Below are 108,246 nucleotides of genomic sequence, written 5' to 3'. Positions count from 1 at the left end.
TCCGTGCGCACTTCGCCACCGGTTTCCTTGGACTCGGCGTCGGTGAGCCCTTCACCGGGCGCCGCGCCGCCCATGAGGCCGATCGGCGCGCCGGCTTCGAGCACGTCTCCGGTATCCCCGTAAACGGTGCCCAGCCCGGCAAGTACCAGAAGATAACCCGATGCCGGCTCAACGATCATCACATTTCCGTAGTCGAGCAGCGGGCCGCGGTAGCGGATCGTCGCCGGCCAGGGCGCTGTGACCAGAGCGCCGGGGCTGGTCTCGACAAGGATGCCGGGGCGGCGGATGCCGGCGGCGTCGGCCGCGCCGGCGCCGCGCAGGAGTGTGCCGCGCACCGGCAGCGGCAGCGCGCCCTTCGCGCCGGCGAAATCGTCCATCGGCGCGCCGATATCGGTCTCCATCGCGGCGAGCCCGTTCGCGAAGGCGTCGAGGCTGTCGGCGCTCGCCACCAGCGCGGTCACCTCCTCGGGATCGTCAAGGAACCGCTGGGGAAGGTCGGTGCGGTCCTGGATCGCCTTGCTGAGCGCGGTCCGCGCGCCCTGCGCACCCGCGAGGCCCTTGGCCAGCATCTCTGCCGTCTCCGACTGGAGCTGCCGGAGGTGCGCAAGTTCGGCGAGCTGGGCGGCAAGCGCGTCGGCCTCGGTCTCCAGCGCGGGGGCGACGGCGGAGAGGATCATGCCGGATCGCGCGGCGCCGACCGGACCGTCGGGATGCAGCAGCAGGAGCGGTGCCGAATCGCGCTCCATCGCCGACATCACGCCGAGAAGCTGGCCGATCCGGTCGCGCTTGGCGTCGAAATCGGCGGCGATCTCCGCCTCCCGCAGCGAGGCACGGCGGAGCGTGTCGCGCAACGAGGCAAGCCCGTCCTCGTAGGCCTGGATCGTCCGGGTGAGCGCGGCCACCCGGTCGCGCGACCCATGAGCAGAGTTCAATGCCTCAATCGCGCCGCGCAGGTTCTCCGCGGCCTGTTCGGCTGCCGGGACCGCGGGATCCTCCGCAGAGGCGGCGGGGGGCAGGCCGGGCGCAAACGCAAGCGCGAGGAGGAGGGCGGGCAGCCTCATGCGCGTTCGATGAGTGTCCGGCCGGTCATCTCGGGCGGCAGGTCGAGGCCCATCAGGTCGAGCAGCGTCGGCGCGAGGTCGGCGAGGCGGCCGTTACGGAGCGTCACGCCCTCCGGTCCGCCGACCAGCACGACCGGCACCGGGTTCGTCGTGTGCGCGGTGTGCGGCCCGCCGGTCTCGGGGTCGATCATCATCTCGCAATTGCCGTGGTCGGCGGTGACGATCATCGCCCCGCCGGCCGCCTCGAGCGCGATCATCGCGCGGGCGAGGCCGCGGTCGACCTCCTCGACGGCGGCGATCGCGGCGGAGAGATCGCCGGTGTGGCCGACCATGTCGGGATTGGCGTAGTTCACCACGATGAGGTCGTAGCCCCTGCCGATCGCGGCGACGAGCGTGTCGGAAACCTCGGGGGCCGACATCTCGGGCTGAAGGTCGTAGGTCGCGACCTTGGGCGAGGGGGCCATGTGGCGGTCCTCGCCCTCCTCCGGCACTTCCTTGCCTCCGTTGAGGAAGAAGGTGACGTGGGGGTACTTCTCGGTCTCGGCGATGCGGAACTGTTTCAGCCCGTGCACCGCCACCCAAGCGCCGAGCGTGTTCGCGACCGGGCGCTTCGGGTAGGCCGCGGCCATGAAGGCGTCGTGGGTCTTGGAATAGTCGACCATGCCGAGGATCGCGCTCCAGTGCGGGCGGATGCCGCGCGCGAAGCCTGCAAAGTCGTCCTCGCCCACGGCGAGCAGGATCTCGCGGGCCCGGTCGGCGCGGAAGTTGAGGCAGAAGAAGCCGTCGCCGTCCTTCGCGCCCTGGTAGCCGTCGATCACCGTGGCCTGGATGAATTCGTCGGTCTCGCCGCGCGCATAGGCGGCGGCGACGGCCTCGGGCGCGGAGGCGGCGGTGAGACCTTCGGCCTTCATCATCGCGGCATAGGCGCGCTCCACCCGGTCCCAGCGGTTGTCGCGGTCCATCGCGAAATAGCGCCCGGTCACGGTGCCGACCTTCGCGCCTTCGGGCAGGCGCGCGACCAGGTCGGCGACGAAGCTGTCGGCCGATTTCGGCGCGACGTCGCGGCCATCGGTGACAGCGTGGAGCACCACGGGCACACCGGCGCCCGCGATCATCTCGCAGGCGGCGAGGACATGGTCGATATGGCCATGGACGCCGCCGTCCGAGACCACGCCCATCAGGTGCGCGGTGCCGCCATCGGCCTTCAGCGTCTGGATGAAGGCCGCGATCGCGGCATTGGAGAAGAACGAGCGGTCCTCGATCGCGAGGTCGATCTGGCCGAGATCCATCGCCACCACCCGGCCTGCGCCGATATTCGTGTGGCCGACCTCGGAATTGCCCATCTGGCCCGAGGGCAGCCCGACATCCGGACCGTGCGTCACCAGTCGCGCGTTCGGGCAGGAGGCCATGATCCGGTCGAAGGCCGGGGTCTGGCCGAGCGCGACCGCGTTGCCCTCGGTCTCGGCGCGCAGGCCCCAGCCGTCGAGGATGCAGAGGACGACGGGGCGGGGGTTCGGCATTGACGGCTCCTTCCTCTTGTGCCGCACCTTCTAGGACGGCGTGGGCGCCTCCGCAACAGGGCGCGGGCAAGGCCGCCGCCTCCCGGCGGGTCGGGTGGTCCCGTTCTGATTGGGGCCGTGATCAGCGCTGCGCCCGTGCCGTCCTCTGAAATCGGTCACGGGCGGCGCGGCGCGGCGTGTAGAGATCGGCGCCGATCGACTTGGCGACCGGCACGGAGCCATCGCGATAGGCGATGTTCGCGGCCTCTGCATCGCTCGCGTCAAGAAGTTCCGCGACAGTTTCGGCTGCAGCGAGGAGGTCCTCGTAATCCTCCGCCACGCCGGTGACCAGCCCGGCATCCTCCTCCGGCAGGTCCCGGTCCCGGGCAAAGGTGCGGCGGAAATCGGCCAGGCTTTCGCGATTCAGGCCGATGCGGTTCGTAAGCCGCCGGAGGTCGCCGGAATTCGCGCTGCCATCAGTGCGCTCATAGGAGTTGTAGCCGCCATAGGCCGCGAGGATCGACATGCTCTGGTGCCACATCAGTTCGCGCATCGCGTAGTCGAGCGTGTAGATGGTGTCCATCCGGCGCTCGTCGGCACCGAGCATCCGCGCGGCTTCCTTCGCGTCTTGTGCCGCGGCGGGCTCGAAAGGTGCGGCGAAGGCGGCGAGGAGGCAGAGGGCCGGCAGGATCCGGCGCAAGCGAAGATCTGGGGTCATTGTCGCGTTCCTTCCTTTCCCGCAGCCTACCACGCGGGCGGAAAGGGAAGAAACCGCTGCTCAGACCCGGTGATAGGGCGCGCCGGCGAGGATCGAGGCGGCGCGGTAGAGTTGTTCGGCCAGCATCACCCGGACCAGCATGTGCGGCCAGACCATCGCCCCGAACGAGATCGCCTGGTCCGCATCGGCCCGCAGGCCGGGCGCGAGCCCGTCGGCGCCGCCGATCAGGAAGGCGACGTCCTGCCGGCCGGCGTCGCGCCAGCGCGCCAGCATCTCGGCGAATTCCGGAGAGGACATGGTGCGGCCGCGTTCGTCCATGATGGCGAGAAGGGCGCCCGCGGGAACCGCGCGGCGCAGGAGCGGCGCCTCGGCCTCCATGCCGCCGCCCTTCCTGTCCTCGACCTCGTGAACGGAAACCGGGCCGAGGCCCAAGGCCCGGCCCGTCCTGTCGAACCGTGTCAGGTAGTCATCGACCAGCGCACGCTCCGGTCCGGCCCGGAGCCGGCCCACGGCGCAGATGTGCAGGCGCATCAGTTCTGGCGCGAGGCCAGTCCCGCGCCGGCGGGCATCCACATCTTCTCGAGCTGGTAGAACTCGCGCACTTCCGGACGGAAGACGTGAACCACGACGTCCTGGCTGTCGATCAGCACCCAGTCGCCGGCATCCTTGCCTTCGATCTTGCAGTTGCGGCCGAACTCGTGCTTCAGCCGTTCCACCAGCTTCTCGGCGATCGCCGCGACCTGGCGCGAGGAGCGCCCCGAGCAGATCACCATGTAATCGGCGACGGAGGACCGCCCGCGGAGATCGATCGTCACCACGTCTTCGGCCTTGTCGTCATCGAGGGAGGAGAGAATCCGGGCGAGCAGAACGTCGCTCTGGATCTCGGTGGGCTCTGCCGTCATTGGCACCGGCCCTGCGGCCTGAGACGCGGCCGCCTTTGCAGTATGAAACAGGACATCGTCCTCCTGGGATGTGCGCCGACCCGACCCCGGCGCTGGTCATGATCCCACGGTAGCATCGCGGGGGGGAAAGCTCAATGACGGCCGGCCCAGGGGTCAGCTTCCGGTGTCGGGGCGTGGCCGGATGGTCTCGGTCCGCAGTTCCGAGCCCTTCAGCACCGTGACCTCGCGCTGGGGGAACGGGATCGAGATCCCGTGTTTCTTGAACGCGTCCCAGAGCGCCAGATAGACATTGCCGCGCACATTGGTCAGCCCCTCGACCGGATCGGAGATCCAGAAGCGCAGGATGTAGTCGACCGAACTGTCGCCGAAGCCGGTGATGTGGCAGACGGCGGGCCGGGAACTCAGCACGCGTTTCACCGAATGGGCCGCCTCGATCGCGATCTTGCGCACGAGATGGGGATCATCGCCGTAGGCGGTGCCGAAGAAGAGGTCGATCCGGACGAACTGGTTCGTATGGGACCAGTTCACCACCTGGCCCGTGATCAGGTCCTCGTTCGGGATCAGGTATTCCTTGCCGTCGCGGGTGACGACCGAGACGTAGCGCGCGCCGAGTTCCTCGATCCAGCCGAAAGTGTCACCGAGCGAGATGACGTCGCCGGGCTTGATCGACTTGTCGAGCAGGATGATCACGCCCGAGACGAGGTTCGACACCACCTTCTGCAGGCCGAAGCCAAGGCCGAGGCCGATGGCGCCCGACAGGACCGCGAGCCCGGTCAGATCGAACCCCACCGCCTTCAGGCCGATGAAGAAGGCTGCCGAGTAGAGCGTGATCTGCAGGAACTTCACTGTCAGCACGCGCATCGAGGGGCTGATGTCCTCGTTCGCGCCGATCCGTCTCGCGGCCGTGTGCGACGCCGTGCGCGCGGCGATCACCAGCAATGCGGTGACGATGGCCGCCTTGAGGATCGCCAGGACGCTGAGCTTGAAGTCGCCGAACTCGATCGAGATGTCGTCGAGCAGGATCGCCGCCTCGTCGACGAGGCCGAGATAGTAGATCGTGGCGTAGATCGTCAGGCCCCAGACCGTCAGCCGCCTGAGGGAGCGGTTGCGCACCACCTGGGCCGCGATGCGGATGAAGAGCCACGCCGTGGCGATCGTCGCGGCCAGCGTGAGCAGGTAGCGGCGCGACGGGAAGGTGTAGATGAGCGAGAACGCGCCAGAGGCGAGCCAGCAAAGCGTCGCGAAATACGCCAGTGCCATCCGGTTGCGCAGCACGATAAGCCAGCGCAGTTGCCACTTCGGCCGGCCCTCCAGCGACCGGATCCAGTCCTCGAACTTCGGACCGATCTGGCGGTCCAGAAGCCAGGCCAGGGCAACGCAGCTGAGGATCGTGGCCAGCTGGCCGAGCTGGTTGGGCAACCACAGGAGCCGCAGGTTGAGCCAGAGCATCGACCACAGCTCTTCGAGGCCGGACAGGATCGTTTCGTATTCGCCTTCCATCTGGCCCTTTCCCTGGTCCTGCCTTCTTGTGCCAGCATCGCGGCGGCGGTGGCAAGGCTCGCGCTTTCGCTTGCGGGACTCGGGGCCAAAGTGTATCTCCTGCGCGCATGAAGCGCATTTTCGACATGGATGACCGTGCGCGCCTGCCCTGGCGCTTCTTCGGAGCGACGCTCAGCGTGCTTGCCCGCGCCTGATCGCGCGCGCGGCGCAAACAGTCACTGCCCTTCTCTCAACAGTTCAACGGGAGCGGACCGATGTCCCCCAAGACCCTCTATGACAAGATCTGGGATGCACATGTCGTCGACACTCAGGACGATGGCACCTGCCTTCTCTATATCGACCGCCACCTCGTCCACGAGGTGACCTCGCCGCAGGCCTTTGAGGGCCTGCGCATGACCGGCCGCAAGGTGCGGGCGCCGGAAAAGACCATCGCGGTGCCGGACCACAACGTGCCGACGACGCTCGACCGCGAGAAGGGGATCGAGAACGAGGAAAGCCGGATCCAGGTCGAGGCGCTCGACAAGAACGCCAGGGATTTCGGCATCAACTACTACCCCGTCTCCGACATCCGCCAGGGCATCGTCCATATCGTCGGTCCCGAACAGGGCTGGACCCTGCCGGGCATGACCGTGGTCTGCGGGGATAGCCACACCGCGACGCACGGCGCCTTCGGAGCGCTGGCGCATGGCATCGGCACGTCGGAAGTGGAGCATGTGCTCGCCACCCAGACGCTGATCCAGAAGAAGTCGAAGAACATGAAGGTGGAGATCACCGGCAAGCTCAGGCCGGGCGTCACCGCCAAGGACATCACCCTGTCGGTGATCGGCGCGACCGGCACCGCCGGCGGCACCGGTTATGTCATCGAATACTGCGGCGAGGCGATCCGCGACCTGTCGATGGAAGGCCGCATGACCGTCTGCAACATGGCGATCGAGGGCGGCGCGCGGGCCGGCCTGATCGCGCCGGACGAGAAGACCTTCGAGTATGTGAAGGGCCGGCCCCACGCGCCGAAGGGCGCGCAGTGGGAAGCCGCACTGACCTGGTGGAAGACGCTCAAGACCGACGAGGGCGCGCATTTCGACAAGGTCGTGACGCTGAAGGGCGAGGACATCGCCCCGGTCGTGACCTGGGGCACGAGCCCCGAGGACGTGCTGCCGATCACCGGCGCCGTGCCCTCGCCCGAGGACTTCAAGGGCGGCAAGGTCGAAGCCGCGGCGCGGTCGATCGAATACATGGGCCTGACTCCGGGCCAGAAGCTGACCGACATCAAGATCGACACGGTGTTCATCGGCTCCTGCACCAACGGCCGGATCGAGGATCTCAGGGCGGCGGCCGAGATTCTCAAGGGCAAGAAGATTGCCGACGGGATCCGGGCGATGGTCGTGCCGGGCTCGGGCCTCGTGCGCGCGCAGGCGGAAGAGGAAGGTCTGGCGCAGATCTTCATCGACGCCGGGTTCGAATGGCGGCTCGCTGGCTGCTCGATGTGCCTCGCGATGAACCCCGACCAGCTCAGCCCGGGCGAACGCTGCGCGGCGACCTCGAACCGCAACTTCGAGGGCCGTCAGGGCCGGGGTGGGCGCACCCATCTGATGAGCCCCGCGATGGCCGCGGCGGCGGCGGTTACGGGGCACCTGACAGATGTACGGGACTTCATGCTAACCCATGCCTGAAGTGCAACGTACGAGGAGCGGTTTTCGATGAAGGAATGGCTGAAATATCTGCTGCTGGGTGTTCTGTCGGTCGTGTTCGGCGTGATCGTCCTGGGCAATACCTTCGCGGCGTCCCTGGCGGTCACTACACTCACAGGTGTCGTGTTCCTCGTCAGCGGCGCTTTCCAGATTGTCGGCGGATTCTCGGCAGAGGGCACTGCCAGCAAGTTCTTCAGCGTCCTTCTCGGAGCGCTGATGGCCTTCCTGGGGGTGTCCTTCCTCTTCAACCCGCTGGAAGGCTTGATCTCGCTGGCGTTTCTGATCGTGATCCTGCTGATCAGCAGCGGGATCGTGCGGATCGCCTTTTCTTGGCGTATGCGGGACACGCGGTTTTTCTGGCCAATGCTGATTTCGGGCGCCCTTTCGGTGCTGCTCGGCGGCTACATCCTCGCGAATTTCGCCACCGCTTCGGTCAACATCCTCGGGATCCTTCTCGGTATCGAACTGCTCTTCAACGGGGCGGGGTTCGTCGTGATGGCGTTCTTCCTCCGCGCGATGGGCGGAAGGCTCAAGTAAAACACTGAACCGGAACGCGGGCTGTGCCCGGTTCCGACGGAGACAAGCATGGACAAATTCACAACCCTGACCGGGATCGCGGCGCCGATGCCACTCGTGAACATCGACACCGACATGATCATCCCCAAGCAGTTCCTGAAGACGATCAAGCGGTCAGGGCTCGGCAAGAACCTCTTCGACGAGATGCGCTACAACGCAGACGGGTCGGAGATCGAGAGCTTCGTGCTCAACCAGCCGGCCTACCGCGACGCGCAGATCCTCGTCGCGGGCGACAACTTCGGCTGCGGCTCCTCGCGCGAGCACGCCCCCTGGGCGCTGCTCGACTTCGGCATCCGCTGCGTGATCTCCACGAGCTTCGCCGACATCTTCTTCAACAACTGCTTCAAGAACGGCATCTTGCCGATCGTGCTGCCCCAGGACGCCGTCGATGTGCTCATGGGGGATGCCCGCAAGGGCGCCAACGCGCGCATGACCGTGGACCTTGAGGTACAGACCGTGACGAGCTCCGACGGGCAGAGCTTCGGCTTCGAAGTGGATGCGTTCCGCAAGCATTGCCTGCTGAACGGACTCGACGATATCGGCCTGACGCTTGAAAAAGCTGCGGCGATCGACGCGTTCGAAAGCAGTGCGGCGCAGGCTCGCCCCTGGGTGTGAACCCATTGTCAACACGATGAAATTTCGGCCGCCCTCTTGGGCGGCCTTATTTTTGAACCATTCTCGGCGGATTCTTGCTCATGAAATGATGCAATGTCGCACCACTTGCACCACGAAAAGGTCCGAAAGCCTTGGTCTACCTCATCATTGGTTGTTGTGGAGGTCGATTTGGGCAAGAATCGGTCACAATTGAGGCCAAGCGCCACGATTGGCGGAGTGACGCCGATCGCAAGGCGAGGCAAAGAACCGGCTTCAGCCGGACAGGGGACGTAGGGCAGTGATTTCGCAGCTCACAGGTGCGCTGGTGCGCGCAGTGTTGATAATGGTGCTAGTGGCGACGCCCTCGCTCATGCTGCCCCATGTGAGTAGCGACACCACGCAAATCGTTGCCCTGGTTGCCCTTTTCGCTGCGGCTCTGACCTTCTTCGAATATGCCTCGACCTATCCCGGAGTAGTGGAATTCCGCGATGCGCCGCCGTTCAACCGGCTGCGGTTCCTGTCGCTCTTCGCGACGGTTCTCCTCCTCTCGACCCTCGTGCGCGGCCAGAGCCAGCCGACGACCCTGACGACGTTCATCGAGGTGCTCGGCAGCCGCCTCGGCGAGGCGATCGATGTGCCCTACAGCCCGGTGCGTCTCGTGGTGCTGATGCTGCCCGAGGACATAAGCCTCGAACATCTGCAGTTAGTGCGCACGGCGTCGGGGATCAGCTACATGATCTCGCTCCTGACGCTGATCGCCTTCGTCGCGTCGATGCGGGTGATTGGCTGGCCAGCGCGGATCGGCACCTTCAATGTCTGGATCAACCTGCCGACATTTGATCCGACCCGCGGCGGCGATGTCGTCAGCCGGCTTCAGCGCGACGCACGTTTCAACATCCTGCTCGGCATCCTTCTACCGTTCCTCGTTCCCGCGGCGGTGAAGCTCGCGTCGCTGGCCTTCTCACCGGTGACGCTCCAAAGCCCGCAGACCCTGATTTGGACGATGAGCGCATGGGCTTTCCTTCCTGCTTCCCTCCTCATGCGCGGCATCGCGATGAGCCGTATCGCCGGGATGATCGCCGAGAAGCGAAAGCAGAACCACATGGCTGCCGAGGCCGAGCTGCTTCCCGTCTGATCGCCGCTGCCGTCGCGGCCACGTTCACCACGATGCCGGCGAAGTCCGAGACGCTGCGGATCGCGACCTTCAATGCCGAGTTGACGCGCGAGGGGCCGGGGCTTCTCCTGCGCGATATCCTGACCGGCGCGGACCGCCAGGTCGAGGCCGCCTCCGAGGTGATCGCGACGGCGGCGCCGGACGTGATCCTGCTGGCCGGGTTCGACTATGACCTCGACGGGGTCGCGCTTGAGGCCTTCGCGCAGCGGATCGCGGCGCATGGGATGGCCTATCCGCATCATTTCGCCCTCAGGCCGAATACCGGGCGGGCGAGCGGCATCGACCTCGACGGTGACGGCAAACTCGGCGGGCCGGGCGACGCACAGGGTTTCGGCCGGTTCGCGGGCGAGGGCGGAATGGCGGTGCTGTCGCGCCTGCCGATCGAAGCGTCCACCGCGCAGGATTTCTCCGCCTTCCTCTGGCGCGACCTGCCCGAATCCCTGATCAGTGGCGCGGCGCTTTCCTCTGACGCGGCCGCGATCCAGCGTCTCTCGACCACCGGGCATTGGGCGGTGCCGGTGACGCTCGCCGATGGGCGGTCGCTGACGCTCCTTGCGTTTCACGCGACGCCGCCGGTCTTTGACGGGCCGGAGGACCGGAACGGGCGCCGGAACCATGACGAGGCGGCGTTCTGGCTGCGGTTCATCGACGGCGAGTTGCCGTTCGCGCCGCCGGCCGCGCCATTCGTGATCCTCGGCGACGCCAACCTCGACCCGGTGGACGGCGACGGTCGGGCAGGCGCACTCGAGGCACTGCTGACGGATCCGCGGCTTCAGGATCCGGTGCCGTCGAGCACCGGTGCGGTCCGTGCGGGAGCAGAGCAGGGGGGCGCAAATGCCGCTCAACGAGGCGATCCCAAGCTCGACACAGCCGACTGGCGCGACACGCCGGGGCCGGGGAACCTGCGCGTCGACTATGTGCTGCCGTCCGCCGACCTCGCGGTCGCTGGCTCCGGCGTCTGGTGGCCGGCGCCGGAGGAACTCGGTTCCGCCGAGGCCGAGGCCGCCTCGCGCCACCGTCTCGTCTGGGTCGATGTCGAACTTCCCTGAAGCCGGGCCACGACGTAGCTCTCAGGATTTCCGTCCAATCCTTCACGGCAGGCTCCAGGTGGAAGGTCTCGCGCAATCCGACAGACGTCCGGACGCCCGCCTCCGGAGAGGTTCTTCCCTCACCGCGCGACGCACGAGTGACTAGCCGGCCAGCCCAAGGTCGCAGATCAAGACTTTCACGGGCTCGTCGCCGCGGTTGAAAAACCAGTGATCGGCGTCTGCGTCCTCGACCAGCGCGATACCCTCTCCGGCCGGATACTCGCGTTCGCCATCCGGCCGTCCTTCGATCCATGAACCTTCCAATGTATAGACGAGGCCTGGACGAGTGTCATGCTGATGCCGCGCAACTTGGCCGCCGGGTTCCAGCGTGGCGATGCGCAATTGCAGAAAGTAGCCGTCGATACCGATCTGCCTGATCATGGACTCTTCCGGCACGACGCCCAACTTCGTGATACCGATCCCGATATTCTCGGTCGGACCGGCCTCCTGTGCCTTCCCTGCGGCAATGTCCAAATTGCCGGCAAGTACCCCTAGCGAAAACAGAGCGGCGCCAGACAAGGCAGCTTTTATCGAGATCATCATGTCCTCCCAAATTCGCCTGTACTGCTCGACAGGTGGCACTTGGGTGCGGACGCACGCCTCGAACTCCGTTATCCCGGATCTTTGGGCCGGTTAGGGCCGTCGCTGGCCGTTTCGCCCACACGGCATCCTAGCACAGGTGCGGACTACGAAGAACCAACCCGAATCCGAGCCTCACGGCGTGATCCGGGCGCTCGTTCCGACGCCCCCGCGCTTGACCCCGCGTCGGGCTTTGGCTAGGCGAGCGGAAACCCTTTCCAGCCTCAGGAGTGCCGACGTGGCCAATCCCTCCCTCCTCATCCTGCCCGGCGACGGGATCGGCCCCGAAGTCATGGCCGAAGTGAAGAAGATCATCGACTGGTACGGCGACAAGCGCGAGCTTCGCTTCGACGTCAGCGAGGATCTTGTCGGCGGCGCTGCCTACGACGCGCATGGCACGCCGCTCGCGGATGCGACCATGGCGAAGGCGCAGGAGGTCGACGCGGTGCTGCTCGGCGCGGTCGGCGGGCCGAAATACGACAAGCTCGACTTCTCGGTGAAGCCCGAGCGCGGGCTCCTCAGGCTCCGCAAGGAGATGGACCTTTTCTCGAACCTGCGCCCGGCACAGTGCTTCGACGCTTTGGCGGACTTCTCCTCGCTGAAGAAGGAGGTCGTCGCGGGCCTCGACATCATGATCGTGCGCGAGCTGACCTCGGGCGTCTATTTCGGCGAGCCTCGCGGCATCTTCACCGAGGGCAACGAGCGGGTGGGGATCAATACCCAGCGCTACACGGAATCCGAGATCGCCCGCGTCGCGCGCTCGGCCTTCGAACTGGCGCGGCGGCGGGGGAACAAGGTCTGCTCGATGGAGAAGGCCAATGTGATGGAATCGGGCATCCTCTGGCGCGAGGTCGTGCAGAAGGTGCATGACGAGGAATATCCCGACGTCGAACTCAGCCACATGTACGCCGATGCCGGCGCGATGCAGCTTTGCCGCTGGCCGAAGCAGTTCGACGTGATCGTCACCGACAACCTCTTCGGCGACCTCCTGTCGGATGCCGCGGCGATGCTGACCGGATCGCTCGGCATGCTGCCCTCGGCCTCGCTCGGCGCGCCGATGGCGAACGGCCGGCCGAAGGCGCTCTACGAGCCGGTGCACGGCTCGGCCCCCGACATCGCCGGGCAGGGCAAGGCCAACCCGATCGCCTGCATCCTCTCCTTCGCGATGGCGCTGCGCTACTCCTTCGACCAGGGTGCGGAGGCCGACCGGCTGGAGAAGGCGGTGGAGAAGGTGCTCGCCGACGGCGTCCGCACCGCCGATCTGATGGGGCCCGAGGGCGGCAAGCCGGTCTCGACCGCCGAGATGGGCAACGCGGTCGTTGCGGCGCTCGACGCGTCGCTCTGATCGCTCTCGTTCAAGCGGCACGATACCACGCGAAAAGGGGCGCCCTCGGCGCCCCTTCCTGCTTCCCGGGTCCCGCGGGCGAAACCGGTCAAGGCTCCTGTTCTGCCGGTTTCGCCTCCTGCGCCTCGCCCGCGGCGACAAGGCCGTAGTGGATCACGCGCTCGGCATGATGCGCGGCGCGCTGAAGCGTCCGGATCGCGTCGGTCCGCTCGAACACTCCGGAGGGGCTGACGAGACCGGCATGTTCGGCCAGAAGCGCCGAGCGGCGCAGCCGTCCCGTGCGCTCGCCGATCAGCCGGGTGATGCGCCGCATCCGTGCGTCGTTCGGCGCCGTGTCGGGGGCCGCCGCCGCGAGCCGGAGCGCCGCGCCCAGGGTCTCGGTCGGGCGCCGCAACACCGGATCGGCTGCGAGTGTCCGCAGCCGCTCCTCCTGGCGCGTCCGGTGCCAGAGGCGCTGCAAGTGATCGAACCGATGCAGGAGTGCGGTCCGCCGGGCGAGCGTGTCGGTCTTGCCCTCGGGCACGCGGATCCGGATCAGGAAATCGCCGATGTCGTCGAGGACCGGCCCCATCCGCGGCGCAAGATCGCGGAGCGCCGCATCGGTCCCGCCACGCCTGAGCCGTGCGCCAAGAGCGGCAAAGAGCGCCGCGGCGACGGCGGAGGTCGCGCCGCGGGCGGAATCGAGCGCGGCCTCTGCATCGGCGAGCAGGCGTCGGTCGAGCGACTCGGCGAGGACGACGCCGCTGCCGGGAATGAGCCGCTCGATCAGCCGCGCGAAGGGCGCGGTAACGGGCAGCATGAGCAGGGTGCCGATCAGGTTGAAGAGCGTGTGGAAGGCCACGAGCGCGGCCGGACCGTCGCCACCGAAGGCTTGGTCGAGGGCCGGCACGGCGATCCCCACGAGCGCGAAGGCGACCGCCCCGGTGACGAGGTTGTAGGCAACGTGGGCCATGGCGGTGCGGCGCATGTCGCGGGACCCTCCCATCGTCGCGACAACGGATTTGAACGTCGTGCCGATGTCCATGCCGATCACCATAGATGCGGCCTGTGGCAGCGTGATCGCGTCCGAGCCGAGCAGGACGAGCGTCATCGCCACGCCGGCGCTCGAGGACTGGATCACCAGCGTCACGACAACCCCGAGCGCGAGGAGCGCCAGGCGTCCTCCGATCGTGTCGGCCGGCAGTGCCTCCGGGATCATCATCCCGCCGAATCCCTCGGCCCCTGCCTGCATCATGTCGAGGCCGAGGAACACGAGGCTGAAACCGGCAAGCATCGCGCCGACCCGCGCCGCCTGCCCGCGCCCCAGCGCCGCGAAGAGGCCGGATGCGAAGAGCAGAGGCAGCGCCGCGGTCGCGAGATGCAGCTTGAACCCGAGCAGCACGACCATCCAGCCGGTGACCGTGGTGCCGACATTGGCGCCGAAGACGACGCCGACCGCTTGCGGAAAGGTCAGGAACCCGGCGCCGACGAAGCCGATGGTCATCAGCATCGTCGCGCTCGACGACTGGATCGCCGCGGTCGTGACGGCCCCGGCCAGGGCTCCGGTGGCCGGCGACGTCGTGAGCCGCCGGAGCACCGCGCGCAACTGGCGGCTGCCAAGCTGGCCGAGCGCCTCGGTCATCAGGCGCATGCCGAGGAGGAACATGCCGATTCCGCCGAGAAGCGTGAGAATGTCGCCCTGCATGCCGCCCATGCCGTTTTAACCGTCCCGGACCTACATTATCCGCGTTGTCCGCAAAACGCCCAGAGCGCGCATCCTGCGGGCCCTGTTCGAACGCGGCGCTTCAGTGCGCGCCGTGCCGGAAATTCCTGTCCTTTCTCCCTTGCCAAACGCTGCGGGAATCGGTAACCCCCGCGGCACGGTCGGAGCGTAGCGCAGCCTGGTAGCGCACCTGCTTCGGGAGCAGGGGGTCGGAGGTTCGAATCCTCTCGCTCCGACCAATTTCCCGAACATCCGGAAATCGACAGTTTCCCAAATGTGCGCCCGTTCCGGGCGCAAGCCTTTCCTCTCGCGCCTGCCGCGGGCGCGGCAGTCACTCGCTGCGCTCCGCGGCGGATATTTGTTCGCAAGATGAAGGCCGGTGACGTCTTCATCTTGCAAGAAGCATCCGCGCCGGAGGCAAACCGCACGAAGTGCCAGAAGGCGTGCGCCCGGAACGGGCGCTCATCTGTATTCCCCCGGCGGAGGCACAGCGCTGTCAACCCAGCATGTAGCGGGCGAGCTCGTCATAGACCGGTGCATCGGCGCCGAGGATCGAGCGGAAAAGCGAGAAATGCGTGACCGGGAAGGGGGCGAGGCGGGTCTCGCCCCGTGCGGCGATGAAGGCGCCAAGTCTCTGGTGGTCGGCGGCGGGGCTGTTGCGGCGGAACCGGGCGAGCGTCACATGCGGCGCGAAGCGTTCGCGCGGCAACATCAGCCCCGCGCGGTGAAGCCGGTTGCGGAGCCGCGCATGGAGGTCTCGCAGGGCGGGGCTGCGGGTCGCGGCGATGTGCAGGCTCGCCGGCTCGCGGCCGCCGAAGGTGCCGAGCCCGGCCAGTTCCAGGTCGAAGTCCGTCGCGCGGAACGGCAAGAGCGCCTCGTGCACCGCCTCGATCACCTCGTCGGGCTCCTCGCCGAGGAAGGCGAGGGTGAGGTGCAGGTTCTCGGGGCGCACGAGCCGGCCGAACGGCAGGTCGGCCTGCAGATCCTCCAGCGCGTCGATGACGCTCTCGGGCAGGGGAATGGCGAGAAACGCGCGCATGGGGCCTTGTAGGACGGCGGGCGGGCCGATCCAAGACCAGCCTTGCGCAGGCGTGGTTTCTGCCGCAGGGTCGCGGCCATCGGGGCAGAACGGGGCAACATGCGGGCAGGGCTCATCTTTCTGGTGGCGGGCTACGTGCTGAGCCAGTTCTACCGCGCATTCCTCGCGGTGCTGGCACCCGTGCTCGGCGCCGAGATCGGCGCGGCGCCGGGGGATCTCGCGCTCTCCTCGGGCATCTGGTTTCTTGTCTTCGCGGTGATGCAGATGCCGGTGGGTGCCGCGCTCGACCGGATCGGACCGCGTCTGACGGCCTCGGTCCTGCTCGGTCTTGGCGGCGGCGGCGGCGCGCTTGTCTTCGCGCTCGCACAAAGTCCCGGCGCGGTGCATCTCGCCATGGCGTTGATCGGGATCGGCTGTTCGCCGGTGCTCATGGCCTCCTACTACATCTTCGCGCGGGTCTACCGGCCGGCCGTCTTCGGCACGCTCGCGGGCGCGATCATCGGCGCGGGCTCGCTCGGCAATATCGCCGGGGCGGCGCCCTTGGCCTGGCTCGTCGAGCTGATCGGCTGGCGTCCGGCGCTCATCGGGCTCGCCGCGGTGACGGTCGCGGTGGCGCTCGCGCTTTGGATCTTCGTGCGCGATCCCGAGCGGTTGGCGGCGCCGGAGACCGGGCGCGGGTCGGTCGTCGATCTCCTCCGCATTCCCGGCCTCTGGGCGATTCTGCCGCTGATGGCTGTCGCCTATGCGCCGGCCGCCGCGATAAGGGGGCTCTGGGCGGGGCCCTATCTCGCCGAGGTCTTCGGCTTAGACGCGCTCGCGATCGGGCGGGTGACCCTTGTCATGGCGCTCGCGATGGTCGCGGGGAACTTCGCCTACGGGCCGCTCGACCGGATCTTCGGCACGCGGAAATGGGTGGTCTTCTGGGGCAATGCGGCCGGGGCCGTGGCGCTCGGGGCGCTTGCCCTCGCGCCCGGCGCGGGGTTCTGGGCGGCGACCGCGCTTCTTGCCGCCGTGGGCTTCTTCGGCTCGTCCTTCCCGGCGATCATGGCGCATGGGCGGAGCTTCTTTCCGCCCCATCTCGTCGGGCGCGGGGTGACCTTCCTCAATATGTTCGGGATCGGCGGCGCCGGGATCCTGCAATTCACCAGCGGCCGGTTCCACCGGGCGATGGAGGCGGGCGCCGCGAGTCCCGAGGCGCCGTTCGCCGCGCTCTTCCTCTTCTTCCTCGTGCCATTGCTGATCGGCCTCGTTCTCTACCTCTTCAGCCGCGACGCGACGGGCTAGAATTGCGGCGCCCCATGGGCTAACCATCCCGCGAAGGAGAGCACATGGCCCCCGACATCCGTGACATCGAGGTGATTGCACCGAACCTGAAGCGGCGGCTTTCGGGGGTGACGGCGACGATCGTGCGGCTGGTGCCCTTGCAGGCACGGATGATCGGCATTGCCGCGACCGGGCCGGGCCTGCCCCCTCATGTGCCGCATGTCGCCCTGTCGCGGCTTTTCCTCATGCCGCGCGACCGGGTCCGGGTCTGGCATGCCCGGCGCAACACCGAGATGCTGCTGGGGCTCATGCTGAAGCATGTCCTGAGGCGGCGGCTGCGTTTGCTCTTCACGTCGGCCTCGCAGCGCAAGCATACCGGCTATACCCGCTGGCTCATCGGCCGGATGGACGGGGTGATCGCCACCTCGCGAAAGACCGCCGCCTATCTCGAACGCGGGGCCGAGGTGATCCTGCACGGGATCGACACCGAGGCGTTCTCGCGGCCCGAGGACCGCGCCGCGCTGAGGCGCAAACTCGGCCTGCCCAAGGATCAGGTGATCCTCGGCTGCTACGGGCGGATCCGGGCGCAAAAGGGGACCGACGCCTTCGTCGAGGCCGCCCTCGCGCTCCTGCCCGGGCGGCCAGGGGTGACGGCGCTCGTGATGGGGCGGGCGACCGAGGGGCATGACGGCTTCCTGACCGGGCTGAAGGAGAACGTCGCAACGGCCGGCCTGGCTGACCGCATCCGCTTCCTGCCCGAGGTGCCGGTCCACGAGATTGCCGACTGGTACCGGGTGCTGGACCTCTATGTCGCGCCGCAACGCTGGGAGGGCTTCGGCCTCACGCCGATCGAGGCGATGGCCTGCGCCGTGCCGGTGGTGGCGACCCGCGTCGGCGCTTTCGAGGAGATCGTGACGGAGGAGACCGGCGCGCTGGTGGCGCCCGGCGACATTCCGGCGCTCGCGGCGGCGGTGGCGCCCTTCCTCGATGACGCGGAGATGCGGGCAAGGGCCGGTGCGGCCTCGCTTAAGCGGGTGCGGCAGGCGTTCCGGATCGAGGACGAGGCGGCTGCCATCGTCGCGCTCTACCGGCGGCTTCTGGCGGGAGAGAGCTGGTGAACCGGGGGGGCTTCTACCTCGCGCGGGCGCTCCGGCGCGAGGCACCGCTCGCGGCGCTGTCGGTGGCGCGGGCCGACCTCTTCGCCGAGCTTGACGGCAAGCGCGTGGCGCTCGTCGGCAATGCCCGCTCGCTCGCGGAGCGCGACGAGGGGTTCGAGATCGACGCGGCCGATCTGGTGATCCGCATCAACCGGGCGCCGATGCCAGCCTCGCGCACGCATGGGCGGCGCACCGACTGGCTGGCGCTCGCCACCTCGATCGGCGCCGAGGATCTGCACCGCATCGGCGCAAGCCGCATCCTCTGGATGTCGCACAAGCGCAAGCGCCTGCCGTGGGGCGTGGCGACGTCGCCCGGCTTCTACCTGCACCCGCTCGCCGACTGGGCGGCCTTGCGCGACCGGCTCGGCGCGCCGCCGACCACCGGAGCGATGCTGATCGACCTGCTGGCGGCGAGCGGGCTCGCCTCGCTCCGCCTTCACGGCTTCGACTTCTTCGCCTCGCTCTCGCTCACCGGATCGCGCCGCGCCGATCAGGTGCCGCATGATTTCGCTGCCGAGAAGGCGTTCGTCGAGCGGCTCCTGCGCGAAGACAACCGGGTGAGCCAGGCCGGGGTCTGAGCGCCCGGAACCGGTAAACGCCGCGACCATGTCGCAATCGGGGATGCGCGCACAGGCGTTCGGGGCGAGGCTTCGGGAAAACCGGAGAGGACCGCCATGGATCACCGCAACGCATCGCTCGGCCCGAACACCACCGCCATCCATGCCGGCGAGGGACCGGACCCCGCGACCGGCGCCTCGGCGCCGCCGCTGCACATGTCCTCGACCTTCGTGACCGATCAGGTGGCCGGCTTTTCCGCCCATGACCTCCGCGACGACGCCGGCTTTCTCTATACCCGCTGGGGCAACCCCACCGTCGCGCTGCTGGAGCGCAAGATCGCGGCGCTTGAGGGGACCGAGGACTGCCTCTGCCTCGCCTCCGGCATGGCGGCGGCGACGGCGATCTTCCTGACGTTCCTCTCGGCCGGCGATCATGCGGTCGTCTCGGACGTCTCCTATGCCGGGGTCGCGGAGCTCGCGCGCGACACGCTGCCCCGGCTCGGGATCGCGGTGACGCTGGTCGACATGTCCGACCTCGACGCGGTGGCAGCGGCGATCCGGCCGGAGACCAAGCTCGTCCACACCGAAACGCCGGTGAACCCGATCGGCCGGCTCACCGATCTCGCGGCGGTGGCGCGGCTCGCCCATGACGCCGGGGCGCTGCTCTCCTGCGACGCGACCTTCGCCTCGCCCTTGGGGCAGGACAGCCGGGCGCTCGGCGTCGATCTGATCATGCATTCGGTGACGAAGTACATCGGCGGCCACGGCGACGCGGTCGGCGGCGCGGTGGCGGGCAGTGCCGAGCTTGTCGCGAAGCTCAGGGCCGAGGCGGCGATCCATCACGGTGGGATTCTCTCGCCCTTCAACGCCTGGCTGATCGCCCGCGGCATGGCGACGCTGCCCCTGCGGATGCAGGCGCACCAGCGGAACGCGATCCGGATCGCCGAATGGCTGGAAACCCGCCCCTCGGTGACCCGCGTGATCCATCCTGGCCTCGCCTCGCATCCCCAGGCCGAACTCGCGCGGCGGCAGATGACCAACACATCCGGAATGATCTCGTTCCAGGTCGGCGACGCGGCGCGGGGCCGGGCGCTGGCGCAGGGCTTCATCGACCGGCTCGAGATCATCCATTACGCGGTCTCGCTCGGCCATCACCGGAGCCTGATCTTCTGGATGGAGACCGACAGCCTGATGGACAGCTCGTTCCGGCTCGACGGTGCCGCGAGGGAGAGCTACCGCGCCTTCGCCGGCGACGGGGTGTTCCGGCTCTCGGTCGGGCTCGAGGATGCTGAGGATCTGATCGCCGATCTCGCCCGAGTATTGTGATCCTGCGGCGTTTTTTCCGCGCTGCGGCGCGGCGGGGCCTTTATCTGCGGGGCGCGATCGGCTAAGGGGCCTCGTCCTTAACGTTAGGAGACCCCAGATGGGCTACAAGGTCGTTGTCGCCGGCGCCACGGGGAATGTGGGCCGCGAAATGCTGAACATCCTCGCCGAGCGGGAATTTCCCGTCGACGAGATCGCCGCGCTTGCCTCGCGCAGGTCGCTCGGCACCGAGGTTTCGTTCGGCGACAAGACCGTCAAGACCAAGGACATCGAGGGTTTCGACTTCACCGGCTGGGACATCGCGCTCTTTGCCATCGGTTCGGAGGCGACGAAGAAATACGCGCCGATCGCGGCCTCGCAGGGCTGCGTGGTGATCGACAACTCCTCGCTCTACCGCTACGACCCGGAAATCCCGCTCGTCGTGCCGGAGGTCAACCCGGACGCGGTGGAGATGTACAAGAACAAGAACATCATCGCGAATCCCAACTGCTCGACCGCGCAGATGGTGGTGGCGCTGAAGCCGCTGCATGACCGCGCGAAGATCAAGCGCGTCGTCGTCTCGACCTACCAGTCGGTGTCGGGTGCGGGCAAGGATGGCATCGACGAGCTCTGGGACCAGACCAAGGGCCTCTATGTGCCGGGCCAGGAAGTGGCGCCGAAGAAGTTCACCAAGCAGATCGCCTTCAACGTCATTCCCCATATCGACGTCTTCCTCGAGGACGGCCAGACCAAGGAAGAGTGGAAGATGGTCGCCGAGACCAAGAAGATCCTCGACAAGACGATCAAGGTTACCGCGACCTGCGTCCGCGTCCCGGTCTTCGTCGGTCACTCGGAATCGGTGAACATCGAGTTCGAGGAGTTTCTCGACGAGGATGAGGCGCGCGACATCCTGCGCGAGGCGCCCGGCGTCATGGTCGTCGACAAGCGCGAGCCGGGCGGCTACGTCACGCCGGTGGAATGCGTCGGCGACTACGCGACCTTCATCAGCCGGATCCGCCAGGATTCGACCATCGACAACGGATTGAATCTCTGGTGCGTCTCGGACAACCTGCGCAAGGGCGCGGCGCTGAATGCGGTTCAGATTGCCGAGACGCTCGGGAACCGCTGCCTGAAGAAGGGGTGACACATGCGACTGGCCTTGCGCACCATGATCCTGTTGGTTGCGCTGGGCCTGATCGCGGAGCGGCCGGCACAGGCGGAGACGCGGCGCGAGATCAGCGTCTTCGGCGGCATTCTCACCGACAATCCCTGGGAAGAGTTGGTCTTCACCCCGTGGAACGCCAGGTACGAAGAGCCGGGCCTCGTGGGCGTGGCGGCGGATTTCCGTCTCTTCAATCCGGTCGCAACTCGTGTCGGCGAGTTGTCGTTCTGGCTTGAGCCGCAGGTGGTCCGCCATTTCAACCTTCAGGACCACTGGGAGTTCAACCTGCCGGTCGTCGCGCGGCTCGAGACGAAGCGGCCGGTCCTTTGGGTGATCGACAGCTTCGCCTTCGGCATCGGTCCCTCCCATGCCTCCAAGGTGCCGGCGCTCGAAGAGCGGCGCGGCGACGGCGAAGCGGCTCAGAACCTGATCTACTGGCATTTCGAGCTTGCGCATGATCTCGGGCGCGAGGCGGACCGGAGCGTGTTCCTGCGCCTGCATCACCGATCGGACGGCTACGGTCTCATCGGCCCCGGCGCCTCGTCCAACGGGGTCGTCGTCGGCCTGCGCAGCGCCTTCTGAGCCGGGCCCGGCGTTCGGATCCGGCCCGGCCGGGGCATGCGTCAATTCCACTCATCCTGCCGGCAGCATTCGCGCCCGCTTTCCGGCTGACATCGCCGGGCCACCGGGTAAGGTTCGCCCCACCTTCCGGTGCCCGCCTTCGCGCGGGAGAATCGGGAATGCGGTGCAATTCCGCGACGTGCCCAGCGCTGTGAGGGGGACTGCCGGACGATGACCACTGGCCGTAGGGCCGGGAAGGGGTCCGGGCGGAATGAGCCCGAGTCAGAAGACCGGCCGGAAGGGATGGCGCGGGCCGCGCGGACGGCGGCTTGCGCGGGACCATCCAAGGGGACTCCGATGGCCGATACCAAGACCGGGCTCACGCCGCCCGACAGCTACGATGCCGCCACCCGCGAAGCGGTCTACCGCACCATCCTCAACCGCCGCGACACACGCGGCGACTTCCTGCCCGACGCGGTCGACCCGGAACGACTCAGCCGGGTGCTGATGGCGGCGCATCACGCGCCCTCGGTGGGTTTCATGCAGCCCTGGGACTTCCTCGTCCTGCGCGAGCCCGGGATTCGCGGCCGGGTGCACGACCTCTTCGCCAAGGCCAATGCCGAGGCGGCGATGATGTTCGAGGGGGACCGGCGCCAAGTTTACCGCAACCTCAAGCTCGAAGGCATCCTCGAATCGCCCCTCAACATCTGCATCACCTGCGACCGCAGCCGAGCAGGGCCGGTGGTGATCGGGCGCACCCATATCCCGATGATGGACCTCTTCTCCTCGGTCTGCGCTGTGCAGAACTTCTGGCTCGCGGCGCGGGCCGAGGGGCTGGGCGTCGGCTGGGTCTCGATCCTCGACAACGGCGCGCTAAAGCGGGTGCTCGGCCTGCCGAAGGACGTGATCCCGGTTGCCTATCTCTGCGTCGGTCATGTGCGGGGCTTCCATGCGCGGCCGGAACTCGAGGCGGCGGGCTGGCGCAAGCGACTGCCGATCACCGACCACGTCCATTACGATCGCTGGGGCAATGCGCGGGCCGACGGCGCGCTGACCGAGCGGCTCGGCGCCGATCAGGAGGCCATCGAGGCCGGCCGGTTCCTCTCAGAGCGGCTGGCCTGACGGCCGGGGCGCCGGGTCAGGATCCGCCGCCTGGTGCCTTGAGGCGCCTTGGTCCGTCACTCGGCGCCTCGGGCAACTCAAGGCGCCGCACGCCGGCGGCGGCGTCGCCAGGCGCCCTGAGCAGCGGCGCGCTTTCGGGGGACTGGCCGGCGCGGACCAGCGCGCGGTCAAGTTCATCCCGCTCCGCGCAGCCGCCGCAAAGCTCCTCGAGCCGCGCGAGATTGGCCTTGGCCGCCTCGTAGCGGCGCTGGGTGATGTAGAGTTCGCCCTGATACTGCAGCGCGCCGCGATGGCCGGGGTCGAGCCTCAGCGCCTCGGCGTAGTAGTCCTCGGCCCCGGTGTAGTCGCGCAGCCTCAGGCTCGCGAGGCCGAGCAGGGTCCAGGCGTCCGCGTCGCCCGGCCCGGTCTCGACGAGCGCACGAAGCTCGCGACGGGTGGCATCGTAATCGCGCAGCTGGAACAGGGACAGGGCGCGGGAATAGCTCGGCGGAACAACGCGCGGTGCGGCCTGACGGCGCTCATAGCGGTGATGGACGCCGTAGTCATATCCGAAGCCGTGTCCGCCGATGGCCGGTGCGGGCGGCAGGATCATGGCCAGCGCAATGCCGGCCGCGAGGAGCGCGGGGCGCGATCCATGCATGGCAAGAGCCTCCTGTCGCGACCCAGCCTACCATGACGCGCAAACACGCGCGGTCACGATGCGGGGACCGGGAACGGCTCAGAACCGCTCGGCGCGCAGCACTTCGCAGTCGGAGACGGAAACGACGCCGATATGGCGCTCGACCACCTTGAAGGCGGCGTCGAGGAGCGTGTCCACCCGCTCGGGACGGACGATGCAGACCACGGCGACCATGCCGCCCGCGAGCGAGACCTGGCCGTCGCGGCTCCATTGCCCGGAGCGGCCGGAGCCGCCGAGCACCGGCAGGATCGTGAAGCCGGTGACACCGGCCGCGACGATGGCGTCTGTCAGCCGGTGTTCGAGCGGGGCCTCGATGATTATCTCGACGCGCTTGGCCTGATGGGTCTGCATGGTCAGCCTCCGGCGAAAAGCCCGGCCACCGCGACATAGAGCGGGATGCCAAGCGAGAGGTTGAAGGGGAAGGTGACGCCGAGCGAGAGCGTCAGGTAGATCGAGGGATTGGCCTCCGGCAAGGCCACCCGCATCGCGGCCGGCACCGCGATGTAGGAGGCCGAGGCCGCCAGCGTCATCATCAGTGCCGTGCCGCCGGCCGAGAAGCCGAGCATCAGCGCCACCGGCAACGCCATCGCCGCGCCGATCATCGGCATGAGCCCGGCGAAGACGACCGCGCCGGCCGAGAGAAGCCCGCGCGACTGCTTCAGCCCGCGCCCGGCGACGAGCCCCATGTCGAGAAGGAAGAGGCAGAGCACGCCCTTGAACGGCGAGACGATGAAGCTCTCGATCTCCGCGAGGCCGCGCTCGCCGGTCACCGCGCCGATGAGGAAGGCGCCGATCAGAAGCACGATCGAGCCGTTCAACATCACCTCGCGCCAGAGCTCGGCATCCATCTTCACGCCGGAGCCGCCGCGCGCGGCGAGCCAGAGCGCCGCGACGATGGCCGGTGCCTCCATCGCGGCGGCGACGGCGACCATGTAGCCCTCGTAGTCGATGGCGCGGCTGGTCAGGATCGCGGTCGCCGAGACGAAGGTGACGATCGAGATCGAGCCGTAGTGGCCCGCCACCGCGGCGGCATCGACGCGCGACATCCGGGTCAGGCTGCGCAGGAGCGTGAAGGCCACGACCGGGATCGCGAAGCTGAGGCCGATGCCGGCGACGAGCGCGAGCGCGAGCCGCGCGTCGAGCCCGTGCGCGGCGACGCTGGCGCCGCCCTTGAAGCCGATCGCGAAGAGAAGGTAGATCGACAGCGCCTTGGCAGCAGCCTCGGGCACCGAGAGGCTGGAGCGCGCGAGCGCCGCGGCAAGGCCGAGCGCGAAGCTCAGGATGATCGGGGACAGCAGGTTTTGTCCCATGACCGAAAGAATCGCGTCCACCGTCACCCCCGCTTTGAGTTCGGGCGTAGATAGCCGGGCCGGCGGCCAAAACAAGGGGCAGGGCGCGGCCGCTTCGAAATAAAGTCCGGCCGCGCTCTTCAGCTCTCAAATGTCAGATCGGCACGAACTTGTGGGTGGTGGGGTCGTATTGCTCCAACCCGCCTTCGCCGATGTCGTTCCAGAGACCGTGCAGCGTCATCTCGCCCCCCTCGACCGCGGAGCGCACGAAGGGGAAAGTCATCAAGTTCTCGAGGCTGACCAGCACCGCCTCCTTTTCGAGGGCGCGCAGGCGCTCGGTCTCGGGCAGGTCCTTCACCCGCTCGTAACCCGGGCGCAGGATGTCCATCCAGCGGCCGACGAAGCTCGACTTCTCCTCGAGGGCGGGCGCGTGGCCGGTGCACATGTCATGGCAGCCCTTGACGCCGCCGCAGAGCGAATGGCCGACGATGATGACATGGGCGACCTTGAGCGTCGTGACCGCGTATTCCACCGCGGCCGAGGTGCCGTGATATTCGCCGTCCGGATTGTAGGGCGGCACCAGGTTGGCGATGTTGCGGTGGATGAAGAACTCGCCCTGGTCGGCGCCGAAGATCGAGGTGACATGCACGCGGCTGTCGCAGCACGAGATGACCATCGCGCGCGGGCGCTGGCCTTCATCGGCAAGACGGCGGTACCAGGCGCGGTTCTCAGTCCAGGTTGTGGCTTTCCAGCCGTGGTAACGATGCACCAGGTAGGAGGGCAGCGGTTTCGCGTTTTGCATTTGTCCTCGCCTCGTGATTTGGGCCGTATTCCGGGATAGCCGCGAGGCGTTTAGAATTCGAGACTTTTTTCGGAGCCGCATCAAGAAATTCTTGAGAGAGGCGCCGCACGGTAAGCGCACGCGTGGGGCGTGACATCGGAGGGTGACGGGTGGCGAAACTTGCGGTTTTGCACCACGAGGAAGGAGTCCGGGTAGATCCGGACTGCCTCGTGGCGCTTTATGCCGAACTGGGAGAGGCGGGGGCCGAACGGGTTCTGAGCCGTGCAATGGAGGAACTGAACGCGCGGCTGACCGAGATGCAGCGGTTCGTCGACGAGGGGCGCACCGCGCAACTGACGCGCAGCGCGCGGCTCCTGGTCAAGGTGGCCGAGCAGATCGGAATGCCCAGCTTCGCGCGCGTCGCCGACGACGTGGTGCGGGCGACGGAGGTGGGTGACCATGCCGCACAGGCGGCGACGCTGGCACGACTGATCCGGATCGGTGACCGGTCCCTCAATGCGGTCTGCGACCTGCGCGACCTGACGGTCTGAGCGTGAACGGCAGCGCTTCCGCGGTGCCCCTTGCGGGCGCTGCGGGGGCGGCTAGTCTGGCGGGGCAATCAGCTCCGAGGCCAGAATGCCGTTTTCCTTCGCCGATCCCGCCGCCGCATCGCGTCCTCTTCACCTGGTGGAGGCGGCAGAGGCCGCCGCGTTCGTTGCCGGACGCAGTGATGCGGAACGCGCCTGGCTCGACGCCTTGGGCTTTACCGGGGCGCTCGGCCAGATCTACGTTCTGCCGGGTCTCGACGGGGCGCCGGCGGGTGCGGTGTTCGGCTGGGGCAGCGCGGCAACGCGGCGGCGCGGACGGTTCCAGATCGCGCGCGCGGTGGCCGACCTGCCCTCGGGTGACTGGCATCTCGAAGGCGATCTCAGCCCTCGGGAGGCCGAAGAGGCGGCACTCGGCTGGCTGCTCGCGACCTATCGCTTCACACGCTACAAATCCGTGAAGACGCCCGTCGCACGGCTGAAAGCGCCGGCGGGCGTCGATGCGGCGCGGCTTCTGGCGATTGCCGAGGGCGAGGCACTGACCCGCGACCTGATCAACACGCCTGCCGCCGACATGGGGCCGGCGGAACTCGAGGACGCCTTCACCACGCTCGGCCGCCGTTTCGGCGCCGAGATCCGGGTGATCCGCGGCGACGATCTCGTCGCCCACGGCTTCCCGATGATCCACGCCGTGGGCCGCGCCTCGGACCGTGCGCCGCGGCTTCTCGACCTAAGTTGGGGCGAGGCGGGGCCGCGGCTCACGCTGGTCGGCAAGGGGGTCTGCTTCGACACCGGCGGGCTCGACATCAAGCCGGCCGCGTCGATGGGGCTAATGAAGAAGGACATGGGCGGCGCGGCGACGGTGATCGGGCTCGCCCACATGATCATGGCGCTCGGGCTGAAGCTCCGGCTCCGGGTTCTGGTCCCGGCTGTGGAGAACGCGGTCGGCGGCAATGCCTTTCGGCCGCAGGACATCCTGAAAAGCCGCAAGGGCCTGACGGTCGAGATCAACAACACGGATGCCGAGGGCCGGCTCGTGCTCGCCGATGCCCTGGCGCTCGCCGACGAGGAGAAGCCCGACCTTCTCGTCTCGATGGCCACGCTCACCGGCGCGGCCCGGGTCGCGGTGGGCCCCGACCTCGCGCCCTACTTCTGCGACGACGACATCATCGCGGCGGCACTGGCGGAAGCCGGGGCGACAATCGCGGATCCCCTATGGCGGCTGCCGTTCTGGGAACCCTACGAGACCATGATCGAGCCCGGCATCGCCGATCTCGACAATGCGCCCGCGGGCGGCATGGCCGGATCGATCACGGCCGCGCTCTTTCTCCGGCGCTTCGTCACGGACACGCCCCGCTACGCGCATTTCGACATCTACGGATGGCAACCTAAGGCGGAACCGGGGCGACCCAAGGGCGGCGTCGGCCAGGGCGCGCGGGCGCTCCTGGAGGCGCTTCCGGGCGTGCTCGGGCTGTGAGCGACCGGCGCCTCACCCCGGCGAACGGCCGGGTCGCGCATGCCGCGCTCGAAGGTCAGGTTGCGGCCGACCGCTACGTTTCGGGCGACTGGGCACGGATCGCGCCGCCGCTCGCCGACCTCCTCGCGCGACCGGACGGGCCGCGCGACCGCCAGGTGCTGATGGGCGAACGGGTGCTGGTGCTCGACCGGCACGGCGGCTTCGCCTTCGTCCAGGCCGAGAAGGACGGTTATTGCGGCTACCTCGCCGAGCCGGTGATCGGCGCCGACCGCGCCGCCACCCACTGGGTCTCGGCCCCCGCGACCCATCTCTACCGCGAACCCGACATCAAGCGGCCGGAGGTGGCGAGCCTCACGCTCGGCGCGCGGCTGACCGTCACGGCCGAACACCTCGCTTTCCTCGAGACCGCCGAGGGGCTCTTCGTGCCGCGGATGCATCTGAAGCCGCTCGGCGACTGGGCGGACGACCCAGCCGGCGTGGCGGAAAGCCTGACCGGCACCCCTTATCTCTGGGGTGGCAACGCGCGGTCCGGGATCGACTGCTCGGGTCTCGTCCAGGCCGCGCTTCTCGCCTGCGGCATCGCCTGCCCGGGCGACAGCGACCTGCAGGAGGCCGCCCTCGGCGCGCCGCTGCCCGAGGATGCCGGATACCGGCGCGGCGACCTCCTGTTCTGGAAGGGCCATGTCGCGATGGCGGTCAGCGAAACCCAGCTCATCCACGCCAATGCCTTCCACATGGCGGTGGCCCATGAGGGGATCGCCGAGGCGATCGCCCGCATCGCGCGTCAGGGCGACGGCCGCCCCAGCACGGTGAAACGGCTCGCGGCCCGCCGCTGACCGGGCGCGCCCATCCCTTTCATCTTGCCGAAAATATCCCCGCCGGAGGCTCCCGCAGCCGCCACCCGCGCACCGGGGTCAATCGTCCACCGGACGGATCAGCTTGCGTTCGAGCACCCGAAGCACCACGGGCAATTCATGGCCGCGCTTCAGAACCTGCCCGTCCATGCCGATGACCGAATACATGCCCTGGCGGCTCCTGAGCCGCGGATGCTTCTCGATCCGGTAGATCGGGAACTCCGCGGCGCGGCGGAAGACCGAGAACACCGCCATGTCGCGCAGGAAGGACAGGGCGTAGTCGCGCCACTCGCCTGCCGCCACCATGCGTCCATAGAGACCGAGGATCTGGCCAAGCTCCAGACGATCAAATGAAACCTGCTCGGGCGGGGAAGGGGAGGCGCGGAACGGGGTCGGCGTCTGGACCGTCATAAGAGAAATGTTACATTCGTTTGGCAACAAATCAAGCCTGCCGGCGCTTTGGCGCCGCGCGCTCAGCGGAATGTGCCCTGACAGTACCAGCCGCCCGAGACCGCGCCGCCATGGGCGAAGAACAGCCAGAGCCGCTCGCCCGTCTCCACCTCCACCCGCCAGTAGTCGCGGGTGCCAGAGCGCCAGTCGGGCTCGTCGAGCCACCATTCCGGCGCGATCCGCTCCGGCCCGGTGGCCGCGGTGGTGACGAGGTCGCGGCGGCGCCAGCGGAACCGCGCGGGCGGCATCGGGTCCTCGGGCGCGGCGAGCGGCTCGGGGCGGAAGATCACCAGCGGCCGCGGGGTACGGGGCGGCGGCCAGTCGACGGCGGGCTCCGACCAGGCGGCGGGCAGGATCTTCGCCGATTTCTCCGGGATGTGGCTGTCGGCCGGCGCGAGCCGGGTGATCGCCTCCATCCCCACCCGCGCCCCGAGCTTCGAGATCAGGTCGTCGAGCGCGGTCTCGGCGGCGCTGCGCCCCGGCGCATCGCCGGGATCGTTGGGGCCGCGGACCTGGCGGGCATGGACCGGCTCGGTTACATGCGCCTCGAGCCGCAGCATGTCGATGCCGAAGCCGGGGTCGACCTCGTCGAGCTTCAGCATCAGGAGCGGGCGCAGCCGGTCGGGATCGGCCGAGGGCCGGGCGAGGCCGAGCTCGATCTCCTGCATCGACTGGTCGGCGCGGAACAGTTGCAACCGCACCCGCCGCGCGCCCCGGCCCTTGTCGCGGAGCCGCGCCGCGAGCGCGGGCAGGAGCCGGTCGATCCCGGCCATGATGTCCTCCGCGAGCCCGATCGGGTCGGGCAGCGTCAGCCGCACCGCGAAATGCAAGGGCGCGCGGGCGGGCGAGACCGGCTCGGTCTCGACCCCCAGCGCCTGGTCGAGTCGGCGGATGAGGCCGAGGCCGAAGCGCCGCGACAGCGCGGCGCGCGGCATTCCCATGATGTCGCCGACATGGCGCAGCCCGAGCCGGGCGAGGCCATGAACCGTGTCGTCGTCGATGCGGAGCGCGGCCAAGGGCAGCGGCGCGAGGCTCTGCCGGAGCTGGCCGGGGGCCGAGATCCGGGCCTGCGGCACCGGCGGCATCTCCGGCACCGGCGCCGGGCCGCCGCGGATCCAGTGCCGCTTGGCTGCGCGTGACCGCGTCGCCCGCGCCTCCTGGTCGATGGCGTCGCCGTTCCTGACCCGCGCCGCCTCGCGCCCGGCATGGCGCGCGAGCGCCCAGGCCGCGCCCACCGTGTCGGCGATGCCGGCCTCGACCGTCAGGCCGAGCCCGGCGCAATCCTCCGCCACCGCGCCCAGCACGCCCTCCTCGCCGCCGAAGAGATGCGCCGCGCCGGACAGGTCGATCACCAGCCCCTCGGGCGGCTCCTCTGCGACCCAGGGGCTGAACTTGCCGGCCCAGCGGCGGAGCGCGGTGAGGAACTGCGCCTCGGCGCGGGGATTGCGGAACCGGGTGACAAGCGCCGGGCTCATCGCCAGCGCATCGCGCAGGGGCTGGCCGCGATAGAGCCCCTCGGCCTCGGCGGCGGCGGTGAGCGAGGTCAGGACCTGGCGGTTCGCCTCCTCGCCGACGACGGCAAAGGCCGGGGCCGGCATGCCGCGCATCCGGCGCACCAGCCGTTCGGCGCCGAGACGGGGGAACCAGAGCGAGAGAATCCGGCGTTGGACCATGAGGGTGACATAATGTTCTTGATATGTTCCATATTACCCTCCGCCCCGGCCGGAGTCGAGTCGCTCAGCCGCAGCGGATTGCGGCAATCATCCCGTCGGCGCCGATCTCGACGTTCAACCGGCCGGGGTTGTAATCCATCGTGACCGCCTCGTCCGGGTGAACCACCCGCACCGGCTCATCGAGCCCGGTTGGATCGAAGGCATTTTCCGGTTGCCCGACAAGATGTTGCAGGCTTTCGGCCGAGCAGGTCGCCTCGGCAGGGACGGCCGGACTCGCCGGCGCCTCGACGCAGGCGGCCAGAAGCGGAATCGCGAGGAAGATGGCAGAAGCTTTCACTGGAATGTCGTTTCCCGAATTGCATTGGCGGCGAGTATGCCACAGGGTCTGACGAGCACAACAAGACGATGGGAGGATCCCCGATGCGTACCCGCGCCGCCGTGGCCGTTCAGGCCGGCAAGCCCTTGGAAATCATGGAGGTGAACTTGGCCGGCCCGAAGGCTGGCGAGGTCCTTGTGGAGATCAAGGCCACCGGCATCTGCCACACCGACGAATTCACGCTCTCGGGCGCGGACCCGGAAGGGCTCTTCCCGGCGATCCTCGGCCACGAGGGCGCGGGCGTCGTCGTCGATGTCGGCCCCGGCGTCACCAGCCTGAAGAAGGGTGACCATGTCATCCCGCTCTACACGCCGGAATGCCGGACCTGCCCGTCCTGCCTTTCCCGCAAGACCAACCTCTGCACCTCGATCCGCGCGACTCAAGGACAGGGCCTGATGCCGGATGGCACGTCGCGTTTCTCGACCCTGGATGGTGACCCGATCCTACATTACATGGGCTGCTCGACCTTCTCGAACTACACGGTCCTGCCCGAGATCGCGCTCGCCAAGGTGCGCGAGGACGCGCCCTTCGACAAGATCTGCTACATCGGTTGCGGCGTGACCACCGGCATCGGAGCGGTGATCAACACCGCGAAGGTGGAGATCGGCGCGACGGCGGCGGTGTTCGGCCTCGGCGGCATCGGCCTCAACGTGATCCAGGGCCTGCGGCTTGCGGGCGCCGACAAGATCATCGGTGTCGACCTCAACCCGGCCAAGAAGGAAATGGCCGAGAAGTTCGGGATGACCCATTTCGTCAACCCGAAGGACTGCGAGAACGTCGTCCAGGAGATCGTCAACATCACCAAGACCCCGTTCGACCAGATCGGCGGCGCGGATTATTCGTTCGACTGTACCGGCAACGTGAAGGTGATGCGCGACGCGCTCGAATGCACCCACAGGGGCTGGGGCCAGTCGATCATCATCGGCGTCGCCCCGGCGGGCGCCGTGATCGAGACGCGGCCGTTCCAGCTCGTCACCGGGCGGGTGTGGAAGGGCACCGCCTTCGGCGGCGCGCGCGGGCGCACCGACGTGCCGAAGATCGTCGACTGGTACATGGAGGGCAAGATCGAGATCGACTCGATGATCACTCACCAGCTCAAGCTCGACGAGATCAACAAGGGCTTCGACCTGATGCACGCGGGCGAGTCGATCCGCTCGGTCGTGGTCTACTGACCGCACGCAACTACGGGGAACCTTCCCGAACGGAAAGGCAAGGCTTCGACCGCCTTGCCTTTTTGTGCCGGACCTCCGGATTTGGTCAGTTCCGCGCCCCGGCTTCCGCGCCGAAAGCGGACTTGACGAAGTCCTCCTTCATCAGATGCGCCTTCATCGCCGGCAGGCCGACCGCCTTGAGCGACAGGATCGCGGCGTAGATCAGCGTCGCTGAGGCCAGCGCATCAAGGAACCAGCCGATGGCGTCGCCCGGCGGGCCGAGCCTTGCCGGAAGCCCGGCGAGCGCCGGCACGGTCCAGAGGCCCGTCAGTGCGTGAAGCGCCAGCGCGATCCAGAAGCCGGCGCAATAGGGGCAGTGCCATTGCCCGTAGAGTGCTCGCAGCGGGCCCGGCAATCGCGCCAGAAGCGCGTTGAACCAACTGCCCCATTCCGGCAGCTTCTCCCAGATCAGGATGTGAAGGGCGGTTCCGATCAGCACGAGTTCAAAGGTCATCTTGAGTTCCTGTTTGTGTTGTTGATTAGTTAGTCTGACTTACTTGTAGGCTCAAAGTTTAAGCAGCCGGGTCATGCCGGCGCGGGGCCGTCGAACACGGCATCCAGTTTCCGGCGCTCGGTGTCGGACAGGGAGTCCAGAAGCGTCCGGGCGGCGGCGGCATAGACGGTTTCGCCTCGCCGGAGCATGTCGATACCGGCTTCGGTCAGCAGGATGTGCTGGGCGCGGGCGTCGTACTGGCACGGGATCCGCGTGACAAGGCCACGCTCCTCGAGCTTCACGACCATCGCGCTGGCCGAGGCCTTGCGGACCCCCATCTCGTCGACCACGTCCTGCAGGTGCTGGCCGTGATCGTGCCTGTCGGTCTTCCGTGCCTCCTGCTCGCGGATGGAGCGGAGATATTCGAACTCGCTGTGGCTCACGCCGGATGCCCCGCCCTGCATCGCCCATTGGCGATGGGCGTGGCGGTGGACGAGTTCGATCAGCCTTGCCAAATCCATTGCGCCCCCGTTGGTAAGTCAGACATCCTAACTAATGGGCGCGCGGGAAAAGTCAAGCGAGGGAACGAATATCGGCTGGCTGTCGGCCGGAGCCCGCGGATGAGCCGTGCGGAAAGAGGCGAATGAACGGTTTCTCAACCAGACGCCTGATCGTCGAGACCTGGGCGGATGCGATTGCCGCCGAGCCCGCGCGATCCCGGCTCGTCGACGAATTGAAGCGGCTGCTGACCCCCGGCGTTCTGGAGCATCTGCCCGAACCGCTTCAGATCGCGCCCGGTGCGGGGGCCGTTGCGCTCTGGGTGGCGGGGCGGGGCCGCGAGGCCGCGGTCTACACCGTCCGTCATGCGGCGCAGGGGCATCTGATCGGGCTTCTGATCCTGGCCGAGTTCGCCGACGAGGGGGGCGGCGCGGCGATGCACCTCGTCTACCTGCTCGCGGAACCCGAGTGGGGCAAGGGATATGCGAGCGAACTGGTGGCCGGGCTCGTGGACTGGCTCGCCGAGCAGGGGCGGCCGGTCACGCTCCTCGGGGGCGTCGCAAATGGCAATCCCGCCTCGGCGGCCGTGCCGCGGAAGGCGGGTTTCAAGAGATCGGACGCGCTATCGGACCGCGACACCGACATGTATATCCATTGTCCGGTCCAGGCTGCGGTGTAGAGCGCGGGCACCACGATGGGCGGCTTGCCTGGACGGCGTCACCCGCCGCGCGTCTCGATCCTCAGCAAGTCGCCGCAATGCTTGCAATGCACCGCGTCCGGGTCATGCCGCGTCAGCCCGCAGCTCGGGCAGGGGTGATGCACGCGCGACGGGGTAAAGACCGCGCCGGCCAGGCGCAGGAACAGCGAGACGCCGACCACCATGATCACCACCGCGGCGAGCTTTTCCCCCGGCGTGTTCGGTGTCAGGTCGCCATAGCCCGTCGTGGTCAGGGTGGTGACCGTGTAGTAGAGCGAATCCACATAGGCTGCGGAACCGCCGCGCTCCGCAAAGAACAGGAAGACCGCCGAGGTCGTCACGAAGACGAAGATGACCAGGTTGAGCGACGCCACCAGCGCATCCTCGTGTTCGCGGAAGAACCGCCAGTCTCTCCGCAGGTCCTGCAACAGGTATTCCGAGCGGCCCAGCCGGATGCCGCGCAGGATGCGCAGGAAGTTGAGGTCGAGACTAAACAGCGGGTCCAGCAGCAGCGACAGAAGCACCACAAGATCGGCGAGCACATAGATGCGCCCCAGATGGCGCCAGCGGCTGTCGGAGATCCAGAACCTGAAAAGGAAATCGACCGCGATCACGAGTGCAAGCGCCGTATTGACCGCGCGTAGCGCCGGCGACGCGGGCAGCGGGACCGAGATGATGAAATAGACGACGGTGGCGAGGTCGAACAGGATCAGGCCGTAACGCAGCCGCCGCGCGGCCGGCGACTGGCCGGTGTAGAGTTCGATCACGCGCGCCTTCAGCCGCTCCATGCTGCACTCTCCCTATCGGGCCGGATCATGCCGGAGCGCCCGAGACCGCCCGTCAGAGCACAGTACAGATTCCGCTGCCCGCGTCATCGAAATCCTCCGTTGTCGCTGCCGCAAGCCATTGGCGGAGAGCGGCGATTCACGGCGACCCCGTGCGCGGCAGGAACCGGTGCGAACCTTCGCCGTCTCCGCCTCCGGTGCGCGGGGTACCTTGCGGCTGCGCACCGGGCGGCCGAATATCGGGGCGAACAGTGATGAGGCCGGACAGATGAACATACGACCAGCCACACCCGACGACGACGACGCCATCTGGGCGATCCTTCGGCCCGTCATCGAGGCGGGCGATACCTTTGCTGCCGACCCGAGGGGCGGGCGCGAAGGCGCCTTCGCCTACTGGCGCCCGGCCGGTGCCGTCAATTTCGTCGCCGAATCCGAGGGGCGGGTGCTCGGCACCTCGTATCTCAGGCCGAACCAGAAGGGCGGAGGCGCGCATGTGTGCAATGCCGGCTACTGCACGACCGCCGCGGCCCGCGGCAAGGGCGTGGCGCGGGCGCTGCTGGCGCATTCGCTCGATGAAGCTCGCAGGCAGGGATACCGGGCGATGCAGTTCAACTTAGTCGTCGCCACCAACACCCGTGCCATCGCGATCTGGGAAGGCGCGGGCTTCGCCACCGTCGGGCGGCTCCCCGGCGCCTTCCTGCATCCGCGCGAGGGCTATGTGGACGCGCTGGTGATGTACCGCGATCTGTGACAGGGTGCGGGCCATGACAAATTCCCCCGAAAGGCAGTCCTGATGGCGCGCGCCGACATTCCGCTTCTGGCCGTCCTCATCGACGCCGACAACGTCGTCGCCCGGCATGCCGAGGCGATATTGAAGGAGATCACCGCCTATGGCGAACCGGCGCTGCGCCGGGTCTATGGCGACTGGTCCAATCCCCAGCTTGGCGGCTGGAAGGAGAAGGCGCGGGCGCTCGGCCTCGTCACCCACCAGCAGTCGGCCAATACCAAGGGCAAGAACGCGAGCGACATCGGCCTCGTGATCGACGCGATGGACATCCTCCATGCCGGCAAGTTCGACGGCTTCGTCCTGGTCTCGTCCGACAGCGACTTCACGCGGCTCGCGAGCCGGATCCGCGAGGACGGGCTCGAGGTGATCGGCATCGGCGAGGCGAAGACCCCCGAGGCCCTGCGCAACGTGTGCAACCGCTTCGTCTTCATCGAGAACATCGTCGAGGAGGAGCCGCCCGCGAAGGGCGCCGCCGCACCGAAGTCGGAGGCCAAGCGGCCGCCGATCGAGGCGATCGACCTGATCGTCAAGGCGATGGACAAGATCGACCAGGAGGACGACTGGTATCTCCTCGGTCTCATCGGCCAGCGCATCACCGCCGACAATCCCGATTTCGACACCCGGACCTACGGCAAGCGCAAGCTTTCGGACCTCGTCACAGACCTGAAGCGCTTCGAGACCAAGCGCGAGGGCAACCACGTCTACGTGCGGCGGGTGGACTAGGGGCGCTTGACGCCGTAGCGGGCGAGGAACATCTCGACCGCCCCCTTGGCCACACGCTCGCGGTCGGCCCGCGTGAAGTCGCGTTTGATGCCGAAGCTCACCAGCGTGAAGATGTCGGCCTTGCAAAGCTCGGCGAACTGGTCGGCGGCGAGATAAACGTCCTCGATCGCGAGTTCGCCGCGTGCCACCGCGCCGTTGAAATAGGCCGCGAGACGCTCGCGCACCCGTGCCGGGCCGCTTTCATAGAACTGTCGGCCGAGCTCGGGAAAGCGCTCGGCCTCGGCGATGCAGATGCGGAAGACGGCGCGGCCGATCTCCGAGACCGAGAAGTCGATGATCCGCCGCGCGGCTTCGGGCAGGACGCATTCCGGCGGCGCGGTGAGGTTGGCGAGCGCCTCGGCCTCCTGCTGCTGGCGGTGGCATTCGCCCTTGGCGACCTCGATGAAGAGGATCCGCTTGTCCGGGAAGTAGCTGTAGAGCGTGGCCTTGGAAACGCCCGCCTCGGCGGCGATGTCGTCGACGCTCGCGCCGTCGAATCCGTCGCGCAGAAAGACCTTCCGGGCGCCTTCGAGCACCTGGTCGAACTTGCGGCCGCGTTTGACGGTCACGGCTTCGGGTGTCGCTACCATTCTTCTCCTCCGGGCCCGGATGATAGACCGCGCTGCATCGCGGCGGCAAGGCGGGGAGGGGCGCGACGGGCGGGATCGCCCGTCGCGGCGTCGAAGCGATGCATCAGCCGCCTTGCACGCAGGACGTGCCGGAAGGCGACGTGATGGTTGCGCAGCCGCGCGTGGTCTCGGTCGGTGCGGTCGGAAAGTCGAGCCGCGGCAGGTCGACGGAGAAGCCGAAGGCGAGGCTGGGCGTGGCTGTCAGGACAAAGGCGAAGGCGGCAAGTGCGGGGCGGAAACGGGGCATCGAATCTCTCCGAACTGAACGGTTTCGTTTCGTGGGTATTTTCTAAACTGATATGTTCAGATATACAAGAAATAAATGAACCAAACCGTTCAGTTCATGCATAACACCCCGTCTTGCCGCCCCCGCCGCCGCCGCCTAGGTTGATCCCGTTCCAGAGGAGTGTGTCATGATCCCCGGCCTCGCCAACCGCCGCAGATTCTCGGACCTGAGCGAGCAGGAAGTGCTCGCGCTCGCGATCTCGTCGGAGGAGGACGATGCGCGGATTTACCGGACCTATGCCGAGAGGCTGCGCACCGACTATCCCGCCTCGGCCGAGATCTTCGAGGCGATGGCGCGCGAGGAGGACAAGCACCGCCACTGGCTGATCGAGCGCCACCGCGCGCGGTTCGGCGAGGTCATCCCGCTCATTCGCCGCGAGCATGTGGCCGGGTTCTACGCCCGTCGGCCGGTCTGGCTGGTGGAAAACCTCGGGCTCGAGCGAATGCGGACCGAGGCCGAGGCGATGGAGCGCGAGGCCGAGGCCTTCTACCGCCGTGCCGCCGCCGCGACGCAGGACGCCGAGACGCGCAAGCTTCTCGGCGATCTCGCGGCCGCCGAGGCCAAGCACGAGAAGAAGGCGGGCGACCTCGCCGAGACGCATCTCGATGCCGAGGCACGGGGCGAGGAGGACCGCGCCGCGCACCGGCAGTTCCTGCTGACCTGGGTGCAGCCGGGGCTTGCCGGGCTGATGGACGGTTCGGTCTCCACTCTCGCGCCGATCTTCGCCACCGCGTTTGCGACGCATGACCCGCACACGACGCTGCTCGTCGGGCTTGCCGCCTCGGTCGGCGCCGGCATCTCGATGGGTTTCACCGAGGCGGTCCATGACGATGGCGTCCTGTCGGGGCGCGGCGCGCCGTGGAAGCGCGGCGTCGCCTCGGGGGTGATGACGGCGCTCGGGGGGCTCGGCCATGCGCTGCCTTATCTCATCCCGGATTTCTGGACCGCGACTGCCATTGCCATCGCCGTGGTCTTCGTCGAGCTCTGGGCGATCGTCTGGATCCAGAACCGCTTCATGGAGACGCCGTTCTTCCGCGCCACCTTCCAGGTCGTGCTCGGCGGCGCGCTGGTCTTCGCGGCGGGCGTGCTGATCGGCGGCGGATAGGGGGCGCGATGTATTCCAAGGACCAGCTTCGCTACGCGCCGCTGCCGCTCCCGGACCGGGTGGAACTGCCGGAGGCCGAGGCGCTGAAGGCGGCCGAGGCGTTCCGCGCCTACATGGCCAAACGCCACACGGTGCGCGACTTCCGCCCCGATCCGGTGCCCGAAGCGGTGATCGCGGCCTCTGTCGCGGCCGCCGGCACCGCGCCCTCGGGGGCCAATCACCAGCCCTGGCATTTCGTCGCCATCGCCGATCCGGCGATGAAGGCCGAGATCCGCGCCGCCGCCGAGGCCGAGGAGGAGAGCTTCTACGCCGGCGGTGGCGGCGAGGAATGGCTGAAGGCGCTGGAGCCGATCGGCACCGGCGCCTCCAAGCCGCATCTGGAGATCGCGCCCTGGCTGATCGTCGTCTTCGCGCAGCGCTACGGCGTCACGAAGGAGGGTGAGCGTTACAAGAACTACTACGTCCCCGAGAGCGTCGGCATTGCCACCGGTCTCCTGATCGCGGCGCTGCACCATGCCGGGCTCTCGGCCCTGACCCACACGCCCAACCCGATGCGGTTCCTGAATGCGCTCTGCGACCGGCCGGAGAGCGAGAAACCGGTGATGATCCTCGCGGTCGGCCATCCGGCGGCGGAGGCGACCGTGCCGGCGGCGGCGAAGATCAAGAAGCCGCTCGCCGAGATCCTGACCGTGCGGCGCGGCTGAGGTGCTGGCTACCGTCCGCGGCCCGTGCTAGGCGCGACGGCGATGCTTGCGATCTTTCTCAAGACCTTGCCCTTCTTCGCGCTGATCGGCCTTGGCTGGGCCGCCGGGCGCGTGCGGGTCTTTCCCGAGGCCGCGAGCGAGTGGCTGACGCGCTTCGTTTTCTACTTCGCGCTCTCGGCGATGCTGTTCCGCTTCGCCGCGACCCTGCCGCTCGCCGAGATTTTCGACGCGCGGTTCGCGGCGGCCTATCTCGCCGGCTGCCTCGCGGTCTATCTCCTCGCCACGCTCGTCGCGCGGACCCGCGGCCGGCCGGCGACCGAGGCCGCGGTCGAGGCGCAATGCGCGGTGATCGGCAACACCGGCTTTCTCGGCGTGCCGATGCTGACCGCGATCCTCGGGCCGAAAGCGGCGGGGCCGGTGCTCATGGTGCTTGCGATCGACCTCATCGTCTTTTCGAGCCTGATCACCCTCATCATCACCGCCTCGCGCGAGGGCAAGGTCTCGCCGCGCATCGGGGGCGTGCTGGCGCTCGGCCTGATGAAGAACCCGATGATCGTTTCGATGGCTGCGGGCATGGCCTTTTCGGCCGCGCGCCTGCCGCTGCCTGCGCCGGCCGAGGAGTTCCTGGCACTCCTCGGCGCGGCGGCCACGCCTTGCGCACTTTTCGCGATCGGCGCCTCGCTCGTGTCCAAAACGGCCGAAAGGATGTCTGTTGCGGTCTGGCTTTCCACCGCGAAGCTGGTACTGCATCCCTTGGCGGTGGCCGTCGCGGCGCTTCTCGTCTTCGGGGTGGAGCCCGAGGCGGCGGGGGTGATGATCGCGGCGGCGGCCCTGCCGGTGGCGGGGAATGTCTACATCCTCGCCCGCCATTACGGGGTCGCGCCGCAGCGCGTCTCGGCCTCGATCCTGATTTCCACGATGGCAAGCATCGTGACGGTTTCACTGGTGATCGGCTGGATCACCGGCGCGTAAGAAAGGAAGACCATGCAGACGGTTTCGGAAAACAAGTCCTTCGGCGGCATCCAGGGGGTCTACAGCCACGCCTCCGACGCCTGCGGCTGCGACATGACCTTTGGCCTCTTCCTGCCCGAACAGGCGGCGGAGGGGCCGGTGCCGGTGCTGTGGTACCTCTCGGGTCTGACCTGCACCCATGAGAACGCGATGGTGAAAGCCGGCGCGCAGGCCTGGGCTGCCGAGGCCGGCATCGCGCTCGTCTTCCCCGACACCTCCCCCCGCGGCGAGGGCGTGGCCGACGACGAGGCCTATGACCTCGGCAAGGGCGCTGGCTTCTACGTCAACGCGACTGAGAAACCCTGGGCGCCGCATTTCCGGATGTGGGATTACGTCACCGAGGAACTGCCGAACATCATCACCGCGAACTTCGCCATCGCCGAGGATCGCCAGGCGATCACCGGCCATTCGATGGGCGGGCATGGCGCGCTGACCATGGCGATGCGGCTGCCGGGGCGGTTCCGCTCGGTCTCGGCCTTCGCGCCGATCGCGCATCCGAGCCAGTCGGACTGGGGCCGGAAGCAGCTCGCCGCCTATCTCGGCGCCGACGAGAGCCTCTGGGCGCCGCACGATTCGACGCTCCTGATGAAGCGCCTCGGCTTCGACGGGCCGGTGCTGATCGACCAGGGTTCCAAGGACCAGTTCCTCGAGCTTCTGAAGCCCGAGGCGCTGGCGCAGGCGATGATGGAGCGGCGCCAGAACGGCACCTTCCGGATGCAGCCGGGCTATGACCACAGCTACTTCTTCGTCTCGAGCTTCATGCACGACCACATCGCCTTCCATGCCGAGGCGCTCTACGGGAACTGAGCCATGTCGCAGTACGATCTGATCATCATCGGCTCCGGTCCGGCCGGGAAGGCGGCGGCGATCCAGGCCGGCAAGCTCAAGCGCAAGGTGCTGGTCGTGGACCGCAAGGATCGCCTCGGCGGCGTCTCGGTCCATACCGGTACGATCCCCTCGAAGACTCTGCGCGAGACCGTCCTCAACCTCTCAGGCTGGCGCGAGCGGTCGTTCTACGGCCTTTCCTACCGGGTGAAGGAGGACATCAGCTCCGACGACCTCAAGAACCGGCTCCACAAGACGCTCGACTACGAGGTCGACGTGCTGGAGCACCAGTTCAATCGCAACCATGTCGAAACGCTGCTCGGCTCGGCGAAGTTCATCGGCCCACAGAAGATCGAGGTGGCGACCCAGGCAGGAGAGACGGTACAGCTTACCGCCGACAAGTTCCTGATCGCCACCGGCACCAAGACCTACCGGCCGAAGGACGTGCCCTTCAACGGGCGGACCGTGGTGGACAGCGACGAGTTCCTCGAACTCGGCCAGTTGCCGCGCTCGCTCTGCGTCATCGGCGCCGGCGTGATCGGGGTCGAATATGCGACGATGTTCACCGTGCTCGACGTCCGGGTGACGCTGATCGAGCCGCGCGAGAGCTTCCTTGACTTCATCGACCGCTACACGATCCAGGAATTCACCCATCAGGTCCGCGAGAACGGGCTCGACCTGAGGCTCGGATCGGCGATCGAGAAGATCGAGGACGCGGACACCCATGTCGAGGTGAGCCTCGCCAATGGCCGCCATGTGCGGACCGAGATGCTGCTCTACGCTGCCGGCCGGAACGGCGCGACCGACGCGCTGAACCTCGCGGCGGTGGGACTCGAGACCGACCATCGCGGGCGGCTTACGGTGGACCGCAAAACCTACCAGACCGCGGTGCCGCATATCTATGCCGCCGGCGACGTGATCGGCCACCCGTCGCTCGCCTCCACCTCGCTGCAGCAGGGCCGGGTCGCGGCCTGCCACGCGCTCGAAACGCCGACGCTGCCGGAAAGCCCGTGGTTCCCCTACGGGATCTACTCGGTGCCCGAGATTTCCACCTGCGGCATGTCCGAGGAAGAGGCGCAAGGCCGGGGCATCCCCTACGAGGTCGGCATCGCGAGGTTTCGCGAAACCTCGCGCGGCCACATCATGGGTCTTGAGCACGGGATGCTGAAGATGCTCGTCAGCCTCAAGACGCGGCGGCTCCTCGGTGTGCAGATCGTCGGCGAAGGTGCGACCGAGCTCATCCACATCGCTCAGGCGGTCTTGAACCTGAAGGGCACGGTCGACTATTTCGTCGAGAACACCTTCAACTACCCGACGCTCGCCGAGGCCTACCGAATCGCCGGGCTCGACGCCTTCAACCGGATGCCGATCCCGGAGGAATACAAGGTGCCGCGCACGAAGGCGAAGGCCAAGCCGTGAGCCTCTACGTCGACGCCGATGCCTGCCCGGTGAAGGAGGAATGCCTGCGCGTCGCCGAACGGCTCGGCGCGCGGGTCTACATGGTCTGCAACGGCGGCATCCGCCCTTCGGCGCATCCGCTGGTGGAGACGGTCTTCGTCACCGAAGGCCCCGACGAGGCCGACAAGTGGATCGCCGAACGCGCCGGGAAGGGCGATGTCGTCGTGACCGGCGACATTCCCCTCGCGGCGAAATGCGTGGCCGCCGGCGCGCGGGTCCTCAAGCACAACGGCGAGGCGCTGACCGAGGCCAATATCGGCAACGCGCTCGCCACGCGAGACCTCATCGCCGACCTCCGCGCCGCCGACCCGTTCCGGCAGGGCGGCGGACGGGCGTTCTCGAAACAGGACCGCTCGCGCTTCCTCGACGCGCTCGACCGGATGATGCGCGCCGCCGCGCGCTAGCGCGATGTCGCGGGTAGGCGAGACACGACGCATTCGCGCCGGCGATATGGGATCATGGGACTTGCCGAAGCTGATAGCGCCCGTCAGACCGAGCTTCGGGTGACGGGCATCGCCAGCGTCATTGGCGCGATGGTCCTGTTCTCGATCAACGACATGACGATCAAGTTCCTGAGCGGCGATTACGCGCTGCACCAGGTGGTTCTGGTGCGCTCTCTCGTCGCGCTGGCGATGCTGCTCGGTGTGATCGTGCCGCTCGGCGGCGGCTACCGGATGCTCCGGACCCGGCGGCTCGGCATGCACGGCCTTCGCGGGCTCTGTGTCGTTGTTGCCAACAGCGCCTTCTTCGCCGGCCTCGCCGTGCTGCCGCTTGCCGACGCGGTGGCAATCTTCTTCATCAGCCCGCTCCTGATCACCGTCCTCTCGGTGGTCCTCCTGGGCGAGACGGTCGGCGCGCGGCGCTGGGTCGCGGTCATCGCCGGTCTTACCGGCGTCGTCGTGATGCTGCGGCCCGGCAGCGCGGCGTTTCAGCCTGCCGCGATCCTGCCGATCGCGGCGGCGGTGGCCTACGCGATGCTCGCCATCCTGACGAGGAAGATCGGCGGCACGGAGCGCGCGATCACGATGGCAGTCTACATCCAGCTCGTTTTCATCCTGGTCTCGTCGGCAATGGGCCTGGCCTTCGGTGATGGCCGGCTCGCCGACGGCGGTAGCGGCCCGATAGCCTTCCTGTTTCGCGAATGGGTCTGGCCGCCGGGTTCTGACTGGCTGGTCCTTGTCGCGCTCGGTGTGGCAAATGGCCTGGCCGCGCTTCTGGTCAGCCAGGCCTACCGGCTGGCTGAGGCGGCGCTGATCGCGCCGTTCGAGTATGTGGCGATGCCGCTCGCCGTCTTTTGGGGCATTGTCGTTTTCGGCGAATGGCCCGACGGCACGACTTGGGCCGGGATCGCGTTGATCCTCGGCGGCGGGCTCTACCTGTTCTTGCGCGATGCCACGGCGCGGCGGCGGATCGCGGCGCGCCGGCCGCCTCCGGCCCGATGAGCGGGGCTTCCCTTTCCCGTACCGCCCGTTAGTGTCGGCCGCGAGGCGAGAGGAGGAGGCGCGGATGTCCCGGCCCGAGGCGGTGGTGTTCGATATCGGCAACGTGCTGATCCAGTGGCAGCCGGAGCGGTTCTACGACACGATCATGGCGCCCGCCGACCGGGTCCGCATGTTCGCCGAGATCGACCTTCACGCGATGAACGAGGCGGTCGACGCCGGCGCGCCGTTCCGCGACACGATCTACGACTGGGCGGCGCGCCACCCCGAATGGACGGACAAGATCCGGCTCTGGCATGACAACTGGCTCGACATGGCCTCGCCGGCGATCCCGCAGTCGGTGCGGCTCCTTCGGGCGCTGAAGGCGCGCGGCGTGCCTGTCTTCGCGCTTACGAATTTCGGCGACGACACCTTCGCCCATGCTGCACCGCACTACCCGTTCCTGGCCGAGTTCGACCGGCTTTATGTCTCCGGCCGGCTCAAGGTCACCAAGCCCGATCCGCGGATCTACGCGATCGTCGAGGAGGACTGCGGCATCGCCCCCGACCGGCTCCTCTTCGCCGACGACCGGGCCGAGAACATCGAGGCGGCGCAGAGGCGCGGCTGGCAGGTTCATCATTTCGACGGGCCGGCGGGCTTTGCCGCCCGGCTCGTCGCGCTGGGATTGCTGAACGAGAAGGAGGCGTCATGACGATCGCGATCATCGGACCGGAGGTCGAGGCGAAGCTCGACTGGATCAGGCTGACCGAGGCGCTGGAGGCCGGTCACCTACTGCCGAGGGCCGAGGTCGGCGACACGGTTTTGCGGCGCGGCGCCGATACGCTCCTCACCCGCTCGGCCTGGATCGACGGTATGGGGCTCGCGGTCAAGGCTGCGACGATCTACCCAGAGAACCACCGGTTCGGCCTGCCCAATCTCAACGGCATCGTGGCGCTCTTCGCCGACCGCGACGGGCTGCCGGAGGCCTATATCGACTTCGGCCTCGTGACCAAGTGGAAGACCGCCGCCGACAGCCTCCTCGCCGCGCGTCGGCTGGCGCGGCCGGATGCCGAGACCTTCCTGATCGTCGGCGCAGGCACCGTCGCCGCCTCGATGGTCGAGGCCTATTCCGCCGCCTTCCCGAAGGCGCGTTTCCACGTCTGGACCCGGTCGGAGAAAAGCGCCCGCGCCTTCGCCGAGACGACCGGCGCCACCCCTGAGCCCGACCTCGAGGCGGCGGTGCGCAGGGCCGACGTGATCGCCACCGCGACAATGGCGACCGAACCGATGATCCGCGGCGCCTGGCTGAAGCCCGGCACCCATCTCGACCTGATCGGCGCCTACCGACCCGACATGCGCGAGGCCGACAGCGAGACCCTCACCCGTGCCCGCGTCTTCGTCGATGCCCGCGCCACGACGATCCACCATATCGGCGAGCTGATGGTGCCGATCGCCGAGGGCGCGATCACCGAGGCCGACGTGATCGCCGATTTCTACGACCTCGCCTCAGGCGCCTTCACCCGAAGATCCGACGACGAGATCACGCTCTCGAAGAACGGCGGCGGCGCCCATCTCGACCTGATGACGGCGCGCTACATTCTCGACGCGGCGCAGAGCTGACCCCCCACTTTCTGTCCGGAAATACTCCGGGGGTCCGGGGGCAGCGCCCCCGGCCTCGCCGCCCTCACGCCGGCAGGGCCGCCATGCGCCGCTCCCGCACCGGCAGATGCACGATCGCCGAGAACGCGCCAACCGCCACCCCGACCCACCAGACCAGCGTGTAGTCGCCGTAGGTGTCGTAGAACCTGCCGCCGAGCCAGACGCCCATGAAGGACCCGATCTGGTGCGACAGGAACACGATACCGTAAAGCGTGCCCATGTAGCGCAGCCCGTAGATATGGCCGACAAGCCCCGAGGTCAGCGGTACCGTGGCAAGCCAGAGCGACCCCATGCCGAGCGAGAACAGCACCACAGTCAGCGGCGTGATCGGGAACAGGATGAAGAGCGCCGCGAAGAGCGTCCGCCCGGTATAGACCCCGGCGAGGACGTATTTCTTCGGGTAGATCCGCCCGAGCCAGCCCGCGGTCAGCGTGCCCGCGATATTGGCGAGCCCGATCAGTGCGATCGCCGCCGCCCCGAGCGCCGAGGTCGAGGTGATCCCGATCGCCGCGAGCGGGCTCGCCGGCGAGATCGGCCCGCACATCTCGGTCACCATCGCCGGGAAATGCGCGACCATGAACCCGAGCTGGTAGCCGCAGGAAAAGAAGCCGAGGAAGATCAGCGTGAAGCTCGGATCGCGGAACGCCTGGCGCAGGGCCGCGGCCATGGAAACGTCGGCCCCCGATGTCACCGACGGCTCCGGCGCCCGCATCAGCGGCAGCACCGCGATCACCGAGAGGATCGCTGCCGCGAAGATCAGGAACACCGTCTGCCAGGGAAAGTGCGAAAGCAGGATCTCGGCCACCGGCGCCGAGAGCACCTGGCCGAGCGATCCCGCCGCCGTGGCAAGCCCGAGCGCGAGCGAGCGGTTCTCGTCCGAGGCGGCGCGGCCGACCACCGCGAGGACGACGCCGAAACCGGTCCCGGCGATGCCGAAGCCGACGAGGATCTCGAGCATCTGATGCGCCTCCGGGCTCACCGCCCGCGCCGAGAGGACCAGCCCTGCCGCGTAGCAGAGCGCGCCGAGGATCACCGCCTTGCGGTCGCCGAACCGCTCGGCGATCGCGCCGAATAGCGGCGCGCCGATTCCCCAGGCGAGGTTCTGGACCGCGATGGCGAAGCTGAACTCGGATCGAGGCCAGCCGAACTCGGTGGCAACGGGGATCTGGAACACCCCGAAGCTCGACCGGATCGCGTTCGAGACCAGAAGGATCAGGAGGCCGGCGACCAGCACCGGCGTGATGAGGGGGGCTCGGCTCTGCATGGCGTCTCCTCGTGCCGGGCGACCCTGACCGAGCCTGCCCGCCCGGTCAAATCGAGAATTGTGATCGCGACAATTCCGCCGCGTGACGAGGCCCGCGCCGTCCGAACCAGCCAAGCGGGCTTTTCAGGGCGCGGCTTGCAGGCTATCGAATCCCCATGAGCGAGACTCTGACCGAGATCTACGACCGGATGACCCATTCGGGCGCCTTGCGCCAGGATGCCGCCCAACGCGCGCTCCTGCCCGAGCTGCAGCGCATCCGTGCGGCGCTGGAATCGACGACCGGGCGCAAGAAGGGGCTCCTCGCCGGGCTCTTCGCGAAACCTGCCGAGGGGGTGAAGGGCCTCTATCTCTGGGGCGGGGTCGGGCGCGGCAAGTCGATGCTGATGGACCTCTTCCACGAGAACGTCGCGATCACGGCGAAACGGCGGGTGCATTTCCACGCCTTCATGCAGGAGGTGCAGTCGCGCCTCCACGAGGTCCGCAAGACCGGGGTCGACGACGCGATCCTGCCCGTCGCCGAGGAGATTGCCGAGAACCTGCGGCTTCTCTCCTTCGACGAGATGCAGATCACCGACATCGCCGACGCGATGATCGTCGGCCGGCTCTTCCAGATGCTTTTCGACCGCGGCGTGACCGTGGTGACGACCTCGAACCGGGTGCCGGACGACCTTTACAAGGATGGGCTGAACCGGCCGCTCTTCCTGCCCTTCATCGCGCTCCTCAAGACCCGGATGGAGGTGCGCGAGATCGAGAGCGAGACCGATTACCGCCAGCACCGCCTCGAAGGGGCGCAGGTCTACTTCACGCCCGCCGGGCCCGAGGCCGCCGCGGCGATCGCGCGGATCTGGACCGAGCTCACCGGCGGCGGCGGCGATGCCGAACTCCGGCTCCGGATCAAGGGCCGCGACCTTGTCCTGAAGGACTACCATGCCGGGGTGGCGCGCGCCTCGTTCTGGGAGCTCTGCGGCCGCCCGCTCGGTCCCGCCGACTTCCTCGCGCTCGCCAATGCGGTCAGGGTGCTGATCCTCGACGACATCCCCCACCTTTCGGCCGAGAACTACAATGAGGCCAAGCGCTTCGTGACGCTGATCGACGCGCTCTACGAGGCGAAGGTGCGGCTCGTCGCCTCGGCCGCCGACACGCCGGAACGGCTCTATGTGGAGGGCGAGGGCGCCTTCGAGTTCGAGCGCACCGCGAGCCGGCTGCGCGAGATGCAGGGCCGCGACTGGGGCCTCGGCCGGGCGGCGGAGTAGCCGGCCCGGCATGTCCCGCGGCAGCGCCGTCCGGGCGGGCTCGATGCCGGACCGGACGGCCGCCCCCGGAACGCCGGTCGCCGTCATCGCGATGTCGCCTTCGTGCGCGCGGCTCCGCTCGCGCCGCGGCACCAAGGGCCGTCCGCAACCGCCGCGCCCCGGAGGGCCTTGATGATCGTCCGCGACACGCCGAGCCTCGTCCAGCTGCTCCTCGTCATGCAGGGCTCGATCGTGCCGAAGATCGCCGGCCGTATCCTAGCCTTCGCGCTCTTCGCCCTCGCCGTCCTGATCGTCGACCGCCACCTCGTCGCGCTGCCGCATGTCTCGATCCCGGCGATGGGCGTGTTCGGGGTGGCGCTGTCGCTCTTCCTCGGCTTTCGCAACAACGCCGCCTATGACCGCTGGTGGGAGGCGCGCAAGCTCTGGGGCCAGCTCATCGCCGACGCCCGGAGCCTCGGCCGCGAGACGCTGATCTTTCTTGGGGAGGGACCCGCGCGCGCGGCGGTCATGGAGGGCCTCGCCGGATTCGCCCATCTCCATCGCGGCTGGCTGCGCGGCACCGACGCCATCGCCGCCGCCGCCGCGTGGGATCCGGCCGCCCCCGACCATGCCAGCCGCCGCAACCCGCCCGACGCGGCGCTGCGCGCCATCGCGGCCGTCCTGGGCGCCGAGGCCGAGGCCGGGCGGCTCTCCGACATGGGCCAGCGCGCGCTCGCCGAGCGGCTCTCGGGGATCGCGCTCGCGCAGGCGGGCTGCGAACGGCTCGCCTCGGCGCCGATCCCCTTCGTCTATTCGCTGCTCGTCCTTCGCACCAGCTACCTCTACTGCCTGATCCTGCCCTTCGCCCTGATCGAGAACGCGGGCGGTTTCGCGCCCGCCGTGGCGGCGGCCGTCGCCTATGTCTTCTTTGGCCTCAACGCGGTCAGCGACGAACTCGAACACCCGTTCCGCGACGCCGCGAACGGCCTGCCCCTCGACGCGATGTGCCGGGTGATTGAGATCGCCGCCGCCGAGGCGCTCGGCCGCGAGCCGCCGGAACCTTTGCGCCCGGTGGACGGCGTCCTCAGCTGACGTGCCGCGGGGCTGCGCTATCGGTGCGGCTTGCGATACCGGCCCGGAGGTTCAGCTCGACGGCATCGCTCGACACCGACCGCCCGCCGCGAGATCGGCGGGCACGAGGTTGGGGATCCTCGGGATCTTCTCGCCCGCGCGAAGCGCCTCGGTGACGTCGAGACATCTCACCAGCGCCTCGACCCGCGCCGCGATCTCGGCGAAGTCGTTCAGCGGCGCTGTCACCTGGTAGATGCGCGTCATAATGTGAAGCTGTCGATCGGGCTGGTAACGAAAGTTCGCCGAGCAGAAGGTCGGTTTCGGATTGGCGCGATCAAAAGCACAAATCGCATAAAAACGTTTCGGATCATGTCTGGGATAGATGAGAATGTCGCCGCGCACGGGCGCCGCATGCTGGCCTTGCCAGCCGACCTCGTAATTTTCGAGATCAAAAAGCGGCGGCAGCGTCGGATCACCATGAAAGCGTGATTTTTCATCCGGAGCCCAACCCAGCTCACCGAGGCGATGAAGGCGCGTTAGATCCGTGATGTGAATGACTGTTGAATAAAGATACGGATCGGCTCGCGTAAGATCGTCGATCCACTTTACGCTGGTCAGGGAAACGAATTCATTCTCGACCTGAAGATCCTGGATCGGCGTCCTCTTGCGCAAATCGAACGTGCGCGTCCCGAGCGTCACCAGGCCGTCGGTTCGATTCCTGATGGTGTCCGCGCGCGCGGCGGCGAGGGACACGAGAGCCGCGCAAAGGAGGCTGATCAGGAAACGCAATCTCGGAAACCGATCGTTTGAGAACCTGCGAGCCGAACACCGATCTTCTGCGGTCGGCACGCGGCATGGGAGAATAGACTGACGTTCTTTTTATCAGGGCGCGAGTGGCGCGATCTGTCAAGCCTCCGATGCCCCGTCAGTGATGACGGGGCTTTGACTGACCGCTCGCTTGACCGGGCCGTTCGGCCGCCTCAGCCGTTTTCCCTCAGCACGCCGCCGGCGAGGTAGAGCGAGCCGCAGATCAGGATCCGGGCACCGGGGTCTTTCGCCGCAATCGCCTGCACGGCGGCCAGCACGGTCTCGGCGGTGCCGGCCTCGATCCCGGCCTTGGCGGCGGCCTCCTGCGTCTGTTCCGCTGTCAGCGTGTTGGCCTCGCCGGGGATCGAGACGGCGGTGAGCGTCTTCGCGGCGGCGGCGATCGGGCGCAGGTAGCCCGCGATGTCCTTGGTGTTGAGCATGCCGAGGATCATGTGGGTGGGCTTCGCCGGCAGCCGCGTGAGGGTGGCGGCGACGGCGATGCCGCCCGCCGGGTTGTGGCCGCCGTCGAGCCAGAGCTCGCAAGCCCCCGCCGCATCGACGAGCGGGCCGTGGCCGAGGCGCTGCATCCGGGCGGGCCAGTAGGCTTTCGTCACGGCGGCCTCGCAGGCGGCCTCGGTCGCGCCGAGATGGCGCAGGGCTGCGAGCGCCGCGCCGGCGTTGTCGATCTGGTGCGGGCCGGGAAGGTTCGGCAGCGGCAGGTCGAGAAGGCCGTTCTCATCCTGGAAGATCAGCCGGCCGCGTTCCTCCCAGACGTTCCAGTGCTGGCCGTGGGCGAGGAGCGGCGCGCCGAGGCGGGCGGCCTTCGCCTCGATCACCGCGAGGCCCTCGGGCTCCTGCGGGCCGACGACGCACGGCACGCCGCGCTTGATCACGCCGGCCTTCTCGCCGGCGATCTCGGGGAGCGTCTCGCCGAGGTATTGCTGGTGGTCGATCGACACCGGGGTGATGATCGAGAGCCGCGGCTGGTCGACGACGTTGGTCGCGTCGAGGCGGCCACCGAGGCCGACCTCGAGCAGCGTCCAGTCGGCCCGGGTGCGCGCGAAGGCGAGGAGGGCCGCACAGGTCGTGATCTCGAAATAGGTGATCGGGATGCCGCCGTTGGCCGCCTCGCATTCTTCGAGGATCTCGGTCAGGTGATCTTCGGAAATGAGGTCCCCGGCGAGGCGGATGCGTTCGTGGAAGCGGGCGAGATGCGGCGAGGTATAGGCGTGGACGGTGTCGCCCATCGCCTCGAGCCCGGCGCGGATCATCGCTTGGGTCGAGCCCTTGCCGTTGGTGCCGGCGATGTGGATCACCGGCGGCAGCTTGCGTTCGGGATGGTCGAGGGCTTCGAGGAGGCGCCAGACCCGGTCGAGCGTCAGGTCGATGATCTTGGGATGCAGCGCGAACATGCGCGCGAGAATCAGGTCGGAACCTTGGGACATCATGGCCTCGCTGGCGCTGGGGTCGGGCGTCGGCGCGGGGGGCTGTCTGCCCCCCGGACCCCCCGAGGATGTTTTCGGCAAGATGAAGGTTACTTCGCGGCGATGCTGCTCGGGGCCGGCTTCGCCTCGGGCTTCGGCAGGTCGCCCTTCACCGCCGGGGGCTGGCGGGTGAGCATCCGGAGGATCCCGGTGAGTTCGTCCTTCAGCTTCTTGCGATGGGTCACCCGGTCGAGCATGCCGTGGTCAAGCAGGTACTCGGAGCGCTGGAAGCCCTCGGGCAGCTTCTCGCGGATCGTCTGTTCGATGACGCGGGCGCCCGCGAAGCCGATCAGCGCGTTCGGCTCGGCGATCTGGACGTCACCGAGCATCGCGTAGGAGGCGGTGACGCCGCCGGTGGTCGGGTGGGTCAGGACGACGATGTAGGGAAGGCCCGCGTCCTTCAGCATCTCGACCGCGATCGTGGTGCGCGGCATCTGCATGAGGCCGAGGATGCCTTCCTGCATGCGCGCGCCGCCGGCGGCCGAGAAGAGCACGAAGGGGCGCTTCAGCTTCACCGCGCGTTCGGCGCCGGCGATGATCGCGTTGCCGACATACATCGACATCGAGCCGCCCATGAAGGCGAAGTCCTGGGCCGCGGCGACGATCGGCGTGCGGCCGATCTCGCCCTCGGCAACCAGCATCGCCTCCTTCTCGCCGGTCGCCTTCTGGGCGGACTTGAGGCGGTCGGGGTATTTCTTCTGGTCGCGGAAATGCAGCGGGTCGGCGATCGGCTCGGGCACCTTCACCTCGCTGAAGATGCCGCCGTCGAACAGCGTGGCGAAGCGGTCGCGCGGGCTGATCGCGAGGTGGTGGTCGCAATTGGTGCAGACGTTGAGGTTCTCGGTCAGCTCGCGGTGGAACAGCATGGTCCCGCATTCGGGGCACTTGGTCCACAGGTTGTCGGGCACTTCGCGCCGCGAGAACAGCGAATTGATCGTCGGCCGGACGTAGTTGGTGATCCAGTTCATCGCATCTGCCTTGAGCTCGGGTCGGCGGGGGCCGGTCAAGCCCTCCAGATAGTCCGGGCGCGCGGGAATTGCAATCAGACCCGCAGGCTGATCCGGGCGACCAGCCAGGCGATCACCATCGAGGCGAAATCGAGCAGGAGTGCGGGGCGCGCAGCGTCGGGGTCGGCGGGGTCGAAGATCACCGTCCAGAGCGCGAGCCCGTCGAGATTGCCGGCGAGTCCGACGATGAGAAGCGCAGAGATGTTGTTGGCGGCGTGGAAGCCGAGCGCCGCGCCGAGCGTGCCGGTGCGTGCGGTGAGGTCGGCGGCGAGAAGGCCGAAGACCGCGGCCCAGAGTGCGACCAGCCAGGCGTTCGGGCCGAAATCCTCCGGCAGGTAGTGGCCCCAGGCGAAGAGCACCGAGGGGATGCCGATCCAGATCAACGGCGAGCGGAAGCGCGCGGCGAGCTGCTGCTGGAGGTAGCCACGGAACACCAGCTCCTCCGCTCCGGTCTGGATCAGGATGCCGGGAAGCGCCAGTGGCAGGTAGCCGAGGAACGCGAGAAAGCCGAGGCCGGGGCGGACCTCAAGCCCGAGGAGTGCCAGGGGCAGCAGCAGGATCTCGAGCGCGAGGATCGGCAGGAGGACGCGGGCGAAGTCGCGCAGCGCGCTTCGCGGCGAGGGGCCGATCAGCGTGCCGGCGCTGCGGCGGTGGAAGATCCGGACCGCCGCCATCGGACCGAGCGCGAGCCCGAGGAAGGACCATAGGAGCAGGAGCATCCCGCCCGGCGTCTCTCCGGCCAGCATCCGGCGGATCATCGCGTCGGCGACGGGCTGTCCGTACTGGACGCTGAGCCAGGTGCTGAGGCCGAGGATTGGCAGGAGGTAGGCAGCCACGATCAGCGCCGATGCGGGCAAGAGCCGCCAGAGCGCCGGGCGGCGGCGGGCGGGCGCGACATAGTCCTCGTGGGAAGCGTAGGCGCGGATCATGGCTCCCGCGAGGCTAGCCGCTCTCGGGGGCGCCCACAATCGGCGGAATCGGCGCCTTCTCGCGCGCGGCACTTCTTGTGTCCCGCGCCGCGCTCGCCTATTGCAGGGCCGACATTTGACGGGAGGCCAGCCCATGAAGAACCGCCGTTTCGACAAGTCCGCACTGCCCAGCCGCCATGTGACCGAGGGCCCCGCGCGGGCGCCGCACCGGTCCTACTTCTACGCGATGGGCATTTCCGAGCAGGAGATCCACCAGCCCTGGGTGGGCGTGGCCACCTGCTGGAACGAGGCGGCACCGTGCAACATCGCGCTGAACCGGCAGGCTCAGGCGGTGAAGCAGGGCGTGAAGGTCGGCGGCGGCACCCCGCGCGAGTTTACCACGATCACCGTCACCGACGGCATCGCGATGGGGCATGAGGGCATGCGCTCCTCGCTCGCCTCGCGCGAGGCGATCACGGATTCGGTCGAACTGACGATGCGCGGCCACTGCTATGACGCGCTCGTGGGCCTTGCCGGATGCGACAAGAGCTTGCCGGGGATGATGATGGCGATGGTGCGGCTCAACGTGCCGTCGGTCTTCATCTATGGCGGCTCGATCCTGCCGGGCCGGCTGAATGGCCAGGACGTGACCGTTCAGGACGTGTTCGAGGCGGTCGGCAAGCATCAGGCCGGCAACTACTCGGATGCCGAGCTCGCGGTGCTGGAGCGGGTGGCCTGCCCCTCGGCGGGCGCCTGCGGCGGCCAGTTCACGGCGAACACGATGGCTTGCGTGTCCGAGGCGATCGGACTTGCGCTCCTCAACTCCTCGGGCGCGCCCGCGCCCTACGAGAGCCGCGACGAATACGGCATGGCCTCGGGCGAGGCGGTGATGAACCTGATCGAGAAGAACATCCGTGCCCGCGACGTGGTGACGCGCAAGGCGCTGGAGAACGCGGCGCGGGTCGTGGCCTGCACCGGCGGCTCCACCAATGCGGGGCTGCACCTGCCGGCGATCGCGCACGAGGCGGGGATCGACTTCGACCTCTTCGACGTCTGCGACATCTTCCATGACACGCCCTATTTCGTCGACCTCAAGCCCGGCGGCCAGTTCGTCGCCAAGGACCTCTACGAGGTGGGCGGCGTGCCGGTGGTGATGAAGGAACTGCGCAAGGCTGGCATGATCCACGAGGATTGTATCACGGCGTCGGGCCGCTCGATGGGTGAGGAGCTTGACCTCATCACCCGCGAGGCCGATGGGCGCGTGATCTATCCCTCGGCGAGCCCGATCACCAAGACCGGAGGCGTCGTCGGCCTGAAGGGCAACCTCGCGCCGGACGGCGCCATCGTGAAGGTCGCGGGCATGAAGCCGGAAGAGCAGGTCTTCACCGGCCCGGCGCGGGTCTTCGAATGCGAGGAGGATGCGTTCGAGGCGGTGAAGGCGCGCGCCTACAAGGAGGGCGAGGTCATCGTCATCCGCAACGAGGGACCGGCAGGCGGTCCGGGGATGCGCGAGATGCTGGCGACCACGGCGGCGCTGTCCGGCCAAGGCATGGGCAAGAAGGTGGCGCTGATCACCGACGGCCGCTTCTCGGGCGCGACGCGCGGCTTCTGCGTTGGCCACGTCGGCCCCGAGGCGGCGCATGGCGGGCCGATCGCGCTTCTCAAGGACGGCGACATGATCACGCTGAACGCGATCACCGGCGAATTGTCGGTTGCGCTCTCCGACGACGAGCTGGCGAGCCGCAAGGCCGAATGGAAGGGGCCGCGCCCGACCCAATACGCTTCCGGGGCGCTCTGGAAATACGCGCAGCTCGTTGGTGGCGCCCGCAAGGGCGCGGTGACGCATCCCGGTGCAAGGGCCGAGCGTCATGTCTACATGGACCAGTAAGACCAGGGCCGCCGTCGCGCTGGCCGCCGGCCTCGGGCTCGCGGCCTGCGCGGCGAGCGGCTTCGGCGGCGCGAGCCGGGCGATCATCGTCGCAGGTGGCGAGGTGACGGTGACCGGCCCGTCCGGCTATTGCATCGACAGGAGCGTCAGCCGTGACGGGGCGGAGGGCGCCTTCGTGCTTCTGGGCTCCTGCGCCGCGATCTCCGGCTCGCGGACGGCGGCACAGCCGGTGCGGCCGGCGGTGCTGACCGCCTCGGTCCTGCCCGGCGCGCCGCTCTCGGCGCCGATGGCGGAAAGCTTCGAGGGGCTTGCCGCCTTCTTCCGCTCCGCCCCCGGCCGCGCCGCCCTGAGCCGCTCGGGCAAGGCCGAGACGGTGACGGTGGAAGAAGTGGCGGCGGCAGGCGACGTGCTCTACCTGCGGCTCAGCGATGCCTCGGCGTCGGATGGCCGGGCGGTGGAGCCGGAATACTGGCGCGCAATTCTCGCGCTCAAGGGGCGAATCGTGACGCTGTCGGCGCTTGGCCTTCAGGACCGGCCGCTCACGGCGGCGGAGAAGCGCCGGGCCCTTGAGGGGTTCGTCGCGCAGATGAAGGCGGTCAATCCGGTACCGGCGGCCACCGCCACCGAACCGGCATCCTGACCCAGCGCGGGGCAACCAGGGTTGCCCCGTGTCGTAAACACAACGATAAGAAGTGCAGTTTCGCTCACGCGACAAGGTTACGATGGCCACGCAGGCGATGACCCGGATCTACGACAGGTTGTTGGAGCAGGTGCTCTTCAGGCGTACGCTGCAACGCTGGCAGCGCATCGCGTCGCGTGCGGAGACGGCGGATGTCTCGGTGCTGCGGCGCCTGCACGGCCCGGCCCGCCAGCTTCGGAGCGAACTCGACCGGCTGCTGCGGGTTGCCGACGGGCGGCTGGCGCAGGCGGAGAGCGGCGCGCGGGCGATCCGCCGTCCGCCAATGAGCGACTGGGCTTGGCGGCCGGAGATCTGGCGCGCTCCAGTAACACCGGGCGGCATCGCCCCGGCCGAACCGCGCAGCGCAATCGGATCGGAGGCGACGCTGTTTCACGATTGCCCCGCACGCGAGGTGACGCTGCGCCAGATCCGGAACGCGGGTGCAGAGGACCTTCCGCCCTACGGGTTGAAGCTGGACGTGCTACGGTTCGAGGGATCGTTCCTGTCGCTGGTGATCGAGCTGCCGCCGGCGGCGGTCGACGGGCTGACACTGCACCACATCGTCCGGTTGGATGCCGCTCTTGAAGTGGAAACCCCCCGGAAGATTTTCGTGCGGCTGAACCTGAAGCACGGGCCGAACACCGAGCAGGTCGTGCACAGAGTGGCGCCCGCAGACGGTGCATTGGTGGCGGAATTCGACCTCGCCCACACGAAGATGAACGAGAAGCGGCTGGAGCGGGCCTGGGTCGACCTGATCTTCGAGAAACCGGAGATGAACCAGTTCGTGCTCCGCGATGTGACGCTGAGCCGGCGGGCGCGGGCGGAGATGTGAGGGTGGGACGATGACGACGGCCGTTCTGGGCAGTGGACGGATCAGCGCGGGGCGCTGGGAGGCGGAACTGGGCGGTTCGGGTCCGACCCCGCCGCGGATCGAGATCTGGCACCGGGAGCGCCAGCTCGACGGCGTCACCGTCGCGGCGGCGGCACGGGCCGGCACCTGGATGGTGTCGGTGCCGATCCCGGTGGCGGCGTTGTCGGACGGGGTGCAGACCTTCCTCGTTCAGGATGCCGCGAGCGGTGAGCGGCTCGGCCAGTTCACGATCATCGCGGGTGTCGCGATCGAGGACGACATCCGCGCCGAACTCGACCTGCTCAGGGCCGAGCTCGATCTCCTGAAGAAAGCGTTCCGGCGGCACTGCGCCGAGACTGCCGGCTGAGGGCTCAGGCCGCCGGCGCGGACAGCACCGGCGCGGCCCTGGTCCACCAGCCGGGTTTCTCGATACTGATCCGGCGCGCGGCACGCGTGGCGGCGGCAAGGTCGGCGAATAGGCCGAAGCAGGTAGCGCCGGATCCCGACATCCGCGACAAAAGACCGCCGCAGGCGCGAAGCGCGGCAAGAACCTCCGCGATCACCGGGGCAATGGCGATCGCGGGCGCTTCGAGATCGTTGCGCTGCACCGCGAGCCAGAGCGCGAAGTCGGTCGCATCGCAGCCCTTGGGGATCTCGGTAATTGGCGGATTGTCCCGACGCTCAAGCGCGGCGAAGACGGCGGGCGTCGGCACGGCGACGCGGGGATTGACGAGCACCAGCGCCAGCCCCTCGGGCAGTCCCCCGACCGGGTCCAGCCGCTCGCCGATGCCGCGCATCCGCGCCGGTCTGCCGGCAAGGCAGACCGGCACGTCGGCGCCGAGCGCGAGCACCGCGTCGGGTGCCGGCAGCGGCAGGTTCCAGAGCCTTGCGAGCGCGCTCAGCGTCGCCGCCGCATCGGCGGAGCCGCCGCCGATGCCCGAGGCGACCGGAAGCTGCTTGTCGAGCTCGATCGCGGCGCCGCGCTCGACTTCGAAAGCCCGCGCCGCGCGCAGCACGAGATTGTCGGCCCCGGCGTCGAGACCCGCTCCCTCCGGGCCGGTGATCGTCAGCCCGAGGCTTTCGCTCTCGGACACGCGAATCCGGTCGCCGGTGCCGGCGAAGACCACGAGGCTGTCGAGCAGGTGATAGCCGTCGGCCCGCCGGCCGGTGACATGCAGCGTCAGATTGACCTTCGCCGCGGCGAAGGACTCATTGGCCATTCTTGGTGAACTTGAGCGGTTCGGCGCCTTCCTCCTTCAGCACGAGGTCGAGTCCGACCTCGAGCTTGCGGCGGATCCGCTGGGCTTCCTCTTCCGTCGCCGGTTCGAGCGAGAGCGCGCGCTTCCACTGGAACTCCGCCTCGCGCTTGCGTCCGACGGCCCAGTAGACGTCGCCGAGGTGGTCGTTGATCACCGCGTCGAGCGGCATCAGTTCGACCGCGTTCTCCATGTGGCCGACCGCCTCGTCATAGCGGTCGAGCCGGTAGAGCGCCCAGCCGAGGCTGTCGGTGATCGCGCCACTGTCGGGCCGCCCGGCCAGCGCGCGTTCAATCATCGCCATGGCCTCGTCGAGATTGGTGTTCATCTCTAGATAGGAATAGCCGAGATAGTTCAGCACCGAGGGGTGGTCGGGATTGAGCGCCAGCGCCTTGCGGAAATCGGCCTCGGCCTTCGGCCACTCCTTCTCGCGCTCGTAAGCGATGCCGCGGGTGTAGTAGATGACCCACTGGGCCGGATCCTCTTCGGTGAAGAGCGCCACAGCCTTGTCATAGGCGTCTGCCGCTTCGCCAAAGCGTTCCTGACGGCGTAGCGTGTCACCAAGCGCGGCCCAGATGTCGGAGCGGTCGGCATGATCGCGGCTGAGCTGCTGCAGCACCTCGATTGCAGCATCGGCCTTGTCGCCCGCGATCAGCGCGTCGGCCCGGCCGAGCTCGGCCGCGACATAGGCGGGATCGTTGCGCGAGATGCGGTTGAACGCTTCGTTCGCCAGCGCGAACTGGCCCTGGGCTTCGAGGATCGAGGCGCAGAGCAGCACCGATTCCGACTGGTCCGGCGCGAGGTATTCCGCAAGCCGGGCAAAGGCGAGCGTGTTGACGTCGGCCGCTTCTGTGTTGAGGGCGCTCGCCACTGTGTAGAAGACTTCCGCAAGGCCGTCGGTCGGGTTGCGGATCACCGTGAAGGAAACCGGTTTGCCCGCCGCCAACTCCTCGCGCAGCGCGAAGAACGAGGGATCGCCGGTCTCGGCATAGATCGCGTCGATCAGCTCCACCGCGTCGCCGTTGCGCTCGAGCTGGCTGAGGATCTGTGCATGGGCGATGACGCCGCGGCGGGTGGCGCGCAGCGGTCCATCCGCCTCGCCCGAGAAGATGTAGTCGGCGCCTTCGAAGTCGCCCACCGCCGCGAGTGCCAGCGCCTTGTGATAGAGGCCGAACGCGCGCGAGCCTTCGTTGCTCGCGACCGCGTCGAAAGCCGCTGTCGCGTCGGCCATGCGCCCCATGCCGACGAGCGACCAGGCGCGGAACAGGCCGTCGACCAGCGGGCCGCCAGTGCGGCCGCCGTCGAGCTCGTCCAGCGCGGCTTCGAACTGGCCGTTGCGAACCAGGGCGGCGAGAATCACCAGATCGCCGATCTGGCTCGACATACCGGCGTCGTCGAGCCGCTGCGCCATCGGCAGCGCCTTGTCGATCGCGCCGCGTCCGATCTGGGCGATCATCGCGTTCTCGAGCAGCCCGGCATCGTTCGGGTCCGACATAAGAGCCCGGTTGAAGTACTCCGCCGCCACATCATAGTCCGACACCCGGCTGGCAATCCGTCCGGCAAGGTACGGACCCGCCACGCCATCTGCCGTGAAAGCAGGCTGGACGGTACCAAATGTGAGGGCAAGGGCGAGAACGAGGGGCAGGGGGCGCACTTGCGGCACGTGGGTCTCCTTCCGAACGATCGTGGCGCGAACGTAGTGGCCCGGGCGGCTCAAAGCAACGGTTGCTTTGCGTAAATCGGACATGGATTATGTCGGTTTTGGGGCAGTCCCTCGGCTGTGGCGGCGTTTCGCGTGCTCGTTACAAGAGAGTCGGCGCTTTGCGGCCTTGGCGTGAGGTGCGTGCGAATCACTCAGCGATGCGGGCGAGGACGAGAATCACGGCGATGACGAGCGCGACGGCGATTGAAAGGTTGAACCGGTCGAACCGCCTGCGGTCAGGGCGATGGGGCGGATAGGAAAGCGGCCAGATCTGCCGTTGCGCCGCCTCAGTCAGGAGGTCGAGAGAGATCGGGATTCGCGCCACTCTGCGGTCGGGAGGACGGAACGGCCAGCCGGGAGCGAACAGCGACCCCTCGTCGGCATGATGGAACTCCCAGCGATAACCGGACAGGTCGGTGCCGAAACGGGTTGCGAAGGCTTCGAGGAACGCGAAGGCGTCGTCGCCGTCGCAGCCGGTCGCGGCAAGGATGTCGGCCTCGGCCACCGGGTCGAGCCGCCTGCCGAGCTGTTCCTCGACGAAGGCGGCGACGTCCCGGCGGCCGGGCGCGGCCATCACATGTTCGGGTAGTTCGGGCCGTCGCCGCCCTGCGGCGTCGTCCAGTTGATGTTCTGGCTCGGGTCCTTGATGTCGCAGGTCTTGCAATGGACGCAGTTCTGGAAGTTGATCACGAATTCCGGCTTGCCGTCCTTCTCGACCACCTCGTAGACGCCGGCCGGGCAATAGCGCTGCGCCGGCTCGGCGTATTTCGCCAGGTTGACCGAGATCGGAACCGACGGATCCTTGAGCTTCAGATGCGCCGGCTGGCTCTCCTCGTGGTTGGTGAAGGAGAAGGAGACGTTGGTGAGCCGGTCGAAGGACAGGACCCCGTCGGGCTTCGGATAGTCAATCACCGGGAACTTCGACGCCTCGCCGGTCGCGGCCGCGTCGCTCTTGCCGTGCTTCAGCGTGCCGAAGAGCGAGACCCCGAAGAGGTTGTTGGTCCACATGTCGAAGCCGCCGAGGACGAGCGACGGGATCATTCCCCACTTCGACCACATCGGCTTCACGTTGCGCACCTTTTTCAGATCCTTGGCCACCGGCCCTGTGCGCAGCTCGGTCTCGTAGGCGGCAAGCTCGTCACCCGAACGTCCGGCCTTGATCGCCGCGTGGGCGGCTTCGGCCGCGGCAATGCCCGAGAGCATCGCGTTGTGGTTGCCCTTGATCCGCGGCACGTTCACGAGGCCGGCCGAGCAGCCCAGAAGTGCGGCGCCCGGCGCCACGACCTTCGGGATCGACTGCCAGCCGCCCTCGGAGATCGCGCGGGCACCGTAGGCCACGCGCTTGCCGCCCTTCAGAAGCTCCGCGACCATCGGGTGGTGCTTGAAGCGCTGGAACTCCATGTAGGGATAGAGGTGCGGGTTCTGGTAGTTCAGGTGCACCACGAAGCCGACATAGACCTGGTTGTTCTCGAGGTGGTAGATGAACGACCCGCCGCCGGCGTTCTTGCCAAGGGGCCAGCCCATCGTGTGGGTGACCGTGCCCTCCTTGTGCTTGGCAGGGTCGATCTCCCAGATCTCCTTCATGCCGATGCCGAACTTCTGCGGGCAGTGGCCCTTCGACAGGTCGTACCTGGCGATGATCTCCTTGGCGAGCGAGCCGCGCACGCCTTCGCAGATGAAGACGTACTTGCCGTGCAGTTCCATGCCCGGCTCGAAGTTCGGGCCCGGCGTGCCGTCCGCATTCAAGCCCATCACGCCCGCGACGACGCCCTTCACCTCGCCGTTCTCGCCGTAGACGAGTTCGGAGGCCGCGAAGCCCGGGAAGATCTCGACGCCGAGGCCCTCGGCCTGCTCGGCCATCCAGCGGCAGACATTGGCCATCGAGACGATGTACTTGCCGTGGTTGTTCATCAGGGGCGGCATCGGCCAGTTCGGGATGCGGATCTTGCCGGCCTCGCCGAGCATGTAGAAGTTGTCCGCCTTGACCTCGGTCTTGATCGGGGCGCCCTTCTCCTTCCAGTCGGGAATGAGCGCGTCGAGGCCCACGGGATCGAGAACCGCACCCGACAGGATATGCGCGCCGACCTCGGAGCCTTTTTCCAGCACGACGACATTGAGGTCGGCGTCAAGCTGCTTGAGGCGGATCGCGGCCGAAAGCCCTGCCGGGCCGGCACCCACGATCACCACGTCATATTCCATCGATTCCCGTTCGATCTGGGCCATTCCTGTTCCTTTCCCTGCGCCTGCCTGAGTGCCTCATCCGTCGCGCAAGATCGTTAGCTTACCGAGTGGCATGACGCAACAATGACGCCGCGCAGAATCCGCGCGCCGTCCGCCCTGCCGTTCGGCGCCGACAATAGTGCGCCTGCGCTCCGGGAAACGCGCCAAAAGCGGCAGGATTCGCGCCGCCCCCGTCGGGTTCGGGCCAGATCCTGCCCGCGCGCCCGACGCGTTTTCTCGCTGCCTGACCGGCGCGTCGGCGCCCGGCTATTGACTTTCCGGCGGCGAACCGGGTTTACAGCTTAGTGTTGCGCAGCGCGCTGGCATTGTTGGGCATTGTTCTATTACGGGCGAAGATGGAAAAGATACCGATGACCCGCGCGGGGCATGCCGCGCTCGACCAGGAGTTGAAGGCCCTGAAGACGGTGGAGCGCCCCGCCGTGATCAAGGCGATCGCCGAGGCGCGAGAGCATGGCGACCTGTCGGAAAACGCCGAATACCATGCCGCCCGCGAACGCCAGAGCTTCGTCGAGGGCCGGATCAAGGAACTCGAGGCGATTCTCAGCCGCGCCGAGGTCATCGACCCGGCGAAGCTCTCGGGCGCGATCAAGTTCGGCGCCACGGTGACGCTCGTCGACGAGGACAGCGACGAGGAGCGGACCTACCAGATCGTCGGCGAGGCCGAGGCCGATATCGAGCGCGGCCTTCTCAATATCCGCTCGCCGCTTGCCCGCGCGCTGATCGGCAAGGACGCTGGTGACAGCGTCGAGGTGCGCACGCCTGGCGGCGAGAAGAGCTACGAAGTCCTGAGCATCCGCTACGTCTGATCGGGGCCCGGGCGGGACGCGGAGGGACGCCAGATGTCGGAAGAGCAGCAAACCACGGCGGGGACCGAGCCCCCGGCCGATGCCCCCGCCGATTTCGGGATCTACTCGCGACTCCAATCGGATCGCGGCATCGCGCCCGGCGACATCGTGGCGGGGGCGGTCAGCCTGGTCTGGTTGGCGCTCGTGGGCGGCTTCTACCTGTTCGCCGGCGAAACGGCGGGCTCTGGTGGTGCGCTTGGCTCGATCATGGTGCTGGTCGCGATCTTCCTGCCGATCGCGCTGATCTGGATCGCCGCGATCTCGCTCAAGACCGCGCGCCAGATGCGCTCCGAGACGCAGCGGCTGCAGGCGGCGATCGACGCGATGAGGCATGCCTATGTGAGCCAGGCCCAGGCCGGCGGGGCCGCGCGAGGCGCGGTCGAGCGGCGGCTTGACGAGATCGTGACGACGGCGCGCCAGCCGGTGAGCGCCGTTGCCACCTTCGCCTCGCGCCGCGACGGTGCCGCGCCCGAGCCGGTCGTCGATCGCAAGGCGGCGCTGCGCGCCCCGAAGCCCGCCGCCGCGGGCGACGATCAGCCGGCGCTGGCGCTCGGTACCCCGGCCGAGGCGCTCGCTGCGCCGGTCTCGGTCGCGGATTTCGTCCGGGCGATGAACTTCCCGGAAGGCCCGAACGACAACGAGGGATTCCGGGCGCTGCGCCGGGCGCTCGAGGATCGCGGTCTTGCCAAGCTGATCCGTGCCGCACAGGACGTCCTGACGCTCCTCAGCCAGGACGGGATCTACATGGACGACCTCGCGCCCGACCAGCCGCGGCCGGAGATCTGGCGCCGCTTCGCGCAAGGCGAGCGCGGCCGCGTGATCGCCGGTCTCGGCGGTGTGCGCGACCGCTCGAGCCTCGCCCTCACCGCGGGGCGGATGCGGCAGGACACGATCTTCCGCGACGCGGCGCATCACTTCCTGCGCCAGTTCGACCGGACCGTCACCGAGTTCGAGAAGAACGCGAGCGACGCCGAGATCACGGCATTGGCCGAGACCCGGACCGCGCGCGCCTTCATGCTGCTCGGCCGGGTGACCGGGATCTTCGACTGAGCCAGCCGGGGCTCAGTTGTTGATGTTCTGGATTTCCACCGTCGATTTCGCCTGCACCAGGAGGACGCCGGAATTGTTGTCCGGATCGCCGTCGTGGTGGACCTTCATCGTCGCGCCGGGAAGCTCGGCGAAGGCGTTCATGACCTTGTTGGGAAAGAAGGTCCGCGGGATGGTCTCGAAGCCGGGCAGGCCGGTGAGGATGTCGCTCACCGAACTGCCGCAAAAGGCCTTGTTGACCGCGCCGTAGGACTCTGCCCGGCGGAGCGCCATCTCGGCCACTTCGGGGCTGACCGGGATGCGGTATTCGATCACGTCGTAGGTCTCGCGCGCATGGTAGTCGATATAGAACTTCCGCATCTTCTCGGTGATGCCGTAGTGCAGATCGTTGCGCTCGGGCACCCAGGGATGGTGCCAGGTGCCCGCCGGATCGAACATCACCCGCTGGCTCGCGTCGATCAGGAGGCCCGAATGCTCGCCCGAACCGCCGTTCTTGCGCACGACCGTATAAAGCGTGATCGAGGGCGGCTGGCCCGAGATGAAGCGGGCGCGGGTTACGGCCTCGTCCGGCGCCCAGACGGGTTCGGCGCCGCAGGCCGCGAGGGCGAGCGGCAGCATGAGGGTGAGGGCGAGCCGGCGCATCGTCGGATCAGGTTTCCGGCGGAATCACGCGTTGGCGAGCGCGAGGACGATCAGCACGAGGATCGAGATCGCCGCGCCCCAGGTCACGAAGCGAACGAAGCCGTCGAAGGTCTTTTCCTGGGTCCGGATATCCATGCTGCCGTGCTTGTGTTCGGCCATATCGTCGCTCCTGCGTTCGCGTTTCGCCTCGAATAGCCGATTTGGCGCGGCCTGTCACGCCCCGCCGGCACAACATGGCCCGCTTCGAGGCGACCGCGGCGGCACGGTCGCAGGCGATGTCAATTGCGGTCGAGATCGGCGGCGAGGCGGAAGCCGATCCGGCGTGGCTCCTCGACCTCGGGCGCCTTGGGCAGGGCCCGCAGCATCACGTTGAGTTGGCTCACATGCTGGATCAGCTGGTTGCGGCCGCCGTCGTCGTCGCGGCCATAGAAGGTCACGATGTCGGGGTCGAAATAGCCGATCCCCTCGATCCGGAGCACCCCGGCATCGCCGCCGGTGAAGCCCATCGCCACCTCGTGCTCGTTGTCGAGCTGGGCCTCGAAATTTTTTATGTAGAGGATCAGCCGCTCATAGGCCCATTGCGCCGGGCTCTTCTCCTCGATCGGCTGGGCGGCGACGCTTTGGGGCAGGGGTTCCAGCTCCGCGGTCTTCGGCGCGTCCGGCGCGGTGTGCACGACCCGCGCGCAGGGAAGGGCGGAGGCTTCGTGGACCTCGGCCGAGGTATGGATCATGTCGGTGGGTTCGTGGTCTGCCACAGCCAGGCTCCGTCTTCGCGTTTCGCGCGCACCGCAAGGCCCGCATGGAGAAGATGGTTCAGATGCGCGACCGCTTCAACCAGAGCGAGCCCGTATTCGCCCTCGCCGATGGGGCGCTTGAAGAGCGGCGCGAAGCATTCGGCGGCGGTGCGCGGCGTCGTCAGATGCGCCTGCAGCCGGGCAAGCGCGCCGGTATGATTCTCGATCATCTGGATGAGCCGTGTGGGCAGGCCGGTGAAGGGCAGCTTGTGGCCGGGCAGGACGAGCTGGCCCGCGCGGGCATGGGGGCGGAAGGCCTCGCAACTCGCGATCCACTCGGCGACCGGGTCGGCGCCTGGTTCGGAGGCGTAGACGCCGAGATTGGCCGAGATCGACGGCAGGAGCTGGTCGCCGCCGATGACGAGATTGCCGCCCACCTCCCAGAAGGTGGCGTGGTCGGGCGCATGGCCGTGGCCGATGCGGACAGTCCAGTCGCGCCCTCCCATCCTGAGCCGCTGGCGCTCGGCAATCCGGGTATAGCCGAGCGGCAAGGGCGCGACGACGTCGCAGAAGTTGAACGGCCGCTCGGCGGCGCGCGCCGCGAAGAGATCGGGTGCCATCCCGGCCCCGCGCCAGAAATCGAGCGTCTCGGCCACCGGGACGGGATGTTCGTCGAGCGTCAGCATCCGCGCGAAGAGCCACGAAGTGCGGGTGGTCAGAAGCTCCGCCCCCCGCGCCTGGAACCAGCCGGCGAGGCCGACATGGTCGGGGTGGTAATGCGTCACCACGACCCGGCGGACTGGCTTGCCCTTCAGCGGACCGGCCAGCGCCGCCTCCATCGCCGCGCGGGTGCGGCGGGTGTCGAGCCCGGTATCGACCAGCGTCCAGCCGTCGCCGTCGTCGAGCGCGTAGATGTTGACGTGATCGAGCGCCATCGGCAGCGGCAGCCGCAGCCAGAGGACGCCTTCGGCCACCTCGACCGCCTCACCGGTCGCGGGCGCGCGGTCGAAGGGATAGCGGATACCGTCCGTCGCGATGGCGGGAATCGCGGTCACGAGGACAGCGCCTCTGGTGTCAGCGCAAGGACCGCCTCGGCGCCGTCGCGCGCCGCGGCGAGATGCGCGGCGTAGAGCGGCAGGCGGCGGCCAATGTAGAACCGGGCGAGCGCCGCGCGCGGACCGGTCCCGCCCTCGGCCATTGCCGCCTTCAGGTGGTAATGCGCGCCGAGCACGCGGGCGAAGGCCTCGAGATAGGCGGTCGCGCCGGCATTGCGGTCGGCGCCCTCGCGCCCGACCATCCACTCGGTCGCCTCCCGAAGGGTCTCGGCCGCCGCCCAGACCGCGCCGGCAAGGTCGGGCTGATCGCCGCGGGCGGCCTCGGCGCCGGCCTCGATCTCCTCGAGCAGCCGGAAGGCCGCCTCGCCGCCATCGGCGAGCTTGCGGCCGACGAGGTCCATCGCCTGGATGCCGTTCGTGCCCTCGTAGATCGCGGTCACGCGGACGTCGCGGTAGAATTGCGCCACGCCGGTCTCCTCGATGAAGCCCATGCCGCCGTGTACCTGCATCGCGGTCTCCGCGACGCGGATCCCGGTCGCGGTGCCGAAGGCCTTGGCGATCGGGGTAAGGAACGCGGCCCGCGCGGCCCAGTCCGCCTCGCCGGTCGCGGTGCCCATGTCGATCGCCTGCGCGCAGGCAAGCGCGATCGAGCGCGCGGCGAAGGTGTCGGCGCGCATCTCGCCGAGCATCCGGCGCACGTCGGCATGGCCGATGATCGGTCCGAACTGCTGGCGTTCGGCCGCATATTCGGTCGCCGCCTGACAGGCGGCCTCGGCGACGCCGATCCCCTGCATCGCGACGCCGAGCCGGGCATTGTTCATCATCGTGAACATCGCGGCCATGCCCCGGTGCTCCTGACCGACAAGCCAGCCGGTCGCGCCCTCGTAGGCCATGACGCAGGTCGGCGAGCCGTGAAGCCCCATCTTGTGTTCGAGGCTGACGACCTTGACGGCGTTCGCCGCGCCGGGTTGGCCGTCGGCGTCGGGGAGGAACTTCGGCACGAGGAAAAGGCTGATCCCCTTGGTGCCCGCGACCGCGCCGGGCAGGCGGGCGAGGACGAGGTGGCAGACATTGCCCGTGAAGTCGTTGTCGCCCCAGGAGATGAAGATCTTCTGCCCGGTGATCGCATAGGTGCCGTCGCCGTTCGGCTCGGCCCTAGTCCGGAGCGCGCCGACATCGCTGCCCGCCTGTGCCTCGGTCAGGTTCATCGTGCCGGCCCATTCGCCGGAGACGAGCTTCGGCAGATAGAGCGCCTTGAGCGCATCGCTCGCATGGTGGTCGAGCGCCTCGATCTGGCCTTGGGTCATCAAGGGCAGGAGCTGCAGCGAGAGGCAGGCCCCCGACATCATGTCATGGATCGCCATGTTGAGCGTCTGCGGCAGGTCCATGCCGCCATGCTCCGCGGGCGCGGACACAGAGACCCAGCCGCCGTCGCGGATCGCCGCGTAGGCTTCGGCATAGCCCGGAGAGGTCCTGACCACGCCGTTTTCAAGCCGCGCCGGGGTCAGATCGCCCGCCCGCTGCACCGGGGCGAGGGCGGTGTCGCAAAGCTTCGCCGCCTCGGTCAGGATTGCCTCGGCAAGATCGCCCGTCGACTCGCCGAAGCGGTCGGTGGCGGCGATGGGCGCCAGCAGCACGACATGGTCGAGGATGAAGCGGATATCGGTTACGGGCGAGCGGTAGGGCATGGGGCACTCCTGATCCCGCGGCTTGGCAAGTCCGGCCGCGGCGCGTATGTCCTTGGTTCGGGGCGCATGATTGCCGCAACGTCAGCCCCCTTCAACCTGAACGCTGCGTCACGAAAGGCGCGAGAGGCCGTGACAGAGATCCTTGCCCCGACGCCCGACGGACTTGCCCGCGCCGCGCGCTTCCTGAAAGCCGAGGAGCTGGTCGCCTTTCCGACCGAGACGGTCTACGGGCTCGGTGGCGATGCGCGCTCAGACATCGCGGTGGCGCGGATCTTCGAGGCCAAGGGGCGGCCGCGCTTCAATCCGTTGATCGTACATCTGCCCGATCTCGACGCCGCCCGCGCGGTCGGGGTCTTCGACGACCGGGCCGAGCGCGTCGCCTCGGCCTTCTGGCCGGGGCCGTTGACGCTGGTCGTGCCGCTCCGCCCCTCGGCGCGGCTCTCGCCGCTCGTCACTGCAGACCTGCCCTCGGTCGCGATCAGGGTGCCGGCGCATCCGGTGGCGCAACAGCTTCTCCGCGCCTTCAGCTGGCCGGTCGCGGCGCCCTCGGCCAACCCCTCGGGCCGGGTCAGCCCGACGCGGGCGGAGCATGTGATGGCGGGGCTTCAGGGCCGGATCGCCGCCGTGGTCGATGGCGGCGCCTGCGAAGTCGGGCTCGAATCGACGATTCTCGGATTGGTGGGCGAGCCGGTGATCCTGCGCCCGGGCGGCATCCCGGCCGAGGCGCTGGAGGCCTGCCTCGGGCGCCCGCTGGCAACCGGGGGGGACGCCGCAAAGCCCTCTGCGCCGGGTCAGCTCGCTTCGCATTATGCACCTTCGGCGCGGGTGCGGCTCGAAGTGACGCGGCCGGAGCCGGGAGAGTTCTGGCTCGGTTTCGGGCCCGAGGCGGCGGCGGCCGATCTGAACCTTTCGCCGAATGGCGATCTGGTCGAGGCGGCGGCGAACCTCTTTCACTACCTGCGCCAGGCGGATGCGCGGGCAAAGGGCACAATCGCGGTCTCGCCGGTGCCGGAAAAGGGGCTCGGGCGCGCGATCAACGACCGCCTGCGCCGCGCCGCCGCGCCGCGGGGGTAGTGGCTCCGCGGTTCGATCCATGACCGGATCCGGGCGGGCTAGTTGAGGTTTGGCGCTACCCTCACCTCTCGTGGGGGAGGGAGAGGGAGGTGGCGCGCCCCACCCCCATCCCCTCCCCACGAGGGGGAGGGGAGGCGCTGGATCCCGGTGCGTTGGTCTCCGGCCGGGTCGGTGTCTAGTCGAGCGTCCGGCGGAACCGCATCAGCGCCAGTGCCGAGAGGCCGAGGACGAAGAGGACGAGCGCCGCCATCGGTTGCGCGACGCCGGCATGGTCTGCCCCTTTCAGCATCACCGCGCGGATGAGCCGCAGGAAATGCGTGAGCGGGAAGATCTCGCCCAGGACCTGCGCCCACTCTGGCATGCCGCGATATGGGAACATGAAGCCCGAGAGCAGCAGTGACGGCAGGAAGAAGAAGAACGTGAGCTGCATCGCCTGCATCTGCGTCCGCGAGGCGGTGGAGATGAGGTAGCCGAGGATCACCAGCGCGGCGACGAAGACGAAGACACCCAAAAGAAGAAGCGGCAGCGCCCCGACGAAGGGTACGTCGAAGATGAGCTTCGCCGCGACGAGGACGACCGTGACCTGCACCGCGCCCACCCCGAGATAGGGCAGCACCTTGCCGAGCATGATCTCCAGGGGCGTCGCCGGCATCGACAGGAGGTTCTCCATCGTCCCGCGCTCGATCTCGCGCGTCAGCGCCATCGAGGTCATCATCACCATCGTCATCTGCAGGATCACGCCGAGGAGACCTGGCACGATGTTGTACTGGGTGATGCCCTCGGGGTTGTAGCGTTCGTGCACGACGACCTCGATTCCGGCGGCCGAGGCCTCGGCGGCGGCGGCCTCGCCGCCGCTCTCGCGCAAAAGCGCTTCGGCCGCGACCGTGCCGAGGGTGGAGATCGCGCCGGAGGCGACCGAGGGATCGGTGGCGTCGGCCTCGATCAGGATCTGCGGATGGTCGCCGCGCGCGACCCGGCGGCCGAAATCCGAGGGAACGGTGACGACGAAGGCGACGTCGCCCCGTGTGATCAGCGCCTCAGCCTCGGCGGCGGAGGCGGCGGGATGGGTGAAGCGGTAATAGCCGGTGAGTTCCAGCGCCGTGACCATCGCCCGGGTGTAGCGGTCCTGCGTCGGCGCCACCAGCGCCGCGGGCAGTCCCTTCGGGTCGGAATTGATTGCGAAGCCGAAGAGCACGAGCTGGATCAGGGGAATGCCCAGCATCATCGCGAAGGTGATCCGGTCGCGCCGCATCTGGATCACCTCCTTGGCAAGGAGCGCGATCAGCCGGCCGAGGGAGAAGTAGCGGCTCATCGACCGGTATCCTTCGCATCGCCCATGAGCTGGATGAAGACGTCCTCGAGGCTCGTCTCGGCCGCGCTCATCCGGCTGCCGGTCTCCGCCGCGACCCGTTCGGCGGAGGCGCGCAAGGACGCGCCGTCGCGGCCGACGACGTGCAGCGTCGCGCCGAAGGGCGCGACCTGATCGACGCCATCCGCGCCGCGAAGCCGCCGCGCCGCTTCGGCCAGGGCCTCGCCCTCGAGCACCACGGTCGTCAGGCCGGCATCACGCACCACCTCGGCGACCGTTCCCTTGGCGACGAGCCGGCCGGCGGAGATGTAGTTGATCCGGTGGCAGCGTTCGGCCTCGTCCATGTAGTGGGTCGAAACCAGCACCGTGAGCCCGTCGGCGGCGAGCCGGTGGATCTCGTCCCAGAACTCGCGCCGCGCCTTCGGGTCGACCCCGGCCGTGGGCTCGTCGAGCATCAGGAGTTTCGGGGCGTGCATGATGCAGGCCGCGAGCGCCAGGCGCTGCTTCCAGCCGCCCGACAGCGCCCCCGCCAGTTGGTGGCGGCGCGCGGTGAGGCCAAGACCGGCGAGCGTGTCGGCGACGTGCTTCCGCGCCGGCTTGAGACCGTAGAGACCGGCGACGAAGTTGAGGTTCTCCTCGATCGTCAGGTCCTCGTAGAAGGAGAACCGCTGGGTCATGTAGCCGACCTCGCGCTTGATCGCCCGCCCGGCGCGGCGGATGTCGTGGCCGAGGACATGGCCCTCGCCGGCATCGGGCGTCAGGAGCCCGCACATGAGCCGGATCGTCGTCGTCTTGCCCGAGCCGTTGGGGCCGAGGAAGCCCGCGATCTCGCCCTTCCGGACGGTGAGCGAGACGTCGTCCACGACCGCCCGCCCGCCGTAACGCTTGGTCAGGCCGCGGACCTCGATGGCGGCTTCGCCGTTCACCCTTCGGCTCCGGGCAGGCGGACGTCGACGATCTGGCCCGGCTTCAGGCCGGGCGCGTCCTCGGGCGTGGCCTCGATCAGGTAGACGAGCTTCTGGCGGTTCTCGAGCGAGTAGATCACCGGCGGGGTGAACTCCGGCGCGTCGGAGATGAAGGTGACGTTGGCGCTGAGGCCGGGCGCGCAACCGTCGCAATTGACCGCGAGCGTGGAGCCCTGGCTGATCGCCGCGATCTGCGCCTCGGGGACGTATAGGCGAAGCTTGACCGCGCCGTCAGGCAGCATGGAGAGGACCGGCGCCGAGGGGCCGGCAAGCTCGCCCGGCGTCCGGATCACGTCGAAGACCGTGCCCGCCGCGGGCGCAATGAGCCGGCGTTTCGAGAGGTTCCATTCGGCCCGCGCCCGTGCCGCCGTCGCCCCCTTCACCGCGGCCTCGGCGGCGGCGATCTCCTGCGGGCGGGCCGGCAGTCGGGCGACGGCGAGATTGGCCTCGGCCTCGGCCACGCGGGCGCGAGCGACGGTCGCCGCGGTCGCTGCGTCATCGGCCTGCGTCGCGGTGGCCGCACCGCGCTGCGCGAGGTTCCGGAGCCGGTCGGCCGCGCGATCGGCCTCCTCCTCCTGCGCCCGGGCCGAGGCGAGTGTGGCCTCGATGACGCGGATCTCCTCCGGCCGGCGGCCCTCGCGCAGGTTGGCGAGCTGGCTTTCCGCCTGCGCCAGCGCCGCCCGCGCCTCGGCCAGCGCGATCTCGGCGTCGCGACGCTCCATCTCCGCCAGGACCGCGCCGGCCTCGACCCGGTCGCCGCGGGCAACGTTCAAGGCCTCGATCTGCGCGGTCGCCACCGGGGCGATCAGGACGTATTCGCCCTCGACATAGCCGGTGGCGAAGGGTGGCGGCGGCGCGCAGACGGTGAAGAGCGCGGAGAGGAGCGGCACGGTGCAGATGAAGGCAGTCATGGCAGGCGCTCCCTTGCGATGAGCGAATGAAGGTTGGCGGCGAGAAGGTCGCCGATCCGCGCGGCTTCGGCCGGGCCGAGCCGCTCCCAGCCCATGCGGCGGGTGACGACGGGGCGGCCGATGCGGAAATAGAGGACCTGGCCCACCAGCGAGAAGACCATGAGCCGCGTGGCCTCGCCTTCGGCCTCGCGCCCCGTGGCGGCGGCCCAGAGCGCGCAGAAGCGGCGGTGCATCGGCTCGATCATCGCGCCGTAGACGGCGTCGAGCACCGCGCCTTCCTCGGCCACCTCGCGCAGCATGAAGGCGATGACGTCCTCGGCCTCGCGCGCGCCGGCGACGAAACCGACCATGGTGCGCAGGATCGCCTCCATCTGCCGGGCGGCCTGATCGGCGCTGCCCGGTGTGGCCGAAGTTGCGGTGGTGATGACGGTGCCGATGCGGCGCGCCACCTCGGCGCCGCAGGCGGTCCGGAGGCCCTCCTTGGAGCCGAAGTGATAGGCGATCGAGGCGACGTTGGTGCCCGCCCGCGCGGCGATCTCGCGCGTCGAGGTCGCGGCGAAACCCTTGTGGCCGAAAAGGTGCAGGGCGGCCGCGAGGAGGTCGGCGGCGGTGCCTTCGGGAGCTTTGGTGGTGTCGGTCATGGGGGCACCGGGTGGCTGCGGAAAGAATTTAATCAATCGTTTGATTAAATTCAACCGAAAATATAGTGAGCGATTGAAGCTACATTGTCGAAGGATCCGTACGCCCGGAATCAAGGCGCGCGGGACGCGCGCCGCCGGGCAGCGCCCGCCCGGGGGCAGTCGGGCGCTGCCCGGCTTTCGTCGCTCTGCCCCCAGCAACCGCAATGCCGATCCACCGACCCCGGCCTTCGCCGGAGAATGGCTTTCCTTGCCCCCCGCGATGATCTACATCGGCGCGAACGGATGGACGCAGCGTAAGGCGCTTCTGACATGGACCATTTCCTCTATCGCGACGGCGCGCTTCATGCCGAGGACGTGGCGATCGCCGAGATCGCGGCCGCGGTCGGCACGCCGTTCTACGTCTATTCGACCGCGACGCTGACAAGGCACTACAAGCTCTTCGAGGAGGCGCTGTCGCCGCTGCCGCATCTCGTCTGCTTCGCGATGAAGTCGAACGCCAACCTTGCGGTGATCCGCACGCTTGCCGGGCTCGGCGCCGGGATGGATGTCGTCTCGATCGGCGAGTATCTCAAGGCGAAGGCCGCCGGCGTGCCCGGCGAACGCATCGTCTTTTCCGGCGTTGGCAAGACGCGGGCCGACATGCGGACCGCGCTCGAAGGCGGCATCCGCCAGTTCAACGTCGAGAGCGAGCCGGAGCTTCTGGCCCTGAACGAGGTCGCGGTCTCGCTCGGCCTCTGCGCCCCGATCACGATCCGGGTCAACCCGGATGTCGACGCGAAGACGCACGAGAAGATCGCCACCGGCAAGAAGGAAAACAAGTTCGGCATCCCGATCAGCCGCGCCCGCGCGGTCTATGCCGAGGCGGCGGCGCTTAAGGGGATCGAGGTGGTCGGCATCGACGTCCATATCGGCAGCCAGCTTGTCGACCTGGAGCCGTTCGAGCAGGCCTATCTCAAGGTCGCCGAGCTGACGAAGCTGCTCCGTGCCGATGGCCACGACATCCGCCGGCTCGACCTCGGCGGCGGCCTTGGCATTCCCTATGAGAGGTCGAACGCGGCGCCGCCGTTGCCTCTCGACTACGGCGCGGTGATCAAGCGCACCGTTGGCGATCTCGGCTGCGAGATCGAGATCGAGCCGGGGAGGCTCATCTCCGGCAACGCCGGGCTCCTGGTCAGCGAGGTGATCTACGTGAAGTCCGGCGAGGAGCGCGATTTCCTCATCGTCGACGCGGCGATGAACGATCTCGTGCGGCCCTCGATGTACGGCGCGCATCACGATATCGTTCCGGTGATCGAGCCCGCGCCCGGCACCGAGACCCAGCCCTACGACATCGTCGGCCCGGTCTGCGAGACCGGCGACACCTTCGCCAAGCAGCGCCCGCTGCCGCCCTTGAAGGCCGGCGACCTCATCGCCTTCCGGTCTGCCGGCGCCTATGGTGCGGCGATGGCCTCGGAATACAACATGCGCCCGCTCATTCCCGAGGTTCTGGTGAACGGGGATCAATTCGCCGTAATTCGCGCCCGTCCGACCTATGACGAGATGATAAACCGCGATACTCTCCCTTCGTGGCTCTGACGCGCATGTTCGCGCGGTCGGGGCGGAACGGAGACCGGCGGCCGGTGTGACCAGGATCAAGCCCCTTCCGCACGCGGTGCTGAGGCACCTCAGATGGCCCGTGCGCCTGACGCGGGCCGGAATGGTGGCCGAACGCATCACCCGCGGCTTCTGGCCGGTCTGGACCATCCTCTTCGCGCTCATCGCCGCCCTTGCGTTCGGCCTGCACGAGACGCTGCCGGTCGAGGCTTTGTGGATCGGCGGCGTGATCGCGCTCGGCGGGCTCGGCTGGGCGCTGCTGCGCGGCATCCTGAGGTTCCGCTGGCCCACCCGCGCCGAGGCGCTGGCGCGGCTCGACCTGACCCTGCCCGGGCGCCCGATCGCGGCGCTTGGCGATGCTCTGGCGCTCGGCACAGAGGATGACGGGTCGCGCACCGTCTGGCGCGCCCACATCGCCCGCATGGCCGGCCGCGCCGCCACTGCCCGCGCGACCGCGCCGGACCTGCGCGTCGCCGCCCGCGATCCCTTTGCCTTGCGTTACGCCGCGCTCACCGCCTTCGTCGCGGCGCTCCTCTTCGGGTCGCTCTGGCGGATCGCCGAGGTGCCGGGGCTCGCCGCGCCGGGCGGCGAGGCGATGGCCGCCGGCGGCCCCTCGTGGGAAGCCTGGGTCGAGCCGCCGGCCTATACCGGGCGGCCGAGCCTCTATCTCAACACCATCGACGCGGGCACGATCGAGTTGCCGGAAGGCAGCCGCGTCACGCTGCGGCTTTACGGCGCGGTCAGTGATCTCGGCGTCGAGGAAACCGTCTCGGGCCGCGCGCCGCTGCCGGAAGATGGCGAGGCGCCGGTCGATACCGCGAGTGTCCGCGCGATCGACTTCGAGGCGGTGCAAAGCGGCCGCCTCGCGATCACCGGCACGGGCGGGCGTGAATGGCGGCTGACGGTGCTGCCGGATGCCCCGCCCACGGTGGCGATCACCGGCAAGGTCATGCGCGAGGCCGACGGCACGATGTCGCAGCCCTTCACGGCGAGCGACGATTACGCCGTTGCGGCGGGGCGCGCGTTGATCGAGCTCGACCTCGGCGCGGTCGAGCGACGCCACGGGCTCGGCCCCGATCCCGAGCCGCGCGAGGTGCTGATCTACGACCTGCCGATGCCGATCACCGGAAGCCGCGCAGAATTCGCCGAGGCGCTGGTCGAGGATGCCTCCAAGCATGCGTGGGCCAACCTGCCGGTGAACATGACCTTCGAGGTCGTCGATGGCCGCGACCAGACCGGCACGAGCGAGACCGAGGCGCTGGTGCTGCCGGGCCGCCGCTTCTTCGACCCGGTCGCGGCCGCGATGATCGAGCTCCGCCGCGACCTCCTGTGGACCCGCGACAACGCCCGCCGCGTCAGCCAGGTCCTGCATGCGTTGACCCACCGCCCCGAAGGCCTCCTGCGCAACGAGCGCGCCTACCTGATGATCCGTGTCGCGATGCGCCGGCTCGATGCGGCGCTTGTCCAGGGGCCGCTCAGCGAGGCCATGCGCGACGAGCTTGCCGAGGCGCTCTGGGAGATCGCCGAGCTGATCGAGGACGGCGGGCTGGCGGACGCGCTCGAACGGATGCACCAGGCCCAGGAACGGCTCTCGGAGGCGATCCGCCGCGGCGCCTCGCCCGAGGAAATCCAGCGCCTGATGGACGAGCTCCGGCAGGCGACGAACGACTATATCCGCAAGCTGGCCGAAAACATGGAGAGGCAGGGCGCGGACGAGCCGAGCCAGCAGGCCCAGAACAACCAGCAGATCACCGGCGACCAGCTTCAGCAGATGATGGACGAGATCCAGCGGCTGATGGAGGAAGGCCGGATGGCCGAAGCGCAGGAGTTGCTCGACCAGCTCAGCCGGATGATGGAGAACCTGCGCGTGACCGAGGGCCAGAACGGCGAGGGCCAGCAGGGGCCGGGCGGCCAGGCGATGGAGGATCTGCGCCAGACGCTCCGCGACCAGCAGGGCCTGTCGGACGAGGCGTTCCGCGATCTGCAACAGCAATTCGGCGACCAGCAGGGTCAGCAAGGCCAGCAGGGTCAGAACGGTCAGCCGGGCGAAGGCCAGGCGCAGCAGGGCCAGGACGGCCAGACGCCCGACGGGACCGGCGAGGGCCTGAGCGGCGAGCGCAGTCTTGCCGAGCGCCAGCGCTCCCTGCGCGACACCCTGCGCCAGCAGGAGGGAAACTTGCCCGGCTCACCCTCGGACGAGCGCGAGGCGGCGCGCCGCGCCCTCGAAGAGGCCGGGCGCGCGATGGAGGGGGCGGAGGAGGCGCTGCGGCGCGACGATCTGCCCGAGGCGATCGACCGCCAGGCCGAGGCGATCGAGAACCTGCGCGAGGGCCTGCGCAATCTCGGCGAGGCGCTGGCGCAGAACCAGCCGGGGCAGCCCGGCAATCAGGGCGAGGCGTTCGGCGATGCGAACCAGCAGATGCCGCGCGATCCCCTCGGCCGGATGGCCGGGCAGTCGGGACGGATCGGTACCGACGAGAACATGCTGCAGGGCACCGATGTCTACCGCCGCGCGCGCGACCTGCTCGACGAGATCCGCCGCCGTTCGGGAGACCAGACCCGCCCGACCGAAGAGCTCGATTACTTGAAACGCCTGCTCGACCGGTTCTGATCCGCCATCGCCGGATCAGCTAGGGCCGGGGGTCAGCTGCCTTCCGTTTTCCCCTTCAGGGACTCGGTCAATGACCGGATCCGCGTGTCGAGCCAGACCCGCGCGGAATCGACGCTGGTGACATAGCCCGTAAGTGCCGGCTCCAGCGCCGGCACGCTTTTCGCCAGGGGTGGCGCAGCGACATAGAGCGACAGCAGCAGAAGAGCGGCAAGGAGCGCCGTGGAGAACCCGAGCCGGAAGCCGGAGCGGCGCCGCCGCAGCGTCTCGGGCGCGTCGATCGAGGCCGGTTCGTCGCCGCGCTCGGATGTGGCGCGGAGCGTCGAGTTGATCGCCTCGATATCCGGCAGGAGCTCGCGCCGCGACGCACGCGAGACGAGCGCCTCGTCGTCGGATTCGTCGTCGTCGCCGCGCATACGCGCCATCCGCTCGGCGGTTTCCTCGATTCGCGGCGGGGCGGCGGAAGCGGAGGCGGGTTGGGGCTCGGCCGCCGATCCCTCGGCCTGCCGCGCAATTTCCTCTCGTTCGGCTTCCTCGCGCAGGACGTTGCGGACCGCGTCGTCGAGAATGCGCCGCCGATCGGCGGCCATGCGCATCGCCGGCGATTCCTCGGCTTCCTCGGCCGTTGGCTCCGGGGTGTCGTCCATCGGAGCGCGATCGGCTTCGCCAGCCGCCGTTCCGGCCAATGCTGCCCTGACAAGCTCCGTCTCGCGATCCGAATCCGCGGGAACGGGTGCCGTGTCCGGCCCCGCGTCGTCGGTCGGATAGTCGGAGGACGGCGTTTCCGCCTCGGCTCCGGCATCGTAGGGTTCATCATCTGCCGCAAGGGCAGGGCTCTCTTCGGTCTCCGCGACCGGTTCGGCGACGGGCTCCTGCGCGGCCGGGCTTTCGGCGCGCGGCGCCGCGGGCGCGGCCTGACTCGCCGCTTCGGCTCTCAGCCGCGCGGCCGAGACCTGAAACCACGCATGACCGCAATTCGAGCATTGGACGTCACGCCCCGATTCAGGGATGGCGCTCTCGTCCACTTCGTATTGAGCGCCGCAACTGGGGCACGTCAGCCGCATGTCGATCCTACCCGTTTCACCCGCCGTACTTCCCGCCAAACGCCGTTCTGGCCATTGTTATGAGCCTGTTGTAGCAAGCAACCGCAAATCGTCCAAGCCTAAGTGGTGCGGAACGGAAAATCAGATGCGGGTCATGGCGCAACTGCCATGAGCGAACAGGGGCAGGCCGTGATCGAATTCGAGAACGTGGCACATGGATATGGCGGCGGACCGCTCCTGTCGGAGGTCACGCTGAGCCTCGCGCCGGGGTCGTTCCACTTTCTCACCGGCCCCTCGGGCGCGGGCAAGTCCACCTTCCTAAAGCTGTGCTACGGCGAGCTGGCGCCGGTCGCCGGGCGGATCGCGCTCTTCGGCCAGGAGCTCGACGCGATGTCGCGCGACGACATCGCCCGCCTGCGCCAGAGGGTCGGCGTCGTCCATCAGGACTGCCAGTTCCTCGACCATCTGCCGATTGCGGACAATGTCGCCCTGCCGCTGACGGTTTCGGGCCGCGACGCCGACCCGACCGAACTGCGCGAGCTCATCGCCTGGGTCGGGCTGACCGGGCGGCTCAAGAGCTTGCCGCCCGCGCTTTCGGGCGGCGAGCGCCAGCGTGCGGCGCTCGCCCGAGCGGTGATCATGTCGCCCGACGTGCTGCTCGCCGATGAGCCGACCGGCAATCTCGACTGGGAGATGTCGCTGCGTCTCCTGGCGCTGCTGGTGGAGTTGAACCGGATGGGAAAGACGATCGTCGTCGCGACCCATGATCTCAACCTGATACGCGCCGCCAAGGCGCAGGTCTCGGCCCGCGTCCTGAGGATCAAGGACCGGCGGTTGCTGCTGGCGGGGGCCGAGCTGTGATGGATCGTCTCAACCGCGTCGCGGCGCTCCTGACCGGCGACTCCCGTTCCGCCCAGGTGGTTCCCCCCTCGGGCTCCGCGGCCTGGCTGACCGTGCTTGCCGCCGCGGCGATGGCGCTGCTCGCGGTCTTCGCGCTGGCGCTGACGCTCGCCACCGGACGGCTGTCGGAGCGCTGGTCGGGCGCGCTGTCGCAAACCGCCACGGTGCGGATCTCGGCGCCGCAGGCGCAATTGGAGGCGCAAACGAAACAGGTGCTCGACATCCTCGCCGCGACGCCCGGCATCGCGTCCGCGCGCGCCATCGAACCGGCCGAGACGCGGGCGCTGCTCGCGCCGTGGTTCGGCCCCGACCTGCCGGTCGAGAGCCTGCCCATCCCGCAGCTCATCGAGGTGACCGAGACGGCGAGTGGTTTCGACGCCGAGGGACTGTCGCTGCGGCTCAAGGCGGAGGCTCCCGGCGCGACGCTCGATGACCACATGCGCTGGCGGAAGCCGCTGGTGGAGGCGGCGGGGTGGATCCGGGCGCTGGGCTTCCTGGCGCTCGGCCTGACCGGCGCGGCGCTGGCGGCAATGGTGACACTCGCCGCACAGGCCGCGCTCGCCGCGAACCGGCAGGTGATCCGGGTGCTGCGGCTGATCGGGGCGCGCGACGCCTACATCGGCCGCGCCTTCGTGCGCCGCTTCACCTTGCGCGCCTTCTTCGGGGCCCTCGCCGGCACGCTGCCGGGCATGGCGGCAGTGGCGCTCCTGCCGGCGGCATCCGAAGCGGGCGGGTTCCTGACCGGGCTCGGCTTCTCGGGTGCCCAGTGGCTCTGGCCGCTGGCAATTCCGCTCGTGGCGGCTATCGTGGCCTTCTGGGCGACGCGCGCCGCGGCGTTCCGGATGCTTCGGGAGGTGCAATGAGGCTGGCGCTGCAATACCTTCTGTCGGTGATCTTCATCGTCCAGATGTACCTCGCGATGGCGCTCTACGCGCTCTTCTGGACCCCGTTCGTGATGCTGCGCCGCGAGGCGGTCTTCGACGCGGTCCACGCCTATTGCCGCTGGGTCCGCGTCTCGGCCGCCGTGCTGGTCGGGCTCAAGTCGGAAATCCGCGGCGAGGTGCCCTCGGACGAGGTGCTGATCGGCGCCAAGCACCAGAGCTTCTTCGACATCATCCTGATGTGCTCGGTGCTGCCGCGGCCGAAGTTCATCATGAAGAAGGAACTGCTCTGGGCGCCGATCGTCGGCTGGTACGCCAAGAAGCTCGGCTGCATCCCGGTCGATCGCGGCAAGCGCGGCAAGGCGATCAAGATGATGGTCGCCGCGGTGCAGGCCGGCACCGCCTGGCCCGGCCAGCTCATCATCTATCCCCAGGGCACCCGCGTCGCCGCCGGCGCGGTCAAGCCCTACAAGGTCGGGGTCGGCGTCCTTTATTCGCAGCTCGGTCAGGACTGCGTGCCCGCGGCCACCAATGTCGGCGTCTTCTGGCCGCGCCACGGCCTCCTGCGCAAACCCGGCCTCGCGGTGGTCGAGTTCCTGCCGCGGATCCCGGCGGGCCTGTCGGTCGAGGAGTTCATGGGCCGGATCGAGCCCGAGATCGAGGACGCCTCGAACCGGATCATGGCCGAGGTCGGATTCCCTTCGCCCCACGGTTGAGGGGCGGCTTCCGTCAGGTCAGTCGCGGCTTGATTGGCGAAGAACCGACACGTTCGAGGGGGTGCCGTCGGCACCGATGTCGGGCATCAGCAGGTCTTCGAGGAAGAATGCGATGAGCTGGGTGCGGTTGGTGAGGTTCGACTTGCGGTAAACGCTCGCCGCGTGCTGGCGGACGGTGGCGACGGTACTGTCGCGCAGAGCCGCGATCTCCTTGTGCGACAATCCCTTGAGCATGAGCCCCGCGACATCGGCCTCGGCCGAGGTCAGTTCCCATGCGCGGAACTGCGTGGAGATGGCGCGCGACAATCCTTCGACATGGGCCCGCGCTGTCTTGCGCCAGTGCTCGCTGTCGCGCCGGGCGTGCACCAGCCCCTCCATCAGCGCCGCGCGTTCGCGCCGCATGTCACGGGATTCGACCAGCATGTTGGCGGTGAACACCACCGCGCCGATCAGCAGGAGCAGCTCGGCGATATCGGCCGCCAGCGTCACCGGATCGAACGGGTCGGGAGTCCGTATGTGCTCCACGGTGAACAGCGCCGCGTAGAGCGCACCGGCAAGGCAGGCAAACAGGATCGGACGGCGCATGGCTTCCTCCTCCGCTCAGAGCCTTGGATTCTAGCACGGTTTCGGGGCCGGACCTATTGCCCCTTTGGGCGAGTGCGCGTACCGCGCCTCAGGCGGTAAGCCCCTTCGAGCCCATGTTGAGAAACTTGTCGCGCCGGTCTTTGACAAGCTCCGCCGGCTTCTTGTCGCTGAGCTCCTTGAGCATCCCGCCGATCGCGGTGCCGACGCTCCGGATCGCCTCGTCGCGCTGGCGCTGGGCGCCGCCGAGCGGCTCGGGAATGATCCGGTCGATCACGCCGAGCTTCAGGAGATCCTGGGCGGTCAGCCGCAGCGCATTCGCCGCCTCGCGCATCCGCTCGGCGTCCTTCCACAGGATCGAGGCGCAGCCCTCGGGCGTGATCACCGAATAGATCGAATGCTCGAGCATCGCGACCCGGTTCGCCGTGGCGAAGGCCACCGCCCCGCCCGAACCGCCCTCGCCGATCACCACCGAGATCAGCGGCACGCCGATCTCCAGACATTTCTGGGTCGAACGCGCGATCGCCTCGGACTGGCCGCGCTCCTCCGCGCCCTTGCCGGGATAGGCGCCGGGCGTGTCGACGAGCGTGATCACCGGTAGCCGGAAACGGTCGGCGAGGTCCATCAGGCGGATCGCCTTGCGATAGCCCTCGGGCCGGGCCATGCCGAAGTTGCGCTCGATCCGGGTCTTGGTGTCGGAGCCCTTCTCCTGCCCGATCACCACCACCGGCTGGTCGTCGAAGCGGGCGAGACCACCCATCACCGCGTGGTCGTCAGCGAAATTACGGTCGCCGGCGAGGGTCGTGAACTCGGTGAAGAGCGTGTCGATGTAGTCCTTGCAATGTGGCCGGTCGGGATGGCGCGCGACCTGGCATTTGCGCCAGGGATCGAGGTTCTTGTAGAGATCTTTCAGCATGTCTGCCGACTTCTTGTCGAGCGCGGCGGCCTCCTTGGAGACGTCCATTCCCTCGTTCTTGCGGGCGAGCGCCCGAAGCTCTTCGGCCTTGCCTTCGATCTCGGCCAGGGGCTTTTCGAATTCGAGGTAGTTCATGGCGCTCTCTCTCAAGGGTCAGCGGTCTATATGCCGACAGGCGCCGGCTTATGCAACTCCATGCGTTCCCGCGTGGACAAGCCCTGGGTCCGGCCTTAGCGTCGCGCGCGTCATGTCCGTCCCGATCGCCCTCGACAGCAGCGCCTCCTGGACCCGCCTCGCCATCGCGCTGCTGGCGGGCGTGGTCGGCAATGTCGGCATGTGGGCGGTGATCCTCGTCATGCCGGCGGTCCAGGCGGAGTTCGGCACCGACCGGGCCGCCGCCGCGCTGCCCTATACGCTGACGATGGCGGGTTTTGCGCTCGGGAACTACCAGATCGGCCGCGCGGTCGACCGTTTCGGCATGAGCGCCGCGCTGGTCGCGTCGGCGCTGCTGATCGCGGCGGGCTACGCGCTGGCCGCGGCGAGCGGCTCGGTCGCTGCGCTCTCGGCGGTGCATTTTATCATCGGCTTCGGCTCAGCGGCGAGCTTCGGACCGCTGATCGCCGATGTCTCGCAATGGTTCCTCAAGCGCCGCGGCATCGCCGTCGCGTTCGTGGCGAGCAGCAACTACCTGTCTGGGGCGATCTGGCCGGTGGCTCTCGCCGGCCTGCTGGAGTCGCAGGGCTGGCGCGCAGTCTACCTTGTGCTGTCGCTGCTGACGCTCGCCGTGGTGATCCCGCTCGCGCTCCTGCTCCGGCGCCGCCTGCCCGAGGACATGGCAGACCACACGACCCGCATCGCCGCCGATCGCGCCGCGACCACCGGGCTCTCGCCGAGGGCGCTGCAATGGCTTCTGGCGCTTGCGGGCGTCGGCTGCTGCGTGGCGATGTCGATGCCGCAGGTCCATATCGTCGCCTATTGCGTCGATCTCGGTTTTGGCGCCGCGATCGGGGCCGAGATGCTGTCGCTGATGCTCCTCGGCGGCGTCGCCTCGCGGCTCGTTTCGGGGCTACTTGCCGACATGCTCGGCGGCGTACGCACGCTCCTGATCGGCTCGGTGCTGCAGGCTGTGGCACTGGTCCTCTACCTGCCTTCGGCGGGCCTGACATCGCTATACGTCGTCAGCCTCGTCTTCGGGCTGTCGCAGGGCGGCATCGTGCCCTCCTACGCGGTCATCGTGCGGGAATACCTCCCCGCGAAGGAAGCCGGCGCGCGGGTCGGCTTCGTGATGATGGCGACCCTCGTCGGCATGGCCTTGGGCGGCTGGATGTCGGGCTGGATCTACGACCTTACCGGTTCCTACCGGATGGCCTTCGTCAACGGCATCGGCTGGAACCTCGTGAACCTCGCCATCGTCGCTTGGATCTTCTCCCGCGCGCGCCCGCGGCTCTCCGCGCGCGCCTGAAGGAGCGACAACGGCCTGCCCTTCATCTTGCCGCAAGTATCCTCGGGGGTGAATTGGCCGCGAGGCCAAGAGGGGGCGGAAAGCCCCCCATTCCTCAGCCGGCGATCATCTCGGCCTGACGCACGATTACCTCGGCCTGCTTGATCGAGGCGATGTCGACCAGCCGGCCCTTGTAGACGGTCGCCCCGGCGCCCTCGGACTTGGCCTTTTCCATCGCGGCGAGGATCTCGCGCGCCTCGGTCACCTGGGCCTCCGACGGCGTGAAGACCTCGTTGCAGAGCGCCACCTGCTTGGGGTGGATCGCCCATTTCCCGACCATGCCGAGCGTCGCCGAGCGCCGCGCCTGGGCGCGGAAGCCCTCGTCGTCGGAGAAGTCGCCGAAGGGGCCGTCCACCGGCAACACGCCGTGGGTGCGGCAGGCCGCGACGATTGCGGCCTGGGCCCAGTGCCAGGGGTCGGACCAGTGCTTCTGGCCCTCGCGGACCATGTAGTAATTCTCCTGCGTGCCGCCGATCCCGGTGGTCTGCATCCCCATCGAGGCGGCGAAGTCGGCCGCGCCGAGGCTCATCGCCTGAAGCCGCGGCGAGGACGCCGCGATCGCCTCGACATGGGCGATGCCAGCGGCCGATTCGATGATGACTTCCAGGGAGATACGCTTCTTGCGGCCTTTTGCCGCCTCGATCGCCGTCACAAGCGCATCGACCGCGTAGACATCGGCGGCGCAGCCCACCTTGGGGATCATGATCTGGTCGAGCCGGTCGCCGGATTGTTCAAGAAGATCAACGACGTCGCGGTACCAGTAGGGCGTGTCGAGACCGTTGATCCGGACGCTGAGATACTTGTTGCCCCAGTCCACGTCGCCGATCGCCTGGATGATGTTCTTCCGCGCTTCGGGCTTGTCGTCGGGGGCGACCGAATCCTCGAGGTCGAGGTTGATGACGTCGGCCGCGGAGCCCGCCATCTTCTCGAAGATCGCCGGACGCGAGCCGGGGCCGAAGAGCTGGCAGCGGTTCGGGCGGGCAGGGGCGGCGGGTTGGAGGCGGAAGCTCATCGGCAAATCCTTCGGCAAGGAAGTTTCGTGAAGTCTCCACGTTCGGATAGAATATTGCGCCGCGCCGCGCAAGCATCCTTTTGCAGGTGCAGAAATTCGGGCGACGCCAAAGGGGAGATGTCCGTATGCCCCGCGTACCGCCTGCTTACAGATGCCGTACCGACACGCGCCGCTGCCGGACCGGCTTGACGGCGGGCCGGGGCGGCGCGACACCGGGGGGCCCGGAACCGTCCGGGGAGGTTCCGGAGACCGCCGATGACGCTCACCCTGACCGAGGACAGCTTCCCGCTGGCGGAGGTCTTCACCATCTCGCGCGGCTCGAAGACCGAGGCGCGGGTACTGACCGCGACCGTCGCCCGCGACGGTGTGACCGGGCGCGGCGAATGCGTGCCCTATGCCCGCTACGGCGAGAGCATCGCGAGCGTGGCGGACCAGATCGCCGCCCTGCCCGAGGGCATCGAGCGGGCGGCGCTGCAGCAGGCGCTGCCGCCCGGCGCGGCGCGCAACGCGGTCGATTGCGCGCTTTGGGACTGGGAGGCGAAACGCGCGGGCCGGCGGGTCTGGGAACTCGCGGGATGCGCGGCGCCGGGGGCGATGGTCACCGCCTTCACGCTGTCGCTCGACACGCCGGAGCGGATGCGGGCGGCGGCGGCGCGGGCCGCGCAGCGGCCGGTCCTGAAGATCAAGCTCGGCGGCGAGGGCGACATGGCGCGGCTCGAGGCGGTCCGGGCGGGCGCGCCGGCGGCCCGGATCATCGTCGATGCCAACGAGGGCTGGACGGCGGAACTTTATGCGGAGCTCGCGCCGCATCTCGTCCGGCTCGGGGTGGTGCTGGTCGAACAGCCGCTGCCTGCGGGCGATGACGCGATGCTCGCCGAGATCGCCCGGCCGGTACCGGTCTGCGCCGACGAGAGCTGCCACGACCGCGCCACGCTCGCGGCGCTGGCGGGCCGCTACGACGTGGTGAACATCAAGCTCGACAAGACCGGCGGGCTGACCGAGGCGCTGGCGCTCCGGGACGCGGCGCGGGCGGCGGGGTTCGGGATCATGGTCGGCTGCATGGTCGGCTCCTCGCTTGCCATGGCGCCGGCGGCGGTGGTGGCGGAAGGGGCGGAGTTCGTCGATCTCGACGGGCCGCTCCTGCTCGCGCGGGACCGCGCGCCGGGGCTGGACTACGCGGGCTCCGTTCTCCGGCCGCCGGTCGCGGCGCTCTGGGGCTGAGGCGGGGGCAGACCGGGCACCGCTTGGTTGTGTGACCGGCGGGCGCCTGCCGAGGCGCCGCGACAGTCAGCGATCCGCCGCGATCTCGGAGGTGACGGTGGTGAGTGCGCGGCAGGGTTCGTCGCCGAGGCAGACATAGCTGTGGTCGAACTCCGACTCGAAGTAGATTGAATCTCCGGCATCGAGCTGGCGCCGCTTGCCGTGGATGTCGATGCCGAGGCTGCCGCTCATCACGTAGACGATCTCCACCCCGGCATGGGAATGGGGCGCGGAAGCGGGGGCGCCGGGCGGGAACTCGGCCAGATAGGCTTCCATCCGGCGGTCGGTGACGGGAAAGTCGAGGCTTTCGAAGTGGAAGGTCGGCTCGCCCGAGGGCGTATTCGGAAGCCGGATGCGCTCCTTCTTGCGCACGATCTCGACGATCGGCACGACTTCACCTTCGGCGAAGAAATGCTCCAGACCGACGCCGAAGACCAGCGCGATGCGCATCAGCGTCGGCAGCGTCGGAAAGAGCTGTCCGCGCTCGATGCGCGAGAGCATCCCGGCCGAGAGCCCGGAATGGTCGCCGAGTTGCTCCAGCCCCAGCCCCTTCGCCGTCCTCAGGCCCCGGACCTTCTGGCCGATTCGGTAGGCTTCCAACCGGTCGTTCAGCGTTTCGGACAGCATTTCCCTGCTCCCTCTTTGCGTCTCACGAAAATACACCTGCCAGTGTTTTCGTGTCATTAAATAATTGTGCATATCACGCAAATGTGCGTGACGCGACAAACTTTGTCGTGTCATTAAAATACCCGTCGCCGTTCCAATCAAGTCCCCAGGCGGCTCGATACGAAAGGATGAACCATGAAATTCCGTAAGCCTTTTCTGCCCGCGATCTCACTGGCTGCCGCGCTGGCCATGACCAGCGTGCCGGCGCTTTCCGGCACGGCCGACATCGTCGACACCGCGGTTGCGGCCGGTGAATTCGGCACGCTCGCGGCGGCGCTGACGGCGGCCGACCTGGTCGACACGCTGAAGGGCGAGGGGCCGTTCACGGTCTTCGCGCCGACCGACGCGGCCTTCGCGGCGCTGCCCGAGGGCACCGTCGAGGACCTCCTTAAGCCGGAGAACAAGGACAAGCTGACCGCCGTCCTGACCTACCACGTCGTGCCGGGCAAGGTGATGTCGGGCGACCTGACGAACGGCATGCAAGCCTCCACCGTCAACGGCGCCGAGGTGACGATCATGACCGAAGGCGGGGTCATGGTGAACGACGCCCATGTCACGGCCGCCGATGTCGAGGCCTCGAACGGGGTCATCCACGTCATCGACAAGGTCATCCTCCCGTCGATGTAACCCCAATCGGAGGGGGCCGCGGCCCCCTCCCCACCTGCCGGAAAGGGAGGACACGATGAACAGACGAAATGCCCTGCGCGCCCTTGTTGCCGCAACCGCCATCGCGACGATTTCCGCCTGTACGACGACGCAGCGATCCGGGCCGGACGTGGTCACGGTCGCGGCCACCAACGAGGATTTCTCGACGCTGGTCGCCGCCATCAAGGCGGCGGGGCTGGAAGAGACATTGCGGGGCGACGGGCCCTTCACCGTCTTCGCGCCGACGAACGCGGCCTTCGCGGCACTGCCGGTCGGAACGGTGGACGACCTGCTGAAGCCGGAGAACAAGGACCAGCTGGTGTCGGTCCTGACCTATCACGTCGTGCCCGGCACGGTGACCTCGGACCGGCTCGCGGGGCAGCGCCTCGACGTCGCAACGGTTCAGGGCGGGGCGCTCAGGATCGACGGGCGCGACGGCGTCCGCGTCAACGACGCCAATGTGACCGGGGCCGATGTGATGGCCTCCAACGGCGTCGTTCATGTCATCGACGCCGTGTTGCTTCCGCCTTCCAAGTGACCCGATCCGCGCCCGGTCCGGAAGGCCGGGCGCGCGAAGCCACGAAAGGACCAGACATGAACTTGCTCAATCTCACCACCCTCGCGCTCGTCATCATCGGCGCCTTGAACTGGGGCCTGGTCGGCATCGTGAATGTCGATCTGGTCGCCGCGATCCTGGGGGACGGCAGCCTTCTGTCGCGCCTCGTCTACATTCTCGTGGGTCTGTCCGGTGCCTATCAGGTAATTTCGGCCTGGAAGGGCGCCGCCGTGCGCGCCTGATTCCCTCGGTGCCACGGCCGTGCGTGCCTGCTCCCCTGGGCGCGACGGCAGAAAGTCCGGCGCGGTCCGTTTGTGGACCGCGCCGGACGCCTTTGTGGCGGGCTAACCGCTTGACGTCGCGGCGGCGAGGCCCGATGACAGGGCGTCAGCCTGAAGGAGCGCCGTGATGAGCCGGACCGTCTATGTGAACGGGGAGTACCTGCCCGAGGAGGAGGCGAAGATCTCGGTCTTCGACCGCGGCTTCCTGATGGCCGACGCGGTCTACGAGGTGACGAGCGTGCTTGGCGGCAAGCTCATCGATTTCGCCGGCCATGCCGAGCGGCTGCACCGCTCGCTGGCGCTGCTCGACATGCGCCAGCCGGTGACGGACGCGGAACTGCTGGCGATCCACCGCGAGCTGGTGGCGCGGAACGGGATCGAGGACGGGCTCGTCTATCTGCAGGTCACCCGCGGCAATCCCGGCGACCGCGATTTCGCCTTCCCGGACCCGGACAAGGTGAAGGCGGGGATCGTGCTTTTCACCCAGTCGAAGCCCGGTCTGGCCGACAACCCGGCGGCGAAGACCGGCATGAAGGTGATCTCGATCCCCGACATCCGCTGGGGCCGTCGTGACATCAAGACGGTGCAGCTCCTTTACCCCTCGATCGGCAAGATGATGGCGAAGAAGGCGGGATGCGACGATGCCTGGTTCGTCGAGGACGAGGGCGTGGTGACCGAGGGCACCTCGAACAACGCCTATATCGTGAAGGGCGGCAGGATCGTCACCCGGCAGCTCAGCGAGGACATCCTGCACGGCATCACCCGCGCCGCGATCCTGCGGTATGCGCGCGAGGCGCAGATGGTGGTCGAGGAGCGGGCCTTCACCGTTGCCGAGGCGCAGGCGGCGGACGAGGCCTTCGTGACCTCGGCCTCGGCCTTCGTGATGCCGGTCGTCGAGATCGACGGCGTGGCGCTCGGGTCCGGTGCGCCGGGGCCGGTGACGCGGCGGCTCAGGGAGATCTATCTGGAGGAAAGCCGCAAGGCGGCGATCTGAGCGGGCGCCCCAAGCCGGCTTGTCAGAGGGGCGATTCCGGCGCAGCATCCTGGTCAGGCATAGCAGGGTGCGCGTGAGATGATCGATTACGCCGATCCGGAAGTCGCCGGCTATTGTGACGTGCCGGGGGGGCGTGTCTGGTACAGGATCAACGGACGCGACAGACCCGGTGCGCCGCTGGTCGCGATCACCGGCGGGCCCGGGCTCTCGCACCATTATTTCCTGCCGCTGCTCCGATTTGCGAAGGACCGGCCTGTCGTGCTGTACGACCAGCTGGACACCGGTAATGCCGACCGGCCCAAAGACCCGTCGAACTGGACGCTCGGCCGGCCCGTCGAGGAGCTGGAATGCCTGCGCGCCGCGCTGGCGCTCGACCGCGTCATTCCGGTCGGGCATTCCTGGGGCGGGCTCGTGGGCTACGAATATGCCCTTGCCCACCCGGACCGCTGCGCGGCGCTCATTCTGTGGAGCCCGTTCCTCAGTTGCGCGCGCTGGACGGCGGACACGAGGGATCTGATCGCCGGCCTGCCGGACTACGTCCAGCGGCTGATCGCGGCCTGCGAGGCGCGCGGCGCCTATGACGACCCCGCCTTCGAGCACGCCAATGCGATGTTCGCAATGCGCCATGTCCGGGTCGTCGATCCCCGGCCGCCCGAACTGGCCCGCGCCGCCTCCGGCTTCGCGACGGAGTTGTACAACGCCGTCAACGGGCCGAGCGAGTTCAGCCTGTCGGGCGTGGTTCGCGGTTACGAGGGGATCGAACGGATCGGCGAGTTGAAGACGCCGACGCTCTTTTTCTGCGGCGAGCACGACGAGGCCCGGCCCGCGACGATGCGCGAATTCGCCGGCCGGGCGCCGCAGGCGGAGATGGCGGAAATCCCCGGAGCGGCGCATTTCAGCCTCAACGAGAATCCCGAAGCGACGCTGGCGGTGCTGGGGGATTTCCTGGCGCGTCATGGCGCCTGACGGGAAGGTCCGGGCGTTCAGGCCGTATCCTGCACGACCTGCACCGTGACGGCGGCGTAGAAGACAAGGCTCGCGGCAAGCACGAAGACATGCCAGATCGTGTAGTGATAGGGCAGCCGCTCCCAGAGGTAGAAGATCACCCCGGCGGTGTAGAGGATGCCGCCGGTGAGGATCAGGGTCAGAACCGGCCATGACAGGGCGGTGAGGAGCGCGCCGCCGGCCACGAGCCCGGCCCAGCCCATGCCGAGATAGAGCGCGAGCGCCAGCAGCCGGAACCGGTCGGGTGCCGTGACCTTGAGCCCGATGCCGGCCAGCGCCGCGACCCAGATGCCGGCGAGGAGCCACAGGCCCTGGCCCGACAGGAGCGTGAAGGGCGTGTAGGTGCCCGCGATCTTGACGTAGATCGCCGAATGGTCGAGCCGCTTCAGTACCCCCTCCCAGCCGCTGCCGGGCAGGAGGTTGTAGAGCGCCGAGCAGAGCAGCATCGTGATCAGCGCGAGCCCGTAGACCGTAATGCCGAGGAGCGCGGTGAAGTCGCCGCGCAGGAAGGCGGTGACGGTGATCAGCACCGGCACCGCGACGAGCACGATCGTCAGCCCCGAGACATGGATCACCGCATCCGAAAGGCGTTCGGTGCGGGAATAGTCGGAACGGGTCTCCAGCAGGGCCATGATGGTACAAGGCTACCAGCTTGCGGGTTAACCGCCTACGAAACAGCGGTAAACTCCGCGTGTTTCGACGGGAAACGGCCGGATTCCGTTACGTCACACGTCCTCCCAGGGGAAGCTGTCGAGCCGTTCCGCGCCGGTTTCGGTGATCAGAACCTGGGTTTCGAGCTTGATCGATTCTGTTCCCTTTTCCGCGATCAGGCTTTCGACGCAGAGCACCATACCGGGCTCGAACCGCCCCGCCATCGCCCGGTTGGTCCAATCGACGTGCAGGGGCACCACGGGCCATTCGTCGGCCATGCCGACGCCGTGCAGGGCCAGCGAGTAGCGGTAGTCGATATGCTTTTCCGGGATGCGCCAACTCTTCTCGTTGAACTCGGCGAAGTCGCGGCCGGGGGCCAGGAGGGCGAGGTTGTGCTCGACCTGGTCGAGCGCCGTCCGATAGAGCCGTCGCTGCGTTTGGTTCATCGGCTCATAGCCGCAGACCCAGGACCGCGAGAGATCGGCGCAGTAGCCGTAGGGGCCGATCATGTCGGTGTCGAAGGAGATCATCTCGCCGGCCTCGACCGGGCGGTGCGAGCATTCCCGGTACCAGGGATTGGTGTTCGGCCCGGCGGTCAGGAGCTTCGTCTCCAGCCAGTCGCCGCCGGAACGGGCATTCTCGAAATGCAGATGCGCCCAGAGCTCCTGTTCGGTGACGCCGGGCAGGGAATGCTCGAAGATCCGCGCCATGCCGGCCTCGCAGACCCGGATGGTCCAGCGCATCAGCTGGATTTCCTCGGGCGACTTGATCGCGCGGGCGGTCTCGGCGAGTTCGGTGCCGTCGACGAGGCTGATCCCGCGTTCGGCGAGCGCGGGCGGCGCGTTGATGTCGAGCTTGTCGGCCGCGAGCCGCATGTTGCCGCCGCCGTGGCTGCGGACGAGATCGGCGATCTCGTCGGCCCAGTCCTCGACGAAGCCCCGGGTCTGGTCGCCGCGGCTCATGAACATGTAGGTGATCGCGGTCCGCACCTCGTCGATGCCGGGCAGGCCTTGGGCGAGATGCTCGCAGCCCTTGAACTCGAAGAGGATCGCCGGGCCGCCCGCGAGGATCAGCGCGTAGCGCATCGGATTGTGCGCGGTCCAGACCTGCATGTTCGAGACGTCGAAGGCGTAGCGGATATTGACCGGATCGTAGAGCAGCAGCCCCGCGACGTCGTGGCGCGCGATCTGGTCGCGCAGCCGCCCGAGGCGGTAGGCGCGGGCGGTGTCGAGCACCGCCCCCGGAATCGGCGAGACGAGCGGCCGGTTAGAGCCCTCGGAGTTGAGGTAGGTCGTCTTGCGGGCGTCCTTGAACGGGCCGCTCATGCCGCGCGGCCGTAAAAGCCCCGCTGCTCCTCCTCGGTGAACCGGACGCCGGGGCGCTCGTAGAAGGAAAAGACCGTGATGATGCGCGCGCGCGCGCCCTTGACCGGGGTCACCCGGTGGGCGGTGTTCTTGCCCTTGAAGACGTTGAGCGTGCCGGCGCCGAGGGTGAGCCGCTTCAGCGCCGGGTCGCCGCCCGCGAGGAGCCGCGCCACGCCCTCGTAGTTCGGGTCGTCGTCGCTCCGGAGGTCGGAGCGGTATTCGAACTCGCCGCCCGCCTCGGGTGCCTGCAGGAGAAGCGTCGTGGTGAACTCGGACCGGTCGAAATGCCAGTTGAGCGCCTCGCCCTCGCCGTAAGCCATCGCGTTCACGCGGGCGAGCGGGTCGTCCATCGTGTGAAGCACGGGCTTCTCCATTGCTGCGGCGAGGAACCGGGCGAAACCGGGCCAGTCGTAGAGCGCTGCGACCACGCCACCGATCTGGTCGCCGCAGAGCGTGCGGTTGACCGTCTCGAACTCCCTGAGCGCCGGGTGGCCGGGGGCGAGGCCGGGGATCTCCTTGCGGAAGTAGATGTTGTGCTTGCGGGCATGGGTGAAGCTTTCGCCGTCGAAGCGCGGGACAAGCGCGGAAATGGCGGTTCCGATCGCCTCGGGCTTCAGGAAGCCCTCGAGGTTGAACATGCCGTCGCGGGCGAGTTCGGCGCGGGCTCGGGCGACAAGCGCCTGCCACTCCGGGCTCTCGGGCCGGTCGAGCGGATAACGGTCGAGATCGATGATGTCCTGCATGGTGTCCATGGCGTCCTCCCTGTCGCGCAGAGGCTGGGGTCGGAGCGCCGTTCTTGCAACGGGAGAAATTTTCGCGGAGCATAAGAAAAACTTTCGGAATCGCGATGTCCACCCTACCGCCCCTCAACGCCCTCCGCGCCTTCGAGACCGCCGCCCGCGCCGGCAGCTTCGTCGCCGCCGGGGTGGAACTCGGCGTCACCTCGGCCGCCGTCAGCCAGCAGGTCCGTGCGCTCGAGGAGCATCTCGGCAAGCAGCTCTTCCTGAGGCAGGGCAACCGGATCACGCTCACCGATGCCGGCCGCGCGATCTATCCCCGGGTCGAGTTCGCGCTGACCGATCTCGCCGCGGTGGCGGCGGAGCTCGGCGAGGGGCGGATGCGGGCGCGGCTGGTGCTCTCGGTCATCCCCTCGGTCGCCGAATTGTGGCTCGTCCCGGCGCTCGCCGGGTTCGAGGGGCGGGCCGGGATCGAGATCCGGGTCGAGGAGGATCCGGTGGCCTTCGGCCGCGAGGGCGCCGACCTGCGGCTGACCTACGGCGGCCACGCCTATCCCGACCACCAAACCGAGCCCCTGTTCCGCGACCGGATCGCCGCCGTCGCGGCACCGGGGTTCGCGCTGCCCGAGGAGGGACTGGCGGCGCTCCCCGACAGCGCCTTCATCCATACCGACTGGGGCGCTTCCTACGCGACGCAGCCGGCCTGGGCGGCGTGGTTCGCGGCGAAGGGCGACACCCGCCGCCCCGATCCGAAGGCCGGGCTCCGGGTCGGCACGACCGGGCTCGCGCTCGCCGCCGCCCGCGCCGGCCTCGGCGTCGCGCTGGTTCCGGAACGTCTTGCGGGCGTCGAGATCCGCGCGGGGGCGCTCGTCAGGATCGACGCCACCGCGCTGCCGATGTCCTGGGACTACGTGCTGGTCTTTCCGCGCGCCCATGCGCGCCGGCCGCGCCTGAAAGCCCTCGTCGCGCATCTCCACGGGGCCGTCGGAGACTGAACCCGCATCGGCGTTCTTCATTGCCGAAATACCCCCGCCGGAGGCAGGCGGAGCGCCCTTCGCCCCGCGAAGGGCGCGACAGACCGCTTGCGCCCGGAACGGGCGCACCGCCGGATCACGCCGGATCAGCCCTCCTTCGGGCCGACATTCTCGCGGAACGCCACCTCGAAGGCGGCCTGCTTGGCGGCATCCGCCTCGGTCTGGTGCGATGCCTTCCAGTCGTCATAAGGCATGCCGTAATAGATCTCGCGCGCCTCGTCCTTGGTCATCGCGACGCCGCGCTCGCTGGCGGCCTCCTGGTACCAGCGGGCGAGGCAGTTGCGGCAGAAACCCGCGAGGTTCATCAGGTCGATGTTCTGCACATCCGCGCGCTTTTCCATCAGGTGATGGCGCAGCGTCCGGAAGGCGGCGGCCTCGATCTCGATCCGGGTCTTGTCGTCCATGTCGTCCTCCCTGCTCAGAGATCGGTGTCGGCGAGCGCCGCTTCAAGGATCGGCGCCAGCCGGTCGGCCCAGGCGATCTGGCCGTCCTGGTGGCGGATCAGATCGTGGCGGATCTCGATCAGCACGTTCGCCCGGCCCGTCTTCAGCGCGTGGCGGTCGATAGAATCGCCGTCGAGATGGCCGCCGTAGGGCTCGTTCTCGCCCACGTTGAGGTCGGGCTCGGCCCGGAGCCGCTCGAGCACGGCAAGCGAAAGCTTGGGGTCGAGATGCGAATAGAGGATGCCCACCTGCCAGGGCCGGTCGCCGCGCCCGAAGAGCCGCGGCGTGAAGCTGTGCACCGCGCAGATCACGGCGTCGGCGCGCCGCGCGGCGAGGGTTTCGAGCGCGGCGTGATAGGGCCGGTGGAAGGCGTTCAGGCGCCGCTCGGTCTCGGCCGCGTCGACCGCGCGGTTCGCCGGGATCACCGTGCCGTCATAGAGCTTCATCACCAGCGTCGGGTCATCCTCGCCGCGGTTCGGGTCGATCACGAGCCGCGAGAAATCCGACAGAATCGCCGGCGCACCCAGCCGCTCGGCCAGCCGCCGGGTCACGCCTGCCGCGCCGATGTCGTAGGCGATGTGGCGCTCCATGTCCTCCGCCGCGATACCGAGGTCGCCGCCGCCGATGCAGGGCGGCACGCGGTTCGTCGCATGGTCGCAGGTCACGAGCCAGCGGGACGGACGGTCTTCGCCGACGATCTCGAACGGGTGGTCTGTCATGAGGCCTGTACGTCTTCCGGAATGCCTTCCTTTAGATCAGCGCGCGGCAAAGCGCCAGTTGCCCGGCGCGGTGTTTTCGGCCATAGAGGGGCCGACCAAGATGATAGCGCAAACGGAAGAAACGACATGGCCCCGATGAGACGCCTCCGCAACGTGAAGATCGTGGCCACGCTCGGCCCCTCGTCGAGCGACTACGAGACGATCAAGGCGCTCTTCGAGGCCGGCGCCGACGTGTTCCGGCTCAACATGAGCCACGGCAGCCACGAGGAGCAGGCCGCCCGCCACGCGATCATCCGCCGGATCGAGGCCGAGACCGGCCGCCCGATCGCGATCCTCGCCGACCTGCAGGGGCCGAAGCTGCGCGTCGGCACCTTCGCGCGGGGCTCCGAGGAGCTCGAGGAAGGCGCGGCGTTCCGCTTCGACCTCGACCCCGCCGAGGGCGACGCGAGCCGCGTCTGCCTGCCGCACAGGGAGATCTTCGCTGCGCTCGAACCGGGCGCCACGCTTCTCGTCAACGACGGCAAGATCCGCCTCAAGGTCGAGGACTGCGGCGCCGATTTCGCCGATTGCAAGGTGACGACCGGGGGCACGATCTCCAACCGCAAGGGCGTGAACGTGCCCGACGTGGTGCTGCCGCTCGCCGCGCTGTCCGACAAGGACCGGGCCGACCTGGAGTTTGCCTGCGAGCTCGGGGTCGACTGGCTCGCGCTCTCCTTCGTGCAGCGGCCCGAGGATGTCGAGGAGGCGCGCGGCCTCGCGAAGGGGCGCGCGGCGATACTGTCGAAGATCGAGAAGCCGGCGGCGGTCAACGCCTACCCGGCGATCCTCGCCGCCTCGGACGGGATCATGGTGGCGCGCGGCGATCTCGGGGTCGAATTGCCGGTCCATTCGGTGCCGCCGATCCAGAAGCGGCTGGTGCGCGGCGCGCGGGCGGCGGCGAAGCCGGTGATCGTCGCGACCCAGATGCTCGAATCGATGATCGAGAGCCCGATGCCGACGCGCGCCGAGGTCTCCGACGTCGCCACCGCGATCTACGAGGGCGCGGATGCGGTGATGCTCTCGGCCGAGAGCGCCGCGGGCCAGTATCCGGTCGAGGCCGTGCGGACGATGGACAATGTCGCCAAATCGGTCGAGAGCGATCCGACCTACCGCCAGGTGATCGAGGCCTCGCGCCGGGTCGAGCGGACGAGCATCGCCGACGGCATCGTCGCGGCGGCGCGCGAGATCGCCGAGGCGACCGACATCCACGCGATCTGCTGTTTCAGCCAGTCGGGCCGGACCGCGAGCCTCGTCGCCCGCGAGCGGCCGAACGTCCCGATCATCGCGCTCTCGCCGGTGACCGCGACGCTGCGGCGGCTCTGCCTGACCTGGGGCGTGCACTGCGTGCTGACCGACGCGATCGAGCGGTTCAAGATGGCCGTCGTCAGCGCCGCGCGGGCGGCGCGCGACTACGGGTTCGCGACCGAGAAGGACCAGATCGTGGTGACCGCGGGCGTGCCCTTCAACGTCAAGGGCACGACGAACATCCTGCGCGTCGCGCCCTGCGACGAGCGGCTGATTTTTCGCACCGATCCGGAATAGCGCGCAGGCACAGCCCCGGGCCCTGCGCCAGAGGCGAGCTCTTGCCGCCTTGGCCTGAGCCAGGGGACTGGCGGGACGGCTCCGTCGACCGGCTGCTCCAGATGATCGCACCGGCCCGCGCCTCAAACTGGCGGAATCGGCCTTCGATCCGCCGGATCGAGTGCTGATCCGCCTCACTCCCGACGTGCTGCCGCGGATCGCGGTTCGACGGGCGGCGCGGCATGATCTTCATCAATCACAATGGGTTGAGATGGAGGGACGCGCAATGGGCGCAGGGTCCGCCGAACACGCTCCATGATCGGAAGAAGCGACGGGGGACATGGGAGTGTTCGCCCTGATGATCGGCGAGCCCGGCGCCGGGACACGATATCGGCCCCGGAAACGGCGTCGCCCCGTGTCTGCCCCCGAGCCCCCCGCTCGGGAGGTTCCGACGGCGCCAGCCACGCGGGCTTGTGCTCCGTTGCAACCGTCGGGCGCAACTGCAGTTGCGGTTCGTCATTGCACAGGGGGCGGCCGTGTGATCGGGTGCCGGTCGCGGACGGCAGGAAGGAAAGGTCTTTCTTTGGGCGAAGGGCGCTCGGACGAAACCGGAGGCGTTGCTCCGGAAAAGCGGGACGGTTTCGCCGAAATGCTCCGTCGCGTGCGGCGCGATGGGCCCTTCCGCGTCACGTTCGTGCTCGTCGAGGGCTTCTCCATGATGGCCCTGAGTTCCGCGGTCGAGCCGTTGCGCGCCGCGAACCGTCTTTTGGGGACGCAGCGCTATGAATGGACGCTCGCGGCGGAAAGCGCCGGTCTCGTCGCCGCCAGCAACGGCATCGAGATCATGGCGCAGCACGGGGTGGACAGGGCCCCGGAAACCGACCTGACCGTTCTGGTGGCGAGCCTTTTCCCGATGGATTACCAGGCGCCGCGGACATTCGCATGGCTGCGGCGGCTCAAGGCCCGCGGGCGGCTTCTCGGCGCCATCAGCAGCGGGGCACTGCTGCTGGCCCGCGCCGGGGTTCTGCACAACACCCGGGTGACGATTCACTGGGAGACGGCGCGGGAGCTGGAGAAGGCGTTCCCGGATCTCGTCGTCTCGCAGGAACTCTATTGCTGGGATCGGGGCATCCTGACCGCGGCCGGGGGTGCGGCTTCGATGGACATGATGCTGGCGCTCATCACGCAGATCGACGGGGAGGATCTGGCGATCGATGTCGCGAACCAGTTCCTGCATGGCCCGATCCGCCCGTCGTCGCATGCCCAGCACGAGGACCTCCGCTGGCGGTTCCGGATCACCGACGAGCGGCTTCTCGCCGCGATCAACATCATGAGGCGCCGGCTGTCCGACCCGGTCCGGATCGCCTCGATCGCCGAACAGGTCGGAATTTCGGAGCGCCAGCTGGAGCGCCTGTTCCTGGCCGAGGTCGAGAAGCTGCCGTCCGAGTTCTACATGGGGCTCAGGCTGCAGGCGGCGCGGGGGATGCTCCTCGCCTCGACCGAGTCGCTCGAGACGATCGCCGAGCAGTGCGGGTTCTCGAGCCTCGGCCACTTCAGCCGCAGCTTCAAGGCGCGCTTCGGAGAATCGCCCTCGGTGGCCCGGCGGCGGCGTCCGCGCGGGCATGGCGGATTCGTGCAAGAGGATGGCGAAGTCCCGTAACGTCCAGCGAAACGGGGCGGCGTATCTCCCTAGCGAACCTGCCGAGGCGGACTGTCCGGCGGGTCGGGGGGAGAAATGGAAATACTCAGCTTCATCGCGAACAACTGGTCCGTGATCCTCGGCCTCGCGGCCGAGCATATCTGGATCGTCGCGGTGGCCGTGGGCCTGGCGATCCTGACCGGGGTGCCGATCGGCATCGCCATCACCCAGAGCAAGCGCGTGGCGGACGCCGTCCTCTACGTGGCGTCGATCATCGTCACGATCCCCTCGATCGCGTTGTTCGGCCTGATGATCCCGCTTCTGTCGACGATCGGGCAGGGGATCGGCTGGCTGCCCGCGGTCATCGCGATCCTGCTCTATTCGCAGCTTCCGATCGTCCGCAACACCTACACCGCCATCACCAATGTCGATCCGGCCCTGCGCGAGGCGGCGAAGGGAATGGGCATGACGCCGCTGCAGCGGCTCCTTCAGGTCGAGATTCCGATCGCCGTGCCGGTCATCATGGCCGGGGTGCGGACCGCGGTGGTGATGAACATCGGCGTGGCCGCCATCGCCGCCTACATCGGCGCGGGCGGGCTCGGTGTCCTGATCTCGCGCGGGATCTCGCAGACCGATCCGCGCCAGCTTGTCACCGGCGCGATCGCCGTCTCCCTCCTCGCCATGGCCGCCGACTGGGCGCTTCTGAAGCTGCAGAAGCGCCTGACCCCGGCCGGATTGAAACGCTGACGCGCTCCGACGAAGGACCACCCGAATGATCCGTCTCGAAGACCTCACCAAGACCTTCGCCACGCCGAACGGCCTCGTCGTGGCCGCTGACAAGGTGAACATGGAAGTGCCCACGGGCGAGATCTGCATCCTGCTCGGCCCGTCGGGATGCGGAAAGACCACCGCGCTCAAGATGATCAACCGGCTGATCGCGCCGACGAGCGGCAGGATCCTCATCAACCGCGAGGACACGTCGAAGCTGAACGACATCGAGCTGAGGCGGAACATCGGCTACGTCATCCAGCAGATCGGCCTCTTCCCGAACATGACGATCGAGGAGAACATCTGCGTCGTCCCGAAGCTCCTCGGCTGGGACATGAAGAAGGCCAAGTCGCGGGCGGCCGAGCTTCTCGACCTCGTCGGCCTTGATCCGCGACACTTCCTGCGGCGCTACCCCAAGGAGCTTTCGGGCGGTCAGCAGCAGCGGGTCGGCGTGATCCGCGCGCTCGCGGCCGATCCGCCGGTCATGCTGATGGACGAGCCCTTCGGCGCCATCGACCCGATCAACCGCGAGATCATCCAGGACGAGTTCCTGAAGATGCAGGCAGCGCTGAAGAAGACCATCATGTTCGTCAGCCACGACATCGACGAGGCGGTGAAGATGGGCGACAAGATCGCGATCTTCCGCGCCGGCAAGATCGAGCAGTACGACTCGCCCGACCGCATCCTCGCGCATCCCGCCAATGCCTTCGTCGCGGATTTCGTCGGCGCCGACCGGACGCTGAAGCGCCTGCGCCTCGTGACCGCGGAGGAAGTAGCCAGGGCCGACGCGGCCTCTGCCGCCCGCTCGGCCTCGGTCGCGGACGTGCGCCAGTCGCTGGCGTCGTCCGGCGAGCGGATCGCGGTCGTGATCGACGGCGACCATCACCCGGTCGGCTTCGTCACCGCCGACGAGCTTCAGGGCGCGTCCGGGCGGATCGGCGATTTCGCCCATCCGCTGCCGGCCAGCGTTCCGGTCCGGGCCGACCTGCGCGCCGTCGTCTCCGAGATGTTCGCCCACGACACGATGTGGCTCGCCTGCACCGACGACAACGGGCGCTATGCCGGGGTCGTGACGCAACCCGCGGTCACCGCCGCCTTGCGCGCGACCTATGGCGGCGCGAATGCCGGAGCGGCCTGAGACATGCGGCGCGCAATCGCACAACCCATCGGCCTCGGGCGCGGCGCCATGCTGGCACTGGGGCTGCTGGCCGGACTCTGGGTGGCCACATCGGGCCTTCTGGACCAGATCATGGTCTATTGGGACGACATCGCCTTCCTGTCACGCCAGCACATGGTGCTGGTCGCCGCCTCGGGCGGCGCGGCCATCCTCGTCGGCGTCCCGGTCGGCATCTGGCTGTCGCGCCCCTCGGCCGAGCGCTACGCCGAGACCGTGATGCAGGTCTTCAACATCGGCACGACGATCCCGACGCTCGCGGTGATCGCGCTGTCGATGACCATTCTCGGCATCGGCTTCCCGCCGGCCTTCTTCGGCCTCTTCGTGGCGTCGCTCCTGCCCATCGTGCGCAACACCTATGCCGGGCTTCTGGCCGTGCCGTCTCACTTGAAGGAGGCGGCGACCGGCATGGGCATGACGCCCATCCAGATTCTGTGGCAGGTCGAGCTGCCGAACGCGCTCTATGTGATCTTCTCGGGGATCCGCACCGCGCTCGCGATCAACGTCGGCACCACGCCGCTCGCCTTCCTGATCGGCGGCGGCGGCCTCGGGGAGCTGATCTTCACCGGCATCGACCTGATGGACACCGGCATGCTGCTCGCCGGGGCCGTGCCCACCGCCATGCTGGCGGTGCTCGTAGACTTCCTGATGGGCCAGGCGCAGCTGCGCCTGATCCCGAAGGGCGTGAACCCGCTTCGCTGACGCGCGGCGATCCCATTCCAACGTGGAGAAGACGGAATGAACATGACTATCAAGACCGCCCTGACCGGACTGGCATTCGCCGGTTTCGCGATGACCGCCCAGGCGGCCGACATCGTCGTCGGTGGCAAGAACTTCACCGAGCAGCAGCTCCTCTCGTCGATCACCGAGCAGCTCCTCGTGGCCAAGGGCCACAGCGTCGACAACCGCGCCGGCATGGGCTCCGCCGCCGTCCGCGAGGCGATGGAAAGCGGCCAGATCGACGTCTACTGGGAATACACCGGCACCTCGCTCATCACCTACAACAAGGTCGAGGAGAAGCTGAACGCCGAGGACACCTATGCCCGCGTCAAGGAGCTTGACGCCGAGAAGGGCATCAGCTGGCTTGACGCGTCGGCCGCGAACAACACCTACGCGCTCGCCATGCGGGCGGCCGACGCCTCCGAAAAGGGGATCACCACGCTCTCGGAACTCGCCGCGGCGGTCAACGGCGGTCAGGAGATCTCGTTCGGGTCCAACGCCGAGTTCTACGCGCGTCCCGACGGGCTGAAGCCGCTCGAGGTCGCCTATGGATTCGAGTTCGGCCGGGCAAACGTCAAGCGGATGGATTCGGGCCTTGTCTACCAGGCACTGAAGGACGCGCAGGTCGATGTCGGGCTGGTCTTCGCCACCGACGGCCGCATCCCCGCCTTCGACTTCGTCGTCCTGAGCGACGACCAGGGCTACTTCCCGGCCTACGCGTTGGCGCCGGTGGTCCGCACCGAGGTGCTCGAGGCGAACCCCGAGCTCGGCGATCTCCTGAACGCGGTATCGGCCAAGCTGGACGACGAGGTGATGGCCGCCCTCAACGCCCGTGTCGACGTCGAGAAGGTCTCGATCGAGAACGTCGCGGCCGACTTCCTCAAGGAAAACGGCCTCATCTGACAGGCTCCCTCCGGGAGGCGGACGCCGCCTCCCGGATCCTCTTGTTTCGAAGGCAGGAAGGTCATGTCGACCGCTCAGAAGATCAAAGTCGGCGCCGCGCAGTTCTCCAGCGAGATCGGCGACGTGGACGCCAATATCGACCGCCACCTCCACTGGATCGCCCGCGGACACGAGGCCGGGCTCGACTTCCTCGTCCTGCCCGAGCTATCGCTGACCGGGCATTACGGGCCCGACCGCCTGCTGACGGCGGCGATGACGCGCACCGATCCGCGGCTGATGCAACTCGCCGAGGCCGCAGGACCGATGGCGGTGTCCGTCGGCTTCATCGAGGAAGGGCCGGCCGCGCAGTTCTACAACGCGGCCGCGGTCCTGAAGGACGGCAAGCTCGTGCACCTGCACCGCAAGGTGAACCTGCCGACCTACGGCAAGCTCGAGGAAGGCAAGCACTACGCCTCGGGCCGCTTCGTCGAGACCTTCGGCCTCGCCGGGCGCTGGACGGCGGGCCTCCTGATCTGCGCCGACGTCTGGAACCCGGCGCTCACCCATCTGGCGTTCCTGCAGGGCGCGACGCTTCTCACCTGCCCGGTGAGTTCGGGCATCGAGGCCGTCGGTGCCGATTTCGACAATCCTGCCGGATGGGCGCTGACCTGCCGGTTCTACGCGATGATGTACGGCGCGCCGGTCATCATGGCGAACCGGACCGGAACCGAGCACGACCTGCATTTCTGGGGCGGCTCGCGCATCATCGACCCGTTCGGCAAGGAACTGGCCGTCGCCGGAACCGAGGCGGAGCTGATCACCGCCGAGCTCGATTACGACGTGGTCCGCCACGCCCGCCACCTCCTGCCCACGGTCCGTGACAGCAACATCGCCCTCGTCCTGCGCGAGACGCAGCGGCTGGTGGAGACGCTCGGCATCCCGGACTTCGTGCGCGAAAACCACTAGGGGCAAGCAAGATGCACGACTTCTTCCTGACCGACGAGGACCGCGCCTTCCGTGCCGAGGTGCGCGACTTCATGGCGCGTGAGCTTGGACCCCGCGTGGACGCCATCGAGAAAGACCAGGACTTTTCTGCCCAGCTCGCCGTCGCGCGGGCTTTGGGCGAGGCGGGCTACCTAAAGGTCATGTTCCGCGACCTTTACAAGGGAAGCCTCGCCAAGCCCGGCCTGACCCATGCGGTGATCGTCTCGGAAGAGGCCGCCTATCTGAACTACGCCTTCGAGACGACGATCGCGACGGCCCTGTCCTGCGCCTACCCGATCCACGCCCATGCTCGTCCGGCGCTGCGCGAGCGCTACCTGACGCCGATCCTCGAAGGCCGGGCGGTCGGCTCGATCTGCATGACCGAGCCCAATGTCGGCTCGGACAGCGCCGGCATGGAGACCCGGATCCGCTTCGACGAAAAGACCCGCGAATGGGTCATAGACGGCTTCAAGCGGTATATCTCGAACGCCTCGAAGGCCGATGTCTACATCGTCTGGGGCATCACCGATCCCGATGTCGCCCCGCAAAAGGGCATGACGGCTATCCTCGTTCCCGCCGGCACGCCCGGCCTGTCCTTCCCGCGCACCTATGATTTCATGGGCCGGCGCGGCTCGGTCGTCGGCGAGGTCACGCTGGAGAACGTCCGCGTGCCCGAGGAGAACCTCCTCGGCGAGGTCAACGCCGGTTTCCGCATCATGCTCGGCGCCTTCAACTTCGAGCGCGTGATCCTCGGCGGCTCTGGCCTGGGCGTCGCGCGGTCGGCGTTCGACCTTGCGCGCGAGCACGCGCAGACCCGCGAGAGCTTCGGCCAGAAGCTCGGCCAGAAGCAGCTGATCTGGGACATGATCGCGCAGATGAGCTGGCGCATCGACGCGGCCGAGCTTCTCACCCACCGCGCCGCGAAGATGTATGACGCCGGGATCGACGGCAAGGAACTGATGCGCGAGGCGAGCCAGACCAAGCTGGTCGCGACCGAGACGGCGGTGTTCTGTTCCGACCGCGCGGTGCAGATCCTCGGCGGCGACGGGGTGACGCGGCAGTATGGCCGGGTCGAGCAGCTCTACCGCGACGCGCGGGCGCTGCCGATCGTCGGCGGGACGTCGGAAATGTGCAAATACCTGATCGCCGCGCGTGAAATGCCGGCGATCCGGCCCAATCTCTGACCCTTCGGAGGGGAAACGCGATGCATATCGCACGCCTGCTGGAAGCTTCCGCAGACCGCTACCCGGACCACCTCGCGCTGATCTTCGAGGACCGCCGCTGGACCTATGCCGAATGGCTCGGCCGGGTGCGCCGCTTCGCGCAGGCGCTCTCGGATCTCGGGGTCCGGCCCGGTGACCGGGTGGCGTTCTACGTCTCGACCTCAGAGAACTCGGTGACGACCTATTTCGCCTGCCAAATGCTGGGTGCCGTGGCGGTGCCGATGAACTTCCGCCTGTCGCCGGGCGAGGCGGCCTATATCCTGCAGGATTCCGGCGCCCGCGTTCTCGTCTATGGCCGCAACCTGACCGAGAACGCGCTGAAGGTCGCCGGGCAGGTGCGCTCGGTCCACGACTTCATCGGCTGCGCCTATGACAAGGCGAACATCCCCGACGGCCACCACCATTTCGACACGCTGGCCGAGGAAACCGTGGACCGGCACGAAACGCGCCCGATCCCCGCGAGCGACGCGATCTCCTCGCTGGTCTATACCTCGGGCACGACGGGCCGGCCGAAGGGCGTGATCCACACCCATGCCAACGACATCGCCATCGCGATGAACTGCGTGATGGAATACTCGCTCAGCCATGCCGACAGCGCGCTGCACATCGCGCCGCTCTACCATGTCGGGGGCATGCAGGCCTATTTCATCCCGCATCTCCTTGTCGGCGGCACCAATGTCGTGATCGGCCGCTACGAGGCGGAAAAAACGCTGGAGACCATCGCGTCCGAGAAGATCACCACGCTCTTCGCCGTGCCGACCCAGATCCAGGAGATGCTGTTCCACCCGCGCTTCGCCGAGTACGACGTCTCGTCGCTGCGGCTCATCACCACCGGCGGCGCGGCGATCTCGTCGACGACGATGGAGCGGGTGATGATGGAGTTCTGCCCCGGCATCTTCAACGGCTACGGCATGACCGAGGCGTCGCTGACTCTTGTCCTGCATCCCGAGGATGCGCTGCGCAAGCTCGGCTCCTGCGGCAAGCCGACGCTGATCTCGGAATGCCGGATTATCTCCGACGACCAGGGCCGTGAGGTGCCACCCTCCGAGACCGTCGAACAAGGCCGGATCGGCCAGCTCATCGTGCGTGGCGCGCAGGCGATGGAGGGCTACTGGAACAATCCGTTCGAGACGCAGAAGAAGCTGAAGGCGGGCTGGATCTATACCGGCGACCTCTTCAGCCAGGACACCGACGGGTTCTACTATTTCCACGGCCGCGCCGACGACATGATCGTCTCCGGCGGCGAGAACATCTACCCGCGCGAGGTGGAGGAGGCCCTATACCGCTGCCCCGGCGTGCAGGAAGCCGCGGTGGTCGGGCTCGCGGACGAGAAATGGGGGCAGGTCGTCACCGCCTTCATCGTGCGATCCGATCCGGCGCTGACGGCGGAGAAGCTCGACGCCTTCTGCAAGACGGGCGATGATCTTGCGCCCTACAAGCGCCCGAAACGCTACGAGTTCCTCGACGAGCTGCCCTTCAACCCGAGCGGCAAGGTGCTGAAGCGCGAACTCGTCGCCCGTTACAACCCGCCCGCGGCGGCATGACAGGAGTCCCGGACATGACCGACAAGCTGATCTACGAGCAGGACGGCCACGTCGTCACGCTCACCCTCAACATGCCCGAGGCGCGCAACCCGCTGACCGACCATGACCTCCGCGACGCGATCGTCGCCGCGATGGCGCGCATCTCGGCCGACCAGAGCGTGCGGGTGGCGATCCTGACCGGCGCGGGCAAGGCGTTCTCCTCGGGCGGCAACCTCAAGCACATGAAGGACAGGCTGGGCACGTTCGCGGGCGATGCGGTCGCGGTGAAGGACGGCTACCGGCTCGGCATCCAGCGCGTCGCGCGGGCGATGTGGGACTGCGAGGTACCGCTGATCGCCGCCGTGAACGGCCCGGCTTATGGCGCGGGCTGCGACACGACCTGCCTGTGCGACATCCGCATCGCCTCGACCCGCGCGACCTTCGCCGAGAACTTCGTCAATGTCGGCCTGATCTCCGGTGACGGCGGCGCCTGGCTCCTGCCGCGCCAGGTGGGCCTCAGCCGCGCCGCCGAAATGACCTTCACCGCCGACCCGGTGGACGCCGAGACCGCGCTGGCCTGGGGGCTGGTGTCGAAGGTGGTCGAGCCCGAGGCGCTGATGGACGAGGCCCGCGCGCTCGCCGCCCGGATCGCCCGCAACCCGCCGCGCCAGCTCCGCATGGCCAAGCGGTTGTTGCGCGAGGGGCTGAACACGCGGCTTTCCTCGGTGCTGCAGCTCGCCGCCGCCTATCAGGGGGCGTGCCACCAGACGGCGGACCACGAAGAGGCCGTCGACGCGCTTCTCGAGAAACGATCCGCGGCCTTCGACGGGCGCTGACCCGGCCACCCAACCCACAGGAGTTGAATTCATGTCCTCGCGCTTCATCGACTTCCTCCACCAGACCGACGCGTCGAGCCTGCCCGACGAGGTGCTGGACCTCGGCCGCCGCTGGCTTCTCGACCTGATCGGCGTCGCCGCCGGCGGGGCCGGGACGCGGATGTCGCGGATCATCCGCGACCACGCCGCCGGGCATTTCGGCCCCGGCGCCCGACGCGCACGGATCCTGTTCGACGGCCGCGCCGCCAGCCCCGCCGGTGCGGCGCTGGCGGGCGGCGTGACCATCGACGCGCTCGACGGCCATGACGGGCACAAGCTGACTAAGGGCCATGTCGGCTGCGGCGTCTTTCCCTCGCTGCTGGCGGTGAGCGAGGCCGAGGGCCGGCTCGACGACCGCGCCTTCCTCGCAGCGCTCGTCACCGGTTACGAGATCGGCACCCGGGCGGGCATCGCGCTCCATCGGACGGCACCCGATTACCACACCTCGGGCGCCTGGGTGGCGGTGGCCGCCGCCGCGCTCGGCGCGCGCGTGCTCGGCCTCGACGCGGCGCAGAGCCGCGAGGCGATCGGGATCGCCGAGTATCACGGCCCGCGCAGCCAGATGATGCGCTGCATCGACCATCCGACGATGGTGAAGGACGGCTCGGGCTGGGGCGCGATGGCGGGCGTGTCGGCCGCCTATCTCGCCTCCGACGGCTTCACCGGCGCGCCCGCGATCACCGTCGAGAGTGCGGATGTCGCCGATCTCTGGGACGATCTCGGCACCCGGTGGCGGATCGCCGAGCAGTATTACAAGGCCTATCCGGTCTGCCGCTGGGCACAGCCGCCCCTGCAGGCGGTCCTGAACCTGCGCTCCGCGCACAGGCTCACCTCGGGCGATGTCGAACGGATCGAGATCACCACCTTCCACCAGTCCCGCCGGCTCGCGACACGCGATCCGAAGACCACCGAGGAGGCGCAGTATTCGACCGCCTATCCGACCGCCGTGGCGCTGGTGCGCGGCCGGGTCGATCCCGTCGACGTGGCCGAGGCGAGTTTCGCCGACCCCGAGATCCGGCGGCTCGCGCAGTCGATGACCGTGACCGAAAGCGACGAGTACAACGCCGCCTTCCCCGCGCGCCGGATCGCCCATGTGGCGCTCGTGCTGAAGGACGGCCGCCGCTTGCAATCCGAGCCGACCGAGGCGCTCTACGATCCCGAGGCACCGGTCGACATGGCGACGGTCCGCGCCAAGTTCCGCGCCTATGCCGGGCCGGCCCTGGGCGCCGACCGCGCGGCGGCGATCGAAGCGGCGGTCGACCGGCTCGGTGACGGCGGCGGCATCGCGGGCCTGATCGAGCTGGTCCAGGCGCCGGCGGCGGAACCGGGCGACGTGGCAGCATGAGCGGACTTGTCCAGTACGAGGCGCGGGACGGCGTCGCCGTCCTGACGCTCGACCGGCCGGAGCAGCGGAACGCTGTCAATGCCGCGCTCGCCGCCGACCTGCGCGACGCCGTGGCGCGGTTCGAGGCTGACGACGCGGCGCGTGTCGGTGTCCTCGCCGGCGCGGGGCGGGTCTTCTGCGCCGGGATGGACCTCAAGGCCTTCCTCGGCGGCGAGCGGGACGCGATCCTGTTCGCAGAGAACCGCTTCGCCGGCTTCGTCGACGCGAAGCGCACCAAGCCGATGATCGCGGCGGTCAACGGCGCGGCCCTTGCCGGCGGGCTCGAGATCGCGCTGGCCTGCGACCTGATCGTCGCGGAGGAAGGCGCGGTCTTCGGCCTGCCGGAAGCGGGCATCGGCATCTTCGCCGTCGCGGGCGGCCCGTTCCGCCTCGCGCGGCGCATCCCGCCCGGCCGCGCGCTGGAGCTCGCGCTGACCGGCGCGTCCCTCGGGGCGGAGGAAGCGAAGGCGCTTGGCCTCGTGAACCGGCTCGCTCCGAAGGGCGAGGCCGTCGCCGTGGCGCGGGCGCTTGCGCAGGAGATCGGACGCAATGCGCCCCTCGGCGTCTCGGCGACGCTCCGGCTCACGCACGCGGCGCTGCTGGAACGCGATGCGGAGCTTTTCGCCCTGTCGGAAGAGCTCTGGCCCGCCGTCGCCGCGTCGCGCGATGCCGAAGAAGGACCACGCGCCTTCGCAGAAAAGCGGACGCCGAAATGGGCGGGACAATGACCCGATACGCCAAAGATAGGATCACCGGATGAGCGAGGCAGCGATGACCACCGAGAAACGGACCACGGGGCGCCGGGCCAGAGCCGCCCGCGGCGGAGGGGCGATCTCCCAGCTTGAATTCCGGGACGTCCAGAACCCCTACGCGCCGCTGGAACTCGCGACGCCCGATCAGGTCGAGGCGATCCACCGGACCTCGATGCGGATCCTGTCGGAGCTCGGCATCCGGGTGATGAGCACGCGGGTGATGGAGCTCTTCGAGGCCGCGGGCGCGATCGTGGACCGTGCGGCGCAGACGATCCGCATCGACGAGAGCCTTGTCGCGGAGGCCCTGAAGACCGTGCCCTCGTCCTTCACGCTGACCTCGCGCAACGCCGCGAAGCGGCTGACGATGGGCGGCC

General features: G+C 68.4%; 113 protein-coding genes, 1 tRNA gene, 1 pseudogene and 1 riboswitch (1 of these 116 only partly in view). Of the genes and pseudogenes, 66 read left to right on the top strand and 49 right to left on the bottom strand.

From position 1 onward, the window contains the following. The 6 genes from OEZ60_RS10055 to OEZ60_RS10030 form a co-directional block, all read right to left on the bottom strand. On the bottom strand, positions 1-1,061 hold the 5' portion of the coding sequence (locus OEZ60_RS10055) for a murein hydrolase activator EnvC family protein (protein ID WP_263335557.1). It extends 79 nt beyond the left edge of the window; 1,061 of the gene's 1,140 nt are visible here — the first part of the coding sequence; the start codon lies at positions 1,059-1,061; the stop codon falls past the left edge of the window. Next, positions 1,058-2,581: a 2,3-bisphosphoglycerate-independent phosphoglycerate mutase gene (gene gpmI / locus OEZ60_RS10050; protein WP_263335556.1), complete on the bottom strand. Its 1,524-nt coding sequence runs from the start codon at positions 2,579-2,581 to the stop codon at positions 1,058-1,060. Before gpmI ends, OEZ60_RS10055 begins: the two co-directional genes overlap by 4 nt. A gap of 121 nt (positions 2,582-2,702) precedes the next feature. Further along, positions 2,703-3,278 (bottom strand): hypothetical protein, encoded by a 576-nt coding sequence (locus OEZ60_RS10045; protein ID WP_263335554.1) that lies wholly within the window; start codon positions 3,276-3,278, stop codon positions 2,703-2,705. A 60-nt stretch (positions 3,279-3,338) separates the two neighbouring features. After that, positions 3,339-3,809: a 23S rRNA (pseudouridine(1915)-N(3))-methyltransferase RlmH gene (rlmH, locus tag OEZ60_RS10040; RefSeq protein ID WP_263335553.1), complete on the bottom strand. Its 471-nt coding sequence runs from the start codon at positions 3,807-3,809 to the stop codon at positions 3,339-3,341. Then, the gene (gene rsfS / locus OEZ60_RS10035; RefSeq protein ID WP_263335551.1) at positions 3,809-4,180 is read right to left on the bottom strand and encodes a ribosome silencing factor; all 372 of its coding nucleotides are present in this window, start codon (positions 4,178-4,180) and stop codon (positions 3,809-3,811) included. Before rsfS ends, rlmH begins: the two co-directional genes overlap by 1 nt. 153 nt (positions 4,181-4,333) lie before the next feature. Next, positions 4,334-5,680 (bottom strand): mechanosensitive ion channel family protein, encoded by a 1,347-nt coding sequence (locus tag OEZ60_RS10030; RefSeq protein WP_263335549.1) that lies wholly within the window; start codon positions 5,678-5,680, stop codon positions 4,334-4,336. 254 nt (positions 5,681-5,934) lie between these two features. Between OEZ60_RS10030 and leuC the strand changes: the two genes are divergently transcribed. From leuC to OEZ60_RS10005, 5 genes are all read left to right on the top strand, one after another. Then, on the top strand, positions 5,935-7,350 hold the full coding sequence (leuC, locus tag OEZ60_RS10025; protein WP_263335547.1) for a 3-isopropylmalate dehydratase large subunit: 1,416 nt from the start codon (positions 5,935-5,937) through the stop codon (positions 7,348-7,350). 27 nt (positions 7,351-7,377) lie between these two features. Next, positions 7,378-7,905 carry an HdeD family acid-resistance protein gene (locus tag OEZ60_RS10020; RefSeq protein ID WP_263335546.1) on the top strand — a complete coding sequence of 176 codons (528 nt, stop codon included), beginning with the start codon at positions 7,378-7,380 and terminating at the stop codon, positions 7,903-7,905. Between the two features lie 48 nt (positions 7,906-7,953). Beyond that, complete coding sequence (gene leuD, locus OEZ60_RS10015; RefSeq protein WP_263335544.1) at positions 7,954-8,559, top strand: 3-isopropylmalate dehydratase small subunit; 606 nt, start codon at positions 7,954-7,956, stop codon at positions 8,557-8,559. A gap of 277 nt (positions 8,560-8,836) precedes the next feature. Further along, entirely contained in the window at positions 8,837-9,673 is an 837-nt protein-coding gene (locus OEZ60_RS10010; protein ID WP_263335542.1) for a hypothetical protein, read from the top strand. 32 nt (positions 9,674-9,705) lie between these two features. Then, complete coding sequence (locus OEZ60_RS10005; protein WP_263335541.1) at positions 9,706-10,761, top strand: endonuclease/exonuclease/phosphatase family protein; 1,056 nt, start codon at positions 9,706-9,708, stop codon at positions 10,759-10,761. Between the two features lie 141 nt (positions 10,762-10,902). Here OEZ60_RS10005 and OEZ60_RS10000 read toward each other — a convergent pair whose 3' ends face one another. Next, positions 10,903-11,343, bottom strand: a complete 441-nt coding sequence (locus OEZ60_RS10000) for a cupin domain-containing protein (RefSeq protein ID WP_263335540.1) — start codon at positions 11,341-11,343, stop codon at positions 10,903-10,905. A gap of 274 nt (positions 11,344-11,617) precedes the next feature. Between OEZ60_RS10000 and leuB the strand changes: the two genes are divergently transcribed. Then, positions 11,618-12,724 carry a 3-isopropylmalate dehydrogenase gene (leuB, locus tag OEZ60_RS09995; protein ID WP_263335538.1) on the top strand — a complete coding sequence of 369 codons (1,107 nt, stop codon included), beginning with the start codon at positions 11,618-11,620 and terminating at the stop codon, positions 12,722-12,724. An 88-nt stretch (positions 12,725-12,812) separates the two neighbouring features. Here the strand turns inward: leuB and OEZ60_RS09990 are convergent, their stop codons facing one another. Beyond that, positions 12,813-14,408 carry a Na/Pi cotransporter family protein gene (locus OEZ60_RS09990; RefSeq protein ID WP_263335537.1) on the bottom strand — a complete coding sequence of 532 codons (1,596 nt, stop codon included), beginning with the start codon at positions 14,406-14,408 and terminating at the stop codon, positions 12,813-12,815. A 180-nt stretch (positions 14,409-14,588) separates the two neighbouring features. Here OEZ60_RS09990 and OEZ60_RS09985 point away from each other — a divergent pair. After that, a tRNA-Pro gene (locus OEZ60_RS09985) sits at positions 14,589-14,665 on the top strand. 257 nt (positions 14,666-14,922) lie between these two features. Here the strand turns inward: OEZ60_RS09985 and thpR are convergent. Continuing rightward, on the bottom strand, positions 14,923-15,465 hold the full coding sequence (gene thpR, locus OEZ60_RS09980; RefSeq protein WP_263335535.1) for an RNA 2',3'-cyclic phosphodiesterase: 543 nt from the start codon (positions 15,463-15,465) through the stop codon (positions 14,923-14,925). A 99-nt stretch (positions 15,466-15,564) separates the two neighbouring features. Between thpR and OEZ60_RS09975 the strand changes: the two genes are divergently transcribed. From OEZ60_RS09975 to bluB, 7 genes are all read left to right on the top strand, one after another. After that, positions 15,565-16,749: an MFS transporter gene (locus tag OEZ60_RS09975; protein WP_263335533.1), complete on the top strand. Its 1,185-nt coding sequence runs from the start codon at positions 15,565-15,567 to the stop codon at positions 16,747-16,749. A gap of 44 nt (positions 16,750-16,793) precedes the next feature. After that, a complete protein-coding gene (locus OEZ60_RS09970; protein ID WP_263335532.1) occupies positions 16,794-17,846 on the top strand; it encodes a glycosyltransferase family 4 protein in 1,053 nt (350 codons plus the stop codon). Further along, the gene (locus OEZ60_RS09965; protein ID WP_263335529.1) at positions 17,843-18,463 is read left to right on the top strand and encodes a glycosyltransferase family 29 protein; all 621 of its coding nucleotides are present in this window, start codon (positions 17,843-17,845) and stop codon (positions 18,461-18,463) included. Before OEZ60_RS09970 ends, OEZ60_RS09965 begins: the two co-directional genes overlap by 4 nt. 96 nt (positions 18,464-18,559) lie before the next feature. Continuing rightward, complete coding sequence (locus OEZ60_RS09960; RefSeq protein ID WP_263335527.1) at positions 18,560-19,768, top strand: trans-sulfuration enzyme family protein; 1,209 nt, start codon at positions 18,560-18,562, stop codon at positions 19,766-19,768. A gap of 97 nt (positions 19,769-19,865) precedes the next feature. After that, the gene (locus OEZ60_RS09955) at positions 19,866-20,888 is read left to right on the top strand and encodes an aspartate-semialdehyde dehydrogenase (protein ID WP_263335526.1); all 1,023 of its coding nucleotides are present in this window, start codon (positions 19,866-19,868) and stop codon (positions 20,886-20,888) included. Between the two features lie 3 nt (positions 20,889-20,891). Beyond that, positions 20,892-21,488, top strand: coding sequence for a hypothetical protein (locus tag OEZ60_RS09950; protein WP_263335524.1), 597 nt, complete (start codon positions 20,892-20,894; stop codon positions 21,486-21,488). Between the two features lie 110 nt (positions 21,489-21,598). Next, a riboswitch (cobalamin riboswitch) is annotated at positions 21,599-21,780 on the top strand. 44 nt (positions 21,781-21,824) lie between these two features. Beyond that, entirely contained in the window at positions 21,825-22,589 is a 765-nt protein-coding gene (gene bluB / locus OEZ60_RS09945; protein WP_263335522.1) for a 5,6-dimethylbenzimidazole synthase, read from the top strand. A 16-nt stretch (positions 22,590-22,605) separates the two neighbouring features. Here the strand turns inward: bluB and OEZ60_RS09940 are convergent, their stop codons facing one another. The 4 genes from OEZ60_RS09940 to OEZ60_RS09925 all read right to left on the bottom strand — a co-directional run bounded on the left by OEZ60_RS09940 (position 22,606) and on the right by OEZ60_RS09925 (position 25,359). After that, positions 22,606-23,229 carry a tetratricopeptide repeat protein gene (locus OEZ60_RS09940; RefSeq protein ID WP_263335521.1) on the bottom strand — a complete coding sequence of 208 codons (624 nt, stop codon included), beginning with the start codon at positions 23,227-23,229 and terminating at the stop codon, positions 22,606-22,608. 78 nt (positions 23,230-23,307) lie between these two features. Next, the gene (locus tag OEZ60_RS09935; RefSeq protein WP_263335519.1) at positions 23,308-23,619 is read right to left on the bottom strand and encodes a DUF3240 family protein; all 312 of its coding nucleotides are present in this window, start codon (positions 23,617-23,619) and stop codon (positions 23,308-23,310) included. 2 nt (positions 23,620-23,621) lie between these two features. Continuing rightward, positions 23,622-24,599, bottom strand: coding sequence for a sodium-dependent bicarbonate transport family permease (locus OEZ60_RS09930; protein WP_263335517.1), 978 nt, complete (start codon positions 24,597-24,599; stop codon positions 23,622-23,624). Between the two features lie 112 nt (positions 24,600-24,711). Next, positions 24,712-25,359: a carbonic anhydrase gene (locus OEZ60_RS09925; protein ID WP_263335516.1), complete on the bottom strand. Its 648-nt coding sequence runs from the start codon at positions 25,357-25,359 to the stop codon at positions 24,712-24,714. A 149-nt stretch (positions 25,360-25,508) separates the two neighbouring features. On the opposite strand from OEZ60_RS09925, the gene OEZ60_RS09920 reads away from it, so the two are divergent. From OEZ60_RS09920 to OEZ60_RS09910, 3 genes are all read left to right on the top strand, one after another. Then, positions 25,509-25,889, top strand: coding sequence for a hypothetical protein (locus tag OEZ60_RS09920; RefSeq protein ID WP_263335515.1), 381 nt, complete (start codon positions 25,509-25,511; stop codon positions 25,887-25,889). A gap of 85 nt (positions 25,890-25,974) precedes the next feature. Next, positions 25,975-27,360 (top strand): leucyl aminopeptidase family protein, encoded by a 1,386-nt coding sequence (locus OEZ60_RS09915; RefSeq protein WP_263335513.1) that lies wholly within the window; start codon positions 25,975-25,977, stop codon positions 27,358-27,360. Continuing rightward, positions 27,357-28,196: a C40 family peptidase gene (locus OEZ60_RS09910; protein ID WP_263335511.1), complete on the top strand. Its 840-nt coding sequence runs from the start codon at positions 27,357-27,359 to the stop codon at positions 28,194-28,196. The genes OEZ60_RS09915 and OEZ60_RS09910 overlap by 4 nt, the downstream gene beginning before the upstream one ends. A gap of 78 nt (positions 28,197-28,274) precedes the next feature. Here OEZ60_RS09910 and OEZ60_RS09905 read toward each other — a convergent pair whose 3' ends face one another. The 3 genes from OEZ60_RS09905 to OEZ60_RS09895 all read right to left on the bottom strand — a co-directional run bounded on the left by OEZ60_RS09905 (position 28,275) and on the right by OEZ60_RS09895 (position 30,674). Next, a complete protein-coding gene (locus OEZ60_RS09905; RefSeq protein ID WP_263335509.1) occupies positions 28,275-28,625 on the bottom strand; it encodes a DUF2794 domain-containing protein in 351 nt (116 codons plus the stop codon). Positions 28,626-28,687: 62 nt separating this feature from the next. Further along, entirely contained in the window at positions 28,688-30,337 is a 1,650-nt protein-coding gene (locus OEZ60_RS09900; protein ID WP_263335507.1) for a Y-family DNA polymerase, read from the bottom strand. Positions 30,338-30,401: 64 nt separating this feature from the next. Continuing rightward, positions 30,402-30,674 (bottom strand): I78 family peptidase inhibitor, encoded by a 273-nt coding sequence (locus tag OEZ60_RS09895; protein ID WP_263335506.1) that lies wholly within the window; start codon positions 30,672-30,674, stop codon positions 30,402-30,404. An 83-nt stretch (positions 30,675-30,757) separates the two neighbouring features. On the opposite strand from OEZ60_RS09895, the gene OEZ60_RS09890 reads away from it, so the two are divergent. Next, positions 30,758-31,885, top strand: coding sequence for an S-(hydroxymethyl)glutathione dehydrogenase/class III alcohol dehydrogenase (locus OEZ60_RS09890; protein WP_263335504.1), 1,128 nt, complete (start codon positions 30,758-30,760; stop codon positions 31,883-31,885). Positions 31,886-31,970: 85 nt separating this feature from the next. On the opposite strand, the gene OEZ60_RS09885 is transcribed toward OEZ60_RS09890, so the two are convergent. Continuing rightward, positions 31,971-32,378 (bottom strand): hypothetical protein, encoded by a 408-nt coding sequence (locus OEZ60_RS09885; protein WP_263335502.1) that lies wholly within the window; start codon positions 32,376-32,378, stop codon positions 31,971-31,973. A 71-nt stretch (positions 32,379-32,449) separates the two neighbouring features. Further along, positions 32,450-32,878 (bottom strand): MarR family winged helix-turn-helix transcriptional regulator, encoded by a 429-nt coding sequence (locus tag OEZ60_RS09880; RefSeq protein ID WP_263335500.1) that lies wholly within the window; start codon positions 32,876-32,878, stop codon positions 32,450-32,452. Between the two features lie 122 nt (positions 32,879-33,000). Here OEZ60_RS09880 and OEZ60_RS09875 point away from each other — a divergent pair, with 122 nt between their 5' ends. After that, positions 33,001-33,534 carry a GNAT family N-acetyltransferase gene (locus OEZ60_RS09875; RefSeq protein ID WP_263335498.1) on the top strand — a complete coding sequence of 178 codons (534 nt, stop codon included), beginning with the start codon at positions 33,001-33,003 and terminating at the stop codon, positions 33,532-33,534. A gap of 38 nt (positions 33,535-33,572) precedes the next feature. On the opposite strand, the gene OEZ60_RS09870 is transcribed toward OEZ60_RS09875, so the two are convergent. Then, complete coding sequence (locus tag OEZ60_RS09870) at positions 33,573-34,340, bottom strand: ion channel (RefSeq protein ID WP_263335496.1); 768 nt, start codon at positions 34,338-34,340, stop codon at positions 33,573-33,575. Positions 34,341-34,605: 265 nt separating this feature from the next. Here OEZ60_RS09870 and OEZ60_RS09865 point away from each other — a divergent pair, with 265 nt between their 5' ends. After that, positions 34,606-35,088 (top strand): GNAT family N-acetyltransferase, encoded by a 483-nt coding sequence (locus tag OEZ60_RS09865; protein ID WP_263335495.1) that lies wholly within the window; start codon positions 34,606-34,608, stop codon positions 35,086-35,088. Positions 35,089-35,130: 42 nt separating this feature from the next. Continuing rightward, complete coding sequence (locus tag OEZ60_RS09860; RefSeq protein WP_263335494.1) at positions 35,131-35,847, top strand: NYN domain-containing protein; 717 nt, start codon at positions 35,131-35,133, stop codon at positions 35,845-35,847. On the opposite strand, the gene OEZ60_RS09855 is transcribed toward OEZ60_RS09860, so the two are convergent. Together OEZ60_RS09855 and OEZ60_RS09850 are read right to left on the bottom strand one after the other, a co-directional pair. Next, positions 35,844-36,476, bottom strand: a complete 633-nt coding sequence (locus tag OEZ60_RS09855) for a TetR/AcrR family transcriptional regulator (protein ID WP_263335493.1) — start codon at positions 36,474-36,476, stop codon at positions 35,844-35,846. The genes OEZ60_RS09860 and OEZ60_RS09855 overlap by 4 nt on opposite strands. A 103-nt stretch (positions 36,477-36,579) precedes the next feature. Next, positions 36,580-36,762, bottom strand: coding sequence for a hypothetical protein (locus OEZ60_RS09850; protein WP_263335492.1), 183 nt, complete (start codon positions 36,760-36,762; stop codon positions 36,580-36,582). A 166-nt stretch (positions 36,763-36,928) separates the two neighbouring features. Between OEZ60_RS09850 and mbfA the strand changes: the two genes are divergently transcribed. The 9 genes from mbfA to OEZ60_RS09805 all read left to right on the top strand — a co-directional run bounded on the left by mbfA (position 36,929) and on the right by OEZ60_RS09805 (position 44,942). Beyond that, a complete protein-coding gene (gene mbfA, locus OEZ60_RS09845; RefSeq protein WP_263335491.1) occupies positions 36,929-37,906 on the top strand; it encodes an iron exporter MbfA in 978 nt (325 codons plus the stop codon). An 8-nt stretch (positions 37,907-37,914) separates the two neighbouring features. Beyond that, the gene (locus tag OEZ60_RS09840; RefSeq protein WP_263335490.1) at positions 37,915-38,610 is read left to right on the top strand and encodes a nitroreductase family protein; all 696 of its coding nucleotides are present in this window, start codon (positions 37,915-37,917) and stop codon (positions 38,608-38,610) included. 42 nt (positions 38,611-38,652) lie between these two features. Then, entirely contained in the window at positions 38,653-39,582 is a 930-nt protein-coding gene (locus tag OEZ60_RS09835) for an AEC family transporter (RefSeq protein WP_263335489.1), read from the top strand. Between the two features lie 12 nt (positions 39,583-39,594). After that, on the top strand, positions 39,595-40,428 hold the full coding sequence (gene fghA / locus OEZ60_RS09830) for an S-formylglutathione hydrolase (RefSeq protein WP_263335488.1): 834 nt from the start codon (positions 39,595-39,597) through the stop codon (positions 40,426-40,428). Between the two features lie 3 nt (positions 40,429-40,431). Then, positions 40,432-41,865, top strand: a complete 1,434-nt coding sequence (gene sthA / locus OEZ60_RS09825) for a Si-specific NAD(P)(+) transhydrogenase (RefSeq protein WP_263335487.1) — start codon at positions 40,432-40,434, stop codon at positions 41,863-41,865. Continuing rightward, positions 41,862-42,308: a YaiI/YqxD family protein gene (locus OEZ60_RS09820; RefSeq protein WP_263335486.1), complete on the top strand. Its 447-nt coding sequence runs from the start codon at positions 41,862-41,864 to the stop codon at positions 42,306-42,308. The genes sthA and OEZ60_RS09820 overlap by 4 nt, the downstream gene beginning before the upstream one ends. A gap of 54 nt (positions 42,309-42,362) precedes the next feature. After that, positions 42,363-43,346 carry a DMT family transporter gene (locus tag OEZ60_RS09815; protein WP_263335485.1) on the top strand — a complete coding sequence of 328 codons (984 nt, stop codon included), beginning with the start codon at positions 42,363-42,365 and terminating at the stop codon, positions 43,344-43,346. A gap of 64 nt (positions 43,347-43,410) precedes the next feature. Further along, positions 43,411-44,034, top strand: coding sequence for an HAD family hydrolase (locus tag OEZ60_RS09810; protein ID WP_263335484.1), 624 nt, complete (start codon positions 43,411-43,413; stop codon positions 44,032-44,034). Then, entirely contained in the window at positions 44,031-44,942 is a 912-nt protein-coding gene (locus OEZ60_RS09805) for an ornithine cyclodeaminase family protein (protein WP_263335483.1), read from the top strand. The genes OEZ60_RS09810 and OEZ60_RS09805 overlap by 4 nt, the downstream gene beginning before the upstream one ends. Positions 44,943-45,006: 64 nt before the next feature. Here OEZ60_RS09805 and OEZ60_RS09800 read toward each other — a convergent pair whose 3' ends face one another. Beyond that, positions 45,007-46,245 (bottom strand): MFS transporter, encoded by a 1,239-nt coding sequence (locus OEZ60_RS09800; RefSeq protein WP_263335482.1) that lies wholly within the window; start codon positions 46,243-46,245, stop codon positions 45,007-45,009. Positions 46,246-46,400: 155 nt separating this feature from the next. Here OEZ60_RS09800 and zapE point away from each other — a divergent pair, with 155 nt between their 5' ends. Both zapE and OEZ60_RS09790 read left to right on the top strand, forming a co-directional pair. Further along, positions 46,401-47,498 carry a cell division protein ZapE gene (gene zapE, locus OEZ60_RS09795; RefSeq protein ID WP_263335481.1) on the top strand — a complete coding sequence of 366 codons (1,098 nt, stop codon included), beginning with the start codon at positions 46,401-46,403 and terminating at the stop codon, positions 47,496-47,498. Between the two features lie 171 nt (positions 47,499-47,669). Then, positions 47,670-48,569 (top strand): bestrophin family protein, encoded by a 900-nt coding sequence (locus OEZ60_RS09790; protein ID WP_263335480.1) that lies wholly within the window; start codon positions 47,670-47,672, stop codon positions 48,567-48,569. 51 nt (positions 48,570-48,620) lie between these two features. On the opposite strand, the gene OEZ60_RS09785 is transcribed toward OEZ60_RS09790, so the two are convergent. The 4 genes from OEZ60_RS09785 to OEZ60_RS09770 form a co-directional block, all read right to left on the bottom strand. Further along, positions 48,621-49,337, bottom strand: a complete 717-nt coding sequence (locus OEZ60_RS09785; protein ID WP_263335479.1) for a hypothetical protein — start codon at positions 49,335-49,337, stop codon at positions 48,621-48,623. A gap of 191 nt (positions 49,338-49,528) precedes the next feature. Next, positions 49,529-50,803, bottom strand: coding sequence for a bifunctional folylpolyglutamate synthase/dihydrofolate synthase (locus OEZ60_RS09780; RefSeq protein ID WP_411709796.1), 1,275 nt, complete (start codon positions 50,801-50,803; stop codon positions 49,529-49,531). 86 nt (positions 50,804-50,889) lie between these two features. Next, a complete protein-coding gene (gene accD, locus OEZ60_RS09775) occupies positions 50,890-51,807 on the bottom strand; it encodes an acetyl-CoA carboxylase, carboxyltransferase subunit beta (RefSeq protein ID WP_263335759.1) in 918 nt (305 codons plus the stop codon). 74 nt (positions 51,808-51,881) lie between these two features. Continuing rightward, on the bottom strand, positions 51,882-52,775 hold the full coding sequence (locus OEZ60_RS09770; RefSeq protein ID WP_263335477.1) for a CPBP family intramembrane glutamic endopeptidase: 894 nt from the start codon (positions 52,773-52,775) through the stop codon (positions 51,882-51,884). Positions 52,776-52,908: 133 nt separating this feature from the next. Here OEZ60_RS09770 and ilvD point away from each other — a divergent pair, with 133 nt between their 5' ends. The 4 genes from ilvD to OEZ60_RS09750 are packed head-to-tail and all read left to right on the top strand — an operon-like array spanning position 52,909 to position 56,538. Next, entirely contained in the window at positions 52,909-54,642 is a 1,734-nt protein-coding gene (gene ilvD, locus OEZ60_RS09765) for a dihydroxy-acid dehydratase (RefSeq protein WP_263335476.1), read from the top strand. Further along, complete coding sequence (locus OEZ60_RS09760; RefSeq protein ID WP_263335475.1) at positions 54,623-55,282, top strand: hypothetical protein; 660 nt, start codon at positions 54,623-54,625, stop codon at positions 55,280-55,282. Before ilvD ends, OEZ60_RS09760 begins: the two co-directional genes overlap by 20 nt. Before the next feature lie 52 nt (positions 55,283-55,334). Then, positions 55,335-56,153 (top strand): DUF6478 family protein, encoded by an 819-nt coding sequence (locus tag OEZ60_RS09755; protein ID WP_317852829.1) that lies wholly within the window; start codon positions 55,335-55,337, stop codon positions 56,151-56,153. 10 nt (positions 56,154-56,163) lie between these two features. Continuing rightward, the gene (locus OEZ60_RS09750; protein ID WP_263335474.1) at positions 56,164-56,538 is read left to right on the top strand and encodes a hypothetical protein; all 375 of its coding nucleotides are present in this window, start codon (positions 56,164-56,166) and stop codon (positions 56,536-56,538) included. A gap of 4 nt (positions 56,539-56,542) precedes the next feature. Here OEZ60_RS09750 and OEZ60_RS09745 read toward each other — a convergent pair whose 3' ends face one another. The 4 genes from OEZ60_RS09745 to OEZ60_RS09730 form a co-directional block, all read right to left on the bottom strand. Then, positions 56,543-57,391, bottom strand: a complete 849-nt coding sequence (locus tag OEZ60_RS09745; protein ID WP_263335473.1) for a 4-(cytidine 5'-diphospho)-2-C-methyl-D-erythritol kinase — start codon at positions 57,389-57,391, stop codon at positions 56,543-56,545. Then, positions 57,381-59,090, bottom strand: coding sequence for a tetratricopeptide repeat protein (locus OEZ60_RS09740; RefSeq protein WP_263335472.1), 1,710 nt, complete (start codon positions 59,088-59,090; stop codon positions 57,381-57,383). Before OEZ60_RS09740 ends, OEZ60_RS09745 begins: the two co-directional genes overlap by 11 nt. 187 nt (positions 59,091-59,277) lie before the next feature. Then, the gene (locus OEZ60_RS09735) at positions 59,278-59,703 is read right to left on the bottom strand and encodes a DUF1493 family protein (protein WP_263335471.1); all 426 of its coding nucleotides are present in this window, start codon (positions 59,701-59,703) and stop codon (positions 59,278-59,280) included. Beyond that, positions 59,703-61,352 carry an electron transfer flavoprotein-ubiquinone oxidoreductase gene (locus tag OEZ60_RS09730; RefSeq protein WP_263335470.1) on the bottom strand — a complete coding sequence of 550 codons (1,650 nt, stop codon included), beginning with the start codon at positions 61,350-61,352 and terminating at the stop codon, positions 59,703-59,705. Before OEZ60_RS09730 ends, OEZ60_RS09735 begins: the two co-directional genes overlap by 1 nt. Before the next feature lie 353 nt (positions 61,353-61,705). On the opposite strand from OEZ60_RS09730, the gene greA reads away from it, so the two are divergent. Continuing rightward, the gene (gene greA / locus OEZ60_RS09725; RefSeq protein WP_263335469.1) at positions 61,706-62,176 is read left to right on the top strand and encodes a transcription elongation factor GreA; all 471 of its coding nucleotides are present in this window, start codon (positions 61,706-61,708) and stop codon (positions 62,174-62,176) included. Between the two features lie 33 nt (positions 62,177-62,209). Continuing rightward, a complete protein-coding gene (locus OEZ60_RS09720) occupies positions 62,210-63,265 on the top strand; it encodes a hypothetical protein (RefSeq protein ID WP_263335468.1) in 1,056 nt (351 codons plus the stop codon). A gap of 12 nt (positions 63,266-63,277) precedes the next feature. Here the strand turns inward: OEZ60_RS09720 and OEZ60_RS09715 are convergent, their stop codons facing one another. The 5 genes from OEZ60_RS09715 to OEZ60_RS09695 all read right to left on the bottom strand — a co-directional run bounded on the left by OEZ60_RS09715 (position 63,278) and on the right by OEZ60_RS09695 (position 67,381). Beyond that, positions 63,278-63,904, bottom strand: coding sequence for a hypothetical protein (locus OEZ60_RS09715; RefSeq protein ID WP_263335467.1), 627 nt, complete (start codon positions 63,902-63,904; stop codon positions 63,278-63,280). 24 nt (positions 63,905-63,928) lie between these two features. Beyond that, positions 63,929-64,063 (bottom strand): aa3-type cytochrome c oxidase subunit IV, encoded by a 135-nt coding sequence (locus tag OEZ60_RS09710; RefSeq protein ID WP_263335466.1) that lies wholly within the window; start codon positions 64,061-64,063, stop codon positions 63,929-63,931. A 119-nt stretch (positions 64,064-64,182) separates the two neighbouring features. Then, positions 64,183-64,635, bottom strand: a complete 453-nt coding sequence (locus OEZ60_RS09705; RefSeq protein WP_263335755.1) for a DUF6173 family protein — start codon at positions 64,633-64,635, stop codon at positions 64,183-64,185. After that, a complete protein-coding gene (locus OEZ60_RS09700; protein ID WP_411709795.1) occupies positions 64,632-65,693 on the bottom strand; it encodes an MBL fold metallo-hydrolase in 1,062 nt (353 codons plus the stop codon). Before OEZ60_RS09700 ends, OEZ60_RS09705 begins: the two co-directional genes overlap by 4 nt. Further along, the gene (locus OEZ60_RS09695) at positions 65,690-67,381 is read right to left on the bottom strand and encodes an acyl-CoA dehydrogenase (protein ID WP_263335465.1); all 1,692 of its coding nucleotides are present in this window, start codon (positions 67,379-67,381) and stop codon (positions 65,690-65,692) included. The genes OEZ60_RS09700 and OEZ60_RS09695 overlap by 4 nt, the downstream gene beginning before the upstream one ends. A 129-nt stretch (positions 67,382-67,510) precedes the next feature. On the opposite strand from OEZ60_RS09695, the gene OEZ60_RS09690 reads away from it, so the two are divergent. Then, the gene (locus OEZ60_RS09690; RefSeq protein WP_263335464.1) at positions 67,511-68,455 is read left to right on the top strand and encodes an L-threonylcarbamoyladenylate synthase; all 945 of its coding nucleotides are present in this window, start codon (positions 67,511-67,513) and stop codon (positions 68,453-68,455) included. Positions 68,456-68,630: 175 nt separating this feature from the next. Here OEZ60_RS09690 and OEZ60_RS09685 read toward each other — a convergent pair whose 3' ends face one another. The 4 genes from OEZ60_RS09685 to OEZ60_RS09670 are packed head-to-tail and all read right to left on the bottom strand — an operon-like array spanning position 68,631 to position 72,281. Beyond that, positions 68,631-69,767 (bottom strand): ABC transporter permease, encoded by a 1,137-nt coding sequence (locus OEZ60_RS09685; RefSeq protein WP_263335463.1) that lies wholly within the window; start codon positions 69,765-69,767, stop codon positions 68,631-68,633. Beyond that, the gene (locus OEZ60_RS09680; protein ID WP_263335462.1) at positions 69,764-70,690 is read right to left on the bottom strand and encodes an ABC transporter ATP-binding protein; all 927 of its coding nucleotides are present in this window, start codon (positions 70,688-70,690) and stop codon (positions 69,764-69,766) included. Before OEZ60_RS09680 ends, OEZ60_RS09685 begins: the two co-directional genes overlap by 4 nt. Further along, positions 70,687-71,640, bottom strand: coding sequence for an HlyD family secretion protein (locus tag OEZ60_RS09675; RefSeq protein WP_263335461.1), 954 nt, complete (start codon positions 71,638-71,640; stop codon positions 70,687-70,689). Before OEZ60_RS09675 ends, OEZ60_RS09680 begins: the two co-directional genes overlap by 4 nt. Then, the gene (locus OEZ60_RS09670; RefSeq protein ID WP_263335460.1) at positions 71,637-72,281 is read right to left on the bottom strand and encodes a CerR family C-terminal domain-containing protein; all 645 of its coding nucleotides are present in this window, start codon (positions 72,279-72,281) and stop codon (positions 71,637-71,639) included. Before OEZ60_RS09670 ends, OEZ60_RS09675 begins: the two co-directional genes overlap by 4 nt. 309 nt (positions 72,282-72,590) lie before the next feature. Here OEZ60_RS09670 and lysA point away from each other — a divergent pair, with 309 nt between their 5' ends. Continuing rightward, positions 72,591-73,856 carry a diaminopimelate decarboxylase gene (gene lysA / locus OEZ60_RS09665; protein WP_263335459.1) on the top strand — a complete coding sequence of 422 codons (1,266 nt, stop codon included), beginning with the start codon at positions 72,591-72,593 and terminating at the stop codon, positions 73,854-73,856. Positions 73,857-73,902: 46 nt separating this feature from the next. Further along, positions 73,903-76,485: a TIGR02302 family protein gene (locus OEZ60_RS09660; protein WP_411709794.1), complete on the top strand. Its 2,583-nt coding sequence runs from the start codon at positions 73,903-73,905 to the stop codon at positions 76,483-76,485. A 32-nt stretch (positions 76,486-76,517) separates the two neighbouring features. Here OEZ60_RS09660 and OEZ60_RS09655 read toward each other — a convergent pair whose 3' ends face one another. Further along, on the bottom strand, positions 76,518-77,546 hold the full coding sequence (locus OEZ60_RS09655) for a zinc-ribbon domain-containing protein (RefSeq protein ID WP_263335458.1): 1,029 nt from the start codon (positions 77,544-77,546) through the stop codon (positions 76,518-76,520). 168 nt (positions 77,547-77,714) lie between these two features. Between OEZ60_RS09655 and OEZ60_RS09650 the strand changes: the two genes are divergently transcribed. Genes OEZ60_RS09650 through OEZ60_RS09640 form a run of 3 tightly spaced genes read left to right on the top strand, consistent with a single transcriptional unit; the run spans position 77,715 to position 80,022 of the window. Beyond that, positions 77,715-78,386: a cell division ATP-binding protein FtsE gene (locus OEZ60_RS09650; protein ID WP_263335749.1), complete on the top strand. Its 672-nt coding sequence runs from the start codon at positions 77,715-77,717 to the stop codon at positions 78,384-78,386. Further along, positions 78,386-79,288 carry a cell division protein FtsX gene (locus OEZ60_RS09645; protein ID WP_263335457.1) on the top strand — a complete coding sequence of 301 codons (903 nt, stop codon included), beginning with the start codon at positions 78,386-78,388 and terminating at the stop codon, positions 79,286-79,288. Before OEZ60_RS09650 ends, OEZ60_RS09645 begins: the two co-directional genes overlap by 1 nt. Further along, a complete protein-coding gene (locus OEZ60_RS09640; RefSeq protein ID WP_263335456.1) occupies positions 79,285-80,022 on the top strand; it encodes a lysophospholipid acyltransferase family protein in 738 nt (245 codons plus the stop codon). Before OEZ60_RS09645 ends, OEZ60_RS09640 begins: the two co-directional genes overlap by 4 nt. 18 nt (positions 80,023-80,040) lie before the next feature. Here OEZ60_RS09640 and OEZ60_RS09635 read toward each other — a convergent pair whose 3' ends face one another. Further along, entirely contained in the window at positions 80,041-80,607 is a 567-nt protein-coding gene (locus tag OEZ60_RS09635; RefSeq protein WP_263335455.1) for a helix-turn-helix transcriptional regulator, read from the bottom strand. Positions 80,608-80,695: 88 nt separating this feature from the next. Next, positions 80,696-81,655, bottom strand: coding sequence for an acetyl-CoA carboxylase carboxyltransferase subunit alpha (locus OEZ60_RS09630; protein ID WP_263335454.1), 960 nt, complete (start codon positions 81,653-81,655; stop codon positions 80,696-80,698). 112 nt (positions 81,656-81,767) lie between these two features. On the opposite strand from OEZ60_RS09630, the gene OEZ60_RS09625 reads away from it, so the two are divergent. Continuing rightward, positions 81,768-82,982 carry an MFS transporter gene (locus OEZ60_RS09625; RefSeq protein WP_263335453.1) on the top strand — a complete coding sequence of 405 codons (1,215 nt, stop codon included), beginning with the start codon at positions 81,768-81,770 and terminating at the stop codon, positions 82,980-82,982. 94 nt (positions 82,983-83,076) lie between these two features. On the opposite strand, the gene OEZ60_RS09620 is transcribed toward OEZ60_RS09625, so the two are convergent. Next, the gene (locus OEZ60_RS09620; RefSeq protein ID WP_263335452.1) at positions 83,077-84,033 is read right to left on the bottom strand and encodes an L-malyl-CoA/beta-methylmalyl-CoA lyase; all 957 of its coding nucleotides are present in this window, start codon (positions 84,031-84,033) and stop codon (positions 83,077-83,079) included. A 255-nt stretch (positions 84,034-84,288) separates the two neighbouring features. Here OEZ60_RS09620 and dgcA point away from each other — a divergent pair, with 255 nt between their 5' ends. After that, positions 84,289-85,254 carry an N-acetyl-D-Glu racemase DgcA gene (gene dgcA, locus OEZ60_RS09615; protein WP_263335451.1) on the top strand — a complete coding sequence of 322 codons (966 nt, stop codon included), beginning with the start codon at positions 84,289-84,291 and terminating at the stop codon, positions 85,252-85,254. Positions 85,255-85,320: 66 nt separating this feature from the next. Here the strand turns inward: dgcA and OEZ60_RS09610 are convergent, their stop codons facing one another. After that, positions 85,321-85,920: a helix-turn-helix domain-containing protein gene (locus OEZ60_RS09610; RefSeq protein ID WP_263335450.1), complete on the bottom strand. Its 600-nt coding sequence runs from the start codon at positions 85,918-85,920 to the stop codon at positions 85,321-85,323. Positions 85,921-86,094: 174 nt separating this feature from the next. On the opposite strand from OEZ60_RS09610, the gene OEZ60_RS09605 reads away from it, so the two are divergent. The 5 genes from OEZ60_RS09605 to OEZ60_RS09585 all read left to right on the top strand — a co-directional run bounded on the left by OEZ60_RS09605 (position 86,095) and on the right by OEZ60_RS09585 (position 89,401). Continuing rightward, entirely contained in the window at positions 86,095-86,586 is a 492-nt protein-coding gene (locus OEZ60_RS09605) for a fasciclin domain-containing protein (RefSeq protein ID WP_263335449.1), read from the top strand. 55 nt (positions 86,587-86,641) lie between these two features. After that, a complete protein-coding gene (locus OEZ60_RS09600) occupies positions 86,642-87,142 on the top strand; it encodes a fasciclin domain-containing protein (protein ID WP_263335448.1) in 501 nt (166 codons plus the stop codon). 56 nt (positions 87,143-87,198) lie between these two features. Beyond that, entirely contained in the window at positions 87,199-87,402 is a 204-nt protein-coding gene (locus OEZ60_RS09595; protein ID WP_263335447.1) for a DUF378 domain-containing protein, read from the top strand. 166 nt (positions 87,403-87,568) lie between these two features. Further along, positions 87,569-88,435: a D-amino-acid transaminase gene (locus OEZ60_RS09590; protein WP_263335446.1), complete on the top strand. Its 867-nt coding sequence runs from the start codon at positions 87,569-87,571 to the stop codon at positions 88,433-88,435. 78 nt (positions 88,436-88,513) lie between these two features. Continuing rightward, positions 88,514-89,401 (top strand): proline iminopeptidase-family hydrolase, encoded by an 888-nt coding sequence (locus tag OEZ60_RS09585; protein WP_263335445.1) that lies wholly within the window; start codon positions 88,514-88,516, stop codon positions 89,399-89,401. Positions 89,402-89,418: 17 nt separating this feature from the next. On the opposite strand, the gene trhA is transcribed toward OEZ60_RS09585, so the two are convergent. From trhA to OEZ60_RS09570, 3 genes are all read right to left on the bottom strand, one after another. Continuing rightward, positions 89,419-90,075 (bottom strand): PAQR family membrane homeostasis protein TrhA, encoded by a 657-nt coding sequence (trhA, locus tag OEZ60_RS09580; RefSeq protein ID WP_411709798.1) that lies wholly within the window; start codon positions 90,073-90,075, stop codon positions 89,419-89,421. A 90-nt stretch (positions 90,076-90,165) separates the two neighbouring features. Beyond that, positions 90,166-91,416, bottom strand: coding sequence for a M24 family metallopeptidase (locus OEZ60_RS09575; RefSeq protein ID WP_263335443.1), 1,251 nt, complete (start codon positions 91,414-91,416; stop codon positions 90,166-90,168). Continuing rightward, positions 91,413-92,207, bottom strand: a complete 795-nt coding sequence (locus OEZ60_RS09570; RefSeq protein ID WP_263335442.1) for a HalD/BesD family halogenase — start codon at positions 92,205-92,207, stop codon at positions 91,413-91,415. Before OEZ60_RS09570 ends, OEZ60_RS09575 begins: the two co-directional genes overlap by 4 nt. A 95-nt stretch (positions 92,208-92,302) precedes the next feature. On the opposite strand from OEZ60_RS09570, the gene OEZ60_RS09565 reads away from it, so the two are divergent. Continuing rightward, positions 92,303-93,187, top strand: a complete 885-nt coding sequence (locus OEZ60_RS09565; RefSeq protein ID WP_263335441.1) for a LysR substrate-binding domain-containing protein — start codon at positions 92,303-92,305, stop codon at positions 93,185-93,187. A 125-nt stretch (positions 93,188-93,312) separates the two neighbouring features. Here the strand turns inward: OEZ60_RS09565 and OEZ60_RS09560 are convergent, their stop codons facing one another. After that, complete coding sequence (locus tag OEZ60_RS09560) at positions 93,313-93,630, bottom strand: DUF1244 domain-containing protein (protein ID WP_263335440.1); 318 nt, start codon at positions 93,628-93,630, stop codon at positions 93,313-93,315. A 14-nt stretch (positions 93,631-93,644) separates the two neighbouring features. Beyond that, positions 93,645-94,388 carry an N-formylglutamate amidohydrolase gene (locus tag OEZ60_RS09555; RefSeq protein ID WP_263335439.1) on the bottom strand — a complete coding sequence of 248 codons (744 nt, stop codon included), beginning with the start codon at positions 94,386-94,388 and terminating at the stop codon, positions 93,645-93,647. 135 nt (positions 94,389-94,523) lie between these two features. On the opposite strand from OEZ60_RS09555, the gene pyk reads away from it, so the two are divergent. The 14 genes and pseudogenes from pyk to OEZ60_RS09485 all read left to right on the top strand — a co-directional run. Then, positions 94,524-95,969, top strand: coding sequence for a pyruvate kinase (gene pyk, locus OEZ60_RS09550; protein ID WP_263335437.1), 1,446 nt, complete (start codon positions 94,524-94,526; stop codon positions 95,967-95,969). Between the two features lie 200 nt (positions 95,970-96,169). Beyond that, positions 96,170-96,312 (top strand): annotated as a pseudogene (locus OEZ60_RS09545) (IS5/IS1182 family transposase); the annotation flags it as partial. Between the two features lie 297 nt (positions 96,313-96,609). Beyond that, on the top strand, positions 96,610-97,608 hold the full coding sequence (locus OEZ60_RS09540) for a GlxA family transcriptional regulator (protein ID WP_263335435.1): 999 nt from the start codon (positions 96,610-96,612) through the stop codon (positions 97,606-97,608). Positions 97,609-97,683: 75 nt separating this feature from the next. Beyond that, on the top strand, positions 97,684-98,334 hold the full coding sequence (locus OEZ60_RS09535) for an ABC transporter permease (protein ID WP_263335433.1): 651 nt from the start codon (positions 97,684-97,686) through the stop codon (positions 98,332-98,334). Positions 98,335-98,359: 25 nt separating this feature from the next. Further along, positions 98,360-99,493, top strand: a complete 1,134-nt coding sequence (locus OEZ60_RS09530) for an ABC transporter ATP-binding protein (RefSeq protein WP_263335432.1) — start codon at positions 98,360-98,362, stop codon at positions 99,491-99,493. Positions 99,494-99,496: 3 nt separating this feature from the next. Continuing rightward, positions 99,497-100,231, top strand: a complete 735-nt coding sequence (locus OEZ60_RS09525) for an ABC transporter permease (protein WP_263335430.1) — start codon at positions 99,497-99,499, stop codon at positions 100,229-100,231. A gap of 36 nt (positions 100,232-100,267) precedes the next feature. Then, on the top strand, positions 100,268-101,152 hold the full coding sequence (locus tag OEZ60_RS09520) for a glycine betaine ABC transporter substrate-binding protein (RefSeq protein ID WP_263335429.1): 885 nt from the start codon (positions 100,268-100,270) through the stop codon (positions 101,150-101,152). A gap of 63 nt (positions 101,153-101,215) precedes the next feature. Continuing rightward, on the top strand, positions 101,216-102,097 hold the full coding sequence (locus OEZ60_RS09515; protein ID WP_263335427.1) for a nitrilase-related carbon-nitrogen hydrolase: 882 nt from the start codon (positions 101,216-101,218) through the stop codon (positions 102,095-102,097). A gap of 11 nt (positions 102,098-102,108) precedes the next feature. Next, the gene (locus OEZ60_RS09510) at positions 102,109-103,299 is read left to right on the top strand and encodes an acyl-CoA dehydrogenase family protein (RefSeq protein ID WP_263335425.1); all 1,191 of its coding nucleotides are present in this window, start codon (positions 102,109-102,111) and stop codon (positions 103,297-103,299) included. Positions 103,300-103,319: 20 nt separating this feature from the next. After that, positions 103,320-104,882, top strand: a complete 1,563-nt coding sequence (locus OEZ60_RS09505) for a class I adenylate-forming enzyme family protein (protein WP_263335424.1) — start codon at positions 103,320-103,322, stop codon at positions 104,880-104,882. A 14-nt stretch (positions 104,883-104,896) separates the two neighbouring features. Beyond that, entirely contained in the window at positions 104,897-105,697 is an 801-nt protein-coding gene (locus OEZ60_RS09500) for a crotonase/enoyl-CoA hydratase family protein (RefSeq protein WP_263335423.1), read from the top strand. A 31-nt stretch (positions 105,698-105,728) separates the two neighbouring features. Continuing rightward, positions 105,729-107,081 carry an MmgE/PrpD family protein gene (locus OEZ60_RS09495; RefSeq protein ID WP_263335421.1) on the top strand — a complete coding sequence of 451 codons (1,353 nt, stop codon included), beginning with the start codon at positions 105,729-105,731 and terminating at the stop codon, positions 107,079-107,081. After that, positions 107,078-107,848 (top strand): enoyl-CoA hydratase-related protein, encoded by a 771-nt coding sequence (locus OEZ60_RS09490; RefSeq protein WP_263335419.1) that lies wholly within the window; start codon positions 107,078-107,080, stop codon positions 107,846-107,848. The genes OEZ60_RS09495 and OEZ60_RS09490 overlap by 4 nt, the downstream gene beginning before the upstream one ends. A 28-nt stretch (positions 107,849-107,876) precedes the next feature. Further along, a partial coding sequence (locus tag OEZ60_RS09485) for a trimethylamine methyltransferase family protein (RefSeq protein WP_263335418.1) occupies positions 107,877-108,246 on the top strand: 370 nt, incomplete at its 3' end.

This window comes from Albidovulum salinarum, assembly GCF_025673475.1.
GTDB classification, from domain to species: Bacteria; Pseudomonadota; Alphaproteobacteria; order Rhodobacterales; family Rhodobacteraceae; genus Albidovulum; species Albidovulum salinarum.
This window is presented reverse-complemented; position numbering and strand designations above follow the sequence as displayed.

What these genes read in the sequence shown, in the direction of transcription:
- thpR (WP_263335535.1), bottom strand. Translation starts at nt 15,465, where the DNA reads ATGCGCGCGTTTCTCGCCATTCCCCTGCCCGAGAGCGTCATCGACGCG.
- OEZ60_RS09585 (WP_263335445.1), top strand. Translation starts at nt 88,514, where the DNA reads ATGATCGATTACGCCGATCCGGAAGTCGCCGGCTATTGTGACGTGCCG.
- OEZ60_RS09750 (WP_263335474.1), top strand. Translation starts at nt 56,164, where the DNA reads ATGACGACGGCCGTTCTGGGCAGTGGACGGATCAGCGCGGGGCGCTGG.
- OEZ60_RS10000 (WP_263335540.1), bottom strand. Translation starts at nt 11,343, where the DNA reads ATGATGATCTCGATAAAAGCTGCCTTGTCTGGCGCCGCTCTGTTTTCG.
- OEZ60_RS09670 (WP_263335460.1), bottom strand. Translation starts at nt 72,281, where the DNA reads ATGACCGACACCACCAAAGCTCCCGAAGGCACCGCCGCCGACCTCCTC.
- OEZ60_RS09940 (WP_263335521.1), bottom strand. Translation starts at nt 23,229, where the DNA reads ATGCATGGATCGCGCCCCGCGCTCCTCGCGGCCGGCATTGCGCTGGCC.
- OEZ60_RS09495 (WP_263335421.1), top strand. Translation starts at nt 105,729, where the DNA reads ATGTCCTCGCGCTTCATCGACTTCCTCCACCAGACCGACGCGTCGAGC.
- OEZ60_RS09810 (WP_263335484.1), top strand. Translation starts at nt 43,411, where the DNA reads ATGTCCCGGCCCGAGGCGGTGGTGTTCGATATCGGCAACGTGCTGATC.
- OEZ60_RS09705 (WP_263335755.1), bottom strand. Translation starts at nt 64,635, where the DNA reads ATGATCCATACCTCGGCCGAGGTCCACGAAGCCTCCGCCCTTCCCTGC.
- OEZ60_RS09525 (WP_263335430.1), top strand. Translation starts at nt 99,497, where the DNA reads ATGCGGCGCGCAATCGCACAACCCATCGGCCTCGGGCGCGGCGCCATG.
- OEZ60_RS09760 (WP_263335475.1), top strand. Translation starts at nt 54,623, where the DNA reads ATGTCTACATGGACCAGTAAGACCAGGGCCGCCGTCGCGCTGGCCGCC.
- OEZ60_RS09605 (WP_263335449.1), top strand. Translation starts at nt 86,095, where the DNA reads ATGAAATTCCGTAAGCCTTTTCTGCCCGCGATCTCACTGGCTGCCGCG.
- rlmH (WP_263335553.1), bottom strand. Translation starts at nt 3,809, where the DNA reads ATGCGCCTGCACATCTGCGCCGTGGGCCGGCTCCGGGCCGGACCGGAG.
- OEZ60_RS09505 (WP_263335424.1), top strand. Translation starts at nt 103,320, where the DNA reads ATGCATATCGCACGCCTGCTGGAAGCTTCCGCAGACCGCTACCCGGAC.
- OEZ60_RS09970 (WP_263335532.1), top strand. Translation starts at nt 16,794, where the DNA reads ATGGCCCCCGACATCCGTGACATCGAGGTGATTGCACCGAACCTGAAG.
- OEZ60_RS09905 (WP_263335509.1), bottom strand. Translation starts at nt 28,625, where the DNA reads ATGACGGTCCAGACGCCGACCCCGTTCCGCGCCTCCCCTTCCCCGCCC.
- accD (WP_263335759.1), bottom strand. Translation starts at nt 51,807, where the DNA reads ATGAACTGGATCACCAACTACGTCCGGCCGACGATCAATTCGCTGTTC.
- OEZ60_RS09900 (WP_263335507.1), bottom strand. Translation starts at nt 30,337, where the DNA reads ATGGTCCAACGCCGGATTCTCTCGCTCTGGTTCCCCCGTCTCGGCGCC.
- OEZ60_RS09865 (WP_263335495.1), top strand. Translation starts at nt 34,606, where the DNA reads ATGAACATACGACCAGCCACACCCGACGACGACGACGCCATCTGGGCG.
- OEZ60_RS09885 (WP_263335502.1), bottom strand. Translation starts at nt 32,378, where the DNA reads ATGACCTTTGAACTCGTGCTGATCGGAACCGCCCTTCACATCCTGATC.
- OEZ60_RS09855 (WP_263335493.1), bottom strand. Translation starts at nt 36,476, where the DNA reads ATGGTAGCGACACCCGAAGCCGTGACCGTCAAACGCGGCCGCAAGTTC.
- OEZ60_RS09780 (WP_411709796.1), bottom strand. Translation starts at nt 50,803, where the DNA reads ATGATGTCCCAAGGTTCCGACCTGATTCTCGCGCGCATGTTCGCGCTG.
- OEZ60_RS09675 (WP_263335461.1), bottom strand. Translation starts at nt 71,640, where the DNA reads ATGACTGCCTTCATCTGCACCGTGCCGCTCCTCTCCGCGCTCTTCACC.
- OEZ60_RS09960 (WP_263335527.1), top strand. Translation starts at nt 18,560, where the DNA reads ATGGATCACCGCAACGCATCGCTCGGCCCGAACACCACCGCCATCCAT.
- OEZ60_RS09655 (WP_263335458.1), bottom strand. Translation starts at nt 77,546, where the DNA reads ATGCGGCTGACGTGCCCCAGTTGCGGCGCTCAATACGAAGTGGACGAG.
- leuC (WP_263335547.1), top strand. Translation starts at nt 5,935, where the DNA reads ATGTCCCCCAAGACCCTCTATGACAAGATCTGGGATGCACATGTCGTC.
- OEZ60_RS09770 (WP_263335477.1), bottom strand. Translation starts at nt 52,775, where the DNA reads ATGATCCGCGCCTACGCTTCCCACGAGGACTATGTCGCGCCCGCCCGC.
- OEZ60_RS09695 (WP_263335465.1), bottom strand. Translation starts at nt 67,381, where the DNA reads ATGCCCTACCGCTCGCCCGTAACCGATATCCGCTTCATCCTCGACCAT.
- OEZ60_RS10030 (WP_263335549.1), bottom strand. Translation starts at nt 5,680, where the DNA reads ATGGAAGGCGAATACGAAACGATCCTGTCCGGCCTCGAAGAGCTGTGG.
- OEZ60_RS09565 (WP_263335441.1), top strand. Translation starts at nt 92,303, where the DNA reads ATGTCCACCCTACCGCCCCTCAACGCCCTCCGCGCCTTCGAGACCGCC.
- OEZ60_RS09530 (WP_263335432.1), top strand. Translation starts at nt 98,360, where the DNA reads ATGATCCGTCTCGAAGACCTCACCAAGACCTTCGCCACGCCGAACGGC.
- OEZ60_RS09510 (WP_263335425.1), top strand. Translation starts at nt 102,109, where the DNA reads ATGCACGACTTCTTCCTGACCGACGAGGACCGCGCCTTCCGTGCCGAG.
- OEZ60_RS10020 (WP_263335546.1), top strand. Translation starts at nt 7,378, where the DNA reads ATGAAGGAATGGCTGAAATATCTGCTGCTGGGTGTTCTGTCGGTCGTG.
- OEZ60_RS09880 (WP_263335500.1), bottom strand. Translation starts at nt 32,878, where the DNA reads ATGGATTTGGCAAGGCTGATCGAACTCGTCCACCGCCACGCCCATCGC.
- greA (WP_263335469.1), top strand. Translation starts at nt 61,706, where the DNA reads ATGGAAAAGATACCGATGACCCGCGCGGGGCATGCCGCGCTCGACCAG.
- OEZ60_RS09915 (WP_263335513.1), top strand. Translation starts at nt 25,975, where the DNA reads ATGCCGTTTTCCTTCGCCGATCCCGCCGCCGCATCGCGTCCTCTTCAC.
- OEZ60_RS09570 (WP_263335442.1), bottom strand. Translation starts at nt 92,207, where the DNA reads ATGGACACCATGCAGGACATCATCGATCTCGACCGTTATCCGCTCGAC.
- OEZ60_RS09990 (WP_263335537.1), bottom strand. Translation starts at nt 14,408, where the DNA reads ATGCAGGGCGACATTCTCACGCTTCTCGGCGGAATCGGCATGTTCCTC.
- OEZ60_RS09710 (WP_263335466.1), bottom strand. Translation starts at nt 64,063, where the DNA reads ATGGCCGAACACAAGCACGGCAGCATGGATATCCGGACCCAGGAAAAG.
- zapE (WP_263335481.1), top strand. Translation starts at nt 46,401, where the DNA reads ATGAGCGAGACTCTGACCGAGATCTACGACCGGATGACCCATTCGGGC.
- mbfA (WP_263335491.1), top strand. Translation starts at nt 36,929, where the DNA reads ATGATCCCCGGCCTCGCCAACCGCCGCAGATTCTCGGACCTGAGCGAG.
- OEZ60_RS09730 (WP_263335470.1), bottom strand. Translation starts at nt 61,352, where the DNA reads ATGGCCCAGATCGAACGGGAATCGATGGAATATGACGTGGTGATCGTG.
- dgcA (WP_263335451.1), top strand. Translation starts at nt 84,289, where the DNA reads ATGACGCTCACCCTGACCGAGGACAGCTTCCCGCTGGCGGAGGTCTTC.
- OEZ60_RS09840 (WP_263335490.1), top strand. Translation starts at nt 37,915, where the DNA reads ATGTATTCCAAGGACCAGCTTCGCTACGCGCCGCTGCCGCTCCCGGAC.
- OEZ60_RS09635 (WP_263335455.1), bottom strand. Translation starts at nt 80,607, where the DNA reads ATGCGCCGTCCGATCCTGTTTGCCTGCCTTGCCGGTGCGCTCTACGCG.
- fghA (WP_263335488.1), top strand. Translation starts at nt 39,595, where the DNA reads ATGCAGACGGTTTCGGAAAACAAGTCCTTCGGCGGCATCCAGGGGGTC.
- rsfS (WP_263335551.1), bottom strand. Translation starts at nt 4,180, where the DNA reads ATGACGGCAGAGCCCACCGAGATCCAGAGCGACGTTCTGCTCGCCCGG.
- leuD (WP_263335544.1), top strand. Translation starts at nt 7,954, where the DNA reads ATGGACAAATTCACAACCCTGACCGGGATCGCGGCGCCGATGCCACTC.
- OEZ60_RS09815 (WP_263335485.1), top strand. Translation starts at nt 42,363, where the DNA reads ATGGGACTTGCCGAAGCTGATAGCGCCCGTCAGACCGAGCTTCGGGTG.
- OEZ60_RS09745 (WP_263335473.1), bottom strand. Translation starts at nt 57,391, where the DNA reads ATGGCCAATGAGTCCTTCGCCGCGGCGAAGGTCAATCTGACGCTGCAT.
- sthA (WP_263335487.1), top strand. Translation starts at nt 40,432, where the DNA reads ATGTCGCAGTACGATCTGATCATCATCGGCTCCGGTCCGGCCGGGAAG.
- ilvD (WP_263335476.1), top strand. Translation starts at nt 52,909, where the DNA reads ATGAAGAACCGCCGTTTCGACAAGTCCGCACTGCCCAGCCGCCATGTG.
- pyk (WP_263335437.1), top strand. Translation starts at nt 94,524, where the DNA reads ATGAGACGCCTCCGCAACGTGAAGATCGTGGCCACGCTCGGCCCCTCG.
- OEZ60_RS09535 (WP_263335433.1), top strand. Translation starts at nt 97,684, where the DNA reads ATGGAAATACTCAGCTTCATCGCGAACAACTGGTCCGTGATCCTCGGC.
- OEZ60_RS09935 (WP_263335519.1), bottom strand. Translation starts at nt 23,619, where the DNA reads ATGCAGACCCATCAGGCCAAGCGCGTCGAGATAATCATCGAGGCCCCG.
- OEZ60_RS09575 (WP_263335443.1), bottom strand. Translation starts at nt 91,416, where the DNA reads ATGAGCGGCCCGTTCAAGGACGCCCGCAAGACGACCTACCTCAACTCC.
- OEZ60_RS09500 (WP_263335423.1), top strand. Translation starts at nt 104,897, where the DNA reads ATGACCGACAAGCTGATCTACGAGCAGGACGGCCACGTCGTCACGCTC.
- OEZ60_RS09555 (WP_263335439.1), bottom strand. Translation starts at nt 94,388, where the DNA reads ATGACAGACCACCCGTTCGAGATCGTCGGCGAAGACCGTCCGTCCCGC.
- OEZ60_RS09950 (WP_263335524.1), top strand. Translation starts at nt 20,892, where the DNA reads ATGCGACTGGCCTTGCGCACCATGATCCTGTTGGTTGCGCTGGGCCTG.
- OEZ60_RS09720 (WP_263335468.1), top strand. Translation starts at nt 62,210, where the DNA reads ATGTCGGAAGAGCAGCAAACCACGGCGGGGACCGAGCCCCCGGCCGAT.
- OEZ60_RS09955 (WP_263335526.1), top strand. Translation starts at nt 19,866, where the DNA reads ATGGGCTACAAGGTCGTTGTCGCCGGCGCCACGGGGAATGTGGGCCGC.
- OEZ60_RS09560 (WP_263335440.1), bottom strand. Translation starts at nt 93,630, where the DNA reads ATGGACGACAAGACCCGGATCGAGATCGAGGCCGCCGCCTTCCGGACG.
- OEZ60_RS09610 (WP_263335450.1), bottom strand. Translation starts at nt 85,920, where the DNA reads ATGCTGTCCGAAACGCTGAACGACCGGTTGGAAGCCTACCGAATCGGC.
- bluB (WP_263335522.1), top strand. Translation starts at nt 21,825, where the DNA reads ATGGCCGATACCAAGACCGGGCTCACGCCGCCCGACAGCTACGATGCC.
- OEZ60_RS09875 (WP_263335498.1), top strand. Translation starts at nt 33,001, where the DNA reads ATGAACGGTTTCTCAACCAGACGCCTGATCGTCGAGACCTGGGCGGAT.
- OEZ60_RS09890 (WP_263335504.1), top strand. Translation starts at nt 30,758, where the DNA reads ATGCGTACCCGCGCCGCCGTGGCCGTTCAGGCCGGCAAGCCCTTGGAA.
- OEZ60_RS09620 (WP_263335452.1), bottom strand. Translation starts at nt 84,033, where the DNA reads ATGAGCTTCCGCCTCCAACCCGCCGCCCCTGCCCGCCCGAACCGCTGC.
- gpmI (WP_263335556.1), bottom strand. Translation starts at nt 2,581, where the DNA reads ATGCCGAACCCCCGCCCCGTCGTCCTCTGCATCCTCGACGGCTGGGGC.
- OEZ60_RS09800 (WP_263335482.1), bottom strand. Translation starts at nt 46,245, where the DNA reads ATGCAGAGCCGAGCCCCCCTCATCACGCCGGTGCTGGTCGCCGGCCTC.
- OEZ60_RS09645 (WP_263335457.1), top strand. Translation starts at nt 78,386, where the DNA reads ATGGATCGTCTCAACCGCGTCGCGGCGCTCCTGACCGGCGACTCCCGT.
- OEZ60_RS10005 (WP_263335541.1), top strand. Translation starts at nt 9,706, where the DNA reads ATGCCGGCGAAGTCCGAGACGCTGCGGATCGCGACCTTCAATGCCGAG.
- OEZ60_RS09590 (WP_263335446.1), top strand. Translation starts at nt 87,569, where the DNA reads ATGAGCCGGACCGTCTATGTGAACGGGGAGTACCTGCCCGAGGAGGAG.
- OEZ60_RS09735 (WP_263335471.1), bottom strand. Translation starts at nt 59,703, where the DNA reads ATGGCCGCGCCCGGCCGCCGGGACGTCGCCGCCTTCGTCGAGGAACAG.
- OEZ60_RS09715 (WP_263335467.1), bottom strand. Translation starts at nt 63,904, where the DNA reads ATGCGCCGGCTCGCCCTCACCCTCATGCTGCCGCTCGCCCTCGCGGCC.
- OEZ60_RS09870 (WP_263335496.1), bottom strand. Translation starts at nt 34,340, where the DNA reads ATGGAGCGGCTGAAGGCGCGCGTGATCGAACTCTACACCGGCCAGTCG.
- OEZ60_RS09625 (WP_263335453.1), top strand. Translation starts at nt 81,768, where the DNA reads ATGTCCGTCCCGATCGCCCTCGACAGCAGCGCCTCCTGGACCCGCCTC.
- OEZ60_RS09850 (WP_263335492.1), bottom strand. Translation starts at nt 36,762, where the DNA reads ATGCCCCGTTTCCGCCCCGCACTTGCCGCCTTCGCCTTTGTCCTGACA.
- OEZ60_RS09685 (WP_263335463.1), bottom strand. Translation starts at nt 69,767, where the DNA reads ATGAGCCGCTACTTCTCCCTCGGCCGGCTGATCGCGCTCCTTGCCAAG.
- OEZ60_RS09520 (WP_263335429.1), top strand. Translation starts at nt 100,268, where the DNA reads ATGAACATGACTATCAAGACCGCCCTGACCGGACTGGCATTCGCCGGT.
- OEZ60_RS09490 (WP_263335419.1), top strand. Translation starts at nt 107,078, where the DNA reads ATGAGCGGACTTGTCCAGTACGAGGCGCGGGACGGCGTCGCCGTCCTG.
- OEZ60_RS09600 (WP_263335448.1), top strand. Translation starts at nt 86,642, where the DNA reads ATGAACAGACGAAATGCCCTGCGCGCCCTTGTTGCCGCAACCGCCATC.
- OEZ60_RS09595 (WP_263335447.1), top strand. Translation starts at nt 87,199, where the DNA reads ATGAACTTGCTCAATCTCACCACCCTCGCGCTCGTCATCATCGGCGCC.
- OEZ60_RS09835 (WP_263335489.1), top strand. Translation starts at nt 38,653, where the DNA reads ATGCTTGCGATCTTTCTCAAGACCTTGCCCTTCTTCGCGCTGATCGGC.
- OEZ60_RS09975 (WP_263335533.1), top strand. Translation starts at nt 15,565, where the DNA reads ATGCGGGCAGGGCTCATCTTTCTGGTGGCGGGCTACGTGCTGAGCCAG.
- OEZ60_RS09925 (WP_263335516.1), bottom strand. Translation starts at nt 25,359, where the DNA reads ATGCAAAACGCGAAACCGCTGCCCTCCTACCTGGTGCATCGTTACCAC.
- OEZ60_RS09805 (WP_263335483.1), top strand. Translation starts at nt 44,031, where the DNA reads ATGACGATCGCGATCATCGGACCGGAGGTCGAGGCGAAGCTCGACTGG.
- OEZ60_RS09630 (WP_263335454.1), bottom strand. Translation starts at nt 81,655, where the DNA reads ATGAACTACCTCGAATTCGAAAAGCCCCTGGCCGAGATCGAAGGCAAG.
- OEZ60_RS10045 (WP_263335554.1), bottom strand. Translation starts at nt 3,278, where the DNA reads ATGACCCCAGATCTTCGCTTGCGCCGGATCCTGCCGGCCCTCTGCCTC.
- OEZ60_RS09790 (WP_263335480.1), top strand. Translation starts at nt 47,670, where the DNA reads ATGATCGTCCGCGACACGCCGAGCCTCGTCCAGCTGCTCCTCGTCATG.
- OEZ60_RS09860 (WP_263335494.1), top strand. Translation starts at nt 35,131, where the DNA reads ATGGCGCGCGCCGACATTCCGCTTCTGGCCGTCCTCATCGACGCCGAC.
- OEZ60_RS09640 (WP_263335456.1), top strand. Translation starts at nt 79,285, where the DNA reads ATGAGGCTGGCGCTGCAATACCTTCTGTCGGTGATCTTCATCGTCCAG.
- OEZ60_RS09515 (WP_263335427.1), top strand. Translation starts at nt 101,216, where the DNA reads ATGTCGACCGCTCAGAAGATCAAAGTCGGCGCCGCGCAGTTCTCCAGC.
- lysA (WP_263335459.1), top strand. Translation starts at nt 72,591, where the DNA reads ATGGACCATTTCCTCTATCGCGACGGCGCGCTTCATGCCGAGGACGTG.